This window comes from Cohnella sp. AR92 (assembly GCF_003990975.1).
Taxonomy (GTDB): Bacteria; Bacillota; Bacilli; order Paenibacillales; family Paenibacillaceae; genus Cohnella.
In genome coordinates, this window is the sequence record NZ_RZJR01000007.1 from 57,672 (window position 1) to 173,014 (window position 115,343).

A 115,343-nucleotide genomic window follows, 5' to 3' on the forward strand; every position below is an offset into this window, starting at 1 on the left:
TTGCCTTCGGCTTTGAGCGCGTTCTCGCCGTCGCCGTAATCCCAGTCTTGGTCGATCAGGCCGAGCACGCGGCCGGTCGCGATCTTCGCCTTGTATTGGTCATACTTCTGAACGAAGCTCTCCGGATCGAGCAAGCCTTCCGCGTTCATGTGGTTGAGCCACTTGAAGTAATCCTTCTCTTCCGGGCGCAGGAAGTGGTAGGTCACCGTCTTGCCGTCGTCCGTGATATGGTATTCGCCGTCGTCGGAACCGCCGGTCGCCTGGAAGGCCGGGTTCGTGACGGAGATGTACATATGCCAATCGTCCGCGTTCAGCGTCAGGCCGATGTTCTTGTTGCCGTTCTCGTCGGTCGGATGCTTCTCGAGATATGCCTTGATGGCGTTCTCGTAATCCTGCAGCGTCTTGATCTGCGGATAGCCGAGCTCCTTGACGACGCGGTGCTGCAGCTCGAAGCCGCCGCCGGCGTTGAAGTACGTCTTGCCTACGCCATCGTAGGTGGGAAGAACGTAAATCGCATGGTCGTCGTTGCTGTAGCGAAGACGCTTCAGCTGATCCCCGTACACCTTCTTGATGTTCGGGCCGTACTTGTCGATCAGGTCGGTCAGGTCGATGACCGCGCCGGCGTCGACGAACTTGCTGATGCTTGTCTTAGGGCTGATGAGGTCCGGGTACTTGCCGCTCGACGCGATTAGGGCCGACTTCTGAACGGCATCGCCGACGGCGAACTCCGCGTCTAGGGTGATGCCTGTCTTCGCCGTAATCTCCTTGCCTACGTCGTCTTGCATATTCGTCCAGTTAGGGCTTGGGTCCTCGCTATAGAAGCTAAGAGTAAGCGGTTTCAATGCTTCCGGACTGTTGCTGGCGGAACTGCTGGCGGATCCGGATGGGGAAGCGCTGCTGCCGTTGTTATCGTTTTTGTTGCCGCATCCCGCAAGCAAACCGGCGACAAGCGTCGCCGACATCAGGACGACCGGCCATTTTCTCTGTTGTGCCATTAGTTAAACCCTCCCGTGTAATAATAACAAATCATTTATGCGTATAACAGGTTCCCCCGTTGATACCGATAGGAGCCGGAGGCCGGAAAGATTATCCTTTCACGGCTCCGAGCGTCATGCCTTTGACGAAGTAGCGCTGCAGGAACGGATAAACGAGCAGGATCGGGATCGTGACGAAGATCGTAATCGCCATCTTGACCGATTCCGGGGACACCGTCGCCATGACCTGGGTCATGTTCGAGTTGCGATAATCCCCGTTGTTGCCCGACGACGTGCTCTGCAGCACTTTCATCAATTCGTATTGCAGCGTGGTCAGGTGATCGCTCGATCCGTTATATAGATACGTATCGAACCAGGTATTCCATTGGGTGACCGCAAGGAACAGCGCGATCGTCGCCAAGGCGGGCTTCGCCATCGGAAGGATGATTCGCCAGTAGATCGTGAAGTCGTTCGCCCCGTCGATCTTCGCGGACTCTTGAAGCGCATACGGGATGCCGTCCATGAAGGAACGGATGACGAACACGTTGAACGCGCTGATCATGCCGGGCAGAACGTATACCGCGAAGGTTCCCATCATGTGAAGATCTTTGATCAGGATGTAGATCGGGATCAGGCCTGCGGAGACGTACATCGTAATGGCCAGGAAGGTCGAGACGAACCTGCGTCCTTGAAAATCGGGCCTTGCCAGCGTGTAAGCGAGCATAGAGGAACTGATGAGTCCCAGAACCGTTCCGACCAGCGTGCGCAGCACCGAGATCTTGAAGCCGGTGGCAAGGCCGGAGAACGAGAAGATGACTTTGTAGTTCTCCCACGTGAATTCCCGCGGGAAGATCGAGATGCCGCCCCGCACGCTGTCCGTCGAGTCGTTGAACGAGAGAGCGAGCACGTTCAGGAACGGATACAGCGTGACGACGGTGGCGACGAGCAGAGCGACGATGATGACGAAGTCGAGGATACGGTCGGACAAAGGTGCGCCTTTACGCATACGATAGGTTGTCACTGGCTGGCACCCTCCTTAAATAACGCTTTCTTTCGTGAATCGCTTGAAGATGCCGTTCGCGGTGAACAGCAGGAGCAAGCTGACGACCGAGGTGAAAATATTGACCGCGACGCCGAACGAATAGCGGCTCATCTGCAGCCCGTATCGAAGCGAGTACAGATCGAGCACGTCGGAGTAGTCCCGGACAAGATTGTTGCCCAACAGGAATTGCTTCTCGAATCCGATGCTGACCAGATGCCCGATCTGCATGATCAGGAGAATGATAATCGTCGTTCGAATGCCCGGAATCGTAATGTGCCAGATTTGGCGAAGCCGGCTGGCGCCGTCTACTTTGGCCGCTTCGTAGAGCTCCGGTCCGATGCCGGCGATGGCCGCCAGGTAGATGATCGCGTTCCAGCCCGTCTCCTTCCAGACGTCGGACACGGTCACGATGCCCCAGAACAGGTTGCCTTTGGCCATGAACTGGATCGGTTCGTGGATGAACCCGAGGCCCATCAGAATGTCGTTCACGACTCCGTTATCGGTCGAGAGCATTCGGGTGACGATGCTAGTCACGACGGCCCAGGAGACGAAGTGCGGCAAATACGAAACCGTTTGCACGAATCGCTTGAAGAACATGCCCTTCATTTCGTTCATCATGATCGCGAACACGATCGGGACGACGAAGGTGGCGACGAGCCCCATGACGCTCATGGCCAGCGTGTTGCGCAGCACTTGGTAGAACATATCGTCTTGGAATAACGTTTTGAATTGATCGAAGCCGACCCATTTCTGTTCCCAGATGGACTTGCCCGGCTTGAAGCGTTGGAAAGCCATCAGCCATCCCCAGAGAGGATAGTAGTTGAACAGGAACACCCAGGCGACGAATGGCAGAGACATGAGATACAAGTAACGGTTGCGGAAGGCGATGCGCCAGAATCGGCTCCACTTCGAGGTGGTCCGAGGCGGGCTTCCGGGGACGCCTGTCTCTGTTATCGCTTTCATATGGTTATCCCTCCTTGCTGTATGCCTTAATGATAAGAGAATCGAATGCCGGTCGATACCTCAAAGATTCGGGGCAAAATCATATAAAAATCAGTGAAAGCGCAATCATCGTTACTATATAAAAAAGCGCATCGCTGCGGATGCGCTTGGCCGGCTCGACAATATCCAAAAAGTCGGGTAATCTCTCGGATGGTTTCCAATCTCTCTACTTCTTGCGATAGGAGGAAGGAGATGCTCCGACGTACTTGCGGAATTTGCTGTGGAAGTAATCGACGTTGGAGTACCCGACCCTCTCCGCGACCTGATATACCTTCATTCCGTCCTGCAGCAGTTCCTTCGCTTTCTCGATCCTTACCTTGTCGAGGTAGGTGTTGAACGATTCCCCCGTCGTGTTCTTGAACAGCTTGCCGAGATAAGAGCTGTTGTAATTAAACACTTCCGCGAGCGACTCGAGCTTCAGGTTCTCCTGGTAATTCCGGCGAATGACGTCGATCATCCTCTGGACCTGCTTGTCCCCGCCGTAGTCCCGGAACTCGGCCGCCGCTTCGCGGATCAAGCCGTTCAACCGTTCGAGCGCTCCGGCATAGCGGTATTCCGGATAGATCTCGAGAACTTCCGTCGCGAACGCTTGGCATCTCGCCCGCCGTTCGGGCCGGCTTGCGGCCAGCTTGTTCAGCGCGGCGGTGACGGCTTGCACGAAGCCCGCTTTGAGGGATTGCTCGGGCATGTTGGCCTCCAGCATCGCGGCTCCCATCTCCCGCAGCGCGGCACAGGCCGCTTCTTCGTTGCCGACGTCGAGCGCGAGGAATAACCGTTCCGCGTACGACTCCGCCTCCGGCAGCTCCTTGCCCGCTCCGGACGGCGCGTAGAAGGCGCCCTGCTCGTCCCAGCCATGCAGCCGGCCGCCCTCCAGAGCGAACCTTCCTCTCATCCGCTCCTGGGCGCGGCGGAACGAAAGCCGCAGCTCGCTTAGACAATCGACCCGCCCCCCGCTTACCGCGATCAGATCAAGCCCGTTCTCCCGGCAGATGGCCTCGAGACCGTCATAGACGGCGCCTCTTCCGTGCCCGTCCTTGAGGACAAGCCCTAGATAAGGTTCCATCGCGAAGAATAGCGCTTTGTCCGATGCCTCGTACGTCTCGATGAGCCGACGCTTGATAACGTCGCTTTTCTCGGAATCGATCTCGAATCTGCTCTCGAGCTTAAGCAGGATGACCTCGTAGGAGGAAGCTCTAAACGCCGGATGGGCGTTCGCCTCCGCCCCCTTCGCCCCTCGCCCGGTCAGCAGCGAGACAAGAAGCTCATCCCGGCTCCGCTCCGGGCTCTTATCCATCTGCCTGGCCGCCCTGTTCTCCGCGTCCAGACGTTGTTTAAGCTTCGCCAGATTGTCGGTCAGCTCGTCCTCATCCACCGGCTTGAGCAGGTAAGCGTCCGCTCTCATCGCGAGCGCCTGGCGAGCATAGTCGAAGTCGGCATGCCCGCTCAGGATAAGGAAGCGCGGGCACGGCTTCATTCTCTCCTGCAAGGTTCGAATGAGCGTCAAGCCGTCCATCCCCGGCATGCGGACGTCCACGATCAGAACGTCCGGCGCAAGCTGGGCCACCTTGTCCAAGGCGTCCAGCCCCTCCGCGGCGCTGCCGACGACCTCGTAGCCCAGCTCCTCCCACCCGATAATCGTCCGCAGTCCTTCGCGGATGAGCGGTTCATCGTCCACGATCAATACTTTGTACATCTATCATCCCTCCAACGGGATCCGGAAACGAATGGTCGTTCCTTCTCCCGGTTCGCTCTCGAGAAGAAGACCGGCCTCTTCCCCGTATGTCATGAGAAGCCTCTGATGAACGTTATGAAGCCCGATTCTCTCCGATTCTTGCTGCCCGAGGGCGTGTCTGAGCTGCTCCAGCTTATCCGCGCTCATGCCGATGCCGTTATCCGCCACCGCCACTTCGAGATGCTCTCCGTCGATTCGGGCGCTAATCTTCACGGTTCCGCTGTCCGTGCTTCGCTCCAAGCCGTGAACGACCGAGTTCTCCACGAGAGGCTGAACGAGCAGCGGCAGCAAGCGAATCTCCTCCGTCCCCGGCTCTAGGCGAAGCTCGTAATTCAGCCTCTCCTCATGCCTGAACTTCTGGATCTCCAAGTAAGCGCGGCTTATCTCCATCTCGTCCTTCAAGGCAATCATCTGCCCGGTGATCTCCAGGTTCTTGCGGAGCAGCTTGCCCAGCATCTTGACCGCCTGCGAGATCTCCTTCTCCCCGTTCAGGTGGGCCTTCATGCGGATGGATTCCAGGGCATTGTACAGAAAATGCGGATTGATCTGGCTGGCCAGCATCTTCAGCTTGATCTCGTTCTGCTTGCGTTCCAGCTCGCTGGCATGCTGGTGGGATTCCGTCACCTCGTCCATCAGCTCGCGAATGTTCACGACCATCTGGTTGAACTGCCTGGAGATCTGCCCGATCTCGTCCTTCCCGTCCACCGCGATCGCGGCGTTGAAGTTGCCCATCGATACCTTGCTGATCTGCCGGCTGAACTTGAGCAATCTCTTCGTGATGACCGCGAAAATAAAATAGATCATGAGGATCGACAGCACGACGAAGATCGAAATGACCTGAACGCCGAGCACGTTGATTCGGTTGGCTTCCTTGACGATGCTGTCCACCGAGTAGATCGTTATGATCGTGAGGCTGGAATAGCTCTTATCCGGCGTCAGCTTGTCGATAATGACCTTCGATTCGACTCCGTCGATCGTCATCTCGTACGATCCGGGCTCCTTATCCGACAGTTCCGCGCCTAACGACGTATCTTTGAGCAGCTTGCCGGTCATGCCCGTCCGGTTGGAGGCCACGACGAAGCCCTGTTCGTCGGTCAGCAGCGTATCGGCGTTCTCCTGCCTGAGCATCGAATTCAAATATTCCGTATTGACGTCCACCGCGAGGACGCCGAAGGATCGTTCCTCTTGAAAATAGACGCTGCGAACGAGACTGAGCAGGTTGCCGCGGGTGCGAGTCTCATTGGGGAAGTAATACCAGCCGATCAGACCGCTATGCTCCAGGGCGGAATGGTACCAGAACGTATTCTTCAGCGCCGCGTCGACGGGGAAGAACTCCCAGTTGTTCAGCAGCGTCGGATTGTCCATGAACAGCTTGATCTGCGAGATCTCCGGGTTGAAATCCAGGAACATCCGGAATGTCGTGAAGTCCCGATAGGCTTCCACGACGTCGTTGCGATTCTGATAGCGCGTCGTCGCGATCTGCTCCATGTCCGAGTCGAGACTTAACCGGCTGGACAGATTGATCGCGATGTCTAGCGTCTCGTTCGTCCGAATCTTGATCCGGTCGATGGAGCTCTCTATCTGTTCCTTTGCCTTTAACAAGGCGGAATCCCGGTATTCCCTCACCACGAAGAACCCGACGATAATGAACGGCAATATAAAAAACAGAATATAAGAGAGCACCATCTTGTTGCGCAGCTTCATATCGTTTAAAAGCAATGTCAACCGGCGCAGCACGTTCACCCTCCCCTGCCGCCATGGCGTAAGCGCATACAGCTTTTGACCCATACGTTATTTTGGGGCAAAGCGGACGATATGCGCAACCCTTTCTCCGAAATTGCACGGATTTTAGGTTGAATAATGAGGGTATTTCCTCTATGCGATAAAGAGTAAAATGGTCGTTAGCGAACTTACTTTGAATGCGCTTGCATAAATTTGGAGGAGGCATCCGTCTTGAACGAATCGAACCGTTACCCTTTTGAGAATCCCGACCTCCCGCTCGAGACCCGCGTGAACGACCTGGTATCCCGGTTTACGATAGAAGAGAAAATCAATCTGATGGGCCAATACCAGGATTCGGTGCCGCGCCTCGGCGTAAAGCCGTACAAGCACGGCACCGAAGCCGCCCACGGCATCGCCTGGCTCGGCGAGGCGACCTACTTCCCTCAGCCCGTCGGCCTGGCCTGCACGTGGGACGAAGAGATGCTTCGACAAGTCGGCGAAGCGATCGGCACCGAGGCCCGCGGGTTCTTCCGCCGCGATCCCGCCCTTAACGGCCTCACGCTGTGGGCGCCGACCGTCGATATGGAACGCGACCCCAGATGGGGACGCAACGAGGAAGCCTACGGGGAAGATCCAGTGTTGGCTGGCAAGCTGGCCGCCGCGCTGGCGCAAGGCATTCAAGGCGATCATCCCTTCTACCTTCGTGCCGTGGCCAGCTTGAAGCATTTTATCGGCAACAACAACGAGGTCGACCGCGGCGTGTGCTCGGTCAGCATCGATCCTCGCAACATGCGCGAATATTACCTGAAGGCGTTCGAGATTCCGTTCAAGGAAGGCGGAGCGCAATCGATGATGACCGCCTATAATTCGGTCAACGGCGTGCCGGCCAACCTGAACCCGCAGGTCAACGGCATCGTGAAGGGCGAATGGGGCATGAACGGCTTCGTCGTCAGCGATGCGGGCGACGTGCTCGGAACGGTCAACGAGCATGCCTACTTCGACAACTATAAGGACGCCGTGGCGGCGAATATCAAAAGCGGGATCGACAGCATTACCGACGACCATCCGATCTCCAAGCAAGCGATCAAGGATGCCCTGGCGGACGGTACGCTGACGGAGAACGATCTCGACATCGCGCTGCGCAACACGTTCCGCGTCCGCATGCGCCTCGGCGAGTTCGATCCGGAGGAGCTTGTTCCTTATTCCGGCATCGGCGAAGACGTCATCGGATCGGATAAGCATAAGGCGGTCGCGGCGGAAGCCGCCCGCAAGAACGTCGTGCTGCTCAAGAACGCCGGAGGCGCTCTTCCGCTTAACGCTGAACGCGTTTCTAAAGTCGCCGTTGTCGGCCCTCTGGCGGACATCGTTTACCGCGACTGGTACAGCGGCAACCTCCCGTACGCCGTCACGCCCCTCCAAGCCATTCGGGCCAAGCTGGAAGCGGCGGCCGGGCAGGCGGCCTTCGCCAGCGGGAACGACCGCGTCAAGCTGGCCGCGGACGGCAAGTTCGTCGCCATTCGTCCGGACGGCAAGCTGGCGGCAACGCTGGAATCCCCTGAAGGAGCCGAGACGTTCGAACTGACCGACTGGGGCTGGCGGGCGCATTCGATCGTCGCCGAGACGACGGGCAAGTACGTGACCACGCAGGATGACGTGAACGTTACCGCCGATTCGAACGAGATTTTCGGCTGGTTCACCAAGGAAGCGCTGCTGATCGACAAGCCGGAGACGGGCAAGCTGAGCCTCGCCGCTTGGAACAACGCGCGAATCGGCATCGGCGAAGAGGGCTTGCTGACCGTCGATCCCCGGCTTGCCGTCGAATTCTCTTCGCTTGGATCGCCGGAGGAACGCAAGGCTGCGGCTGAAGCGAAGGGCAAGGTGCGTGCCGTTGCCTTCGATACCGTCATCGTCAACGACGGCATTCAAGACGCCGTTGCGGCGGCAACCGGCGCGGATGCGGCCATCGTCTTCGTCGGCAACCATCCGCTCATCAACGGCAAGGAGACGATCGACCGCCCGGATATCACGCTGCCGGAAGCGCAAGAACGGCTCATCCGCGAAGTCTGCGCGGCCAACCCGAACACGATCGTCGTTATCGTCGGCAGCTACCCGTTCGCCGTCAATTGGGCCGACGAGCACGTTCCGGCGATCCTCTACACCTCGCATGCGGGCCCGGAGCTCGGCAACGCGCTCGCGGACGTCCTGTTCGGCGAATATGCGCCGGCCGGCCGCCTCAATATGACTTGGTATCGAGGCGTCGACCAGCTGCCCGACTTCATGGATTACGACATTATCAAGGGAGAACGCACGTACCGCTACTTCCGAGGCCCCGTGCTTTATCCGTTCGGTCACGGCTTGACTTACTCTCCGTTCGAGTACAGCGGCTTGCGGCTGGATCGCTCCTCCGTGTCGGAAGGCGGCGAAGTCACCGTCCGCGTGACCGTGCGCAACGCCGGCAGCCAAGCGGGCGAAGAAGTCGTGCAGCTGTACGGCTCCGCCGGCGCCTCGCGGGTCAAGCGTCCGCTGAAGCAATTGCTCGGCTTCCGCCGCATCAAGCTGGCGGCAGGCGAGAGCGCCGAGACGGCCTTCACGGTGAAGGCGTCCGAGCTGGCGTTCTGGGACGTGACCCGCGACCGCTGGTGCCTGGAGAACGGAACGTGGGAGCTTCGCGTAGGCCGGTCCTCCGAGGATATCGCGCTTGAAGCCTCGCTGGAGATTGTCGGCGAGACGGTCCCTCCGCGCGATCCGCGCCTGCCGACGGCCGCCTGCAACTATGACGACTACGAGGGCGTCGTCATCGACGAATGCAGGCAGGGCGGCAGCAGCGTCGCGGCCGTGCGCGACGGCGCTTGGGCGTATTACGGCGACGCAAGCTTCGCCGGCGCCGGCGTCGGCCGCTTCGAGGCGAAGGTCTCTTCGCCGCGCGGAGGCCGGATCGAGCTCTCGGCCGTCGGACCGAACGGCGAAGAGGCGATCGGCAGCCTCGAGATCATCGCGACCGGCGGCACGCAAGCCTGGAGAACGATCGGCGGAGAGATCGCAGCTCCAGCCGGCATCGTCGGCGTCCGGCTGAAGCTGAGCCGCGACGTTCGGGTTGCCAGCTTCCGGTTCGAATAGATTGCAATTGAGGCTTCTCCCTAACACGACAGCTAGGGGGAAGCTTATTTGTTTGCGTTGAATCCCATGTGAACAGTCTAACTACCTTCTTACGCCTGCCAGCTCAGTTTCCGCACCATGTAGGCAGTCTGACTACCTTCTTCCGCCCGCTAACTCGCTTTCCGCACCATGTGGGTAGTCTGACTACCTTCCTCCGCCAACTAACCTCATGCCTCCCCATGTAGGCAGTCTCACTATCTTCTTACGCCCGCCAGCTCAGTTTCCGCACCATGTAGGCATTCTGACTACCTTCTTCCGCCCGCTAACTCGCTTTCCGCACCATGTGGGTAGTCTGACTACCTTCCTCCGCCAACTAACCTCATGCCTCCCCATGTAGGCAGTCTCACTATCTTCTTACGCCCGCCAGCTCAGTTTCCGCACCATATAGGCATTCTAACTACCTTCTTACGCCTTCCAGCTCATTTTCCATACCATGTGGGCAGTCTGCTTCTTCTTCCCCGCCGTCCTAGGTTGGAGGGCACGTTTAAGGCGGGTCATGTGAGCACGTACGATGCCGCAAAGTGCGGCGGAGTACGGGATCGCCCCACAAAGTAAGGCAGAGTTTTTCCTTTTCGGCAGAGCACTTAACATGTTAAAAAGCGCCCCCTCTATCGAGATAGAGAGAACGCTTTGAGGAAGTGAGCCATGCTCAGTGTAACGAAATGGAGCCGCAACGTGCGTATGTTCGCCCGAGATGAGTACCCAGTACCCAATTGACGCCGCTTCGCGCAGATGTTCGGCCGAATTGGGTACCCAGTACCCAATTGGCGCCGCTTCGCGCGGATGTTCGGCCGAATTGGGTACCCAGTACCCAATTGGCGCCGCTTCGAGCAGATGTTTGGCCGAATTGAGTAACCAGTACCCAATTGGCGCCGTTTCGCGCGGATGTTCGGCCGAATTGGGTACCCAGTACCCAATTGGCGCCGCTTCGCGCGGATGTACGGCAGCTTCGATCTTGCGCGCCTTGCTTAGCCTTCCGACCCGATGAACAGGTAGCGGGCGATAACGAGGACGAACAGGATCCACATCAGCCAGTGAACGTTGTGCTTCTTCTCGCCGCGCAGGTTCGCCAGCGTAGCAAGAATAACGTAGGAGACGATACCGAACGAGATACCGTTGGCGATGTTGTAAGTGAAAGGCATCATGGCCACCGTCAGGAACGCCGGAATGCCGATCGTCAGGTCGGAGAAGTCGATCTCCTTGACGGATTGCATCATCAGGACGCCGACGATGATCAGAGCCGCGCTCGTAGCCGGAGTCGGGATGAGCAGCGCAATCGGAGCCAGGAACAGGGAGACCAGGAACAGAACGCCCGTCGTCGAGGAGGTCAGACCGGTACGGCCGCCTTCCGCGATGCCCGCGGAGCTCTCGACGAACGCGGTCATCGTGCTCGTGCCGAGCATAGCGCCGCCGCTGACGGCGAGGGAGTCGACGATCATGGCCTTACCGATGCGCTTGTTGCCTTCTTCCTTGTTTTTCAAGAAGCCAGCGCGGTTCGCCGTGCCGACCAGCGTTCCGAACGTATCGAACAATTCAACGAACGTGAATGTTGCGATAGCCGTCAGGATACCCGTGGAGAACAAATCTGCGAAGTCGAAGTCCCAGAAGTTCAGCTTGGAGAAGTCAGGAACCCAATCTTGACCCTTCAGCGTGCCGAAGTCGACAACGTCGACACCGGGAATCGCGCCGATCAGCGTCGTGATCAGGATGCCGAACAGGATAGCGCCGCGAACGCGAAGCACCATCAAGGCGCCGATAATAATTAGACCGAGAATGGTCAGCCATACGCCCGGTTCAGCCAGGTCGCCCATGTGGATAACCGTTTCGCTGCCGCCGAGGTTCGTATAGCTGCCTTGAGCGAAGTCGCGCGCGAATGCGTCAAGCGAGATCGTCATCAGGCCGCTGGTCTTCAGGCCGATAATAGCGATGAACAAGCCGACGCCGACCGTGATCGCATGCTTCAGTCCGTCCGGAACGGCAACGACGAGCATCTGGCGAACCTTCGTGACCGTCAGGATCAGGAAGATAATCCCCGACATGAAGACGGCCGCGAGCGCCATCGAAGCGCTGATCGGATGGCCGGTCGCTTGGGAAGCGACAACCGTTGTTGCAAAATATGCGTTAAGCCCCATCCCTGGAGCCAGCGCTACCGGGAAGTTGACGAACAATCCCATCGCCAGCGTGAAAATACCCGCGGCAAGCGCCGTTGCGAGGAAGATGCCGTAGGTGTCCAGTCCGGAAGGCCCGAGTACGAGCGGGTTGACTGCCAGAATGTACGCCATCGTCATGAAGGTCGTGATCCCCGCCATGATCTCCGTGCGAATGTTGGTGCCGAATTCTTTAAGCTTAAAGAATCGTTGCATGTCTCATAGAACCCCTTCTCTTTAAGATTCGAATCGAACACGGTTTGCTCCGATAAAAAAGTAAAGAACCCAGAAGATGTCTCTCCTAGGTTCCGCATATCCGCGCAAAGGTATACCGAGGGAATGTGATACGACGCTCCCCGATATCGCTCTCTGCTTTTCGTAGCCGGATCATTTGCGGTGACCTCGTAGAAACTCCCGAGCCTATTCCCGGGATTATACGAAAAACTTCGATTCCGTTCATTAACAATCATCATTTTAGGTACAAAGCACTGATTCGTCAATCGTTAAAACGAACTTTTTTATGGTTATTCGATAAAATATTCGTGATGACACCGCTTACAGTTATTTTTCATAGGTTAATGTACACATTTTATGGAAAATCCAAATAAAGACCCGAGGAATGGCTGGCTGTCGCCGGCCCTCCTCGGGTCTTCCCTATCGCGCTTATTCGGCAAGAATGCCGTCGATCAGGTCAAGCTCTTCTTTGGTGAACTCCAGGTTGCGAACTGCCCCTGCCGCATCCTCGATCTGGCTGACCTTGCTCGCGCCGATCAGCGCGGACGTCACGCGTCCGCCGCGCAGCACCCAGGCAAGCGCCATCTGCGACAGCTTCTGGCCGCGGCCCGCCGCGAGGTCGTTCAGCTTGCGAACCTTGGCGATCGTCTCTTCGCTGATTCCTTCCGCCTTCAAGAAGACGCTCGGTCCCGCTGCGCGGGAATCCGCGGCGACTCCGTTCAGGTAGCGATCCGTCAGGATGCCTTGGTTCAGCGGCGAGAAGGCGATGGAGCCGATTCCTTCTTCGTCCAGAACATCCTGCAGGCCGTTCTCGATCCAGCGGTTCATCATCGAGTAGCTCGGCTGGTGAATGAGGCAAGGCGTGCCGAGGCTCTTCAGAATCTTCGAAGCTTCCTTCGTCTGCTCCGCCGAGTAGTTCGAGAGGCCGACGTAAAGCGCCTTCCCTTGGCGAACGATCAGGTCGAGCGCCGCCATCGTCTCTTCGAGCGGCGTGTCCGGATCCGGACGGTGGTGATAGAAGATGTCCACGTAGTCGAGCCCCATCCGCTTCAGGCTTTGATCCAGGCTGGACACCAGATACTTCTTCGAGCCCCACTCTCCGTATGGCCCCGGCCACATGTAATAGCCGGCCTTCGTGGAGACGATCAGCTCGTGGCGGTATGGGGCCAGGTCGGTCTTCAGCAGCTGGCCGAACGTTTCTTCCGCCGAACCTGGAGGCGGTCCATAGTTGTTCGCCAGATCGAAGTGGGTAATGCCCAAGTCGAAGGCTCGGCGCACCATCGTCCTAGCATTCTCGTAAACGTTAATGCCGCCGAAGTTATGCCAGAGACCCAGCGAGATCGCCGGAAGCTTCAGCCCGCTCTTGCCGGAGCGGTTATATGTCATGTTGTCGTACCTGCTCTCGCTTGCTTGATAAACCATGAATGTTCCTCCTCATAGTTGGAATACATTCATCATAGTCTCCAAGTCCGAACAAGCCTATGTCAGCATGGAAGGGCTTTATGGAATAATGTCAGATAAAGTACGTCCCCCATTCCGATACTCCGTCGGCGATGCTCCCGCGAACTTCTTGAACATTTTGGAGAAAAGCAGCGCATCCTCGTACCCGACCGACCTTGCGATCTCTCCCACCGAGAAGGTGCTGCCCCGAAGAAGCTCGCAGGCTTTGCGCATCCGGTATTGCATCAAGTACTGCTGGGGAGGCAGCCCTCTGCCCTCTTTGAATATGGCGGAAAAGTATTTCCGGTCAAGCCCCAGATCGGAGGCGAGCTGCTCGACCGACAAAGATTCGGCGTAATGGGCATGGATATACTCCATCGCCCGATGCACATACACGTTTGCTTTCTTCGCCCCTCCCGCTTCCTCGGCGGGACAGGCGGGCAGCGTCTCGATCAGCGCCGTCATGAACCGGTACATGACCGCATTCAACCGAAGGTCGCGGCTGCTCTCGTGGGCAAGCGTCTCCGTCAATTGCTCGTAGAGATACGGCATCACCTGCAGGTCCATCGCGAAGACCGGCTGCTCGGGAGCGAGGCTCGTCCTAGCCATCCACCCTTCCGCCAAGTTCCCCCGGAATCCGCAATACGAGTACGTCCAAGGATCGTGCTCGTCCGCTTGATAGAAGATGACGACGTTCGGATAGATCACGAAGGCCTGTCCGGCCGAGAGCGCATAAGTCTCTCCTCCGACCTTCACGATCCCTTGCCCCTTATGGATAAAATGAAACTTGTATACGTCGCGGATGCCCGGTCCGAAGGAGTGAAGCGGCGCGCAGTCCTCCTTGCCCCAGTGGGTCACATAGAGGTCGAACGGCCCTTCGCTCTCCGGATCGGGGTTGGAATGGAAGTGTTTCTGCGTCATGAACGGCACCTCCCTGATTAACTCTCCGTTACGAAAAACCGCCAGAAACCGCTCCTTGAAGCGGTCCTGACGGTTATGCCATAATTCAGTCCTATCTTATTCCCACTCGATCGTAGCAGGCGGCTTCGACGTCACGTCGTAGACGATCCGGTTGACGTTCTTAACCTCGTTGACGATGCGGACCGAGATCTTCTCGAGCACGTCCCACGGAATGCGGGCCCAGTCGGCGGTCATGCCGTCGATGGAGGTAACGGCGCGGATGCCGACGGTGTAGTCGTACGTGCGTCCGTCGCCCATGACGCCTACGCTCTTCATGTTCGGGAGCGCGGTGAAGTACTGCCAGATCTCGCGGTCGAGACCGGCTTTCGCGATCTCGTCGCGCAGGATGGCGTCGGATTCGCGAACGATCTCCAGCTTCTCTTCCGTCACTTCGCCGAGAACGCGGATAGCCAGGCCCGGACCCGGGAACGGCTGGCGCCAGACGATCTCGTCCGGCAGGCCGCACTCGGTGCCGACCTTGCGAACCTCGTCCTTGAACAGCGCCTTCAGCGGCTCGACGAGCTCGAACTTCATGTCTTCCGGCAGGCCGCCGACGTTGTGGTGGGACTTGATCGTCTGAGCCGTCGCCGTGCCGCTCTCGACGATGTCCGTATACAGCGTCCCTTGAGCGAGGAAGGCGAAGTCGTCGAACTTGGCGGACTCTTCATCGAACACGTAGATGAACTCGTTGCCGATGATCTTGCGCTTCTGCTCCGGATCGGAAACGCCGCGCAACTTGCCCATGAAGCGCTCGCGAGCGTCGATCTTGACGACCTTCATGTCGAACTTGCCGACGAACGTCTCCATGACGCCTTCGGCTTCGCCCTTGCGAAGAAGGCCGTGGTCGATGAACATGCAGGTCAATTGATCGCCGATGGCCTTATGAAGCAGGATAGCCACGACGGAGGAATCGACGCCGCCGGACAGGGCGCACAGGACCTTCTTGTCGCCGACCTGCTTGCGGATGTCCTCGATCGTGTCTTCGATGAAGGACGTCATGCTCCAGTCGCCCTTGCAATCGCAGACCTTATAAAGGAAGTTCTTGATCATCTCGTTGCCGTAAACGGAGTGGCGCACTTCCGGGTGGAACTGAACCGCGTACAGCTTGCGGTCCGCATGGCTCATCGCCGCTACCGGCGCATGAGGCGTGCTGGCATCGACCTTGAAGCCGGCCGGAAGCTCGGTGACATGGTCCCCGTGGCTCATCCATACCGTCTGACGGTTGTCCAAACCGTGCACGAGCGCGCTGCCTTCCACGAAGTCGACGTCCGACTTGCCGTATTCGCGCTTGCTTGCCGGCTCGACCTTGCCTCCTTGCTGGTGGGTAATGAGCTGCATGCCGTAGCAGATGCCCAGAATCGGAACGCCGAGCTCATAAACGTCCGGATCGACGGAAGGGGCTCCTTCGGCGTAAACGCTGGCCGGACCGCCGGAGAAGACGATCCCCTTCGGGTTCAGAGCGCGAATCTTGTCTGCGGAAGTGTTGTACGGCAGCAGCTCGCTGTACACGCCAAGGTCGCGAATCCGACGGGCGATGAGCTGATTGTATTGACCGCCGAAGTCCAGTACGACGATCATTTCATGCGGGTTATTAGTCACTGTCCTAACCGAGCCTCCTGAGGGTAAAACGTGATCGCAGGCCTGCCGAGGCAGGCCCGCGCCGTTTCGCGGATTCATTGCAATTGAAGTAATTATATCTTTGCCCGTTCTAAAGCGTCAAGGCGAGTCCCAGTCGTTCCGCAATCGGCAGAAGCCGCTTATTGCTGGGAAGCGGAGGCCAACACGTCCGCGATATGCCCCTTCACGCGAATGCCTCTCCATTCCTTGGCCAGCTTGCCCTCTTCGTCGATCAAAAAGGTCGAGCGCACGATTCCCATGTATTTTCTCCCGTACATGCTCTTCTCTTGCCATACGCCGAACAGCTCGGCGACCTGATGCTCCGGATCGGAGAGCAGCACGAACGGCAGCTCATGCTTGCCGATGAACTTCAGGTGGGACTTCACCGGGTCCGGGCTGATGCCCAGAACGACGGCGCCCGCCTCCTCGAACCGGGGATAGGCGTCGCGGAAGTCGCATGCCTCCTGGGTGCAGCTCGTCGTCATATCCTTCGGATAGAAATAAACGATGACCTTGCGGCCGCGATAATCGCGGAGTCGAACGTCCTCTCCCGTCGACGACGGCAGGGCGAAGTCCGGAACCGCTTGTCCAAATTGAACCTGCGTCATGAATGCTTCACTTCTTTCTGTTTATCATTGCCAGAACGAATCAAGAACCGGCGCCCCGGTAACGCTTGACCCCGTGCGTCCACACGGCCAGCCCGATCGCGCCGACGATCAGTCCCGCCGCCGGGGTGAGCCATGCCATAAGCGGATCGTGGTGATCCTCCAGGAAGAAGGAAGCCGGATACACCCCGACGAACGCGAACGGCAGAAGCCAGGTGAGCAAGAACCGAATGGTTTTATTATAGATTTGGACCGGATACCGGCCATAATTCTGAATGTTGTAGATGAGCGGCGTGATGCCGGTCGGCGCGTCCGAGTAGAAGGAGAGCGCCGCGATCGCCGTGTAAATGCCCATATAAACCAGAGTCGACCCGAGAACGAGCGCGAGGAGCGCCAAAGGATCGTACCATTCGAACGTCAGCCCCATTTTCCACCAAGAGGTTGCCATGATTCCTATGCCGACGAGAGACCCGATCAGGGACGGAGGATCCACGTTCTCCAGCATGACCTGCGTCAGCGATCCGGCCGGACGGGTCAGGATACGGTCCATCTCCCCCTTGATGATGTAGCGTTCCCCGAAGTTCCATAGATTCGAGAAAGTGCTGAACAGGCCGTAGGGAATCATGAAGTAGCCGTAGACGAACACGACCTCCGCTTCGCTCCAATCCCCGAGAGACGGCGTGTGCTGGAAGACGACGAAGATAAAGATCAGGTTCATCGCGGAGAACAGCAGGTCCGACGCGACTTCCACCCAGAAGTCGGCGCGGTACGTCAGCTTCGTCTTCAGGTAATTGGCGATATACTCCCGAAAAAGCGATAACGAGAAAAGGATTTTCACCTGCGCTCACCCTCCCTGCACGAACAGCCGCTTGCGGGCCGAACGCCACATCAGCAGAATGGGAACGATCAACGCCAGGAACCAGATCATCTGAACGTACAGCGCATTCCAGACTTCCACGCCGTTCAGCCGCCCGGTAAACACCGAGCTCGGCAGGTACGTGATCGCTTGGAACGGAAGCCATTCCAGAATCGTTCGCGCCCAGCCCGGGAAGAACGTCAGAGGCAGCAGCACGCCCGACAGCAGATCGATCAGCACGCGCTTCATCCGCATCAAGCCCTCGTTATTCTCCACGAAGAACGCGAACAGGCCCGTAAGAAGGTTAAGCTGGGTATTAATCAGGAAGCTGAACCATAACATGATGAAAAAGACGAACCAGCGCATCGGATCGGTCGGTAGGGTGACGGGGAACAGCAGGGTCGCGACGATCATTCCAGGGACCATGAGCAGCAGCATGCGGAAGGCTCCTTCTCCGAACCCCTGCATCATCTTCACCAATAAGTAGGAGATCGGACGCATCATCTGCACGGCGACGCTCCCGTCCCGGATCTCGTTCGAGATCTCGCGGTCCAGGTTATTGAAGTAGAACGCCCGCGCCATCCAGGACACGGCGATATAGGTCGTCATCTGCGCGACCGTGAAGCCTCCGAGCGTCTCGGCATCGCCGTAGATCGCTCTCCACATGAAATAATAAGCGCCGATGTTGATGCAATAAATGACGATCCCGCTGTAATAGTTGATCCGATAAGCGAGCATCGTCAGGAATCGGATGCGGACGAAATCGAAATAAGCGCTAACCACGGAGGGCCTCCCCCGCATCCGAGCTTCCGGTGCGGTAAATCTCGCGAACGATCTCGTCCGTGTTCGTCTCGAGAATCTTGATATCGCTGATCTCCGCCGAGCTCACGACCCGGGCCAGCACGTCGGAGACGTTCATCTCGCGGGGAATCCACACTTTGGCGGTCCACTCGTTCTCGACTGTCCAACGGACGTCCAAGCCGTCCGTCAACGACCGGACCCGTTCCAGGGAGACGGCGTCCGTGAACTGGAACACGATCTCGCGCCCTTTGCTCCACCGGTCCTTCAGCTCATCCAGGCCTCCGTCGTAGATGATATGGCCGTCATCGAGCATAATAACCCTGGAGCAGAGCGCGTCGATGTCCTGAAGATCGTGGGTGGTCAGCAAAATGGTCGTTCCGAGCTCTCGGTTGATTTTCTGGAGGAAATCGCGGATCTGGGTTTTGACCATAATATCAAGACCGATCGTCGGCTCGTCTAGGAACAGGATGGACGGCTGGTGGAGAAGGGCGGCCACGAGCTCGCATCTCATCCGCTGCCCCAGGCTCAGCTTGCGCACCGGCCGGTTCAGCAGCTCGGAGAGATCCAGCGTCTCGACCAGTTCATCGAGTCGCCGATTGAAGTCCGACTCGCCCACCCGGTATACCTTGCGCAGCAGCCGGAAGGACTCGATAACCCCGATGTCCCACCACAGCTGGCTTCGCTGGCCGAAGACGACGCCGATCTCCTTCACGAACGCCTCCCGTTCCTTATGCGGAACGAAGCCGTTCACGCGGATATCGCCGGAGGTCGGGACGAGAATGCCCGTCAGCATCTTGATGGTGGTCGACTTGCCGGCTCCGTTCTCTCCGATGTATCCGCAGATCTCGCCTTGCGGAATCTGGAAGCTGATATCCTTCACGGCGGTCACCAAGGTATGCTCGCGCTTGAACAGATCGAGCAGGGCTCCCTTGACGCCGACGCGGTTCTTCTGTACTTTGAACTGCTTCCGCAGCTGATGGACGTCGATTGCCAACATTCGTTAAAGTTTTCTCCTTTTTGTGACAGATCTTGCTTCAATGCGCGTCATAACTTTATAATTCTACAATATGTCTTCTAATAAAGCTAAACATACTGCGATTAGGACAAGCGGAGGACTTCGGCGGGGGCCGTTCCTTATCCCGATCACCGAAAGGAACTAATTTTCAATGAAAAAAAAGAAATGGAAAAGGATTGTATATCCCCTTCTGGCCTTGATCGTCATCGTCATAGGCGCCGCGGCGTGGTGGACTTACAATGCGTTCCACCAGGCTGAGAGCTTCCATAAATCCAAGGAGGAATCCCGGTTTAATCAATTCGAAGACAAGCCGGAAGAGCTTCCGCCGGATTGGACGGGAACCGAACGGGTCAACATCCTGCTGATGGGCGGAGACGAGCGCGGGCTGCGCAAGGGCGAGGTCGCCCGCTCCGACTCGATGATGGTCGCTTCGTTCGATCCGGTCACGAAGAAAGCCCATCTGTTCTCGATCCTGCGGGACACGTACGTGGATATTCCCGGCTACAAGGACAACCGGATCAACACGGCCATCACGCTCGGCGGTCCCAACCTGGCGATGAAGACGGTCGGGAACCTGCTCGGTCTCGACATCCAATATTACGTCTACGTCGACTTCCAAGGGTTCATCAAGCTGGTCGACGCGATCGGAGGCGTGGACTTCTATGTCGAGAAGGATATGCACTACACGGACGCCGCGGACGGCCATGTGTACGACATCGACCTGAAGAAAGGCCAGCAGCATCTGGACGGCGATCACGCGCTGCAATACGTGCGCTTCCGTCATGACGCCATGTCCGACTTCACGCGTACGGAACGCCAACGCGCCTTCCTCGGCGCGGTAGCGGATAAGCTGAAGAGCGGCTGGAACCTCGTCAAGCTGCCGGACATTCTCGGCGACGTCAGCCCGTACATCGAGACCAACCTGTCTGGTACGGATATGCTGAAGCTCGCGAGTCTCGGCTACAAATCCCACCAAGCGGGCTCCGCCCAAGTTCCTCCAATGGAGCTCATCTCCGAGAAAGACGTCGGTGGAGCTTCGGTTCTGGGAGTCAAGGACGAAGACGCCCTGAAGGGATACGTTCAGGAAGTGCTGAACAAGGACCAGACGGAAGCATCCCCATCGCCTTCCGCTTCCGGTTCGGCTTCGGCTTCCGATTCTTCAACGAAATAAGCGTCATGCGCGGGGACCGTCGAAGTGCGACGGTCCTTTCTCTGTGCCGGGGAGGGCGAGGATTGGATAAATTGGAGGATTGGTGGATTGGAGGATTGGTGGATTGGATGATTCCGTCCGTCTCGGATATGGGGATACGCCGTTATGGCGGGACAAGAGCGCGCATTCCATCGAGACGGGATCGTGCTTTCAACGGAACGGAATCGTCCTATGGAGGGGACGGATACGTCCAAGCAGTACCTTCTCGCGAAAATTAGGTGTAAGATGAGGAAGGACAGATTCCGGGACGAGGGCGTTCGGGCTAGTGCCCCTTATCCTCGGGCCCAATCAACTTCTATCGTCTGCCCGATCAAGGAGGAACTATTCGATATGCAACCACGCGTAAGATCCGCTCAACTATACGAGGAAGCGAAGCAGCACATCGTCGGCGGGGTCAACAGCCCGTCCCGTTCGTTCAAAGCTGTCGGCGGAGGAGCGCCCGTCTTCATGGAACGGGCTCAAGGCGCTTACTTCTATGACGCCGACGGCAACAAGTACATCGATTATCTGGCCGCTTTCGGCCCGATCATTACCGGACATGCCCATCCGCATGTGACCGACGCCATCGTTCGCGCCGCCCAGAACGGCACGCTGTACGGCACGGCGACGGAGCTGGAAATTACCCTTGCCCGCAAGCTGAAGGAAGCCATTCCTTCGCTGGACAAGGTCCGCTTCGTCAACTCCGGCACGGAAGCGGTCATGACGACGATCCGCGTCGCCCGAGCGGCGACGAAGCGTACCAAGATCATCAAGTTCGCCGGCTGCTACCACGGCCACTCGGACCTCGTTCTCGTCGCGGCAGGCTCCGGCCCCTCGACGCTCGGCATTCCCGACAGCGCGGGCATTCCGGTCAGCATCGCCAGCGAGGTCATCACCGTCCCGTTCAACGAGACGGACGGGCTGAAGCTGGCGCTCGAGCGCTGGGGCGACGACGTCGCCGCCGTGCTCGTCGAGCCGATCGTCGGCAACTTCGGCATGGTCATGCCGAAGCCGGGCTTCTTGGAAGACGTCTGCCGCCTGGCGCGCGAAGCCGGAGCCCTCGTCATCTATGACGAGGTCATCACGGCGTTCCGCTTCCATTACGGCACGACGCAGACGTTCGCCGCCTTCCCTGACCGCGCGGCGATCGAGCCCGACCTGACCGCCCTCGGCAAGATCATCGGCGGCGGCCTGCCGATCGGCGCCTACGGCGGACGGCGCGAGGTCATGGAGCAAGTCGCGCCGCTCGGTCCCGCCTATCAGGCCGGCACGATGGCGGGCAACCCGGCTTCCGTCGCGGCGGGCATCGCCTGCCTCGACGTGCTGGCCGCCCCGGGCGTCTACGAGAAGATGGACGCCCAGGCGGCTCGCTTGACGGCGGGATTGGCCGAATCGGCCTCCCGCCATGGGGTGCCGCTGACGATCAACCGGATCGTCGGCGCGTTCTCGACCCACTTCTGCGATCACCCGGTCACGAACTACGAAGACGCGCAGAACACCGACGGCGAGCAATTCGCCCGCTTCTTCCGCGAGATGCTGGAGCGCGGCATCTACCTGGCGCCGTCCAAGTACGAAGCCTGGTTCCTGACCACCGCCCACAGCGACGCCGACATCGACGCTACCTTGGAAGCCGCCGAAGCTTCGTTTAAGGCAATGGCTCGTTAATTCGCCGCAAGCGTATCAAAAGGGTAAGAACCCGCTGTCCCATTCGCTCAGAACTGCAACCGCAATTGCCTTGTTGACGTGCGCGCGGCGCGGTTCCGCTGTCGGGGACGGCGGGTTTTTCTCTTTGTGACTCTGCTCGTCGGCTGCAGTACCGAGCCAATTGAGAGGCATCATACGGCTAGTGGCGGGCTATTTGAGTAACTATTACTCAACTGAGAGGCACCATGTGGTTAAAAGCTGGCTAGTTGAGTAACTAGTACTCATTTGACAGGTAGCATGTGGTTAGTGGCGGGCTATTTGAGTAACTATTACTCAACTGAGAGGCACCATGTGGTTAACAGCTGGTTAGTTGAGTAACTAGTACTCATTTGACAGGCAGCACTCGGCTAGTTGCGGGCTAGTTGAGTAACTAGTACTCATTTGACAGGCAGCACTCGGCTACAGGCGGGTGATCGGATGTCGTTATTGAACAAAGTTCAATAACCCGATAAACAAACCAAAGAAGCGCTATCCCATTCGCTCAGAATCGCCGATCCGCTAAGCAGCGGCCGCGAGTCCTGAGCAAGAGGGATAACGGTTCTTTTTTTGCTTCATCTATTTCCACGAAGTTTGCCGAAGGTCTCGGTATAACCCCAAGCCCGCGTCATCCGTGGAGCAGGAATACGCCTTGCGGTTGGTCAGATCGGCCAAGGTCAGGCGGCAGCCATGCTTGGCGCCCGTGTCGATGCCGAGTTTGTTCGGCCCGCGCCAGATCTCCCCGGCCGGGGCGCCGATCTTGTTCGTCGGCGTGTGGCCGAACACGACCGTGAAGGGCAAGTGGCCGTCGGCGCCCCAGAAGTCCTTGCGGATTCCGATCAAGTCGGAGGCTTCCTGCCGATCCAGCTCGACGCCGGGACGGATGCCGGCATGCACGAAGAGATAAGGCGCGCGCCGGATATAGAGCGGTGTCTTGCGCAGGAACTCCAGCTCCTCCGCCGATACCGCTCCCGCCCGCTCTTCGTCATCCGCGTCGAGCAGCCAACGCTCCATATTGCCGAGCACAGCCCGCGCCCCCTCCGCAACCAGCTGCCGTATATAAGCAAGCGCCCGCCAGGTGCGCGAATCCCAATCGATAAAGTCGCCTAGAAGATAAAGCTCATCCCGTCCGGGAACGTAGCCCGCCGCATGGAGCAGCTTGCGGGCTCCTTCCGCATGGCCGTGAATATCCGATATCGCCAAGATGCGAGACATGCGAATCTACCTTTCTTCCTTCTCCGAATAGATATAGACATGAGAGGATTCGATCTCGAGATAGCCGCGAGACCCGATCGCAAGAGCTGTTTCGTGGAAAAAGGTCAGCTTCTCCCCCGCGCGAGTCTCGCCGAGCACGCGCCAACGGCTTCCCTCGAACGAGCTATGGACGACCTCTACGAGAATATGATTAGCAACCGAATGCGTCCCTGCAGCCTGAATTCCCGAAGTACCCGAAGTACCCGAATTTCCCGAATATCCCGATGCGCCCGGAGGAGCCGCGACCTCTTCGCCCGCAGCCGTCTCTTCCGAAGTCACCGAGCAGCTTCCAAGAACCGAAACGGAATCGGCCTGCCAGCTATCCTGCCAGCTATCCTCTCTCCATAAGGCCGCCTCCGGCCGGAACAAAGCCACCGCGTCTCCGCGCTCGCTGCCGCTCCAAGCCTCGCCCGGCACGGTTCCGCGCAGCGAGCTTTCTCCCGCCCGGATCGTCGCGCCGAAGGCGGTCGCCTCGAAGCTCCCCGCCATCCGATTCGCGGCTCCCAGCAGGGAGGCTGCCGATTTCGTGGCGGGCAGCCCGTAGCAGGCCTCAGGCGTATCGATCTGATCGATCGCCCCGCCCCGCATGATGACGAGCCGATCCGCCATCGCGAACGCTTCTTCCGGATCGTGCGTCACGTGGAAAACCGTCGTCCCGAGCTTGCGGAACAAATACGCCATCTCGGTTCTCATCTCGACGCGCAGTCGCATGTCGAGGTTCGACAGCGGCTCGTCGAGCAGGAGCAAGTCCGGCTCCGTCGCCAGCGCCCGCGCGATCGCCACGCGCTGCTGCTGTCCGCCGGACAGCTGCGCCGGCAGCCGATCCTGCAGCCCTTCGAGCCGCAGCAGCGCGAGCAGCTCGCCGACCTTCTTCCGAATGTCGCCCGCGCTCGCCTTCCTCCGCTTCAGTCCGTAAGCGACATTGTCGAACAGAGACATATGCGGCCACAGCGCGTAATCCTGGAACACCATGTTGATGCCGCGCTTCTCCGGCGCAACGAGCTTCGACGCCGACGACACCACTTCGCCGCGCAGCCGAATCTCTCCCGAGTCCGGCTGCTGCAGCCCCGCGATCAGCTGCAGAAGCGTCGACTTGCCGCAGCCCGACGGTCCGAGCACGCTGATGATCTCTCCGGCGGACACGCGGAAGCTGGTTCCTTTGAGAGCCGCGTGCGAACCGAACGTTTTATGCAGTCCGTTCACTTCCAATATCGTCGTCATCGTGCGTCGCTCCTTGCCCTCTTGATTTTCTTCGGCTTAAGCAGCCATTCGAAGAGCATGATCGTCGCGATCACGACTCCCCCTCCCGTCAGCGTCGCCGCTGCCGCATAGCCGAACTTCAGATCCTCGAATGCCTTGTTGATCACGACCGGCAGCGTCATGAAGTTCGGCGGGAACAGAATCGAGGTCGTCGCCAGGTCAAACACCGCCGCTCCGAACGCCGCCAGCCCCGCTGACACCAGCGCCGAACGAAGCAGAGGAACGACGATGGTCGCCAGCCTTCTGCCGAACCCGGCGCCTTGCATCTGGGCGGCGGACAGCAGGCCCGCCGGAACCTTGGCCATCGCCCCGGTAAGCACCCGGGTGATGACCGGTATCGCTCCCGCCACGCTCGCCAAGATAAGAATGCCGGGTTTTCCGTAGAGCAGCAGTCCGATTCTCTCCAGCCAGGCCTGGTTCCAGATGAAAATATAGCCGATCCCGAGCACGACGCCCGGCACGGCAAGCGAGATCAGGGAGATCACGTCCACCGTCTGCTTAAGCGCGAATCTCGAGAAGGTCAGGACATAAGAGACGAAGAACCCGACGAGAAGGCCGACAAGAGCCGCGCCCGCCGCGATCTCCAGCGAGTGTACAAGCCCTCCCGTCAGCTGGCCTCCGTTCTCGAACAGCTTGCGATAATGATCGAGGGTAAACGAAGCGCCGGCGGATCCGTTCGACCGGGTGATCGAAGTCATCAGGTTGGAGCCAAAGGGAATGCCCGCCACCAGAAGAAGCAGAACGACGTTGCCCGCCGCCATGCCCCATTTTCCCCGCGTTGGCTGTCTCGGCTCCGACCTTGTCGCCCTCGAGTTCAAGAAGTCGAAGCGCGACTTGCGCAGCACGTAGAATTGCACGCTCATCGCGAGCGCGATCATGAGCACCAGGTAGAACGACAGCACGCCCGCCATATCGAAGCGGATCGGGGACGTGTATAACGCCGAATAGATCGAATAAGGCAGCGTCGGGAACCGGAATACCGCGGCGATCGAAGCCGGCAGGCCGAAATCCCCGACCGTATCCATGAAGACGAGCATCGCTCCCGAGCAATAAGCGGGCAGCAGCAGCGGCATCTGAATCGTGCGCCACACCGTCCACGGACGGCCTCCGTTGAGCCGGGCAGCCTCGCCCAGCCGGTCGACCTTCCATTCCAGAGCAGAATGCACCGCCAAATAAGCAAAGGGAAACTTGCTTAGCGACATGATCGCGATGAGTCCTACGGGCGTGAACACGGCGGAATGAACCCAGTCCCAGCCGAGCCATTGCTTCGCCAGGCCGCTCGACGCCGCGAACATGACCCAGCCTTGGGCCAGAATAAACGAAGGCGTAATGATCAGCAGCCAGACCGCCATGTCCAGCAGCTTAGCCCCGGGAAAAGACCATTGGGACCGCACGGTCGCCAAAGCCCCTCCGAGAATCGTTGCGAAGATCGTCGTTCCGACACCGAGCAGGACGGTGTTCTTCAAGGATTGATACCAAAGCGGCCTCTTGAATACATCCAGCAGCAGAGATAAATCCCCAAGCTCCCAATTCCCGAAGAACACTCCCGGAAGCAGGACCTGGATAATCACGGCGGCAAGCGGCAGCAAAATAAGAAGAACAAGGACGGCCAGCACCAGCCAGCCCGTCCTGTTCCCATAAGCGAAAATCCGGTTGATCATCGATTATTTCACCGAGTTGTCGGCGAACCATTGCTTGATCTCGGCTTCATGCTCGGAGGCCCAAGGAGCATCCGCCGCGACCAGCTTGGCGTGCGGATCGCGGTCCGGCTTGGCGGTCGCGCCCTTCGCGCTCGGCTCGAAGTAGCTTTCTTCGCCCTCGTCGACAAGCTTCTGCTGCGTCGCCGGGTCAAGCAGGAAGTTGATGAACGCCTTCGCCGCGTCGGCGTGCTTGGAATCCTTCTGGATCGCGGCCACGCGAACCGAGGCGGGAGCCCCTTCTTCCGGCCAGACGATGCCGATCGGCTCGCCGCCGTTCTTGAGGGAGTAGGCATTGCTCTCCTGGAGAGCGGCTGCCTTGATCTCGCCCCCGGTCAGAGCGCTGGCGACATTCGGGTTCTTCGGATAGACGTGAGCGCCGTTCTTCAGCACGCTCTCGAAGTAGGACTTGCCGCCGTCCATGCCTTGATCTTGGAAGAACCAAGCGACGAACGGATAAGCCGGCGCTGCGACCGCAGGATCTGCCATGCCGATAACTCCCTTGAACTTCGGATCCGCGAGATCCTTCCAGCTCTTCGGAGCCGATGCTTCGTCGAATTCCTTCGTGTTATAGACGATAACGGATGCCGCATGCGCGCCCGTCGGATAGTAGGCTTGGTTAGCCGGCACGAACTGCTTCGCGAAGTCCGTCAGGTTCGCCGCGTTATCCGGGGTCCATCCTTCCAGCAGCTGACCGGACTTGCCGAGTCCTTCGATCGAAGGCATGGCGTCCATCCAGACGACGTCCCAGTGCGGATTGCCCTTCTCGGCCTCGATCCGGGACATGATCTCCGCTCCGTTGCCGGTTACGAGCTCGAGCTTGTACCCGGTTGCTTCCTCGAACATAGGCTTGATGATCTCGTCGAAGTCGTTCAGGTAGACCGTCAGCGTCTCGCCGTTGCCGTTAGAGGTAGAAGAACTAGCGCTCTCCGATGGGCTTGCCGCTTCCGAAGCCGGCGCCGATGCGGATACCGTCGGTTCCGGAGAAGCTGCCGCGTTCGAGTTCGAGCTGTTGTTCGAATTGCCGCATGCCGATGCTACCGCCGTCAGTCCGAGCAGCGCCGCGGCTGCCAGAATAGTCGTGTTCCGAGTGTTCATTGTGAACCTCCCCCATGTATTTGGATGACCTACATCCAATTTACCGGGGGATTGTCATTCGATTGTAATCGGGATGATAATTGTAAATTAAATAACTTCTATGGATATTGATAATTTCATCGATAGATTCTATATTGTGAAAAGTAGGCCCCGAGATAGGCGATACGATGGAGGAGTCACGATGAACGTGCAGCAATTGAGAGTGTTCGAGAAAACAGCGGCCTGCCGGACGATTACCGAGGCCGCGGCGGAGCTCGGCCTGAAGCAGCCGACGGTCAGCTTCCATCTGAAGAAGCTGGAGGAGACGTTCGGGGTCGAGCTGTTCCGCAAGCAGGCTGGCAGGCTCACGCTCACTCTCGCGGGAGAGGGCCTGCTTCCCTACGCGCGCAAAATCTCGACGCTCGTCGAGGAAGCCGAACAGCTCATGCGCGACTATAAGGAGCAGGGGCGGGGCAAGCTGCGGATCGGGGCGAGCTACACCCCCGCCACTTATTTTCTCCCCGCGTACCTCGCGGAGTTCCAGGAGCTTTACCCGCAGACGCTGCCTCTCTTGACGGTCAAGCAAGCCGGCGAGGTGCTTGGCATGCTCGCCGGCTACGAGATCGACGTGGCGGTCGTCTCCCTTCCCGACGAGCCCGTTCCCGGGCTGAATGTCGTTCGGCTTGCGAGCGACGAGCTGAAGCTCGTGCTCTCTCCCCGCCATCCGCTTGCCACTCGCCGATCGCTTACCGTGGAGGAGCTGCGGATGGAGCCGTTCCTCGTTCACGAGCCCGGCTCCACTTCGCGCGAGCTGGCGGAACGATGGGCCCGGAATAACGGCCTGCGTTGGAACATCCGCATGGAGCTCGGCTCCATCGAGACCATCAAAGAATCGGTCAAGCATGGCATCGGAATCGGCATCCTTCCCTATCGCAGCGTGATCAAAGAATCATCCGAAGGCTTGCTCGCGGTCCGGGACCTGCCCGGATCCATCCCGGCGCGCACGATCAGCCTCGCTTATCGGGAAGAGGATTCCCTCGTTCCCCAGGCTTCCCGGTTCATCGCTTTTATGCGAGCGAAGCTGGAGGTATAATCGAACTCTAAGACCAATCCAATCAACGGGAGGTTGACCAGATGAACAAAATCGCTGTCTTCTGCGGCTCCAGCATCGGAGCGTCGCCAGTCTACAAGGAGGCCGCTCAAGCGTTGGGAAGCGAACTCGCCCGCCGCGGGCTGTCGCTCGTCTACGGGGGATCCTGCGTCGGCCTCATGGGCGCTGTCGCGGACGCCGTCCTTGAAGGAGGAGGCCAAGTCATCGGCGTTCTGCCCGGCTTCCTTCAGCAGCGCGAGATCGCGCACAAGGGCCTCACCGAGCTCATCGTCGTCGACTCCATGCACGAGAGAAAAGCCAAAATGGCCGAGCTCGCCGACGGCTTCATCTCCCTGCCGGGCGGTCCCGGCACGATGGAAGAGTTCTTCGAGATCTTCACCTGGGCCCAGCTTGGCCTTCATAAGAAGCCTTGCGGCCTGCTCAACGTGAACGGGTACTACGATTCGCTCGCCTCTCTCTTCGACACCATGCTCTCGGAACAGTTCATGCAAGAGAAACATCGTCCTATCCTTCAGATCGACACCGCCCCGGGTTCGCTTCTCGACCGGTTCGCCGCCTATCAATCCCCGTCCGTTACCGTTTATATGAAGAACGAACAGCAGACCTGATCGTTCAGCCATGCTAAAGAACCATTATCCCTTCCGCTCAGAAGACGACACGGCTTAAGCTGCCTGCCGATTCTGAAACAAGGGGATAATGGTTTTTTGACCTTCATGCGGAGAGATCGAGCGCCCGATCCATGCTAGATTCGGTTACTAGTCTGGTTCCGTTTCGTTCAGACTAGTTCGCTTCAATTAAGGAATCCTTCCAGCGCGATCGTCGGCTTCATGTCGGCTTGCCAGGCGCCGAGGTTATAGCCGCTATTGTAGCCCGGCGTCGCTTCCGGTTCCCAATAGAAGACGCCAAGCCCCTTGCCGTTCGAGATGTTGCGCACCTTCGTCTTGATATCCGAGATGAAGCTTTTGGCGGTCGAAGGCGAGTTGTACGCCATTCCGATCTCGGAGATCATGATCGGCTTGCCGTAGGCGGAGATCAGGCTGTTCGCGTTGCTGATCGTCTGAGTCACCTTCGTCGACCAGTCGGACGTGCTCGGATAGAGAGACATTCCGATGATGTCGAAGGTCGCTCCTTGCGCCATCAGCCCGCCGATGTTCCAGGTGAAGAGCGAGCTGTCGTAGCCGTTCGACAGATGCACGATCGTCTTGGTCGAGCTGCTGATCGACTTGACCGCGTTGTTGCCCGTGTTGATGAGCCAAGCGTAATTCTGCATGCTGAGGGAAGCCTTGCCGTCATCCCATAACAGCCCGTTGTTCGTCTCGTTGCCGATCTGCACCCAATCCGGCGTCACGCCGTAGGATTGCATGGTCGTCATTACGTAGCGGGTCCAGTTCCATACGGCATCCATCAGTTGGGTGAACGTGTAGTTCGCCCATGCGGCCGGCTTCGTCTGCTTCCCGGGATCCGCCCAGGAATCGCTGTAATGGAGGGTCAGCATCACGCTGAGTCCCGCATTCTTCGCCCGTTGGGCGAGCGCCGCCGCGCGGTTCGCGTCCATGTAGCCGTTCGTGTAGCTGCTCGAAGGATTTACCCACACCCGAATGCGGACGGAGTTGATCTGGTAGTCGTTCTTCAGAATGTCGATGATGTCCCTCTGCACGCCGTTCTTGTCTTTCCACTTATAGCCCTGCGCCTCCATGCCGGGAACCCAACTGATGTCCGCCCCCTTCGCGAACGTCGGCGCCGCCACAGTAACCTGCGGTTGTGCCGTTTGGGTCCAGACTAGAGCCAATGCAAGCACCATAGCCAGCAATCCCGAAACGACTTTCTTGATCATCACGAATCCTCCCTTGAATTGATTTGCGCACAACGAGAAACGCTCGATCTCCAAGCACATTGTAAGCGCATTCTAATAGAGGGAATATGGCGCGATTGTAACCATTCTAATGTTTTGGCAAGGGAGGTTGGGGAAAAGGAAGGAGTTCGTCTGTTGGTGGAGACTAAGTCGAGTGCACACGTCTACTGGGAGGCGGAATTAGTCTCGGTGGAGACTAAGTCGAGTGCACACGTCGGTTGGGAGACGGAATTAGTCTCGGCGGAGACTAATTCGAGTGCACACGTCTGCTGGGAGGCGGAGTTAGTCTCGGCGGAGACTAAATCGAGTGCACACGTCTGCTGGGAAGCGGAATTAGTCTCGGTGGAGACTAACTCGGACGTGTTCGTCGGCCGGGAGGCGGAATTAGTCTCAGTGGAGACTAAGTCGGGGGTGCTCGTCGGCTTGGTGGCGGAATTAGTCTCGGTGGAGACTAATTCGAGTGCACACGTCTGCTGGGAGGCGGAGAGTTAGTTTCGGTGGAGACTAATTCGGGGGTATTCGTCGGCCGGGAGGCGGAATTAGTCTCGGTGGAGACTAATTCGGGTGCTCATGGTCACCCCATTGGGGGGGATTATAGCTACACTACATCTCGGCGTGCTAGCACCGTCTCGACGGACGAGATAGTGTCCTACGGCAACATCTCGGCGCTACAGCACCGCCTCGACGACCAAGATAGTGTCCTACGGCAACATCTCGGCGTATCGGCACCGTTTCGGTGGCGGAGATCGTGTCGTACGGTAACATCTCGGCGTGCTGGCACCGCTTCGGTGGCCGAGTTAGTGTCCTGCGGCAATATCTCGGCGCTCTAGCACTACCTCGACGGTGGAGATAGTGTCCTGCGGCAATATCTCGGCGCTCTAGCACCGCCGTAACAAACAAAAAGCGGCGAAGGGATCTCTCCCTTCGCCGCCTTCCGTATTACTTCGCCAGCTTAAGCAGGTTGGCGAGGAGCTGAGCCGCTTCCGCGCGAGTTGCGTGCCCTTGCGGAGCGAAGCGGTTGCCGCCTACGCCTTGGAGCAGCTTCCAGGCCACGGATGCTTGCACATACTTCGCCGCCCAAGCGGATACCTGCGACTCGTCGGCGAACACAGCCGCCGCGCCTCCCGTCGCCGCAGGCTCGCCGCCGCTCAGCAGCGCCGCTGCCTTCGAGGCCATGACCGCCATCTCCTCGCGGGTAATCTCCCCGCTCGGATCGAACAGCTGCCCGCCGCGCCCGGCCACGATGCCGTGCTCGGCGGCCGCCGCCACGTCCGCCGCATACCAGGCGGACGCGGGCACATCGGCGAAGCCGGATGCCGCAGGATCTCCGGCTTCAAGGCCAAGCGCCCTCGCCAGCAACGCGGCGAACTCGGCTCGGGTGATCGTGCGGCCCGGCTCGAACCGGTCCGCCGTTACTCCCTGCACGTATTGTTTGGCCGCCAGCGAGCGAATAGCCTCATAAGCCCAGTGCTTCTCCGGAACATCGACGAACGACTTGTCGATATCCAGCAACGCATAACGGCTAAAATGGCTCAGCTTAGCCGAATAGAATCCGTTCTCCCACTTGCCGCCGACGTACTCCGGCTCGTTCCGCGAATTCAGGTAGAAGATCCCCGCCGTAGAGGACGGCCGATCGGCCGTGACCCGAAGCTCGATCGGATCGGCAAACTCGCTCAGCTCCTGCACGCTGCCGCCGTCCTTCGAAACGATCGTCAGCTTGAAGTCATAGACGGAGCTCAGCCAGTCGATGTCCGCTCGAGACCCCAGTTGCGCTTGCAGCTCCTTCAACGAATTCGTATCCAACGGCTTCATCTGTACCGTGACGACGCCGTCCCCAGCCAGCTTGCCCTCCAGTTGCTTTAGAACGGAAGCCGGAAGAACGAGAGTCGCGCCTTCAGCCGTCAGCGTGAGCGAACGCCCATTCAACAATTGCGATACATTCGCCGGAAGCTGAATGAACGTAGTCCCCTCAGCCGCTTGGAACGTAACCGTCGCACCCGACCCGCTAAACGCGGTTGCCGGAACAGTCTCGAAGCCTGCCGGGAGCTGCGGTTCCGTCGTCTCCGTCGGTCCCGTACTTGTCGTTGTCGAAGAGGCTTTCGTCTTGAGAAGCGCTTCCGGCCCCGTCGAGGTCCAAATGGCGGCGTCATAGCTTGCTTCGACCTTGAAGCGGTAGGACGTGTTCGCCGCAAGACCGGTCACCGTGTACTCCGATGCCGTCCCCGCCACGGACGCGATCCGCTGTCCATCCTTATAAATCTTATAGCCCGCGATCTGCTCCGGATGGCTCGCTCCGCTCCAGCTCAGCTTGATCGAATTCGAAGTTGCCTGCGCCGCCTTAAGCTCTTTGGAAGCGCCCCATTCCGGCAGTTCAACATCGCGATAGAGTTCGAAGTTATCCACCCATCCCCACGCGCCCGGGGTACCGACTATGCTCAATCCAACCGTGATCGAGTTGTTCGCGACTTGAATCTCCGTGATGCTGCCGTCCTGCCATGCCTTCCAGCCGGCATTCACGATAGGTTCCGAGACGTATTCGTCCTCCCCGGTCATGGCAAACAGATGGATAGCATCGCCGCCGTCGCTTCCGGACACTTTGCTCTTGAGCACATAAGTGCCGTTCGGGATGTCCGTTAACTCTTGAGACAAAGTAAGCTCGAAGCTATCAGCCGAATAATAGTTGAACGCTCCCTTTCCCTTGTACGAGTCGCCTAGTGCCTGCTTCCCGCTCGCCGTTGAAGCCGTCCCTTCAACAGTCCAGCCCGTGTTGTCGCCCGTCTCGAAGCCGGGATTCACGAGTATATTCTGGTGCGGCGAGACGGTAACCGTCACCTGCGTCGAGAAGTCGGTTCCTTCCACCGCGCCCGTCAGCGTAAAGTCGCCCACGTTGGAAAGCGTATCTTCATCCAGCGGCTGCCAATCGACTGCTTGCGCGACGACAGATCCGTCGTTATGCAGCACGTCAACGGTCGCCGGGAGCTCCTCAGCCGCTTCTTCCACCGGCTTATTTACGCCGATCGTGACTCCTTCCGGAGCGTATGCGAACAATGCTTCGTCCGCCGGCAGATTATCCCTATCAAATTGGAAGGCGTCGAGAGAAGGAAGGGCATTGCCCTGGAAGTCGAACATCGCCTGGTTGTCCCAAGCATTGCCCTCGCCTTTCTTCCAGCCAGCCTGATAACCGCCTTCGCTGTCCTTCGGAACCGGGATCCAAGCCGGCTCCCAGTAGAACACGCCGAGGCCAAGACCGTCCGGTACGTGAGCCACCGTGTTCAACACTGTCTCCACTTCCGCCTTCTGTCCATCCACGGTTGCCGGGAATCCGGCCTCTTCCGCTGCGGTCTGCGTGAAGGAGTTGGCGAAACCGTCCCCGTCCTGCAGCGTGTAGCCGTACGAGTTCTCGGCGACGACCACCTGCTTGCCGTAGCGACTCGCCAAGCTGTCGAGATTCGTCTTAAGGTCTTGCGGCGTTCCATGCCAGAAAGGATAGTAGGACGCTCCGATGACGTCGAAGTCCACTCCTCTTGAAATGATGTTGTCGAAGAAATCCTGGAACTTGCCTTTGTTGCCGCCTTCCGCCAGATGGATCATGATCTTCGTCGTTTGCCCGTCAGGCGTCGTGTCCCGGACCGCTTGGATGCCGCTCTTCAGCAGTTCGGCGAGCTGATCGTAGTTGCTCGTCGATCCGTCCGGAAGCAGCATGCCGTTGTTGATCTCGTTGCCGATCTGCACCATGTCCGGATAGGCGCCTTCCTCCGCCAGTCCGTCGAGCGTATCCGCCGTGTAGTCGTATACGGCTTGCTTCAACCCCTCGTAGTCCAAATCAGCCCAAGCCGCCGGCTTAACCTGCTTGCCCGGGTCCGCCCAGAAGTCCGAATAGTGGAAGTCGAGCAGCAGCTTCAACCCCGCTTCCTTGACCCGCTTCGCCATCTCGATCGTATGGGCTAAATCATTATAGCCTCCCTGGCCTTGTTCGTCGGAGCCTCCGGCCTCCACCGGATTATTCCAGATCCGAAGCCGAATGTAGTTCACGCCATGGTCCTTCAGAATCTCCAGCAGATCCTTCTCCTGCCCATTATCGTAGTACTTCCCGCCGGCATCCTCGATCGATTGGAGCGTCGAGATGTCCGCGCCCTTGATGAACTCGTCGGGCACGACCGGCGTCTCGGATTCGTCTGCCTTATAGAACTCCACGTCGTCGAAGAAGCCCCAGTAGCCCCCGGCGACGTCAACGGAGAACCCGATCGTCGCTTGCCCGTTCGTCACTTCGATCGAGCCCACCGTGTATGGGGCGATCGTTCCCCAATTCGCGTTAACGATATCCGTCTTCAGCCGTTCGCCGCCAAAGCCGTCCGCGAACAGCTCGATCGGCCCGTTCCCGGCATTGCCGGATGCCCAAGCCTTGAGCACGTATTCCCCGTCGTCCAGTCCCGTGATCGTCTGCGTCAGCGTAAACTCGTAATCCGAGCCGCTCCAGAAGCTTGCCGAAGCAGCGCCGGAATGAACGTTGCCATTGCCGCTTCCCAAGCTGAGCGTCCCGGTCGGGCCGTTATAGTCCCAGCCGACGGGAATGCCGTCCTCGCTCAGCCCATTCTCGAATCCCGGATTGACGACCAGATTCGTCACTCCCGCAGCGTCCGCCTCCCTCGCCCCCGTGCCTAAAGCCGCCGCAGCCCCCGTTATCAGAAGAACTGCCGCCATGACAGCGCATACCATTTTCCGCCAAACGAATGATCTCTTCACTTGATCCACCTCTGCTCATCTCCCATTGACATCATCAATTGAAACGAAGAGGAGCTTGTACCTGCGAATCTGGACAAGCTCCCCGCGAATCCGAACGTCGCGCTTACTCCTTCACCGAGCCCATAACCAAGCCCTTCACGAAAAACCTCTGCAGGAACGGATACACGATCAGCACCGGAAGCGCGCCGATAAAAATCTGGGCCGCGTTAATCGTCTTCTGCGAGAGCAGCTCGAATTCGTACTTGGAGAAGCTCATCGAGCTGAAGTCCCGAGACACGATAACCGTCTGCAGGAAGGAAGCGAGCGGGTACTCCTCCTTGGAGCTTAGGTACAGAAGGCCGTCGAACCACGAATTCCAATGCCACACCATCGCGAACAGCCCAAGGGTCGCAAGCGCGGGCAGCGAGACCGGAAGATAGATTCGCCAGAGGATGCCGAAGTGGCCGGAACCGTCGATGAGCGCCGCCTCCTCCAATTCCCGGGGAACGCCGCGGAAAAAGTTCATGAGCAGGATGATCAGCCACACGTTCACGAGTCCCGGGATGACGAGCACCCAGAACGAGTCCATCAGGCGAATGTTCTGAATGACGATGTAGAAGGGAACGAGCCCCCCTTTGAAAATCATCGTGAACACGAACACCCAGGAGTAGATCGAGCGGCCGCGGAATTGCGCATTCTCCTTCGACAGCGGATATGCCGCCAGGCAAGCGACGGCCAGAATGCCCGCGGTGCCGAGGACCGTCCGCTTGACGGACACCCACAGCGAGTGCAGGAACACGGAATTATTGATCGTTTTCTCATAGGCGATCGTGGTGAAATCCACCGGCCAGAGGCCGACCAGGTTGCCGTCCGCCGCCGACTTCGCGCTGAACGAGACCGCCAGAACGTGGATAAGCGGAATGACGCACGCAAGCGCCGCGCAGATGAGGAAGACCGTGTTGAATACGTTGAAAATGCGATAAGGTACGGTTTTGCGATACATGGCTTCCTCCTCCTTAGAACACCCGATAGTTGGCCAGCTTGTAGGCGAGGCGGTACGAGATGACGATCAGGATCATGCTGACCAGCGACTTGAGCGTATCGACCGCCGTGGCGAAGCCGAACTGCCCGTCCACGATAGCCGTCCGGTAAACGAACGTCTCGATAATGTCCCCCTTGGACATGACCATCGAGTTGTAAAGATTAAAGATTTGGTCGAAGCCCGCGTCGAGGATTTTGCCCAGCGCCAGCGTCCCAACGACGATCGCCATCGGGATCAGCGAAGGAATCGTAATGAATCTCGTTTGAGCCCAGCGGCTTGCGCCATCCACCTCTGCCGCTTCGTAGAGAGAAGGATTGATGCCCGCCAGAGCGGCCAAGAACACGATCGTGTTGTACCCGAACTCCTTCCACACGTCCGAGACGACGACGGTGAAGCGGAACCAGTTGCCGTCGCCGAGGAAGAAGATCGGCTTGATCCCGAACATCCAGTGGAGCACGCGGTTCACGAAGCCGCCGTCCGACGAGAGGAATTCCACGAGGATGCCGCCGAGGATGACCCAGGAGAGAAAGTGCGGCAGGTACACCAGCGTTTGAATGGAACGGCTCAGGTATTTCTGACGGATCTCGTTTAAGAGAATCGCGAAAGCGAACGGCGTCAACAGATTAAAGACGATCTTGAACGACGCGATGAGGAGCGTGTTCCAGATCACCTGCATGCTGTCTTCTCTCTCGAACATCAGGCGGAAGTTGTCCAGGCCGATCCACGGGGAGCCGCTGATATGCAGCCACGGCTTGTAGTCCTGGAACGCCATTACGATCCCGCCGATCGGGATGTAGTTGAAGACGATAAGCAGCGCAAGAGCCGGCAGCAGCATGAGATGGAAGGGCCAGGTTCGTCTGAGATAGCGCATCTTGCAGCCTCCTAGGATGAGATAAGAAAATTATAGCAACGGCCTCCCAGGCTCCAGTAGAACTCAAAACCAACATTGATGGCACTATTGCAACTACTTATCGAGCAAAAACAGAAAACAGAAACGCCCCAAGCTCCTTCCTTGCGGAAGGGACTCGGGGCGTTCGCTGATCGCGCCTCTTACTTCTTCGTCGTCTGGTACCACTCGTTCACTTCTTGCGTCATCTTGTCGCCGCCGGCCGCCTTCCAGTCCGCTACGAACTTGTCGAAGGCCGAGGAGTCCTTCTTGCCGTAGATGATCTGGTTGAACGTCTCCAGCTCGATCTTCTTGAGATAATCCTGCTTGGACTTCATCGTCGGAGTCGCAGGACCCGTGAACATGTCGGTGAAGGAGATATTCGGCTGAGACAGCAGCACCTTGGCCGCCGCCGGCGTCTCCGGACCGTAGTTGTTCTTGACTTCCTTCTCCAAGCGCGACGTCGCTTCCTTGCCGTCGGCCAGGTTCATCAGCGCCTTCATCTGCGCGTCCGGAATCCGGGCTCCGTCCTTCACGAGCCAGTAGCGGTTGATGTTGACGTCGCCGCCGGGGATCTGGTCGATGTAGAGCGGATTGCCGCTTGCGTCCAGATCGTAGTCGTAGCCCTTGAACACGCCGACATCCCACTGGCTTCCCGGCGCCGGATCGGCCAGGTTCTCGAACAGGTAGTTCTGGTAGGTGAACAGAGCTTCCGGATGCTTGAAGTCCTTGTTGATCAGAGTGACGCCGCTGGTGAAGTTCGTTCCGTGGCGTCCCGCCTTCCCATCCGGTCCGGTCGGAATCGCGTACGGCTTCCAGACGGCCGTCGGCACGTTCTTCGCGGTGTCCAGCAGCGGCCAGCCGCTCATCCAGTAAGGGCCGGGGATGATGCCCGCCGTGCCCGCGACCGCCGGCTCGGCCGTCTTGTTCTCGTCCCATAATGCCGCTTCGCTTGGAATGTAGCCCTTGTCACGCCATTCCTTCAGCTTCTCCAGAGCCTGCTTGGACCCCGAATTGATGGAGCCCCACTCCAGATTGCCGTCCGCTCCGACGTTCCACTGCCCCGGAATCGTGCCGTAGGCGCCGAATACCCACGACGGATCGCCCATCCACGTATTCATCGTCATCTTGAAGCCGATCGACAGCGGGGTAACTTTATCCGGCTTCAAGCCGTCCGGGTTGTTGTTCTTGAACGCATCCATGATCTTCTCCAGGTCGTCCATCGTCTTCGGCCCTTCGAGTTGGAGCTTGTCGAGCCAGTCTTGGCGAATCCATAGCAGGTAGTCATGGTTGTAGGCATAATCCAGAACCGGAATGCCGATCTTCTTGCCGTCGCGGATATACGGGTTCCATACGTTCGGATCCAGCTCCATGGCGGCCTTCCACTTGTCGCTTGCGTATTCGTCGAACAGGGAGCCGACCTCGCGGTAGGCGCCCGTGTCGATCAGGTCCTGCGCCAGCTGGTCGTAATCCCCGCCGGTCCCGATCGTCACGACGTCCGGGAGCTTCTGGTTGGATGACATCGCAAGGCGCATCTTGGTGACGAACGCGTTGTTGGAGTCCGTTACCGACCAGAGCGAGTCGATCTTGATGCCGAGCGTATCGAGAGCCCACTTGGTCGCCACGTTATTCTCGATCGTCTCTCCGTTCTTGAATTTCAGGGCGGGATCGACTCCCCATACGGTGGTTATCGTAACAGGCGGATCGTACTTTTCCTTATACGGGCTCTCCGATGCGGCCGGAGCCGGCTCCGACGCGGAGGCGGAAGGACTGTTCGAAGCGGATGAGCTCGAAGAATCCGATGGGCTCGCGTTGTCGTTGCTGCCGGAGCAAGCCGATAGCCCCGCTGCAGCCAGCAAGAGTGCCGCAGCCGAGAGCAAGCTTTTTTGCGCGGTCGCTTTCATGTTTTTCCCCCTATGGTTGGTTTGGCTTTCCTAAGGCTAATTATAGGGATAGCTCTCGGGGGAACCTATGACACGAATAGAAGATTTCTGCACCTTTGTCAACCAATGCAACCGCTTCATTGGGATCGGAACGCGTTAATCCCGGTACTCGTTCGGCGTCATTCCGTACTGCTTCTTGAACATCTTGCTGAAATATTGGGGATTCTGATAGCCCAGCTCCGTCGTAATCTCGTAGATTTTCTTGTTCGTGTGCTTGAGCAGATAGAGAGCCTTCTCCATGCGAATCCGAATGATATAATCGCCCAAGCTCTCGCCCGTCTCGTTCTTGTAGACCTTGGACAGATAGACCGGGTGCAGGTAGACCTTCTCCGCGATCGTCTTCACCGAGATGTCCATTCCGATCTCTCGAGTCACCAGCTCCTGCACCTGCTTGATCAGATGGCCGCGCGCGTATGGATCCGTATCGGACAAGCTCAGCTTCAGCTTCTCCAACAGGTCGAGCGACCAACGCCGCATGCGATCCGGAGACAGAATAAGACTCTGGTCGACCCGGGTGTCGAACCCTTCCGCATAAATCTCTTCCGCCAGCGCTCCTTGGCGATGCGCCAGATACAAGTAAGCGTTCGTCATGCTCAGGTAAACCTCGTAGAGATGCTCCCGGGTCACGGATGCCTTCTCCAGCTCCAGGAAGCCGAACACCTCGTCGATCTTCTCCCGGGCTCCGTCCCACTGCTTCGACTCCAGCAGATGGATCAAGGTAGGGGGACGATAGAGCGACTCGATCGAGCGGACCGCGGATCGTTCGGAAGGGTAGTCTTCTTGGAAAAGGACGGAGGTCTCCGGAGTCCCGCCATGCCTGAACAGCGTACCGAGCGCGTTCCGGTAGGCGTCGGCCAGCCCTTCCGGGAACAGGAACCAAGGGGACAGGACGATGGACAGGTCGCCTTTCAGGTACGTTCGAACCTGCTTGCCGACCTGCGCGGCCAGCCTCCCCATCTCTTCTCGAAGCGGGCGAACCGCTCCGCCAAGAGGACCGTCCGGGTTCACGGAGACGAGCAGCACCAGGCAATCATGCGGCGCCTTGCTGGACCAGACCCGATAGCTGTCGCCCATGACCTCCTGCGCAATATTGCCGACGGCATATTCCATCAGCGACAAAGAGTGCTTGTCATATTCATCGAAGCGGCCTCCAAGACGAACAAGCATCATCAATGCAGGGGCATCGGGAGCAAGAGGAATCTCGTATTGGCGCAGCTTGTCCGCGATCGCGAGGCGGGACATCGCCCGTCCGAGCAGCAGGTCGCTCATCAGCCGCTCCTTCAGCACTCCTTCATCCGACTTGCGGTCGTACAGCAGTTTGCGGTAGCGATCCGCCGCCTTCCACTCGTCCTGCAAGGAGTCGATCTCGGCCAGCAGGCTCTTCATGAACTCCTCGTCGTCCACCGGCTTCAGGATATAATCCGCCACCTGAAGCTGAATCGCCTTCTTCGCATAATCGAAGTCGGAATGGCCGGTCAGCAGCAGGCGGCGAACATGAGGCCATCTCTCGGCCGTCAGCTCGGCCAGCTCCAATCCGTCCATCTCCGGCATGCGGATATCCGTCACCAGAATATCCACGGCCTGCGATTCCATGATCTCGATCGCTTCCATCGCGGAAGCGGCCGTATAGACGCTCCGGACGTTCAGCGAATCCCAAGGAATCGTTTTCTTCAAACTCTCCGTCACATAGGACTCGTCATCGACAAGCAGAATCTCGATCATGCCGTTCCCTCCATTTCCTTCGTCGTCCTTCCCGGCCAGAAGAGAGTCACCTGCAAGCCTCCTTGCTCCGAGCTCTCGATCTTCATCCCGGCCTCTTCCCCATAGCGAAGCAGCAACCTCTGGTTCACGTTCCAAAGGCCGCAGCCCATGCTCTCGTCCATCGGCCGCGTCAGCTTCTCCCGAAGCGAGCGCATCGCCGCCTCGGTCATTCCCTTGCCGTTATCCTCGACCCGGATCCGCACGAACCCGTCTTCTTCGGCGACCGTCAGCCGAATCGAAGCCTCCCCCGCCTTGCCCTCGACTCCGTGCAGCACGGCGTTCTCGACAAGCGGCTGGATCAGCAGCGGCGGTATCTCGATATGCCTAAGCCAGGATGGCAGATCGACCGTAAAGCTGAGCCGGCTCATTCGCAGGTGCAGGATCTCCAAGTAGCTCGTTACGAAATCCAGTTCCTCGGACAGCTTCACGTAATCTCGTTCCTGCCTGGTCGTATAGCGGTAATAGCTTGCTAGATTCTGCGACATGGCAACGATCGCCTTGTAATTCTCCAGCTTCGCCATGCTGGATATGAAGGAGAAGCAATTATAGAAGAAGTGCGGATTGATCTGGGATTGCAGCTGCTTGAGGCGCGCCTCCCGCACATGGATTTTCTCCATGTAGACCTTGTCGAACAGCTCCTGAATCTGCGACACCATCGAATTGAAGCGCATGAACACGTAGCTGAATTCCCCGTTGCCCTTCGGCACAAGGCGGACGGAGTAGTCCTCCTGCTTCAGCCGCTGGAAGCTCTGCACGAGCTTCTTCATCGGTATCTGCACCTGGGCATAGAGCAAGTAGGCAAGAACGACGCCCATGACGAGCAGCGAAGCCACCGCGAAGTAGAAAAGCACGTTCGACTTCACGATCGGCCCTACCACGTCGGAATAAGGAATAAAGTCGATCAGGTACCAGCCGGTCGTCTCCGACCACTTCGTATTGACAAGGTACTTCACGCCTTCGAGCGAAAGCGTCTGGTTGCTGGCTTGCATCAGACTCCCGCCCTCCAGCTTCTGCACCAGCTCCTTCGCCAGCGTTCGATCGGCCGTGCTGTTGTAGATAAGGCCGACCCCTTCCTTGTAGAAGAAAGGATCGCGGCGGCTGTCGCTCTTGAAGTTGTCCAGCATGCCGACGATGTTGTTGCTGCGGAAACGAACCTCGATAATGAGATTCGCGTTATCCGGGTCCCTGAAGGCGCTGAAGGGAGAGGCGGTCAGCAATGAAAACTCATACTCGCCTTCCGTTCCTGAGCTTAGAGGCTTCACCTGCCAACCCGGCTTCATCCTCGATTTCAGTTCAGCCACGTCGTACTTGACCGCGTCCGTATCCGTGATCACCCGTTCCCAATGAGGGGAATAGATGTAGAGCGAGCTTTTCCAATTGATCGAGCTTTGTTGGGTGCTGAGCTTCTGCTGAATCCGCTTGACCAATGTTATCGCTTCCAAATCCAGATACGGACCGTCCGGGGACGGCGAGTCTCTCAGCTCGGAGATATCGGGGTCATGGATCAGCAGATTGGGCCACAACGAGATAGAATCGATGTTCGCGTTCACTTGGGATTGGAAAAAATCCAGCTGGCTCGTGTTCGACTTGTTCAGCTCGTCCCTCAGAACCTCCGTGCTCGTGCGGTTGGACATATAATAGAGGCCGGCGATCGGGATCAGCATCGCGATCAGGATGATGACGATCTTCCGGAACAGATTGATCCTAGGCATGCGAAGACCCCTCTCTATCGGCCGGCGGCCGTTGTGCCAATAGACAGCAAAGGAGTCGTCCTCTCGTAGAGAACGACTCCTTCCGTGTCGTCAACCTTCATTGTATAAAAGAATGTAGGTTTGCAACAGTGGCATTTTCGCAAGATTTATGCACTTTTGGAAAAGTCGGCGCCATCATTGGGTTGTTATCCGACCCGCTGGGCCATTGGCAGCCTACTTGCCTTCATCTCCGTACCGCCCGTCGACTTCCTTGGCCATTCGGCGGTACAGCGCGGTCTCTTCGGCGACGGGGTCTCTCTCGGTCTGAATGCGAACCTCCCAGCGCGGCGACAGCTTCGCCACCGCCTCCTCTTCCGCATTCCGATCCTCCAGCCCGCCTTCCGTCAGCAGGCTGGCCAGCTCGCGCTCCGCATCCGACGCCGCAAGCTCTTCCTTTTCCTCCGTCTCGGACTTCCGATGTCCAAGCAATGGCTCATGCTCATCCTTCTGCCTGTCCAAATTGTCCGCCTCCTTCCGGTCCTAGGATGGTCGATCTTCCCTAGGATCATGTACGGCAGCCGGAAGCGGCCGTTAGGCCTTCTCCAGCGCGGCCCTCAGTTCGTCGTGGATAAGCCCGTTGCTCGCCAGCACGTCGCGCACTCCCAGATGATAAGGCTCGCCCGACTGGTCGCTCACGACGCCGCCCGCTTCCTCGATCAGAAGCGCGCCGGCGGCCAGATCCCAGGAATTCAGCCCGATCTCCCAGAAGCCGCTAAGCCGGCCCGCCGCTACGTACGCCATATGAAGCGCGGCCGATCCGGCGACCCTCAGGTTGCGCACTTGCGGCGCAAGAGCTTGAATCTGCTTCAGATTGCGAGGCAGCGAAGCCTCATGATCCGCGGGAAGTCCCGTCGCCACCAGGCTCTGCCGCAGCGCCGGCTCCTTCGATACGCTCATGCGCTTGCCGTGAACGTACGCTCCCTTGCCTCTCTCGGCAACGAACAGCTCGTCTCTCGAAGGATCATAGACCACGCCAACGATCACCTGTCCGCGATAGGCGAGCGCGATCGATACCGAGAAGAACGGGAACCCGTGCACATAGTTGGTCGTGCCGTCGATCGGGTCGACGATCCACAGGTATTCCGCGTCGCTCATCCGCTCCAGCGCCTGGGCGGACGCTTCCGGCCCGGGCTCGACTCCCTCTTCGCCGAGGAAGGAATGGGTTGGAAAATGAGTCCCGATCAAGTTGCGGATCAGCCGTTCCGATCCCTTGTCCACTTCCGTCACGAGGTCGTGCATCGAGTATTTGAGATCCGGCTCCGCGAACCGCCCCATGCGGCTCTTGATCCATTCACCCGCCTTCGATGCGCAGTTGACCGCGACGGCGGTGAAGCTTTTGCTGCCGATTATCGTTTCCTTCTCCTCCATCATCATCCCACTTTCTTAATTTATATAGTAAATTCGTTATCGGATAAGTGCCGGATTGCGCCGTTCCTGTTATTCTACGTATTGCGCCGCTTAATGTTCCGAGAGATTCCCGGACCCTTCGTAGATCAAGTAGATTGCCGTCACCAGCAAGGTCGCCCTGAGAAGCCACATCAGCTGCTTGCCGGTCAGCCTCGAAGCGATGATCGCTCCCAGCCTTCCGCCGATCAAAGCCCCGGGAACGAGCGCGAGGAAAATCCATCCGTCCACGTTGCCGTTCCAGAGATGAACCCCGCTTCCCAGAACGGAAGAGAGCAGAATGACGAACATGGACGTCGCCGTCGCGACATGGGGAGGAAAACCAAACAGAATCACCATCAAAGGCACGAAGAGGGAGCCCCCGCCGATTCCGAACAGTCCCGATGCCAAGCCGACGCAAGCTCCGATCGTCAGCGCCAAGGCCAAGCTGTAGCCGTATTCGTATGTATGGCCCGTCCCGTCCGTGAACGTCCGGCGGATCGGCCATTGCTTCCGGATCGGCTTCATTCTCTCCCGCGCCAGCATAAGCCCGAACATCGCGAGCATGAACAGGCCGAAGGCCAGCTGGAAAGGGCCTTCCGGGATCAGGTTCGTGACCTGCGCTCCCGCCATAGATGCGATTCCGCTCGTGGCGAAGAAAAGCCAGCCCGTTCCCCAATCCACTTTCTTCTGTTTCTTGTAGGTCCAGGTCGACGTCAACGCCGTGAAGATCAGAACGGCGAGCGATGTACCGACAGCCGTCTGCGAGGAGATCTCTTCGCCGAACAAGGCAGGACCTAGGAGCAGAAGGCATGGAACGATGACGATCCCCCCGCCGAAGCCGACGATGCTTCCGAAGATCGCCGAAGCGGCTCCGATCAGCATAAGAACAAGCCAAGCCACTATCCCATCACATTCCTTTTATCATCAAGCTTCTCGGCTGCGGTTCGCTTCAATTGTAGCAGATCGGGAAGGGCGATGCGCCCCTGATCTTGTGAAAATCTTCTATTATTCGGCGTAAATCCCCTGCTCGAGGACCGGGGGCGACCGAGTTAGTCTCAGGCGAGACTAATTCCCTTAATCGCGGACTGCGCGCGACCGAGTTAGTCTCAGGCGAGACTAATTCCTCCGTTCGGAGTCTGCGTGCGACCGAATTAGTCACATTCGAGACTAATTCCCCTAATCGCGGACTGCGTGCGACCGAATTAGTCTCAGGCGAGACTAATTCTCCCACTCGGGGGCTTCGTGCAAGCGAGTTAGTCTCAGGCGAGACTAATTCCCCTAATCGCGGACTGCGCGCGACCGAGTTAGTCTCAGGCGAGACTAATTCTCCCACTCGGGGGCTTCGTGCAAGCGAGTTAGTCTCAGGCGAGACTAATTCCCCCTCTCGGGGGCTTCGTGCGACCGAATTAGTCTCATTCGAGACTAATTCCCCTAATCGCGGACTGCGTGCGACCGAATTAGTCTCATTCGAGACTAATTCCCCTAATCGCGGACTGCGCGCGACCGAGTTAGTCTCAGGCGAGACTAACTCCTCCGCTCGGAGGCTGCGTGCGACCGAATTAGTCTCAGGCGAGACTAATTCTCCCACTCGGGGGCTTCGTGCAACCGAGTTAGTCTCAGGCGAGACTAATTCCCCTAATCGCGGACTGCGCGCGACCGAATTAGTCTCAGGCGAGACTAATTCTCCTGCTCGGGGGCTTCGTGCAAGCGAGTTAGTCTCAGGCGAGACTAATTCCCCGCGCGGGGTTGTTTTCTTACCCACCTGCGATCTCGATGCTGGCGCCGTCCAACACCCGTACGGGGCCGCCTTTCCGTTCCGTCTCCCTCAGATCCTCCATGAGCTTTAGCAGCGCATCGTCTTTCTTTTTAGCCTCGATCATGACATCCAGAGCCGGCGTCTCATCCGATACGGCCAGCAGGAAGCGGAGCAGCGGCTCAAGCTCTACGTAATCGGCATGCCCTCTCGGGTCGCTAGCGCTCTTCGGGCTGGACACATGAATCTTCGGCGGAAGGCTCTTCTCACCGGCTTGCTCGGGGCTGAAACGACTCCATGTCCGGACGATTCGCGGCCATAACGACTCGGGCGATTCGCCGGCATTGTTCACCTGATGATGATGAATATCGAGTACCATCGGCGCTCCAGCCTCCTCGCTGATGGCTAGGGTCTCCGCGGCATTGAACGTCTTATCGTCGTTCTCCAGGGTGATCCGCCGACGGATCCGCTCCGGCATCGAGGCGAAGTTGGCCAGAAATCTTTTCCCCGCCGAATCTTTGTCTCCGTAGCTTCCCCCTACATGAATGTTGCACAGAGCACGTTCGTCCAGCCCCATCAGCTCCAGCATTCGCACATGGTGCTCGAGGTCGATGACCGACTTGACCAGCACCTCCTCGCGAGGCGTGCTCAGCACGGTGAAGTGATCCGGGTGGAACGAGAGCCTCATTCCGTTCTCCTTCGCGAATTCTCCCACTTCCGCGAAAGCCGGTGCGAGCGTCTCGTAAGGGGACCAATCCGCCAACGCCTCATGGGTAGCCAGCGGGATCAGCTTGGAAGTCAGGCGATACACCTTCACTCCCATGTATTTGCAATGCTTGAGCAGCCGGAGAGTGTTGCGGAGGTTCTCCTCGGAGATCCGCTCCAAACGACGAAGCCCCGCCTCGCGGTCGTCGAGTTTGGCGAAACTCGCCATCGTCATCGTCCGGGACGGGGATGCGTTCTCTAGCTGGGTTGACATGGCGACGAAGCCGAAGCGTACGATCATGAGGACCCTCCATTAGCCGAATAATGCTAACTAGAGTGTGCCCCAAAGCTCGCCGCGGCTCTCTTAGCTGCCGGAATGTTCTCCGAAGAACATCTCGTGGGCAAGCGCCGTCTGCACGCGCGCTTCTTCTTCGGTGAGGCGGCGGATCAACTCCATCTCCACCTCGGTAACCTCTTCGCCCTGGAAGTTGATCTCGGCGATCGAAGCGACGATGCGCACGATGGCGACCGCTTGGTTGTCAGGCGCGTAGGCAATCACCTTCTGCCCGGTCGGGAACACGCGGAAGCTCTTCTTGACCATTTTCCCTCGCCCGTACTCCAGAAGCTCATACAACTCCTGTTCGGACTTGAACTTGCACACCGAATTGAACTCCGTTTGGAAACCCATGGAATGCCCTCCGTTCTGATCTTTTTACAAGCTATTATAAACCGCGCGGACAAGCGATTGGAAGGGCAATGCCCATCCATTCGCTTGTCGCGCGAAGAGGAGCGGTGGCTTGAGATCGCGTCGTACGGCAACATCGGCGGCCGAAGGCACGGCTAAGCTTGAGACTAGGAATCCCAATTAAAAAGCCGTCCCTAAGTCGGCGACTTGGGGGACGGCTCCATTCTTCATTTATTGTCCGCTGCCGTAATCGATCGCCTGCTTCTCTTCGAAGCGTTCGATCGCCAGGCGGATCAGCGTATCCAGCAGTTCCGCGTAAGAGACGCCCGATTCCTTCCACATCAGCGGGTACATGCTGAACGGGGTGAAGCCCGGAAGCGTGTTGACCTCGTTGATGAACACCGCTCCGTCGCTTCTTCTGACGAAGAAGTCGGCGCGGCACAGTCCGCTTCCGTCGATCGACAGGAAGGCGCGAACGGCCATCTCGCGGATCGACTGAGCCGTCTCCGGCGGAATCTCCGCGGGAATGACCATGACCGACTTGCCGTCGATATACTTCGCCTTGTAATCGTAGAACTCGCCCGAACTGACGATCTCGCCCGGAACGGACGCCCTCGGATCGTCGTTGCCGAGTACGCTCACTTCGATCTCGCGTGCGTCGACGAATTCCTCGACGACGACCTTGCGGTCGTAACGCAGCGCTTCCTGAATGGCGGAGATCAGCTCGGAGCGGTTGCGCGCCTTGGATACGCCTACGCTGGAGCCGAGATTGGCCGGCTTGACGAAGCATGGGTAGCCGAGCGATTCCTCGATACCCGCCAGCTCGCCCTCCTGATCCCGATTCCACTGGTATCTGGTGAAGTAACGATAGCCGACCTGCGGCAAGCCCGCTTGGGCGAACATCGTCTTCATCGCGGCTTTGTCCATGCCGACGGCGGAGGCAAGCACTCCTGCTCCCACATAAGGAAGCCCCGCCATCTCGAACAAGCCTTGAATCGTTCCGTCTTCCCCGAAGGTGCCGTGCAGCAGCGGGAACATGACGTCTATTGATTTGCCGTCGGCCGCCGCTCCTTCTTCGTTTAGCGCGCGCTCCGACATGCCTTGCAGCAGCGGTGCCAGCGTACTGCCCGCCGCCGCGGCCCTGCCGCCATCGGCGCCTTCCGCTCCCGCTCCGTTAAATTGCAGCTCGGCGACCGCGGAAGGAGGAGCTTGAAGCAGAGGACCCGAGCGCCACTGCCCGGTCTTCGTAATATAGAAAGGAATAAGCTCATACTTGCTGTAATCGAACGATTTCAGAACCGCCAGCGCGGTTTGCAGCGATACCTCGTGTTCGCCGGAGCGTCCCCCGTAAACCAGCCCGACGCGTACTTTATCTCCCATGATTGTCCTCCAGCCATCTCGGCAGCTTCCTATTGTAATGCGGTACTGGGGCGGACCTTGTTCAAAACTCGTCGGCGATGTGGAAGAACTTGTAACGCGTCCTCTCCGTCCAGGCGTACGAATCCCGATAATCCCAATAGCGATGGCGGCTGCTCACCGTGTTCGCATTCACGAGCGGCATTCCGTCCGGGGTGAACGCGACGACGATCGTATTGTGCTGAAACCGTCCGTTCCCGTCCCAATCGTAGCAGATGACGTCGCCCAGCATGAGCTGCTGGGGCGAATCCACGAGTTGCGCCCGAAGTCCATAGGTTCGGGAAGGCGACAGATAGGTCTGCAGAGCGTTCGCCACAGCCCAGCTGTAGCTCCATAGCTCCTGACCGTTCGCCATGCCCTTATACCACCAGCCCGATTCTCTTCTCCCAGTATAGTTCATCGGTGCTCCCCCTGCAAAGATGCACTGGGACACGTAATTCGTGCAATTCACCTCGAACTTCTCATAGGAAGGATTGCTCTCGTCCCACCATTGTTCCGCATAGGCGACGGCATCCTCCCGGCGGTAAACGATCCCTCTCTTCGACGGGTCGAACCAGCCTTCTCCCCAGCCTCCGCGGCCGGCTCCCGTTCCGGCGAGCACTCTCGACTTGAACGAGTTCGTCGCGGTCGGGTTCAAGTACGGAACCGAGGGAATGACCGTTCGCCTGCCCCATCCGGATTCCGTATCCGCCCTCTCCTCGACGCCAGGCCATTCGGCCGCCGAGTTCTCCGTCGCAACGGGTTCGATCCGGTCGATTCGCCACCGGCTGCCGGACCGGACGAACCGGATGCGTTCCTGCTCCGCCCTCTCCTCCAGCCATGGAAGATGATCCTGCTCGTAGGAGCGAAGCAGGTGAAAGCGAACGACGCAGGTCGCCTCCGACGCTTTCTCTTCCTTGCTGATCAGGCGCGCCCTCGTCTCGCTGCGGATCGGCTTTATCCGGGAGCCGCCCTCCCGCTTGGCAATAGCCTGCGACCGCTTCAAGAGGCGCAGCCGATGCTCGGCGTCGGGTACCGCCCGGTAAGGCTCCGAATGTCCCGTCAGCCCGTCTCCGTTCAGAACGTTCACATACTCAACCAGCGCTTTTTTCCAACCGTTATCCTTGTCCCCCACCGCTCTTCCTCCCTCCGCTTAACGCAGATGGTGTCGGTTCCATCCTATGCCCTTCCGAGCGGACTCATGCCTGCCATTCGGCTTCGAACGAACCTCTTGCTGCTTAAATGGATGGAGATGCGTTCGATTGTGGAATGCTAGTTCGGATAAAGTTCGAACAGACCTATTTTTCCGCGTTTGGAGGCGATTTTCGTCTTTACGGACAACGCGCAAAACGGTATACTTATTTGTGGAGAAATGATTTTGAAATCGAGTTTCACAGAATGAAACTCAATCAGGAGGCTGATTGAATTGTCAAACCTGCCGTATCAGGTTCAGGCAACCCTGCAGGCCGCCGGCAAATCGTACCGGTACTATGACCTGCAAGGTCTGGAACAGCAAGGACTCGGTCCTGTATCCAAGCTGCCGTTCTCGATCAAAGTATTGCTCGAAGCCGCTCTTCGTCAATTCGACGGACGCGCGATCACGCTCGAGCATGTCAAGCAACTCGGTAACTGGGCGAATGGACGCGAGGATAAGGAGATCCCGTTCATTCCGGCTCGTATCGTGCTTCAAGACTTCACGGGCGTACCGGTAGTCGTCGACCTCGCGGCTATGCGCGAGACCGTAAAGCAAGCCGGCGGAGATCCGAAGCGCATCAACCCGCTCGTTCCGGTTGACCTCGTTATCGACCACTCCGTCATGGTTGACGCATTCGGCACGCCGGACGCGCTCAAATACAATATGGACATCGAGTTCGAACGCAACGAAGAGCGCTATCGCTTCCTGCGTTGGGCTCAAACCGCCTTCGACAACTTCCGCGCGGTTCCGCCGGCAACGGGTATCGTTCACCAGGTTAACCTGGAGTACCTCGCTTCCGTCGCGGCAACGAAGACGAAGAACGGCGTAACCGAAGTTTATCCGGATTCCCTCGTCGGCACGGACTCCCACACGACGATGATCAACGGCCTTGGCGTTGTCGGATGGGGCGTCGGCGGTATCGAAGCGGAAGCCGGCATGCTCGGCCAACCTCTGTACTTCGTTATGCCGGAAGTCATCGGCTTCAAGCTGACGGGCAGCCTGGCAGAAGGCGCTACGGCGACCGACCTGGCTCTGACGGTAACTCAAATCCTTCGTAAGAAGGGAGTTGTCGGCAAGTTCGTCGAGTTCTTCGGCTCCGGCCTGTCGAACATCAGCCTGGCTGACCGCGCGACGGTAGCCAACATGGCTCCGGAATACGGCGCTACGATCGGCTTCTTCCCTGTCGACTCCGAGACGCTGAACTACATGCGTCTGACCGGCCGCGAAGAGAGCCAAATCGAGCTCGTCGAATCTTACTACAAGGCTCAAGGCATGTTCCGTACGGACGACACTCCGGATCCGGTCTTCACCGACGTTCTCGAGCTCGACCTCTCGACGATCGTACCGAGCCTTGCCGGTCCTAAGCGTCCGCAAGACCGCGTCGAGCTGACTTCCATGAAGGAAGAGTTCAACAGCATCATCCGCACGCCGATCGACAAGGGCGGGTTCGGCCTGTCCGAAGAGAAGATCGCGGCTTCGGCAGACGTTAAGCACAAGAACGGCAAGCAAACCCAGCTGAAGACGGGCGCAGTCGTTATCGCGGCTATCACCAGCTGTACGAATACGTCGAACCCAAGCGTTATGCTGGGCGCCGCTCTGGTCGCGAAGAAGGCTGTCGAGAAGGGTCTCGTTAAGCCTGAATACGTGAAGAGCTCCCTGACTCCAGGCTCGCTCGTCGTTACCGAGTACCTGACCAAGTCCGGCCTGCTGCCGTACCTCGAGAAGCTTGGCTTCTACGTAGCCGGCTATGGCTGCGCGACTTGCATCGGCAACTCCGGTCCGCTTCCGGACGAAGTCAGCCAAGCGATCGCCGATAACGACCTGACCGTCGCCGCCGTCCTGTCCGGCAACCGGAACTTCGAAGGCCGCGTTCATGCTCAAGTCAAGGCGAACTACCTGGCTTCTCCTCCGCTCGTCGTCGCTTACGCTCTCGCGGGCACGGTCAACATCGACCTCGCGAACGAGCCGATCGGCACGGGCACGGACGGACAGCCTGTCTTCCTGAAGGACATCTGGCCGACGAACGCCGAGATCCAAGAAGCGGTTCGCGCTTCGCTTACGCCTGACATGTTCCGCGCCAAGTACGAGAACGTGTTCACGCAGAACGAGCAGTGGAACCAAATTCCGGTACCGAAGGGCGACCTGTACGAGTGGGACGAGAAGTCCACTTACATCGCGAACCCTCCGTTCTTCACCGGCCTCGGCGCGGAAGCCGGCGACATCGTCGACATCAAGAGCGCCAACGTTATGGCTCTGATGGGCGATTCGGTTACGACCGACCACATCTCTCCTGCCGGCAACATCAAGGCTGACAGCCCTGCGGGCAAGTACCTGATCGAGCATGGCGTCGACAAGAAGGACTTCAACTCCTACGGCTCCCGTCGCGGTCATCATGAAGTCATGATGCGCGGTACGTTCGCGAACATCCGCATCCGCAACCAAGTGGCTCCGGGAACCGAAGGCGGCGTAACGACTTACCTGCCTACGAACGAAGTCATGTCTATCTACGACGCGTCGATGAAGTACCAAGCTTCCGGCACGAACCTCGTCGTCATCGCTGGCAAGGAATACGGCACCGGCTCCTCCCGCGACTGGGCGGCCAAGGGTACGTTCCTCCTCGGCGTCAAGGCGGTTATCGCGGAGAGCTTCGAACGGATTCACCGTTCCAACCTGGTGGGCATGGGCGTTCTGCCGCTGCAATTCCAACCGGGCTCCAGCTGGAAGACGCTCGGCATTACGGGCCGCGAGAAGTTCGATATCACGGGCCTCAGCAACGATGTCGTTCCTGGCCAGACGGTTACGGTAACGGCTACTCGCGAAGACGGCTCCACCTTCGAATTCCCGGTTATCGTTCGCCTGGACTCGATGGTCGACGTCGACTACTACCGCAACAGCGGCATCCTGCAGACGGTTCTGCGCCAGATGCTGGCTGAACAATAATTCTGCCCGCTCAAGCATAAGTCTCTCCGGCATCCTTCGACGCCGGAGCAGCTTTGCGCAGGTTATGCAGAACTCGAATCAAGAAGAAATGGCGGTGCCGGGGATCTTCCCCGCGCCGCCGTTCTTTTTGCATGTTCGCCCCGGAAAATTTTGTTTGGAACTATAGAAAGCGTTATAATGGGTAACGGAGGTGAGCCCCGGATGGCTGCTTGGAAGCATTGGATAAGACGCAATTGGACAGCCATTGCCGGAGCCTTCGTCGCTGTCGTCTTCGTTGTCGCGTATTATTGGACGTGGCCCTATGTGATCTATGGCCCTGGCTCGGCGGAGCCTGTCCACCCGCGCGTACAAACGGGACATGAGCTGAATGAGAAGGGCGCGCTGCTGTTCACGACCGTATCGACTCGTTCCAAACCGAATGTTTTCGATCTTATTTATGCACGCCTTAATCCCCGCATGGATATCAAGACCCAGGAATCCGCAACGGGCGGCACGGTCAATCTGGATGCCTATCGCAACCTGCTGTACTGGATGCGGGACAATTCCGAAGCCGCCGCTCTCATGGCCGCTTATACGGCCATCTACGGGAAGGATAATCCCGTCATCAAAGTCGAAGAGCAAGGCGTCATCGTACGCGCTTTCCTCGATGACACCAAGGCGCGCGATCACGGCCTTCAAGAGGGCGACATCATCACGTCGATCGACGGACAAGACGCGAAGACCGCGGAAGCCTTCACGAAGATTCTAGCCGACAAGAAGCCCGGAGATGTCGTGAAGCTGGCCGGCACGCGGGGCGACAAGAAGTTCTCCGTTGAAGTTCCGCTGATCGAGATGGAATCGACGGGGGCGGCCGGCGTCGGCTTCTACCGCGATTCGGTCGTGAAGGTAACCGTGCCGGATCCGGTCAAGTTCGACTTCAACGACACGGGCGGTCCGTCGGCCGGGCTGATGATGACGCTGGAGATCGTGGCTCAGCTGACCGGAGAGGACCTCTCCAAGGGCTATCAGATCGCCGGTACGGGCACGATCGCGGCGGACGGCAAGGTCGGCCAGATCGGAGGCATCCAGTATAAGCTGATGGCGGCCGATCGGGAGAAGGCGGACTATTTCCTCGTCCCTTACGTCGAATCGGGCGATTACAGCAACTGGAAGGAAGCCGAAGAGACGGTCAAGAAGCTGGAGCTGAAGCCTAAGCTGGTCAAAGTATCGTCGCTGCAGGACGCCCTCGACTTCCTTCGCGGACTGGAAGCGAAGAGCTGAAGCCATATAAGACCAATAAACAACAAAACAACCTCGTTCCTTCTTTCGAAGGAGCGAGGTTGTTTTGTTGTTGACACCCGGGGATTAATCCATTAGGATTAAAATACCAACTAATTCAATAGGAATTAATGCGTACATCTTGAGGGGGCATTCTAGACATGAAGAAATGGCGTACAGGACTAAGTCTTTCGGCAATTGCCGCATTAGCGTTCACCGTTGCATGCGGCAACAACAATTCATCGAACGCCGGAGGAAGCGCAAGCTCGCCGGCATCCGGCTCTCCAGCCGCTTCGCAAGCTTCGGCGGCGAGCTACAAGGACGATCTGAAGGTCGCCGTCACGGCACAACCGCCGACTCTCGATTCCGCGACGACGGCGTCGGCTCTTGCGCTTGATATCGCCGGCAACATTTTCGAAACGTTGTTTACCTTAAACGAGAACTATGAGCCCACTCCGGTGCTGGCCGAATCGTACACGAAGAGCGATGACGGGCTTACCTATACGATCAAGCTGCGCCAAGGCGTGAAGTTCCATAATGGCAAAGAATTGACGAGCGATGACGTAGTCGCTTCGATGAACCGCTGGCTCGTGACGTCCAGCCGGGCGAAAGCCCTGCTCGAAGGAGCGAACTTCAGCGCCTTGGATGCCGGCACGGTGGAACTGAAGCTGGCGAAGCCGAATCCGGACGTGCTCGTGCTGCTGTCGGCGCAAGCGGCTTTCCCGGCGATCTTCCCGAAGGAAGTCATCGACTCCGCGCCGGCCGAAGGCATCACGGATTATATCGGTACGGGTCCTTACAAGCTGCAGGAGTGGAAGCAAGACCAATACATCCACCTTGTGCGCAACGAAGACTACGTTAGCCCCGAAGGAGAACCGAGCGGCTTCGCCGGCAAGAAGGAAGCCGCGACGCCTAACCTTTACTACTACTTCGTCCCCGACAACGCGACTCGCATCGCGGGGGTCAAGTCCGGCGAGTACGACATCGCGGACAGCATTCCGACGGAGAACTTCGAAGAATTGTCTGCGGATAGCGGCGTTAACCTGTCCTCTTATCCGGGCGGCACTCTGACCGCGTTCCTGAATTCGAGCGAAGGCGCGTTCAAGAACGAGAAGCTGCGCCAAGCGGCCGTCGCGGCATTGAACGCGGACGATATTCTGCTCGCAAGCTTCGCGAATCCCGATCTGTACAAGCTGGATCCGGGCTACATGAACCCGAGCCAGACGCAGTGGGCTTCGACCGCCGGCTCCGAGTATTACAACCAGAACGATCAGGAGAAAGCGAAGCAGCTTCTGCAAGAAGCCGGCTATAACGGCGAGAAGATCGTGTTGCTGACCACTCCGGATTACAGCGAGATGTATGCCGCGACGCTTGTTATTCAAGAAGAGTTAAAGCAAGTCGGCTTTAACGTAGACGTGCTGAGCTCGGACTTCCCGACATTCCTGAAGACGAAGGACGAGCACAGCAAGTGGAACCTGATGGTGACAAGCAACGGCTATCAATTAATCCCTCCTCAACTGCTCGCCGTCACGCAAAGCTGGGTCGGCTTGGACGACGCTCAAGTGAAGGCATCGGTCGCAACGATCAGCTCGGCGACGGATTCGGCGGCGGCGAAGGCGGAATGGGATAAACTCCAAGGCTACCTGTACGAACATGCCTACTCCGCGGTCATCGGCCATTATAACGAAGTCGTGGCGACGAGCAAGAAGGTAGAAGGCTTCAGCCAATTCGTCGGGCCTGTCGTCTGGAACGCGAAAGTCGCTAAATAATCGCATTAGAAAATAAGGCCTATCCCAGAAGAGTGTTGCAGGTTCAACCGCAACACTCCTCTCTTTTTGAAACGAGGGGTTTCCGGTGCTTGCCTACATTGTCAAACGAATCCTGTCCTTAATCCCTGTGCTTCTGGTTATCACGATCGCGACGTTCGCGCTCATCCACATCATGCCGGGCGACCCATCCGCCGCGTTCCTAGGGCTCGAAGCGACCCAAGCTGACGTTGACGCCCTAAACCAAACGATGGGCTTCGATCATCCGATCGTCGAGCAGTACGTGAATTGGGTCGGCGGCCTGTTCCGCGGCGATCTCGGCGACTCTCTGTTTCTTCACCAGCCGGTCGGACAAGCGATAGCCGAACATATGGGGCCGACGTTATCGCTGGCGATTGTCGCGCAGGCGATCGCCCTGCTCCTGGCCATTCCGCTCGGCATCATCGCCGCCTACAAGCGCGACTCGGCGCTGGACCAGCTGCTGCGCGGCTTCTCTCTCATCGGAATGGCCGTGCCCGGCTTCTTGCTTGCCTTATTTCTTATGCTGTTCGTAGGGGTAAAGCTCAAGTGGCTCCCGATTGCCGGTTATGCCCCGCTCGCGGACGGAATCTGGCAGCACTACCGGTATTTGATTCTCCCCGGCATCTCGCTCGGAACGATACAAGCCGCTCTCATCATGCGAATGACTCGCTCTTCGGTGCTCGAGGTGCTTCATTTGAACTTCATCAAGACGGTCCGTTCCAAAGGGCTTCGGGAAACGAAAGTGCTGCTCAAGCATGCGCTTCGCAACGCATTCATCCCGATCCTGACGGTCATCGGCCAAACGTTCGGAACGCTCGTGACCGGCGCGGTCATCATCGAGACGATCTTCAACATTCCCGGAATCGGGCAGCTCGTCATCAATTCGATCGAGCGCCGCGACTTCACCGTCATTCAAGGCGTCGTCCTGTTTGTCACGCTCCTCTATGTTCTCATCAATTTGATCGTCGACCTGCTTTATGGCGCGGTAGATCCGCGAGTACGGTTGGACCGCAAGTAAAAGGAGGGCTCCCGATGGAACTACCGCAAACCAAAAGCCAGTTCGTCCAACTGAGCCGCAAACTCCGCAAGGAACAGCGCCTGCTGAGTTACTTCCGCTTGCGAACGAACTACGACTTGATGATCGGAGCGATCATTCTCGGCGTTCTCATACTTGTCGCCTTTATCGGTCCGCTATTATCTCCATACGACCCGTACGCGATGAAGGTCCTCGACCGCCTGAAGCCGCCAAGCGCGGCGCATTGGCTCGGCACGGACGAGTTCGGACGCGACCTGTTGACCCGCGTCCTGTATGGAGCCCGCGTCTCGATGAGCATCGGCCTTACCGTTACGGCGCTGTCCTCCCTGCTCGGTTTGATCATTGGAGTATATGCGGCCTATTATAAGTCTCTCGATCATATTCTGATGCGAATCTGCGACGGTCTGATCGCGTTCCCCGGCATTCTGTTGGCGATCGCGTTAATGGCTACGCTCGGCGCTTCCGCGACCAACGTCATCATTGCCCTTACGATCGTATTCACGCCCAGCATCGCACGAACGATTCGTTCGGCCGCCCTTGTCGTCCGCGAGCAGGCTTATATCGAAGCGATCCGCGCGCAAGGAGCGAATAACGCCCGCATCATCTGGCTTCACATCGTTCCGAACACGCTGTCTCCCCTGCTCGTTCAAGCGGCGTTCGTGTTCGCCGAAGCGATTCTATCCGAGGCTGCTCTCAGCTTCCTAGGAGCCGGAATACCCGCCCCCTCCCCTAGCTGGGGCAATATCCTGCAGGCGAGCAAGCCGGTTATCTCCAAAGCATGGTGGATGGTTACGTTCCCCGGCATCGCGCTCATCTTGTCCGTGCTAAGCCTTAACATGCTCGGGGACGGCTTGCGCGACTTCCTTGACCCCCGCTCCAAGCGCAGAGGGAACAAGAAAGCCAGGAGGGCTGCTTCATGAGTCAGACACCGTTATTGGACGTTCGTAATCTCCGAACTCACTTCTATACCGAACGGGGCCGGGTAACCGCCGTCGACGGAGTCAGCTTCTCGATGGAGCCCGGCGAGATCGTCGGCATCGTAGGCGAGTCGGGCTGCGGCAAAAGCGTCATGTCCCAGTCGATCATCCGGCTGCTCGACTATGCCGACGACGTCTCGTACGAAGGGGAAGTTCGGTTGGGCGGCGAGAATCTGTTGCAGCTGTCCAACTCAAGAATGCGCAAGATTCGGGGCAACCTCGTCTCGATGGTGTTCCAAGACCCGCTGACTTCGCTCGATCCCGTCTATACGGTCGGCGATCAGATCGCCGAGAGCCTTCGGCAGCACCGGCGGCTCTCTCGCCGGGAAGCGCGGGAGAAGGCGCTGGAGCTGCTGAGGATGACCGGCATTCCTTCCCCGGAGCAGCGATTGGATGAATATCCGCATCAGCTATCCGGAGGAATGCAGCAGCGGGTCATGATCGCGATAGCGCTCGCCTGCGAGCCGCAGCTGCTCATCGCCGACGAGCCGACGACGGCGCTGGACGTGACGATACAAGCGCAGATTCTCGAATTGATCGTCGAGCTGAACCGCAAGCTCGGCATGGGCGTTCTGTTCATCACCCACGATCTCGGAGTTGTATCCGAGATATGCACAAGCGTCAAAGTCATGTATCTCGGCCAGATCGTCGAGGAGATGACGACGGCGCAGCTGTTCGCGAACCCTCTTCACCCTTATACCCAGGGGCTGATTCGCTCGATTCCGCGAATGGACGGCGATCGTCGGCAGAAGCTGCATATCATTGCGGGGACGGTTCCTTCTCTTAACGACAAGCCGCAAGGCTGCCGCTTCGCGACTCGTTGTCCCTATGCGGATGACAAGTGCAGGAACGAGGAACCTCCGATCGCTACGGCGGAGGAAGGACATCGTCTGAAGTGCTGGTATTATGAAGAGATCAGTAACGGATTAAGGGAGGCGGTTGGCCATGGCGATTGATCATACAGCAGAGAAACCGCTACTGGAAGTGACCTCTCTAAGCAAAAAGTTCCCGGTATACGGATCGTTCGGGCGCCTGTTCGGGGCGAAGAAATACGTACATGCCGTGAATGACGTCTCTTTGTCTCTCTACGAGGGCGAGACATACGGCCTCGTCGGCGAGTCGGGGTCGGGCAAGAGCACGACCGGACGGGCCATCCTCGGGCTGACGCCGGCAACCAGCGGAGAGATCCGTTACCGCGATCAGGACTTAGCCAAGCTAAAGCCGGAGGAATTGCGCAAGCTTCGCAGAGAGCTGCAGATCGTGTTCCAGGATCCCTACTCCTCGCTTAACCCTCGCAAGCGCGTCGGGCGCATCCTGGAAGAAGCGCTCGTCATTCATGGGATCGGCGATCGCGAGCAGAGACAGCAGGAGGTGTTCCGCATCCTGCAGGTCGTCGGCTTGCAGCCGGAGCATTACTTCCGGTATCCGCACGAATTCTCGGGCGGGCAGCGTCAGCGGCTCGGCCTCGCCCGCGCGCTCATTCTCCATCCGAGAATCGTCGTCTGCGACGAGCCCGTGTCCGCGCTCGACGTCTCGATTCAATCGCAAATCTTGAACATGCTGCGCGATCTTCAACGCGAATTGAAGCTGACGATGCTGTTCATTACCCATGACATCAGCGTCGTACGCTTCATCTCCGACCGAATCGGCATCATGTACCTGGGCCGAATCGTCGAAGAGGCGCCGACGGACGCCTTGTTCGCGAATCCGCGGCATCCCTACACGAAGGCGTTGTTCTCGGCGGTTCCGAGCCTTTCGAAGCAAGGCCTCAAAGAGCGAATCGTGCTCAAGGGGGAGATTCCTTCTCCCTTGTCTCCCCCGTCCGGCTGCGTCTTCCACACGCGCTGCCCGCTCGCCACGGAGCGCTGCCGCAGCGAGGCGCCTACGTTGAGCGAATCTCATAGCGGGCATAAAACGGCTTGTCATTATACCTAAGAGAGGATTGATTAGAATGGCGATCATTAGACACGTAAACGGCCAAGACGAGGTTCATAACGGAGCCGGCAGGCAAGTCATCGGCGCTCACGCCCCGAACGAGAACGGGCTGTCGCCCAAAGAACTGCTGGAGGCGGCTCTTGGACTCTGCATCTCGATCTCGATGCAGAAAATGCTGAACTTCGATAACGTCAAATACGACAAGGAAGCGATTCAAGTCGAGGTGACGAGCACGAAGCCGGAGAATAAGAGAGACAACCGCTTCTCCTCGTTCGAGGTGCGCGTCGCGTATCCTCCGGGGCTGGACGAGGACTACAAGGCGAAGCTGCGAGACGTAGTCGAGAGAGCGTGCACGATCAGCAACACGCTGCGCGCGGAAGCGACGGTCGAGCTGGTCGAGTTGCCGGCACAAGGGCAATAATTCCATAAACGAGAAGAGGCCATTCCTTTGCCGTTACGAACGGGTTGGGGAATGGCCTCTTCTCGTCTTGGTCTAGCTTGGTCCAGCTTAACTAGCCGAGCAATGCTCCCATTCGCTTCGCCGCCCCGATAATAGCCGGGGCGCACTCCTGCATGACGTCGGGCGTCAGGCGGTTGGACGGACCCGACACGGACAGGGCCGCGAACAGCTTGCCGCCCCGGCTGAAGATCGGAGCCGCGATGGCCGCCGCGCCGGGCTCCCGCTCCTCGAAGCTCGTCGCATAGCCCTGCTGCACGATCTCGCGAAGCTGCTCCTTGTAGGTTTCCGGCTTCAGAGAAGCCGGCCAGGAAGGGTCGGAGAGCAGTTGGTCCTGAATCTCCGGCTCCGCGAAGGCGAGCAGGATCTTGCTGGAGGCGCCGACCGACAGCGGCAGGCGGGCGCCGACCGGCGCGACCCGGCGGATCGCCTGCTGGCTCTGCACGGCCTGAATGCGCACCCGGTCCTTCTTGTCCCGGACGTAGAGGCTGATCGTCTCGCCCAACTGATCCCGCAGCCGTTCCATCTCGCCGATCAACATGACCGCGGGATCGTCCTCTTTGCGAAGGCTGGAGGACAGCTCCAGCACCCGAAGGCCCAGACGGTACTTCTCCGTCGCCTCATCCCGGATGACGAAGCCACGATGCTCCAGAGTCGCAAGCAGCCGGAACACGGTGCTCTTGTGAAGGCCTACCCGCTGAGAGATCTCCGTCAATCCCAGATCGTTCCCCGCGGTGAAGCAGAGCAGCACATCCAAGGCCCGTTCCACCGCTCTAATCGTTTGCTTCTCCTCTTCCATACTTCGCCGCCTTCCGTTTCACGCTATGAAACTTTGTTATACCTAGTATAACTCAACTGGACAAAACCGTAAACGTTCCCAGCGGCGCTTTACAGTTCGATTACAAGCCTCTAACAATACGGACGCACTCGTTGACGGTCTCCCTCGCCCCTTCTACGATGAGAGAATAAGAGCTCTCTGAAAATCTTCTAGGCTGAGCGGAGGCGAACCTCATGACAACCAGCACGATGACTTCCTCCCCTTGGGAGAACCCGCCCTTTGCGCCAAGTCCCGTTCTGCCGGAGCTCGAGAGAAAATCTCTCTCCCGGTTCCAACGCCTTCTGCTTACCGCCGCTATCCTGCTCGGGGCTATCGTTTTCCTCGTATGCGCCTTTTGCACGATTGCCGCCTGGATTTTCGCCCATCCTTCCGTCCCCGTGCTCGCTTCGAATCCGATGCAGGCCCGCGGCCTCATGTACGAGGACGTCCGTTTCGCCAGCGCCGACCACGCATCCGAGGTGCAGGGCTGGTGGATTCCCTCGTCGGGCGACCGAACGGTCGTTCTGAGCCACGGCTACGGAACGAATCGGGAGGAAGCTTGGGTTCCCATGTACGATATCGCCAATCTGCTTCACGAGCAGAATTATAACGTCTTGATGTTCGATTACGGCTTCGCCGATTCCTCGAATCGGCTGCCCGCTACCGGGGGCGTTGCCGAATCCCAGCAGCTGCTCGGGGCTCTTCAGTTCGCCCGCGACAAAGGCAGCGGCGAAGTCGTCGTGTGGGGGTTCTCGATGGGGGCGGGAACGGCGCTTCAAGCCGCGCTTCAGAGCGATCTCATCGACGGGATGATTCTCGACAGCACCTTCCTCCCGGATGCGGACACGATCTATGCCAACATCCGCAAGTACGCGAAAGTGCCCAAGTCGCTGACGATCAGCCTGCTAAGCCGGTTCTTGCCTGTCTTTACCGGAACGCAGTTGAACCAAATCCCTTCTACCGCCGCTCAAACCACGGATTATTCTTTTCCTATCCTGCTGATTTACGGAACGAACGACGACAAATCTCCGATGAGCATCTCCGAGAATATAGCCGCCTCCCAGACGAATCCGTTATCCGGGCTTTGGGTCGTCCCCGGGGCCCTGCACGAGATGATCTTCCGCATGCATCCGGAGGAATATATCGCCCGCACGACCGCTTTCCTTCAATCGATCGAACTACGGCGAGCCTGAGAACGCAGCAAAGGCCGAACCCGGGGATTCGCCCCTCGAGTTCGGCCTTCTATTCTCCTAATCTTCTTCGGACGTTGCGGCAGCCTCGTCATAAACGATCGTGCGGTTGCGCCCCTGCTTCTTCGCCCGGTACAACGCATCGTCCGCCTGCCCGAACAGGCTTTCGACCGATTGCGCCTGCAGCGGATAGCTGGAGATGCCTAGGGACAGCGTCACCGGCTTGCCTGTCGGACTGTTCTCGTTCGCCATCCGGCTCCGCAGCTTCTCCGCGATCTCGTATGCCTGGCTCTCGGAGCCGTAGGGCATCAGGAACACGAATTCTTCTCCGCCGTACCGACAGCAATAGTCGTTCTTCCCCTTCAATTGCTGCATATGAGCGGCAAGAAACCGAAGCACCTCGTCTCCCATCTGATGGCCGTACGTATCGTTAATGCTTTTGAAGCGGTCCAGATCCATCATGATGACGGCAAAAGGAACCCCTTCCCGCACCCATCTCGCGACAATCTCGTCCATCAAACGACGGTTCGTCAGCCCCGTGAGCGGATCGGTGTGCGCTTGATAGGAGAACTCCTCCGCCCGCTTATCCAGCAGCTTGAACGCTTCGCTTACCGCGCAGTAGAGCTCGTTCGTCTCATAGTTCCAATGCTTGACGTCCGGCAGCCGGACCGTCGTCGCCGCGCCCTTCGTTAAATTGGAAGCCAGGTGGGCAAGCCGATTAAGCGGGAAAGAGAGGCGATGCGAGATGAAAATGACGATCAATAGGAGGACAAGCATCAGAGGAGTGCTGATCATGGCGACCTTCACGATGACCTCTTCCACGCTATCCGAGATAACGGAGGACGGCGTCTGCGAGACGATTCCCCAGCCGACGGCCGGAATGACCGCCGCGCCGGCCAAGAAGCTCGCATTCCTCGAATTCTTGACCTTCATCTGGCCATCCTTGCCTTCGATAAGAAGCTGGACGATCGCGTTATTCGACACGTTCTCCCCGATGCGGCTCGCATCCGGGTGGTAAATCAGATTGCCTTCGGAATCGACGACGTAATAATAAGAGCCGTTCTCGTTCATCCCCTGCTGCCCCAGAATCTTCTGGAACACGTTCTTCTCTTGCAGATAGACGGAACCTCCGATGAAGCCTTTGTAGCTGCCGTCGATATTATATACAGGGTAGCTGGCCAGAATGATCAGGCGACCGGTCGAAGCCCGATAAGGCTCCGAGATCATGGGCTTCTTCTGCTGCAACGCTTCCATCGCTTGCTGCGAGCTTAGGGTCGTCCCCTTCAGCTTCAGCGCTTCCGGCGACGTCGACGTAACGAGTCCCGATTCGTTCACGATAACGACGGAATTGAAATAAGGGACCGAGTTTCGGAGAAAATCTATCTGCTGCTGAATATCTTCCTGCTTCCACTGCCCGCTCGATATGTAATCGGAAGCCGACTTCAGCGTATCCTGCATGGACTGTACGATCGTCTCGGTGGTACGGCTCAGTTCGTTCGCCGTTATCCGGTTGAGCTCGAGCGTGTTCTCGGTGAGCGACCGCTTCTGGGTATCATAGCCTATCGCCGTGCTGAGAACGAAGCTGACGATTACCGAGAAAAACACGATGGCAATGATGATCAGCGATAAACGGACTCCCGATCTGCCCTTCCGGTGAACAGACATGATCGGCCATACCCCCATTTCTCTAGGCGCAGTTCGTAAGCAAGTTTCGACAAGAAACGATGTATCGACTTCTCATTTTATCACAAGCCCTATCGATAAGTAAGTCCTGCATGTATAGGGTATTTCTTACAAACTATCGTTGACACTCCTCTCTAGGCCGTGATATATTCACCCTACTCCATTTTACCGATGAAAGAGGGATCACCGATGGCCCAGCAACAGCGCCCTTACGCATTCAATCGCATAAGCTTGTTCCCATCGGCTGACCCATTCGCGCTTTTGCACTAGCTTTATTCGTGCATGCATCGCTCCGGGCGGTTACGCCTGGAGCTTTTTTATTTGCCTCTCCATGGCTTAGCCCGTCCGAGCGACAGCGGTCTTCCGACCCATGTCTGCTATCCGAAAGGGGCTTATCTCCACATGCCGCCGCAACAAACCTTATCCATGTCCTGGCTTCTCCGTTATCTTCGTCCCGTTAAATGGCGAATGGCCCTGCTGCTCGTTCTGCTGCTGTCCGCAACCGCGCTCCAGCTCGTCAACCCGATGATCGTTCAACGATTCATCGATCAAGCAAGCGATAAAGGCGACCTGTCCGCCCTGCTGTCTCTGGCAGGTATCTATCTCGTTATCGCCGTTCTCATCCAGCTTCTGACCGTCTCTGTCGACTATCTGGGCAACGACGTCTCCTGGCGCGCGACCAATCGGATCCGTTCCAATCTGCTTAAGCATGCTCTGAAGCTCGATATGCGGTTCCACAATGAGAAAACGCCGGGCGAGATGATCGAGAGAATCGACGGCGACGTCACCCACATGTCGAATTTCTTTGCGTTATTCATCGCGAAGATCGTAGGAAGCTTCGTCCTGCTTGCCGGAATCCTCATCTATATGTTCGCTTACGATTGGCCGATCGCGGCCGTTATGACGGCTTTTACGCTGGCATCGGTCGGAGCCCTTTATGCGGTCCGCAACCTGGGCGTCGGCGCCTCCCAAGCGGAACGCCAAGCCAGCGCGGCACTCTTCGGCTTGATCGAGGAGAGAATCGCCGGGATCGAAGACGTGCAAACCAACGGAGGCGTGCCCCGGCTTGTGAATCGGTATCACCGTGCCATGAGGAGGGTGTTTCTGACCGGCCGGAAGGCATGGATGCTGCGCATCATGCCTTGGAACGTAACCATCGTCCTGTTCACGCTGGCCGTTACGGCGGTGCTCCTGCTGAGCGTGCGACAATATCTGAACGGGCAGATTACGCTCGGCACGCTGTTCCTCTTCTTCCAATACACGCAGATGCTGAGCGACCCGATCGAGCAGCTCGGCGACCAGATCCAGGAGTTCCAGAAGGCCAAGTCGGGGATGAACCGATCCTGGGAGCTGCTCTCGCTGCGAAGCGAGATCGAGGAAGGCCGGGAAGAACGGCTGCCGCCGGGCCCTCTATCCGTATCGTTCGAGAAAGTCAGCTTCGGGTACAGCGAGGAGCATCCCGTGCTGCGCGAGATCAGCTTCGAGCTGCTGCCGGGCGAGAAGCTCGGTTTGGTCGGACGGACGGGCAGCGGCAAGTCCAGCATCAGCCGGCTGCTGCTTCGGCTCTATAATATGGACAGCGGCGTCATCCGGGTCGGCGGCGTCGATATCCGCGCTTTGACCTTGCCTGCTCTGTACCGGCGGGTCGGCATGGTCACGCAGGACGTCCAGCTGTTCGACGGCACCCTCCGGGACAACCTGACCTTATTCAATCCTCATATTGCCGACGAGGAGATCTTGAATACGACCGCGCGCCTCGGACTTGGCGGTTGGATCGCGGCGATGCCGCAGGGCTTGGATTCCCGGCTCTCGACGGGCGGCTCCTCGCTCTCCGCCGGCGAGGCGCAGCTGTTCGCGCTCACCCGGGTTTTCCTGACGAAGCCAAGCTTGATCATCCTGGACGAACCCTCCTCGCGGCTTGACGCCGCGACGGAAGCCGCTCTCCAGGAAGCTGTCGATCAGCTGCTGAAGCATTGCACGGGCATCGTTATCGCCCATCGGCTGTCCACGCTGGACAGCGTCGACAAAATCATGGTTCTGCGCCAGGGACAAGTGGCGGAGTTCGGTTCCCGCGAAGCGCTGGCTCGGGATCCCCATTCCGAATACGGACAGCTGCTGCGGACGAACGGACAGGAGGAACTGGCATGACGGTTACTCGTTTTATGGGGCGCTTGTTCCGCTACACGCCCTCCTTGATGCTTATAAACGGCTTGCTCTGGGCGCTCTTCCACTCGCTGCCCGTCGGCGTCGGATTAGGGATGAAATGGTTCTTCGACCGCGCCACGGAAGGGTCGCACGACTATCTCTGGCTCGCCTTTCCTTTGATCGCGGTGGGACTTACCCGGTTCGCGCGGGTCGGCACGTTCTTCGTCGCGTTCTATCAATGGGTAAGGTATATCTACCACGTGCAAGCCTGGCTGCGGCTCAACATGCTCGCCGGAATCATGCGTTGGCCGGGACGCAACCTGCCCGCTTCTCCGGGAGAGGCGATGACCCGCTTCCGCGAAGACGTGGACGAGGTCGTCGAATACGTGGAATCTTGGGTCGACTTCTGGGGCCGCCTGATTTATGCGACGGTATGCATCGTCATCATGGCCCGGATCAGCTGGACGATCACGCTCGTCGCGATTCTTCCGCTCGTCGCCGTCTCCTTGTTCAACAACCTGTCCGGCAATCGGGCGAGAAGATATTCGAAGATGAACCGCGAGGCGACCGGCCGGATTACCGGGTTCATCGCCGAGACCATGGGCACCGTGCAGGCGATCAAGCTGGGCCGGGCGGAGGACCATGTGCTGAACCGTTTCGAGCAGCTCAACGAGAGCCGTCGCAAGGCGGCTCTCCGGGACTCCCTGTTCAAGCGATGGATGCAGTCGCTGAATCAGCACGTGCTCAGCATCTGCACCGGCGTCATCCTGCTGATGTGCGCCGCGGAGATGAAGGCCGGACGGTTCACCGTGGGCGACATCGCGCTGTTCACTTCCTATTTAAGCACCTTCTCCTTAAGCGTCTCGTTGTTCGGCTACATGGTGTTCCAGCATAAACGGCTTAAGATCGGCCTGGATCGGATGAGGGCGCTGTTCCGCCCCGAAGAGAAGGATCTTATCGCGGAGCACAGCGAGATTCATATCTACGGAGACCCTCCGGAGGCGGAGGAACCGAAGACGAATGACGATGACCGCCTGAGAAGCCTCGAGGTTCGCGGTCTGTCGTACGAGTATCCGAACTCGGAGAACGGCATCCGCGACATCGGCTTCCGGCTGGAGAGAGGCAAGTTCCTCGTCATTACCGGCCGGATCGGGTCGGGCAAGTCCACTCTCGTGCGCACCCTCCTGGGAATGCTGCCGAGAACGGCGGGGACCATCCATTGGAACGGACGGCAGATCGAGAATCCCGCCGAGTTCATGAAGCCGCCGAGATCCTCCTATACGGCCCAGGTGCCGCGGCTATTCAGCGATTCGCTGCGCGAGAACATCACGCAGGGCAGGCGCGTCTCGCAGGAGGAGCTGGACCGAGTCTTGCGGCTGGCCGTCATGGAGCAGGACATCCAAGCTCTCGAGAACGGCTTGGAGACGCCGGTCGGGCCTCGCGGCGTCATGCTCTCCGGGGGCCAGATTCAACGCGCCGCCACCGCTCGCATGCTGATGACGCAGTCCGATCTGCTCCTCTTCGACGATCTGTCGAGCGCACTCGACGTCGAGACCGAGAGGACGCTGTGGGAGCGGCTGTTCCGGGAACCGGACGTGACTTGCATCGCGGTATCGCATCGCCGGGCCGCGCTGGCGCGGGCGGATCATATCCTGGTTCTGAAGGACGGCAGGGTGGAGGCCGAGGGCACGCTCGAAGAGCTGCTGGCGACGAGCGCCGAGATGCAGCTGCTGTGGCAGGGCGAGGAAACCGCCGAGGAGAAGGAAGAGACAAGAAAGGCTGCGGAGAAGGTTCGATAACCTTCCCTGCAGCCTTATTCGTAGTAGTCATCGCTTGATCTTGATAACATTGGAGCACGTTTTCCAACGCACCTTCGCCAAATGTTCCAATCCGAATCTTACGGAAATCTGAGACCTTTACAGGCGCAGATTGGCGACTTTTTGATTTTAACGGAACTGGAAGCCCTTATTTTGACCTTAGCCACGCTCGTCGGGGCTAAAACACAATTTAAGCGTCGATTATTTCCGTAAGATTTCAAAAAAGCACTTTTTCGAGGAGATAGCGGCTGTCATTTCCGTTAGCCGTAAGCCGATCCGATTTGGTTGGGAGCTTACAGGCTCCAGTCCAGCTTCACTTCTCCGCCGGTACGGGAGGACTCGTAGATGGCGTCGATGATCAGGTTGCTGCGCAAGCCCGTCTCCGCCGAAGTCCAAGGTTCCTTGCCGTCCCGGACGCAGTCCAGGAAGTGGCGGCTCAAGCGAACCCGCGCTCCCTCGTCTTCTTCCGGAGCGGACAGCTGAACATCGATAGCCTTATCGAAGCGCTCCGTCAAGTACTTGCCTTCGTTGCCGCGGAGGAACGCGCCTCCTTCCGTTCCCATCAGGTGCAGGAACGGAGTGCTGTCCGTGTCCATGTGGACCGCCCAGCTGACTTCGAGCGTCAGCGAGGAGCCGTCTTCCATCTTGATGATCGCCGTCGCCAGGTCCTCGACATCGTAGACGCCGTTCCAATCCGGCTTGCCCCAATTGCCGATTCCCTTCTTGCGCGGACCGAATTCCGCGTAGGTCGAACCGTAGACCGAGACCGGCTTCGGCTCGCCCATCAGGTGGAAGGCAAGATCGAGCATATGAACGCCGATATCGATCAGCGGGCCGCCGCCTGATTCCTCGTAACGGGTGAACCAGGTTCCCCAGCCCGGGATGCCCTTCCGGCGGTACCAGCCGGTCTTAGCCGTGTAGATCCGTCCAAGCTCGCCCCGGTCGATCTGCGATTTCACTTGCAAAGGGAGCCAGTCCCATCTCATCTGATGGGCGACCATGAGCTGCTTGCCGGAACGCTTCTGGGCGCGGACGATCTCCTTCGCCGCTTCCGCGTTCAAGCCCATCGGCTTCTCCAGCAGCACGTGCTTGCCGCTCTCCAGTGCCAGAATAGCCAGCGGAGCATGGCTCTTGTTCGGCACGGCCACGATGACCGCGTCCAAGTCATCGCGGGCGATGAGCTCCTCGGGAGTCCGAGAGACGGCGGAGATGCCGTATTCCTCCGCCCTGCTCTGGGCGAGCGGGAGGAATGCGTCCGTAATAGCGACGATCTCGCAGTCGCCCGCCAGCTTGCCGAATTCTTGAAGATGCACATTGCCGATGTTGCCCGCGCCGATCAGGCCGATGCGGATTTTGTTCGAGCTTGCCATGATAGAATAGCCTCCGTTGCCGTTAGGATAGCGTGCCATTGCCTTATTGCGTTGATATACCGCTATCATACTGCATGGAGGGGGGCGAATCGATGTTCGATTTTGCCGTATTTATATTCCTCATGGGCATGCTTGCCGGACCGAACGTTCCGCCGCTTCCACGATGCTTCTCGCCCGGCGAACCTCTTCCTCGCCCGGAGACGGCACCCCTTCCAGCGGATATTCCTTGCCGAGCTGCGCCCACTTGTAGACTCCCATTCGATGGTAGGGCAGCAGCTCGAGCTTGGTCACGTTGCTCAGCTCGCCGATGAATCGGCCGAGCTTGGTCAAATCCTCGTAATCGTCCGTGATGCCGGGAACGAGCACCCGGCGCACCCAGACTTCCCGCTTCCGTTCGGCGAGACTTCTGGCGAATGCCAGAATCCGTTCGTTCGGCTGGCTGGTCAGAGCGATATGGCGCTCGCTGTCCATCAGCTTCAGATCGAGCAGCACCAGATCCGTCGCGTCGAGCAGGCCTTCCGCGTGCCGAGGATCGCAGAACCCGGAGGAATCCAGCGCCGTGTGAAGACCCCAGCGTCGCTTGCACGCCTCGAACAAGCGGGCGACGAACGGAGCTTGCAGCGTCGGCTCTCCTCCCGTCACGGTAATTCCCCCGCCCGACCTGACGTAGTACGGAACGTAGGGCTCGATCTCCGCGAGCACTTCTTCCACCGACAGCAAGGATCCTCCATCCGTGCTCCAAGTATCCGGATTATGGCAGTATCCGCATTGCAGGGCGCAGCCTTGCATGAACAGAACGAAGCGAATGCCGGGACCGTCAACGGTACCGAAGGTGTCTATCGAATGAATGCGTCCCTTGGAATGCATATCGGCTCCCGTCCCTTCTCTTGCCTTCTCGCTCTATCTCCCCCGCCGCTCTTCAGCGGAGAAGATTACGCTTGTGCTCCCCCGATGCTTCCATGGAACGTTCGGTTGATGACGTCAAGCTGCTGCTCTCTCGTCAGCTTGATGAAGTTGACGGCGTAACCCGAGACGCGGATCGTGAGCTGCGGGTACTTCTCCGGATGCTCCATGGCGTCGAGCAGCTGTTCCCGGTGGAACACGTTCACGTTCAGATGGTGGCCCCCGACGACCGAGTACCCGTCCAGCAGCGACACCAGGTTCTCCTGACGAGCCTCAAGCTCTTTGCCGAGCGCCTTCGGGATGATCGAGAACGTGTTCGAGATCCCGTCCCGGCAGCTCTCGTAAGGAATCTTGGCGACCGATCCGAGAGAAGCGAGCGCTCCCTTGCGGTCGCGGCCGTGCATCGGGTTCGCGCCCGGAGCGAACGGTTCTCCCGCCTGGCGGCCGTCCGGCGTGCTGCCCGTCTTCTTGCCATAGACGACGTTGGACGTAATCGTCAGCACCGACAGCGTCGGAACCGAGTCGCGATAGGTCCGATGCTTGCGCAGCTTGGCGATGAACGTCTCCGCCAGCCAGACGGCGATGCCGTCCGCCCTGTCGTCGTTGTTGCCGTACTGAGGGTAATCGCCCTCGATCTCGAAGCCCGTCGCGATCCCCTGCTCGTTGCGGACCGCCTTCACCTTCGCGTACTTGATCGCGCTCAAGCTGTCGGCGACGACGGACAGGCCCGCGATGCCCGTGGCCATCGTCCGCACGATCTCCCGGTCGTGCAGCGCCATCTCGATGCGCTCGTAGCAGTACTTGTCGTGCATGTAATGGATGACGTTAAGCGTGTTGATGTACAGCTCCGCCAACCATTCCATCACCTCGTCGTAACGGCTCATGACTTCGTCGTAGTCGAGCGCGTCCGAGGAGAGCGGCGCCGTCTTCGGCCCGACCTGGATGCCCAGCTTCTCGTCGACGCCTCCGTTGATCGCATAGAGCAGGGCCTTTGCGAGGTTGGCCCGGGCTCCGAAGAATTGCATCTGCTTGCCGATCCGCATGGCGGAGACGCAGCAGGCAATGCCGTAATCGTCGCCGAATTCGGGGCGCATGAGCTCGTCGTTCTCGTACTGGATCGAACTCGTCTCGATCGATACCTTCGCGCAGTACCGCTTGAACGCTTCCGGCAGCATCTCCGACCAGAGCACCGTCAAGTTAGGCTCCGGCGCGGGGCCGAGATTGTAGAGCGTATGAAGGAATCGGAAGGAATTGCGGGTGACGCGGGTCCGTCCGTCCAAGCCCATGCCGCCGATCGATTCCGTCACCCAGGTCGGATCGCCGCTGAACAGCTCGTTGTAGTCCGGCGTTCTCAGGAACTTCACCAACCGCAGCTTCATGACGAAGTGATCGACCAGCTCCTGCGCCTCCTGCTCCGTCAGCGTGCCTTCTTTCAGGTCCCTCTCGATATAAATGTCGAGGAAGCTGGATACCCGCCCCAGGCTCATCGCCGCCCCGTTCTGTTCCTTGATCGCCGCCAGATAAGCGAAGTACAGCCACTGGAACGCTTCTCTGGCGTTTGCGGCCGGAGCCGAGATGTCGAAGCCGTAAGAAGCCGCCATGCTCTTCAATTCCTGCAGCGCGCGGATCTGCTCGGAGAGCTCCTCTCTTAGGCGGATAACCTCTTCCACCATCGGGCCCGTTTCCGATTCGACCAAATCGCGTTTCTTCTCCTTGATCAACTTGTCGACGCCGTACAGGGCGACGCGGCGATAGTCCCCGATGATGCGCCCGCGTCCGTAGGCATCCGGCAGCCCGGTAATGATCGCCGCCTTGCGGGCATTCCTCATCTCCGCCGTATACGCGTCGAACACGCCCTGATTATGAGTCTTCCGAACCTCGGTGAACAGCCTTTCGATATCCGCCGGCAGCGTATAACCGTATGCCTGGCACGCATCGGCCACCATCCGGATGCCTCCGAACGGCTGAATCGACCGCTTCAGCGGTTCGTCGGTCTGAAGGCCGACGACCGTCTCCAGATTCCGATCGATGTAGCCCGGCTCATGAGACGTTATCGTGGATACGCGATCGACATCGACGTCCAGCACGCCGCCGTTCTCCCGCTCCCGCCGCATCAGCTCGAGCACCTGCGTCCACAGCGCTTCCGTCGCCTCCGTCGGAGGAGCGAGGAAGCCCTCGTCTCCTGCATATGGAGTGACGTTCAGCGCGATGAACCCGGCGACGTCGGTCTTCTCCGTCCACGGACCTTCGGCAAACCCCCGCCATGGATTGCCTTCCGTAAGAATTCTTCTGACTTCATCTTCTAGCTTGGACATGCGACCTTCCTCCTTCGCTCGAATCGTATGCGTTTAGCCTTGGCACTCGCTTCAGAACCTGTCTTGGAGCCTGCCTTGTGAATCGCTTTGCAACTTGCTTTAGAGCCTTCTTCGAGCCAACCTCAGAACCTGCCGTAGAACGCGTCGCGATACACTTCCGCCAACTCGGTGACAAGCGGCATCTTCGGGTTGGCCGTCGTGCATTGATCCTCGAAGGCCCGATCCGCCAGCTCATCGACCCCTGCCTCGAACTCCGCCGGATCGAACCCCAGGTCGGCGAATTTCTCGGGGATTCCGAGCGAAGCGTTCAGCTTGCGGATCGCCCCGATCAAGCTGTTCACGCCTTCCTCCGTCGTCTTCGCGGGCAGCCCCAGCATGTGGGCGATCTCCGCGTAGCGAAGGTCGGCGATGTAGCGGCCGTACTTCGGGAACGAGGCGAACTTGGTCGGTTTCTGGGCGTTATACTTGATGACGTGGGGCATCAGGATCGCGTTCGTCCGGCCGTGCGCCGTATGGTACCGTCCGCCCCACTTGTGCGCGAGCGAGTGATTGATCCCGAGAAAAGCATTCGCGAAAGCCATTCCGGCAATCGTCGAAGCGTTGTGCATTTTCTCGCGGGCAAGCTTGTCGGCGGTATGGAACGAGCTCTCCAGATTGTCGAACACGAGCCGAATCGCCTGCAGCGCCAGACCGTCCGTATAGTCGTTCGCCATGACGGACACGTAAGCCTCGATGGCGTGCGTCAGAACGTCCATCCCCGTATCCGCGACCGCCGTCTTCGGCAGCGAGTAGACGAATTCCGGATCGATAATGGCCACGTCCGGCGTCAACTCGTAGTCGGCGAGCGGGTACTTCGTATTGCCCTTGTTCTTGTCGGTGATAACCGCGAACGAGGTCACCTCCGAGCCCGTGCCCGAAGTCGTCGGAATCGCCACGAACTTCGCCTTGCGCCCGAGCCGGGGATACTTGTATACCCGCTTGCGGATATCCAGGAACTTCTGCTTCAGGTAATCGAAGCTGGTGTCCGGGTATTCGTAGAACAGCCACATCGCCTTCGCCGCGTCCATCGGCGAGCCTCCGCCCAGAGCGATGATGCAGTCCGGCTTGAAGGAAGCCATCAGGGCCGTCCCTCTCTCCACCGTATCCGTCGAAGGGTCGGGCTCGACGTCGGAGAAGATCTCCAGATAGACGGGATTCTGCCGCTTGCGGAGATAATACTCGAGCTTCTCGACATAACCGAGCTTTACCATCATCGGATCGGTGACGATCATGATCCTCGAGATGTCGGGCATTTTCTCCAAATACTGGGTCGCCCCTCTCTCGAAGTAAACCTTCGGCGGAACCTTGAACCACTGCATGTTGACGGTACGCCTTGCCACTCTTTTCACGTTGATCAGATTGACCGCAGACACGTTCGAGGTCGTGGAATTGTGCCCGTAAGAACCGCAGCCCAGCGTAAGAGAAGGCAGGTTCGTGTTATAGATGTCCCCGATCGCTCCGTGAGTGGACGGCGCGTTGACGATGACGCGGCCCGTCTGCAATCGGGCGGCGAATGCCCGAATGACCTCCTCGTTGCCGCTGTGGATGACCGAAGAGTGTCCCATGCCGCCGTAAGCGACGACTTCGGCCGCCCTTGCGATGCCTTCCTCGGAATTCTTCGCTTTATAGCAGGCAAGCACCGGGCTCAGCTTCTCCGCGGACAGCGGGTACGCTTCCCCGACCCCCTTCAGCTCGGCCACGAGGATCTTGGTTCCCGCGGGTACTTGAATGCCGGCCAGCTCGGCGATCTTGGCCGCGGACTGGCCGACGATCACGGCATTGACCGCGCATTTCTCCGGATTGATGACGAGCTTGGAGACGGCCTCGATCTCCGCGGCGTTCAGGAAGTAACAGCCGTTCTCTCTCATCAGCTCCTTGACTCTTCCATAGACGGGCTCCTCTACGATAACCGCCTGCTCGGAAGCGCAGATCATGCCGTTATCGAACGTCTTCGACAGAATCAGATCGGTCACCGCCTGCTCCAGGTCGGCAGACTTCTCGATATAGCAAGGCACGTTGCCCGGACCGACGCCAAGCGCGGGCTTGCCGGTGCTGTACGCGGCCTTGACCATTGCCGAGCCCCCGGTTGCCAGCACGAGCGCCACGCCCGGATGGTTCATCAGCAAGCCGGTCGCTTCGACGGAAGGAGTCTCGATCCACTGAATGCAATGCTCCGGAGCTCCCGCTTTGACCGCCGCGTCCCGAAGCGTGCGCGCCGCTTCCGAGCTGGAGCGCTGCGCCGACGGATGGAAAGCGAATATGATCGGGTTGCGGGTCTTCGCCGCGATCAGCGACTTGAACATCGTCGTGGAGGTCGGATTCGTCACGGGCGTCACGCCTGCGATAATGCCGACCGGTTCGGCGACCTCTTGGTAGCTCTCGTAAGGGTTATCCTCGATAATGCCGACGGTCTTGCTGTACTTAATGCTGTGGTAGATGTACTCCGTAGCGAACAGATTCTTCGTGATTTTGTCTTCGTATACGCCGCGTCCCGTCTCGAGAACCGCCATCTTCGCCAGCTCCATGTGCCTCTCCAGCCCGGCAAGCGCCATCGCTTGCACGACCGCATCGACCTTCTCCTGGTCTAGGGACAAATACGCTTCCTTCGCCAACCTCGCTCTTGCTACCAGCGCTTCGACTTCTTCGGCCGCTGTGGACTTCATGGGGGCCGCGCTCTCTTTAATAGCCATGGCTTCTCTCCTCCAGAGAAAACAGAATGACAACCTCGGAACAAGCGCGCGCTTCTGTAACGTTGGCAGATCCGGATGCCGATCGGTCGGCGCTTCTCATTCCCACCTTCAGATTAGTGGCCTCTTCCTTCTCCAACTATGACAAGGATCACATTCGCGAAACTTAAGCTCCTGCCCGCCTTCATTCCGCCTCAAGCTAGAGACTGGCCCCCCATCGCTTCTCGTCGGCGAACGGCGCAATAGGCGGAGCTTCGCCGCCGGCATGCTCCAGAAAGTCATAAGCAATCCCGTTCTGGACGAATTCGCCCTCGGCGACTTCTCCCCACTCCAGGTGGAGAGGCAAGTCGGCGATCGTTGCCGTCCCCTCTTCGACCAGCGCGGCGATTCGCGGCGCGCATTCGCAGTCGTAGACGCCATGCAGCGGATGAGGCCCATCCTTGTCGGACGGCCAGACCGCCTCCAGCCTGCCGATAAGGCGCTTCAGCATGAGTCGCGCCGAGGCTGCGGACAGATTGGGCATGTCGCAGCCGACGACCCAGGCGTAGCGCTGCCGCGAGAGCGACAGTCCGGCCGCCAAGCCGCTAAGCGGCCCCCTTCCCGGCAGATAGTCGGAAACGATGCGAATCGGAGGGGACACGAGAGGCAGGTAGGACCGGGGCGAATCCGTCGCGATGATAATCTCCTGGCACAGCTCGCTCATGATGCGGATTTGCCTCTCCAGCATCGTCTCTCCTTCGCATGGCATCAGCGCCTTGTTCCTTTGCCTCATGCTCCTGCCTTTCCCTCCGGCCAGAATGATTCCGCTCACCATGATCGACTTCGCCTCCCCATTCGCCCGAGCTTGCCTAAGACCGATCGATTCACGATAACCGCCGTCCTTTCTCCCCATTCTTTTGCTGAGCAGAATTGCGTTTGAATAGCTCTATTTAACGATGGCGTCCCCCCGCCGTCAGTGATTATTGTCATTCCTGTGTCCGCTAACGAGAAAATCAGGGAATTCCCCCGCGACATTCAGTCAATCCCCTCATAACCGTTCCGTGCCCGTTCCTATAAAATAGAATCATAAAGCCAAGGAGCGTGAATCGAATGACCGCGATCGCCCAGAACGCGACTTTCCATAACCATAAGCAAGAGACCCGCCTCCCGGTATCCAACGAAGGCTTGCGCGGAACCGCCCGCAGCTTCTCCGCCGACAGCTTCGCCAAGCTCCAGGACATCATGTACCGCAAGCCGATCAAGAAAGGCACGGTGCTCTTCTGGGAAGGGGATCCCGCCGACAAGCTGATCTTCGTGCGCAGCGGGAGAGTTCGCATCACCAAGACCTCCGATGCGGGCCGCAACATGACGTTGTATCTGCTGCAACAAGGCGACCTGTACGGACAGCCGGAACCGTTCGCGAATCCGGTGCACGCCTTCAGCGCGGAAGTGCTCGAGGATGGGGAGATCGGGCTCATGCAGATGGCCGATTTGGAAGTGCTGCTCTGGCAGCATGGGGATCTTGCGATCGAGTTCATGAAGTGGATGGGACTCATGCATCGGATGACGCAGACCAAATTCCGCGATCTGATGCTGTACGGCAAGTCCGGAGCGCTTTGCTCGCTGCTTATCCGCCTGTGCAATTCCAACGGGGTCAAGGAGAAGGAAGGAACCTATATCACGCTGAAAATCAGCCACGCGGAGATGGCCGACATGATCGGAGCGACGAGAGAGTGCGTAAACCGCATGCTGTCGGATCTGCGCAAGGAGAACGTATTGACCGTTCGCGACGGTCATATGCTCATCAAGGACATTCCGTACCTGCGCGGCGTCTGCCGCTGCGATCAATGCCCTCTGGAGATTTGCCGTCTATAGGGCGATCTGCGAAAATAGGCATAAAAAAAGCTCTCTACCTAGCCGACAGGCTACTATAGAGAGCGATTTTTATTCTTTGATGAGAGCGAGGAACTCCGAACGGAGAGCCGAGCTGTTGCGGAAGTGCCCGCGCACCGCCGAGGTGACCGTCTTGCTTCCGGGCTTCTTCACGCCTCGGGAGCACATGCAGAGATGCTCGCCTTCGACGACGACCATCACTCCGTTAGGAGACAGCACTTCCTCGAGAATATCCGCGATCTGGGAAGTGATCCGTTCCTGCACCTGAAGGCGCCTCGTAACGGCTTCGACCAGGCGAGCGAACTTGCTTAGTCCGGCGATCTTGCCGCTCGGAATATAACCGATGTGGATCTTGCCGAAGAACGGAGCCATATGATGCTCGCATTGGCTGTAATAGACGATGTCCTTCACGATAACGAGCTCTTCGTGCTTCTCGTCGAACGTGACGCCGAGCACTTCGCGAGGGTCCGCCTCGTAGCCGGCGAAGATCTCCTCGTACATTCTCGTTACGCGGGCGGGCGTCTCGAGCAAGCCTTCCCGCTCGACATCCTCGCCGATAAGCTTTAAGATCTCCCGAACGTGGTACTCAATCTTCTCCCGGTTGCGGTCAACCTTGGAATTCGAATAATCCTTCAAACCCGACAAAGGATTCCCCCCCTTAACGGCGAATGGCGCTCATGCGCGATTTACTTGCGGCGAGGCTTGTTGAAATTCTGGTTCTGCATCATCTGCTGCGCCTTGTTCAACTGCTGCTTGTTCATGTTATAACCCATTTGCTTCGCCATCTTCTGAAGCATATCAGGGTCTTTCTGCATCTTGGTCAATTGCGAACGCAGATAGAATACGCCTGCGATAAAGCCGACGATGAGGCCTACAATCAGCGTCACGATCGGAATAATAACGCTCCACATGATCCCGATTCCCTCCGTACCTTAACAATAGCTAGCCGCGCCGAACGCATCCGTTAGGCGGCTGCTTACCTATGATAGCACGGCCCCGAGGCTTGGGCAAACTAGTTCATTATGGAACGACCGCCTTTAAGCGAGAACGGAGTCAATAAATACCGTCGTCTGCTTGGCGAGATCAAATTCGGAGGCGCCGACCGCCTCGTCCCCCGACTTGTCGATGACGCGAACGACCGGGCGCCCGGGAAGTCCTCTATGCTGGCCGACGACAACCCCCGTCTGCCGGTTGGACAATCTCACGGAGATTCCGTTCGGATAAACCGAGATGATTCGCAGGAATTCGACGAGCACATCCCGGTCGAACATCGTTCCGGACATCGCGTTCAATCTCTCGATCGCTTCGTGAGGCAGAATGGGCCTTCCCTCGGACAAGCCGGACACCATATTGTCGTAGGTGTTCGCTATCGCGGTTATCTTCGCGTACAGATGGATCTCGTCTCCTTTGATCCCCCGCGGCTTGCCGCTGCCGTCCACCGCCTCGTGATGCTGGAACGCGACATGGGAGATAAGCAGGCTGTACTCCCGTTTCAGCTTCAGCATCTCGAATCCGCGCCAAGAGTGATGGCTCCTGCCTTCCTGCAGCTCGGGAGCGCCTACCTTCCCGATATCGTGCAGCAAAGCGCCGATCGCCAGCTCCTTCAACTGGATCATATTGAGTCCCATATTCACGCCGACTAGCGTGGCCATCATGCACACGTTCATCGAGTGAATGTAGGCCGCGTTATCCTCCGTGCGAATATCGGACAACTGAACGAGCACGTTCTGATTCTTCAGGACATCGTCCAGCAGCGAGTCCACCGACATGCTGATCGCTTTCGTATGGAAGCTCTTCCCCGAACGCAAGGCCTCGAACGATTCGGACATCTGCTGGATAACCGCTCTCTTCGTCGTTTCGGACAGCACTTCTTCGACCACGATGTCCTTGAACAACGGGTCCTCTATGTAAATCATCGTCACTCCGACTCTCTTGAGCGTGCTGATCATAAACACCGTCAGCTGCACTCCGGCGGACAACAGGATCGTTCCGTTCGCGGAGAAGATCGTTCTTCCCAAGATCTGTCCGGGTTCCACACTCTCAATATCGATAAGTCTCAACGATTCTCACTCCCGTCCTCATGTCGCGGCAACCTCGAATTCCTGCCTTTTCTTTATCGGCCGGCTTCGCACATCCTTCTATCTTACTATCAAGTATCGGGTATATTCGACATCTGTACAAGCGATATTGCTCGATTCTTCTCGAAATGAGACTATTTTACCTTGGATTTCCCAGGAAATAATCGAAGAGAGACCGCGTTATCCCCCTTCGTTCAACAAAAAAAGGGAGCGCTGCTCCCTTCATTAAATGAACCTCTCTATTTCGTCAGTCGGCAGACGACACAGCCTTCTTCTTCCCCGTTCTTCGGGGCGGTCCCCCGGAACGGATAACTTCCAGGGCTCGGCCAATCGCCTTCAAAGCCTGCTCGTCCTTCTCCGTTCCGGCTGCCTGCAGAAGAGCGGCTTCCGCTTCGCCTCCTCCGATACGGCCGAGCGCCCACGCGGCCGTCGCCCGCAGCTCGAAGCGCGGATCGTCCCTAAGCACCTGCGCGATATCCGGCACGGAAGCTTCGTCCTTGAAGTTCCCTAATCCGATCAGGGCGTTGCGCTGGATCGGCTTGCGTCCACGCCAAGCGGCGGCGCTGGAGCCGAACTTCATCTTGAATTCCCGATTGCCCATCGTCAAGAGCGGAACGAGCAGGGGCTTCGCGATCTCCGGATCCGGCTGAAGCTCGGGATGGCGGCCGATATCGATGCCCCGGTTGACCGGGCAAACGATCTGGCACGTATCGCAGCCGTACAGTCGGTTGCCGATCGTCTCCATGACCTCTTCCTCAAGGATGCCTTTGGTCTGAGTAAGATAGGACACGCACAGTTGGGCGTTCAACTGCCCGGGACCGACCAAAGCGCCCGTCGGGCAAGCGTCGATACAGCGGGTACAATCCCCGCAGCTATCCTCGACCGGTTGATCGGGAGGAAGCGGCAGGTTGGTGATCATCTCCCCCAGATACGTCCACGTTCCTAACTCTCTGGATAGGATAAAGCTGTTTTTGCCCGTCCAGCCGATTCCGGCCCTCTCCGCTACGGCCCGATCCGACAACGCTCCCGTATCCACCAAGGACAAGCCGCGCGCTTCGGGCACTCGGTCGGCGATCCAAGCCGCAAGCCGCTCCAGCCGATTGTTCAGCACATGGTGGTAATCCTCGCCCCAGGCGGATCGGGACAGGATTCCCCTGCGCGCTCCGGGCTCGGATACCGGCGGGTTCTTCATCTTGGACGGATAAGCCACCGCGATGGCGATAATCGATCTCGGTTCGTCGAAGAGGAGAGCCGGATCCGTCCGCAGATCCAGATCCGGCTCTTCGAAGCCCGATTCATAGCCGAGCTCCCGATGCCGGAGCAGCCGTTCCTTCAGCTCGGCGAACGGATCGGGCGAGGCGATTCCGATCTTGTCGATGCCAAGCGAAGGCGCGGCCGCGATCAGTTCTTCCTTGAGCTCCCGCCAGAAGCCGGCATCTCTTGTCAACTCGCTGCCCACCCCGTTCACCTCCTCTCGCGCGCAGGCACGAACGGGGGAACGCGGCCACGCTTTTCCGATTATTATCGTGCTTGTCTTACAGTTGCCCCCATCTCGAGATCGGCCAGATAATCAAATCCGCGCGGCCTTTAATCAGGCTCTCCGGCACTTCCCCGAAGGAGCGGCTGTCCTTGCTCGAATCCCGATGCCGGTTGTCTCCCATGACGAAGTAGTGCCCTTCGCTGACCGAGAACGGTTGGATATCGCCATCTTCGATATCGGCATCCGTATAGGCTTCCACCTGAAGCGTTCCGTTCACATAAAGCTTCTTATCGCGAACCTCGAGCCGGTCTCCCGGCAAACCGACGATGCGTTTGACCAGAAGCGTCTTATGGCCCGGTTCGTCGCTGGGATCCTTCAGGATGACGACATCTCCCCGGGACGGATTCCCGAACTTGTACGAGATTTTGTTGATGAACAGCCATTGCTTCTCGTAGAGCGTCGGCTGCATCGAGATGCTCTTGACCGTCGATAATTGGAAGACGAAAACCCTTAAGAGAACAACGATGATGAACGCTATAGCCAAGGCTCGAATCCAATCCCACAGCTCTTTGCGCCAGGCCGGTCGCTCGGGCTTAGCCGAACGGGACCTGCCGGATGGAATGGTGCCGGGAGCGTTGCTCATGCAGGCTCTCAGTCTCCTTTGCCGCTAATATAGGCCTTCCAATCGGAATAATAGCGCTGAACCTCATCGTTGTCGAAAGGCTGGGCCCTCTCCTTCATAAGGGCATGCAGCCGAACCAAGCCTTCTTCCGCTTGCTGCCTCACCATCGGGTTGTAACGATATTCTTCTTTGTGCCGCTCGTATTCATCCCTGTCGAGATCGTAGTACGTTCCGTCCGGCAGCAGCACGACATCCAGATCGTAATCGATGTACGTCAGTACGTTCGAATACCGGTAAGGAGGCGAAGCGATATTGCAGTAATATCGCGTTCCCTTCTCTTCCAGCAGGGCCACGACGTTGAACCATTCTCCCGGAATGAAGAAGGACACCGCCGGAACCCGGCTGATCCATTCCTTGCCGTCCGCTTCCCGTATAACCGTATGATCGTTGACGAATACCATCATCGATTGTTCCGCATGGGAAGGATGCAGCAGAGGTTCGGGAATCTGCCAGTTCTCCATCCACACTCGATGCAAGGAGCCATTGTTTTTGAAGCTTTTGATGACGCAGCGTTCATAAGAATCGAAGCGTCGGGAATCGCTGCTCATTGGTCACGCCCCCTGCCTGGCAGTCCTCTCTTTAAAGGTCCGATTTAATAGTCAATAATAGCAGCTGTCATTCCATTCATTATACCCTAATATCTCGAATCGCATAGGGTCATTGTGCAAGCGCGAGCTCGCGGGCCCAAAACAAGAAAAGCATATCTTATGGCCAAAAGCAGCCTGGTATCGGATGCCTTAGGGCTCGTAAGATATGCCTTCCTCATGGCGGTTTATATTCTCAAGCCAGTCCGCCGAACAATCATACGTTCTAAATAGCCATTATGGACAGGGGCTTCGCAAGCTTGGCGAAATCCAGCGGCACCTCTCCAAGCGACTCGTAGAACGGAAGCAGCAGCTCGTTGTGCTTGTCTCCTGCGATCAGAACCTTGCTGACGTTCCGTTGACGGAACCTTACCGTCATCGCCGAGACGAGCGTCTTGCCGACTCCTTGGCGGCGGTAATCCGGATGGACGGCCAAGCGATACACATACCCCTTGTTCCGGTCGATCGTTCCGATCATCAATCCGACAATGGAATCTCCGCTCTCCGCGATCAGCACCAACTCGCTGTCCCAGGACAATTGGCGAGCCAACGCTCCCATCGTCTCTTCGCAGCACTCCTCCGACAATGCGACCACCATCAGGTCTGCGACAGACCGATAGTCCGAAAGCTGGAACGCACGAATGTTCATCCTCATATCTCCCCGGCTGAGTTTATTGAATGCGAAGAAGCTAGTACTAAAGTGAAGACAAAGATAATATTACGACAACTTTTAGAAAAATTCTTCCCTTTTGTTAAGAAAACATAAAATATTTTTCGAGAAATCGTGCGAAAATCAATGAAAGCGCTTCTATTAAAGCGCTTTCTGTGGATTCACGTCAAAAAACCGCATTTTTCAGCTATATTCGCTCTTATTGGCCCATTCCATCCATGCATATATCAGGATTAGGTGGGCATTCTATCCTAGTCCGAACTTTGCCTGTATCATCGTCTTCGACTGCGCTTGCTTCTGCATTGACCCTCACGATTAAACGTGGTAATTCCGATGAGATTAGTCAGAGGAAATGGCCGACTTTTTAAACATCCACGTTGATTTACTACCGAAAATCAGGGATAATAAGAAGCGAGCTACATATCTCAATTTTTGAAGGAGGATTTCAATTATGGCACACGTATTGCCACCGCTTCCGTACTCCAACGATGCATTGGAGCCGCATATTGACGCACTTACGATGGAGATCCATCACGACCGTCACCACAACACTTATGTTACGAACCTGAACAACGCTCTTGCCAATGCTCCCGAGCTGGCCGAGAAGAGCCTGAACGACCTGATCTCCGACCTGAACGCTGTACCGGAGAGCATTCGTACGGCCGTTCGCAACAATGGCGGCGGCCATGCGAACCACTCCCTGTTCTGGGAGATCATCGGACCGAACGCCGGCGGCGCGCCGAAGGGCGCTCTTGCTGCCGCTATCGACAGCGAGCTGGGCGGCTTCGACAAGTTCAAGGAAACGTTCGCCGCTGCGGCTACGACTCGTTTCGGCTCCGGCTGGGCGTTCCTCGTTGTCGGCAAGGACGGCAAGCTTAAGGTATACAGCCTGCCTAACCAAGACAGCCCGATCATGGAAGGCGAAACGCCGATCCTCGGCCTGGACGTTTGGGAGCACGCTTACTACCTGAAGTACCAGAACAAGCGTCCTGACTACATCGGCGCTTTCTGGAACGTTGTGAACTGGGACAAGGTGGGCGCTCTGTACGACGCCGCTAAGTAATCTTTCCCGATTGCAGGAAAAGCTGCCCGAGAGGGCAGCTTTTTTTGCGTTTCATATGCGTTGAGAGTAACCTTATCGGCGAGCGCATTCTTGCGGCGGGAATTAGTCTCATGTGAGACTAATTCGGACGCGCGGCCACTCTTGCGGCGGGAATTAGTCTCATGTGAGACTAATTCAGCAGCGCGGCCACTCTTGCGGCGGGAATTAGTCTCATGTGAGACTAATTCAGCAGCGCAGCCCCTTTTGCGGCGGGAATTAGTCTCATGTGAGACTAATTCAGCAGCGCGGCCACTCTTGCGCCAAGTAAATACTACCCAACTGACCGGCCGAACAGACGCTCAGGAGTGCCATATGAGTACTGGTTACTCAAATTACCGGCCGACTGCCACACGGGAGCGCCAAATGAGTACTGGTTACTCATATTACCGGCCGACTGCCGCACGGGAGCGCCATATGAGTACTAGTTACTCAAATCACCAGCCGACTGCCGCCCGGGAGCGACAAATGAGTACTGGTTACTCAAATCATCAGCCGACTGCCGCCCGGGAGCGACAAATGAGTACTAGTTACTCAAATCACCAGCCGACTGCCGCCCGGGAGCGCCAAACGAGTACTGGTTACTCATATCACCGGCCGAACAGACGCTCAGGAGTGCCATATGAGTACTGGTTACTCAAATCATCAGCAGAAAGACACTCGGGAGCGCCATATGAGTACTGGTTACTCAAATCATCAGTAGAAAGACGCTCGGGAGCGACAAATGAGTACTGGTTACTCATATCACCGGCCGAACAGACGCACGGGGGTGCTAAATGAGTATTGGTTACTCAAATTACCGGCCGACTGCCGCCCGGGAGCGACAAATGAGTACTGGTTACTCATATCACCGGCCGAACAGACGCACGGGGGTGCTAAATGAGTACTGGTTACTCATATCACCGGCCGACTGCCGCCCGGGAGCGACAAATGAGTACTGGTTACTCAAATATGTTCGGCGACCTACAGCTGGAGCGCTCCCTTACCGCCGCCGAATCGGAACCTCCAGGGAGTACAGCTCCTCTTCGAGCGAGGCGACTTTCTGGGTAAGCACGTGCCGCGCGTCCGAGAGCGCCTGATTGTACAGATGCGGCCCAAGCTCGCGAATCATGTGGTCCAGCAGCTGCTCCGCTCCCAGATTGCCCAGCGTCTGGCCCAGTTCTTCCTCGAAATAGGCTTGTACGCCGCGAACCAGCTCTTCTCTGCGTTCCTTGGCTATTCGTACCGGTATCGTCATGCTATCGTACCCCCCAATTATTTGGAAGCGAAATGTTCGCTCAGTATGCTTCGGAACAGATTCGGCCAAGCCAGCTTCTCGAATTGCTCGAGATCGATCCAGCGATAGCCGTCTGGCAGTTCCTTCGCGCTTGTGCCTGCCTCGGCTGCTACAATCGCTTCCGCTCTTATGCCTTCCTCTGCTCCTACGCCCGCTTCCGCTCCTGCCGCCGCGCCTGCTCCCGCTTCATTAGCAGCCGCGCTCTCTTGTACGACTTGGTCCATATCGTCTCGAACCGAGCCGTCGAACGAGACCCGATCCGCTCCCCAGATTCGAACGAACCAATGCAGATGGGAGAATACATGCTCGGCCGAGCCGAGATATTCGGTCGTCCGGACATCCATTCCTTCCAGGGACAGCGTCGTCTTCAGCCATTCGGGAGCCGCGTCTTGGGACGACCACGCCTCGAAGGGGGCTTCGATGTGCGGAAGCTCCCACAGCTTGGCGAGCAGGCCTTGCTCGGGTCTCTGCCTCGCGAGCACCCGGCCCTCCGAATCCTCGATCAAGACCGCCAAGCGATGCTGAGGCTTCGGCTTCTTGGCCTTCGTCTTGATCGGCAGCTCTTCCTGCCGTCCCGCTAGCCGGGCCGCGCAGTGCTCCATGACGGGACAAGTCAGGCAGTGGGGAGAACGCGGCGTGCACACGAGCGCGCCTAGCTCCATCAATGCCTGGTTGAAGTCTCCGGCCGCCCCTTCGGGAATCAGCTCCCGGGCAAGCCCTTCGATCCCGACCCGCGTCGCAGGCTTCGCGATATCGTCCTCCAGACAGAAATAACGCGACAGCACGCGCATGACGTTGCCGTCGACGGCCGGCTCCGGAAGGTTAAACGCGATGCTTAAGATCGCTCCCGACGTATAAGGGCCGACCCCTTTGAGGCCGCTGACGACCGTTTTGTCCGCCGGAATCATGCCGCCGTAATTGTCCGCGATCTCCCTGGCGGCAGCTTGCAGGTTGCGCGCCCGGGAGTAATAGCCGAGACCTTCCCACAGCTTCAGAACGTCCTCTTCCGGCGCCTCCGCCAAATCGCGTACGGTCGGAAACCTCTCGACAAAGCGATTGAAGTAAGGGATGACCGTATCCACCCTTGTTTGCTGAAGCATAATCTCCGATATCCAGATATAATATGGATTCTTCGTTCTGCGCCAAGGCAGATCTCGATTCCCTCTTCGATACCAAGCCACCAGCTCCTCGCTGAACACCTTGGCGGCTTCCGTCTCGTACATCCGCTCCCCAACCTTCTGCAGCTTCCATCAGCCGCTGTATTCGTTTCTTCTCCTCGAATCCTCGATTCCTTTTCCCGCTTAGACCAATACCTCGCTTGAACCCGGCATTCCGGCCCCCATCTTCCGGTACTGGCTCGGCGTCATTCCCGTATGCTTCTTGAACATCCGCGAGAAGTAATAGATCTTCATCCCGATCCGGCCGGCGACATCCGATACGTTGCATTCCGGCTGAAGCAGCATGCTCCGGGCCATCTCCATCCTCCTTAGGTTGACGTACTGGATCGGCGAGCAGCCCATCATGCTCTTGAAGAATACGATGAAATAGTTCGGATGGAGGAAAATAAGCTTGGAGAGCTCGTCCACGGTTATGTTATCGGCCAAGTGCTCGTCTATGTAACGAATGACTGCGTTGATCTTCTCCATGTCCTGGGAAGGAATCCCTTCCGATATCACGGTTAGAGGCTGAATGCCGTCCAGATACAAGCTGATGAGCTCCAGAATGGCGGCTTTGCATCGCATTCTCGACGTCAGGCTGTCCTCCGCCGCTCCGCGGATGACCTTGTCCATCAAGGAAGCCGCCTCGCCCTGCATGGCTGGAATCCCGATCGGCAAGCGCAGGCTGTTGTACCACTCCCGGTCTCCGAAGCTGGTCTTGAAGTGCACCCACTTGAGCTTGAGAGAACTTCCGGGGTTCGCTTCGATAGAATGGGAGGTGCCCGTGAGAATCAGCGCCAGCATTCCCGGAACCAGCGTCTCGCTATGCTGCTCCGTCTCCAGCTTCCCGCTTCCTTCCATTACATATAGGAAGCGATTGCAATCCATCGCCTTCCACTTACCGTTCGACACCGCAGATTCTTCCACGCCGGATTCCGCCGCGGCCACCGTCTCGATCTGCATATGTTCGAGGTTGTTCATCATTATGGTAAAATAGCTAGTAGTCATGTCCGCTCCTCATGCTGCGATAAATCCCTCACGTGTGTTGAACGTGTCGTCATCTTATTATAATCGAGCGAAGGTGAAGTTGAAATGGTAAGAGTTCCATCCTCCGGAGAGCGTCAATTCCGGAAGAAAACGCTTTTCGCGGCGGCTTCTCTGGTCCTTGCCGCGTCGATTCTGTCCGCTTGCGGCGGAGGCGGAGGGGATAACCCGGCTGCTCCCCCCGCTTCGAGCAGCAAGCCGTTATCCGGACCGGAAGAGACCGTGAAGCTGTATCGCAACAACTGCATTTCTTGTCATGGCACCGAGCTTCAGGGCATGATGGGCGATAAGTCCAATCTCCAGCAAGTCGGAGCGCGCCTGACCAAGGATGAGATCAAGGCCCAGATCGAGAACGGCGGAAGCCTCATGAAGCCGTTCAAGGATAAGCTGAGCGCGGAGGAGATTGAAGCTCTGTCGTCATGGCTCGCGGAGCATAAGTAATGACGCGCATGGCAAGATACGCCGCATAGCAAGAGCCCGGAAGCCATGTGCGGCCCCGGGCTCTTGCTTGCTCCCTATTCTCGTTCGAAGACCGCCGTCGCGGCGGCCATGCTTCTCTCATGAGTGATGGCGACATGAAGGCGATGCCGCTCTTCCTTCAGCCCTAGCCGTTCCCAGGCTTCGGCGGATAATCGGCAGCAGGGCCGTCCCGAAGGATCGGGCAGCACCTCCATGTCCGCAAATCCGACGAGACGCCCGATTCCGCACCCGAGCGCCTTCACGATCGCTTCCTTCGCCGCATAGCGTCCCGCGACGAACTCCACCGCCCGGCGGCCGGACAGCTCCCGGCATCGCGAACGCTCGCTCTCCGTCAGCACCCTCTCCAAGAACCGAGAGCCCGCGGAACCGGCGAGCAGCTTGTCCAGCCGCTCCAGCTCCACCATATCGATCCCGATTCCGACGATCATCGCCGCTTAGATTCCCGGGATCGGGGAGCGCTTATGCTCCGTGCGCAGATAATGGCGTTCGAGAATCTCGCGGGCGGAAGCCTCGATCTCCTTGCCTTCCAGGTAATCGCTGTTCGCTTCATAAGAAACCCCGAGCTCGTTCTCGTCCGTCTGGCCTTCCCAGAGCCCGGCCGTCGGCGCCTTGCCGATAACTTCCTCGGGAACTCCAAGTCTCGCGGCTACGGCGCGAACCTGGCGCTTGTTCAGGGAGCTTAGCGGCGTAATGTCGACCGCTCCGTCGCCCCACTTCGTATAGAAGCCGGTGAGCGCCTCGGAAGCATGGTCCGTGCCCACGACAAGAAGGTTCATATCGAAGGCCAGCGCATATTGAATGACCATCCGGGTACGGGCTTTGACGTTGCCCTTCCCGCCGCGGCTGATATGGCGCGGCGTGCCGAGAGCCTTGAATCCGTATTCGGTCTCCAGCACGATCTCGTTGACCGCTTCCTCGATGTTCGTCTCCACCTTGTGGGTCAGGTTGAACGCTTCGGCGACCGCATAACTATGGTCGATATCCTCTTGTTCCCCGTATGGCTGGAACACCCCGAGGGTTATGTATTCTTTGCCGGTCTCTTGAGAGAGCTCGTCCGTCGCTTGCTTGCAGAGGCCGGTTGCCACCGCGCTGTCCACGCCGCCGCTGATCGCGATCAGAAGGCCCGTCGTCTTCGAGCTCTTCACGTATTCCTTCAGAAAATCGACCCGTCTTCTGATCTCTTGATCGACGTCGATCGTCGGCTTCACGCCCAGCTTCGCAATAATCTCCTGTTGAAGGCTCATCCTCGTCTCTCCAATCCGCTCTAATTCTAGTTAAGCACGCGGGGCAGAGCCCCGGTTGTTAATCTTATCCAATCCATATGGCTAAAAAAACTCCCGCAAGCTCACTTGCGAACCGGCGGGAGTTGCCTTCCGTATCGATTAACGGCAGAAGCGATCGAAGGCCGACGTCAGATCCGCCGCGATGTCTTCCGCGCTGCGGTTCTCGATCTGGTGGCGTTCGATGAAGTGAACCAGTTCTCCGTCCTTCATCAGCGCGATGGAAGGAGAAGACGGAGGGTAAGGCGCGAAATACTCGCGAGCCTTCGCCGTAGCTTCCTTGTCCTGTCCGGCGAATACCGTATACAGGTGATCCGGGAGCACGTCGTGCTGCAGCGCTTCCGCTACGCCCGGACGGGCTTGCCCGGCCGCGCAGCCGCACACGGAGTTGACGACGACGAGCGTCGTTCCCTTCGCGTTGGGAAGAGCCTCTTCCACTTCCTCCGGCGTACGGAGCTCCTTGATTCCAACCCGCGTCAGATCGTCGCGCATCGGTTGAATCATGTCGAACATGTATCTCTCAAATGACATAGACATTCTATCATCCTCGCTTCCCGCTTGCGATTTGGCGGACCAATCCGCTTACTTTTTATTATAAGCTCTGACCGGATAACCGTCAAAAAAATGAACCCTGAACGCATCAGGGTTCATCCAATACTTCGGGCACCGGGAAGTACGTCTCGTACTCCTCCTCCAGCTCCAAAGGGTTGTCCGCTATGCGGCTCAAGTCCGCCGTTTGGTGGGTCGGATGCATGAATGCACCCGGCTGCGGAGGGATGCCCTCTTCGAACAGATCGCGGTTCTCCTCCGTACGGAATCCGATATCCTTGAAGGGATGCACCCATTCGTCCCCGGCCATCACGGCGGGGTCCGTCTCCTCGCTCCATTGCTCGAGCGGAGAATTCGGCGACTCGTAATCGTGATCTCCGATCACGACTCCATGCGAATTGATAAACGGTTCCCGCGGGCCCCTATTCTCGCGGAATTCCCGTTTGAACTCGATCTCGAACGGATCGAGAGCCGGGTCGTCTCGACCGGCCGCCGAACTCGACTTGGGATCGGTCATGTCGTTCTCCCGCTCCAAGCTCAGGTCGACGGCCGGTTCGGTCCGTCCAGCTTCTTGTCGAATCCCGGGGCCTCGGGTTGCTTGTTCTTGCCGTTCGAACCTGCGCTCTTGCGTCCGAGCGGAGCCGGACCTTGTGGATTAGGCATGGGAGCATCCTCCTTGTCTGGATGATTCCCTCCTATTGTGATCCTTTGCAGCTTCGTTTATGCGCCTGCCGCCGCCATTCCCGCTTCGGTCTTGTAGAAGGAGACAATAAAGGTCGTCCCTTCGCCGATCTTCGACTCCACCTGGATCTTCCCGTGGTGGCGCTCGACGATGCTTAAGCATAAAGCGAGGCCGAGCCCGGTTCCGTTCGTCTTGGTCGTGAAGAACGGCTCGAACAGCCTCTCCAGCTTCTCCGGAGGAATGCCGACCCCGGTGTCCTGAACCCTAAGCTGAACGCAGTCGTCCAGATTCGACATCTCGATCCTCAGAACGCCTTTGTCCGACATGGCCTCCATCCCGTTGCGCGCGAGATTCAGGATCAGCTGCTTGATCTCTTTGACGTTCAGCTCCAGAGGCTCGATGTCTTCCTCGATGCTCAGCTCGACGACCAGCCCGCGCATGTTCGCGTCCGCCGAGATCAGCGGCATGAGATCCTCCAGAACCTCGTTCAGCTTTCTGGTGTTCTTCTCCACGATCCGGTTCTGCGCAAGCGACAAGAAGTCGTTGATAATGTTGTTCGCCCGGTCCAGCTCCTGCAGAATGATGTGAAAATAGGAGTGGTGCTCGTTCGGGCTGCGCTCGTTCAGCAGCTGGATGAAGCCCCGGATGACCGCCATCGGGTTGCGGATCTCGTGCGTGATGCTCGCCGCCATCTGGCCGACCAGGCTGAGTCGCTCCATTTTGTCCACTTCGTCCTTCAATTGCTGCAGTTCGGTCATGTCGTGGGCGATCAGCACGACTCCCATCGCTTGATTGAATTCGTCCCTCCAAGCGCATACCGTCGTGTAATAAAGCCGTTGGCGGAACCTTATGACCTCCGACTCCCGTTCGACACCCTTCATGACCCTGGAGATCGATTCGAACAGAGTCTCGTTGCCGAACAAATTCCGCGCCGCCCAGTATTCCTGTCCGATCAGATCGCTGCGGCTGTAAGGAGCGAGAGTCTTGAGTGCCATCTCGTTCAACTGCGTAATCCTGCCCTCATTGTCGATAAAGATCGCCACAAGGGGAGAGATATCGATGAATTCCTGAAGCCTTTTTACTTCCTGGCGATAATTAGCGCTGACCTCCTGCAATTCGACCTGAAGCTTGAGCCGATCGATGGACAATTCGACAGCCTGGATGGAATACAGCAGAATAACCCCGGTGCCGAGCCCGAAGACAATCAAGTAAACCCAGTACCAGATATCCTTCGGTTCCGAGAAGCTGCTGACCGCGTTGGCCACGAAGAAGAGGCAGCCCGCCAGAAAGCACCGAAGAACGATTCGGAGCCTGACCCGAACACCGGATGATTGGAAGCGTTGAATTCGAGAGAATAAGTAAGGAACAAACAAGAGGAAGAACGCCCCGAGAAAAATAATCGAGACGGTAGAGGAGATCTGGTTTAAGCGCGCCGCCATGTAGAGTACCGTTAATAGCGATGCACCCGGAATGCCGCCATAGAGAGAACCGATGATGTAAGGGACAAGCCGGAAGTTCAGGAAATTCTCGGGTTCGATCGGATTATGGCTCAACATTCCAAGAAGAAGGGAAATTCCGCTGGCCGTGACGATTGCTGCAGACATGTTCTTACCGCGCTCAGGCTTCGTAAGCCATAAGAGCATAGCTCCTACCGGAAGCAATGCAATAAGAGTTTGCAGCAGAATGTATTCCCACGCCAAGTAACTCAGCTCCTACGACTGCCATTATTCGACCCATATGCAATCTGATTAAAACATAAGTGAAGCAGGTTTACAATAATAACCATCGTTTGTCGAATTATCTAATGCAATCTTTAGCTTTCCGCTTCCCTTTCTTTTGGCTAAGACGCCAGCTACAATGGAAAGAGCGAACGATTCGATTAAGAAAGGGATTTGTTTATGTGGGACGTTATTGTGATTGGAGGAGGTCCGGCCGGCCTAATGGCGTCGATCGCGGCGGCAGAGGGCGGTGCCCGGACTCTTCTTCTCGATAAAGGGGACAAGTTGGGCCGCAAGCTCGGAATATCCGGCGGGGGACGCTGCAACGTCACCAACAACAAAGATACGCAGGAGCTGATCCGTTATCTCCCCGGCAACGGCCGGTTTCTTCACAGCGCCTTGTCGAAGTTCGGAAGCGGCGACATCATCTCCTTCTTCGAAGAGCTTGGCATCGCGGTGAAGGAAGAGGATCACGGACGAATGTTCCCGGTATCGGATAAGGCGAAGACGGTAGTAGATACGCTTGTGAATCGGGTCCGGGAGCTGGATGTGACGATTCGGGTTCATCAGACGGTCGAAAAGGTTCTGTACGAGGAGGGGCGGGTAACCGGCGTTCGAGTCACCTCAGGAGCGGAGCTTAAAGCCCCGTGCGTCATTCTCGCCACCGGCGGCAAGTCCGTTCCCCATACCGGTTCGACCGGGGACGGCTATGCTTGGGCGGAAGAGGCGGGACACACGATCACGGAGCTGTACCCGACCGAGGTCCCGATTACTTCGGACGAGCCTTGGATCGCGAACCGCGAGCTGCAAGGCCTCTCGCTGCGGGACAGCGTCCTGACCGTAATCGACGGCAGGGGCAAGAAGCTGGTCTCCCACGAAGGCGATATGATCTTCACCCACTTCGGGCTGTCGGGACCGGCGGCACTGCGCTGCAGCCAGTTCGTCGTTCGCGCCCTGAGGGCGGGTCAAGGACCGGTAACGGTATCGATCGATCTGCTGCCGGAGACGACGGCGGAGAGGCTCGCCGCGGAATGGGGAACGGCCTCCCGCTCGGAACCGAAGAAGGCGGCCAAGACGCTTGTCCGCCAGAAGCTGACCGAGCGGCTTGTCCCTCTCGTTCTTCGATTGGCGGAGATCGATCCGGACGAAGGCGTCGCGAACGTCTCGCGAGCAAGATGGGAGACGCTAGCCAACCTATGCAAGGGTCTTCCGGTCAACGCGTCGGGAACTCTTTCTATTGAAGAGGCCTTCATAACCGGAGGCGGAGTCAGCGTCAAGGAAGTCGATCCCCGCACGATGGAATCCAAGAAGTGCGAAGGACTGTTTTTCTGCGGCGAGATTCTGGACATCCACGGCTATACGGGCGGATACAACATCACCGCCGCGTTCTCGTCCGGTCGCGCCGCGGGAACGGCGGCTGCCGAAGCGAGCGCGGCGGCCCGAGCGACGGCCGAATAAGAGGAAAGAGGACATCGTCCCCTTGCGGGCCGATGTCCTCTTTGTTTGCGCAAGTAGTCCGCCGTCTATCTCGCCTCGAACGTATCGTACGTCTCCGAGTCGGGATGAAGCTCCCGGACCTCGGCTTCTTCCCGCTCCCATGAGGACAGCTTCCCGTTCCCCGGCGTTTCCGCTTTAGGGACAGCCGTCAACTCCTCGTCGGCAAGATCCTCATTGACGAGGTGAGCCGGAATCGGGATGCAGTCCAGCCCGTAATCGATCGAAGCCATCGTCTCGACCTCGGCCGGTGCCTGGCCCTGTTCGACCAATTCCCCGCCATGGCTCTGAACGATCTCCAGCGCCGAGGTCAGGTCCTCCCGAATGACGTGGATATGCAGCCTTCCTCCTTCGTGCAGCTGGGGATCGTAACCGAGCTCCTCCAGCGTGTCATAGGCGATTCTCGCCGCCTGCTCCTGCGGAAATTGGAACAGAATCGATGTATAGCTCATGCGCATCTCTCTCCCGTCATGCCATTTGCTGTCTATCGTTCCCAAGACGGCAGGGAGCCTATACGCCTTCCTTGAAGCGGTCCGGCGCAAAGCAAAGAGCCCCCTCCGGTTACCGGCCGGAACAACGGGGACTCTGCTTTAAAGGGAGGCAACCCCGGACATTCGAACGCGCCGAGTTACCTGCTTATATTTTATCGGATATTGTTAGTTTCGGAAAGCGGATAACGCTTCGTTCAGCTCTTTTGTCTTCCCGTAAACTTGTTGATAAATTCGGAACAGCTTCTCGTATTCCGCCGCATGCTCCGGATTCGGAAGGTAGGACTTCGAGCGCTTCACGAATACGTCCGCGCAAGCGTCCAAAGTCGGGAACCATCCGCAGCCTGCCGCCGCCAGCATGGCTGCGCCGAGTCCCGGACCTTGCTCGTTCTCGAGCGCGACGACTTCCGCTTGGAAGATATCGGCCTGCATCTGAAGCCAGACCGGATTCTTCGCTCCGCCGCCGATCGACACGATCGTATCCACCGTCTTGCCCGCTTGACGGAACAGGTCGACCGATTCGTTCAGAGAGAAGGTGATGCCCTCCATGACCGCGCGGGTGAAGTGGGCTCTCGTATGGGCTCCGTCCATGCCGATGAAGCTTCCGCGAATGACCGCGTCCGGATGAGGGGTTCTTTCCCCTACGACATAAGGGGTGAACAGCAAGCCGTTCGAGCCCGGCTTGATCTCCCCGATGCCGGAGGTCAGCGCTTCGAACGACTCTCCCTTCGCGAACGTGTTGCGGAACCAGCTCAGGCTGTACCCGGCCGCCAGGGTGACCCCCATCGCGTAGAACGAATTCTCCTTGCCGTGGTTGAAGAAGTGCACTTTGCCTTCGTAGTCGGCGGAAGCGTCGGGCTCGTACGTCAGGACGACGCCCGAAGTACCGATGCTGCACAAGGTTAAGCCCGGCTTCAGGATGCCCGAGCCGATCGCTCCGCAAGCGTTGTCAGCTCCGCCCGCGAATACCTTCGTGGAGGCGCTCAGCCCGACGGAAGCGGCGATATCGGCAAGGAGCGTTCCGGTCTGCGCGCTTGCTTCCACGAGCGGAGGGCAGAAGTCCGAAGAGAGTCCGAAGGCGGACAGCACTTCAGGGCTCCATTCCTTGCCCGCGACATCGAGAAGAAGCGTTCCGGCCGCGTCGGAGAGATCCATATGAATGGCTCCGTCCAAGCGGTAACGGACGTAATCCTTCGGCAGGACGAACTTGTCCGCTCTCGCGAAGGTTTCCGGCTCATGCTCGCGTACCCATAGAATCTTCGGAAGGGTGAACCCTTCCAGCGCGGGGTTTCGGGTTACGGAGAGCAGCTTCTCTCCGAGCGTGCTCTCGATCTGACGGCACTGCTCGGTCGTGCGCGTATCGTTCCACAGCATCGCGCGGCGAACCGGCTTGTTGTCTTGATCCAGCAGAACAAGGCCGTGCATCTGACCGGAGAAGCTAAGCCCTTCGATGTCTTGCGCGGACACGCCGGAGCTTGCCACCAGCTCCTTCAGCGCGGCCAGAGTACCGGCGACCCAGTCCTCCGGCTCTTGCTCGCTCCAACCCGAATGCTCGTGATAGAGCGGATATTCCTTGGTCGCCTCGGCCTTAACCTCGCCGGATTGAGAGACAAGCAGCGTCTTGACCGCGCTCGTTCCCAGATCGACTCCAATGACGTACTTCATTCTTCTGGCTCCTCTCTCGCGAAAGCCGCCCCTCGGACATGCCGGGGGGCGGACTTATTGGATGATGCTTCGCTTTGATGCGATTACCGGTTGTCTTAAACGCTGAAGATGACTTCGTTCAGCGCCGCGCGGATTTGCTCCAGACGGCCGGATTGGTTCTTGATCGGTTGTTGCTGCGTCAGCACGTATTGCTCAAGCGACTTCAGGCTTGCCTTGCCGGCGACGATCTCGGCGCCGATGCCTTCGCGGAAGCTGCCGTAGCGGGAGTCGATGACGTTGTCCAGAACGCGTTCTTCGATCAGCTTAGCTGCAGCCTTCAGGCCGTGAGCGTAAGCGTCGATGCCCGCGATGTGGGCGAAGAACAGATCCTCGTCCTCGAAGGAAGTACGGCGAACCTTCGCGTCGAAGTTGACGCCGCCCTTGCCGATGCCTCCTTCGTTCTTGAGGATCTCGAACATGGCGAGCGTCGTGCTGTACAGGTCGAACGGGAACTCGTCGGTATCCCAGCCGAGCAGGTAGTCGCCTTGGTTCGCGTCGATGGAACCCAGAGCGTTGTTCAGGCGGGCTACGCGGAGCTCATGCTCGAACGTGTGGCCGGCAAGCGTCGCATGGTTCGCTTCGATGTTCATCTTGAAGTAATCCTTCAGGCCGTACTTCTGCAGGAATTGCAGAGCCGTAGCCGTGTCGAAGTCGTATTGGTGCTTCGTCGGCTCTTTCGGCTTAGGCTCGATGAGGAATTGAGCGTTGAAGCCGATCTCCTTGGCATAATCGACAGCCATGTGAAGCATGCGTGCCAGGTTGTCGAGCTCGAGGCCCATGTCCGTGTTCAGCAGGCTTTCGTAGCCTTCGCGGCCGCCCCAGAAGACATAGTTCTCGGCGCCGAGTTCCTTGCCGACTTCCAGCATCTTCTTGATCGTCGCAGCGGAGTAAGCGAATACTTCCGCGTTGTTGGAAGTGCTGGCGCCGAATACGTAGCGAGGATTCGTGAACAGGTTAGCCGTGTTCCAGAGCAGCTTCTTGCCGGTCGCTTGCTGGAATTCCTTCAGCTTCGCGACGATGACGTCGATGTTCTTGTTCGTCTCCGCCAGGGTTGCGCCTTCCGGAGCGATGTCGGCGTCATGGAACGCATAGTAAGGAACGTTCAACTTCGTGAGAAGCTCGAAGTTCGCTTCTACGCGAGCCTTGGAACGGTCAAGCGGGGACAGGGAGTCCCAGCTGCGAACGGCGGTGCCGGCGCCGAACGGGTCGGTGCCGTTCGCATTGAATGTATGCCAATACGCTACAGAGATTCGAAGATGCTCTTCCATCGTTTTGCCGAGGATGACTTCCTTCGGGTTGTAGTGCTTGTAAGCGAACGGATTCTTGGAGCTGCGGCCTTCATACTTGATTTCAGGGACATTCGGGAAAAAGCTCATGAATGGATGGCCTCCTAAAAGGGATTGTTGAATGTTGATCAAACTGTAAGCGCGTGCACACTCCGACGAAACATAGTTCTTATCATTTCACCCGAGTGCCACTTGCCATGCATTAAGAATAACACTCAAAAGTTTGTTTGTCTATCCAATAAACAAAGTTGTCAACAAAATTTATTGTGGTATGATGGGAGGAAGATTATCCTTAATAGGATCGGACGGCAATCTGTCCCCATTCTGCTACGACAAGGAGCCATGCCAGGCATGACGAGAACAACGACGGGAGATCAGGCCCTGATCAAACGCATCAATACAGCCATCGTTCTGGAGGCTATTCTCCATGGGGAGCCCCTGTCCAGAGCCAAGATCTCGGAGCTTACCGGCTTGAATAAGGCCACCGTCTCTTCCCTTGTACAGGACCTGATCGATAACCGGTTGGTACGGGAGATAGGAACGGGCGTCTCCAGCGGGGGACGCAAGCCCGTGCTTCTGGAGTTCATCGCCACGGCCGGCTACGCGGTCGGCATCGATCTTGGCGTCAACTACTTGCACGGGGTTCTCACGGATCTGCGCGGAGCGATTATCGCCGAACGGACGGCTCCGCTTGTCGACTCTGATCCGGATGACGTATTCAACGTACTGCGCCCTTTCATTCAGAACTTGATATCGGAAGCGCCCTCCAGCCCCTTCGGAGTCGTCGGCATCGGCGTCGGCGTCCCGGGACTGGTCGACTCCTCCGGATCGGTGCTGTACGCTCCGAACATGAACTGGAGAGAGGTTCCGCTCAAAGATGCGCTCAGCCGGGCATTCGGCATTCCCGTGCTAATCGATAATGAAGCCAATGTAGGCGCGCTCGGGGAGATGATGCACGGCAGCGGACGCGGCATCTCCAATATGGTTTACGTCAGCGTCGGGATCGGCATCGGCACCGGCCTCATTCTTCAGCGAACGCTGTACAAGGGAGCTTCCGGGTTCTCGGGAGAGCTCGGCCATCTCTCGGTGGAAGCCCACGGCAAGCCCTGCCGCTGCGGCAATCGCGGCTGCTGGGAGCTGTACGCGTCCGAGCAGGCGCTGCTGGAGCAAGCAAGCGCGCTCGGTCGCGACGCGAACCTGGACGCTCTGCTCGCCGCGGCCGAGAGCGGGGACGAGACCGTTCGCCAGCTGCTCGCCGGCATCGGCGATTATCTGGGCGTAGGCATCGCCAATATCGTCAACATTTTCAATCCGGATGCCGTCATTATCGGCAATCGGATGAGCCGAGCGCAGCCTTGGATCGAGGAGACGGTCAGGCGAACGCTGGAGGAACGGGCGCTAGGCTTCCACCTTCGCGGGGTCCAGCTGCTCTTCGCCGAGCTTGGCGGCCGTTCCGCCGTCATGGGAGCCGCCGAGCTGGCCATCGCCGCTTTCTTCGATCGGCTGAAAGCGGGATGAATAGGCTTATGGGAACAGTCGCCTTTATCGGGCGGCTGTTTTTTCTATGTCTCCGCTGCAATGGCAAGCCAATATGCCAGACAGGGCATCCAGTCCGTAAAAAAGCTGCCCCGGAGGTCGCGAAGACCTTGCCCGAGGCAGCTTTCCATTTTGCTGTATTCGATTAGAAGCCGGCTGCAACCTTAGCTGCTTGAGCGACTCCGTCCGCGATGATCTGTTGCGCGCGGTCCGGGAATTGGTTGTGGCCTTCGACGATAACCGTCTCGATGTCCTTGATGCCCCAGAAGCCGAGCGTGTTCTTCACGTAGTTAACCGACATCTCGAGGCCGGCCATCGGTCCTTCGGAGTAAACGCCGCCGCGCGCGTTCAGGATGACGACCTTCTTGTCGCCGGCCAGGCCGACTGGGCCCTCTGCCGTGTACTTGAAAGTCTTGCCCGCTTGGTTCAGGTAGAACAGGTAAGTCAGGAGCTGAGCCGGAATCGTGAAGTTCCAGAGCGGGAAGGCGAAGACAACCTTGTCCGCTGCCAGGAATTGTTCCAGGTATCCGTTAGCGATGTCGGCAACCTTCTTCTCTTCGGCCGTAGGCTCGATTCCCTTGGACAGCTTGAAGAGGCCGGTCATCATATCGTTATCGTAGTAAGGAAGCTCCTTCTCGAACAGATCCAGTTCCGTGATCGTGTCGTTCGGGTTCTTCTCCTTGTAAGTGTTGACGAAAGATTCGTACAGCTTCACGCTGACCGCTTGGTCGGAAGGGCGGTTGTTTGCCTTGACGAACAATACATTAGCCATTATGCAATTCCTCCTAGGATGTAAAAAGTGTAAAAAATTTGCACAGTTAAATCGATACGGAAAAGCTCATTGAAACCAATACGATTTCCCACGAACTGTGTAACGACTGTACACAGTATAAAATAGACTTAGAAACTTTGTCAATAACAGTTACTTACTTTTCGCCGCTTGTACACTTTTCCGGCAACCCAGCACAAAGCCGATTAAAAAGAAGGGAGTCCCTCAGGACTCGGCGACAATAGCCTTCCCGCAGTCGGCATACACCTTCTGCACCAGATCGGCGATCGTCTTCTTCTCCAGGAACTCCATCAGCAATTCTTCGGTATCCCTCATGATTCCGCTAAAGGCATCTTTGATATCCGTACCGATGATGCCGTTTCCACTTGCTGTTTCCATTAGGCCCGTGCAGAGAGGTTCCGACATCTCCAACGCCCGGTAAACCTCGGCAAGCGTGATCGAATCCGGCGATTTGCGCAAGTAATAGCCGCCGTCACGGCCTTCCCTTGCTTCCACGATGTTCGCTTTAGCCAGTCTGGCCAGAATTCGACGCATAAGCGTCGCTTCCGTGCTTACCTTCAGAGCGATCTCGCCGCTCGGACAACGAACGTCGTTCTCGACGTGATGAGCCAGATAGACAAGCGACTGCAAAGCATATCCGAACCATCGAGGCGTCGCGATCGTCGCCGCCGCGCATTTATCATTCCTCATCGAAGCGTCCTCCATTCCAGGATGTTTACGTTCGCAGCACTGCGTTATTCTCATCATTATAGCTCATTGCGACGGAATATCCTATTCCAAAATCTATGGAAAAGAGCCCGAACAACTCCCCAAATAGCACGCAAGACTCTATAGCTGATTCCGATTGATTTGTACATAATTTCCAAAAAAGATAGCCTGCGGGGGCTATCTTAGGGCCGATCTAGGCATTCAAATCCGTTAAGCCGTCTTTTTCCTGTCCGAAGGAAGCAGCAGCGCCAGAAGGCCGATGAAGGGGAGAAAAGCGATGTTCTGCATCACGTTCGTCATCCCGAAGATATCCGCGGCTTTGCCCAGAACGACGGCGCCGATCGCCCCCATCCCGAACGCCAGCCCGGTCGTCAGGCCGGAGGCCAGCCCTACCTTGCTCGGCATCAGATGCTGGGCGTAGACGACCGCGACGGAGAAACCCGACAGAAGAATAAAGCCGAGCACCGCAATATCCAGATAAGACCAAGCAAGCGGCAGATACGGAAGCGAGAGGGAGAACGGGATGGCTCCGGCGATGGAGAGCACGATCATTTTCTTCAGGCCGATCTTATCCGCGAACACTCCTCCGAAGTAGGTTCCGAGCACCCCGGTGATCAGGAAGATGAATACAGGCACCTGCGCCTCGCTCTTCGACAGCCCGTAATGGTCGATCATAAAGAACTGGTAGTAGTTGCTGATGCCCGTGTGATACCAAGAGCGTCCGAAGACGATAAAGACGAGCAGCCCCATCGCCCATGCGACTTGCTTGCCGCTCAGGCTCATCGAAGAGACGACGGCCTTCTTCGCCGCCTTGGACTTGCCCTTCTCCCCAAGCTGCCTGCGATACCACGGCAAGATAAAATATAGCATGGCCGCGATGGCCGCCGCAGCGAACAAGCATCCCCACAGGGCTCCGATCTGGCCTAGGGGAACGAAGATGGCGAGCGCCATCAGAGGGGCCAGGGAGCTTCCCGCATTGCCTCCCACCTGGTAAACCGATTGGGCGAAGCCTCGGCGATTGCCCGCTGCCAGATAGACCACCCTCGAACCCTCCGGATGGAAAATCGCCGAGCCGAAGCCGATGAACATCGCCGCGACGAGCACGAACCAGAAGGACGGAGCGAACGCGATTCCGACCATGCCGAGGAAACTCAAGGTCATGCCGACGGTCATCAGGTAAGGCTTGGAGCTGCGGTCCGTGAAGGAGCCGACGACCGGCTGCAGCACCGAGGACGTCATGTTCAAGACGAACGTAATCCAGCCGACCTGCACGTAGCTGAGATGGAGGGATTCCTCCAGCACGGTGTACAGGGCGGGTACGACCGCTTGCATGGAGTCGTTCATCATATGGGAGAAGCTGATGGCGAGAAGAACGGGCATCACGGTAAGAGTGGCTGCCGTGGCCGCGTTTCTGCCTTCGGTGGTCGTTGACATCGTGGGTTAGCCTCCGATTGCACAGGCGCGCGAAGCGTCGTTTGTCAGTATCGCTAAGTTTAGAAGCGGTCTTCTTATTCGTCAACAGTCATTTTGTAAAATAGTTCGGATCGGCCAACCTTGGAAAAACGAGCATACGAGAGTATGATGAGGTGGACAAAGTTCAGGCAAAGGAGGGATCGACTATGCGCAGCTACCGAGCATTGACCGTCGATTGGAGAGGGGATTCGCTGGAGGCGGAGGTCCGCGAATACCGAAGCGAACAGCTTCCCGAAGGGGAGGTCACCATCCGGGTCGCTTATTCCGGAGTGAATTACAAGGACGGACTCGCCAGCATTCCGGAAGGTAAGATCGTCCGCAGTTATCCTCATATACCCGGCATTGACCTGGCGGGGACTGTGGCGGCTTCGGCGGATGCGAGATTTAAGGAAGGCGACGAGGTCCTGGTGACGGGATACGGGCTCGGAGTGTCCCATCCCGGCGGCTTCAGCGAGCTTGCCCGCGTGCCGGCGGCATGGGTCGTGCCTCTGCCGAAGGGGCTGACGGCCTTCGAGGCGATGGCGCTCGGCACCGCGGGCTTCACGGCGGCGCTCTCCATTCTGCGCCTGGAGGAGAACGGCCTGAAGCCGGGCCAAGGTCCGGTGCTCGTCGGCGGAGCTACCGGCGGCGTCGGAAGCTGGGCGGTCGCGCTGCTGTCGCGTTCCGGCTACGAGGTGACCGCCAGCACGCGCAAAAGCGCGGAAGCCGGCTTCCTGAAGGAGCTGGGCGCTTCCGAAACGATCTCCCCCGAACAGCTCTTGCTTCCATCGGGACGGCCGCTGGGCTCCGAGAAGTGGGCCGCGGCCGTCGATCCGGTCGGAGGGGGCTACCTGCCCTCCCTGCTCGGAACCGTTCGTTACGGCGGCTCGGTCGCGCTCAGCGGGCTGACGGGCGGAACCTCCTTCGAGGGAAGCGTCCTGCCGTTCATCCTTCGCGGCGTTAATCTCTTAGGCATCGACTCCGTGCAATGCCCGATGAACACGCGCCTCGAGGTATGGGAACGTCTCGGCGGCGAGTGGAAACCGGGGGGCGTCGCCGAAACGATCGCCCGCCGCATCACGCTGGCCGAATTGCCGGAAGAGCTTCGCCGCATCCTTCAAGGGCAAGCGAAGGGGCGAGCCGTCGTATCCCTTGAATAGAAGAAGAACGCGGAATGCCCCGCTCCCGAACGCGCCATGCGGGCGTCTCGGGAGCGGGGCATTTTTTCTCCAAGCCGAAATTACGATTCTTCCTTGAACTTGAAGCTTCTTGCGATATAGATGATAGGCGTGGAAGCGACCGAGATCACGAACTTGAGCACGTAAGTCGTCAGCGCGATCTCCCACCAGACTTCCCACGAATATTCGCCGATGAAGGCGATCGAGGTGAAGACCAGCGTATCGACCATCTGGCTGAGAATCGTGCTTCCGTTGTTGCGAATCCACAGCTGTCCGCGTCCGGGATAAGCTTTCTTCAGCCGGCTGAAGATCTTCACGTCGAGGAACTGGCTGATGAAGTACGCGGCTACGCTTCCCAATGCGATTCTCGGCATGAGCCCGAAGATCGTCTCCAGCGATTCCTGGGCGAAATCCTCCGTGCCAGGCTTGAAGACCAGCACCATCTGCATCATGATGAGCGACATCAGCATCGTGAAGAAGCCGAACCAGACCGCCTTCCTCGCTTCCTTCTCGCCGTACTTCTCGTTGAGCAAGTCCGTCGTCAGGTAGATCGTCGTGTAGATCGTGTTGCCGAGCGTCATCGCGATGCCGAACATCTCGATGTTCTTGACCACCTGAATGTTGGCCAGAACCGTCGCGGCTCCGATCCAGGCGTACAAACCGTTTTTCCCCAGCAAGCGGTAGCAGGCCAGGAACAGGGCGAAGTTGACGAGAACGAAAAAGACGCCCCAGAAGAAATTAAACATGACAAATAACCCTCCTAGTTTTGATAACGCGGGATGTTTACGAACCGCGGTCCTTGGTTGCGGACAATGGATAGAATTATATCATAGATTGCCGACAGGTCTAGCGAGAAGTTATGCCATTGGTTCGATTCACAACAATCCGGATCGCGATTGGCCGCGGCGTCTAATGATAGGGCAATGATATCGGCTAATTCTTGCCAAGAGGAACGACGGCTCCGAAAAATTCGATCGACTCGATCCGATCCGGCTGCAGAATCGGAAGAAACGGCTTCACGACCATCATGTCGCCAAGCGAGGGATGCGCTTGCGCCATGCCCGAGAAGACGGAGGTCGTCTCCGAGGTTCCGTCCTTGTAATGGATCGTAACCGGGTAATCGTCCGAAGATCGGCCATCCGGGCCTATCTCCGTTCCGGATCGTCTAGCCTCCTCCCAGATCTCCTCGAGAGAATCGCTGCGGAGGAACAAGGTGACGGAGATCGGCGAGACCGACAGGGCCTCCAGCGTCGCCTTATGGCCGTACAGCTGGACAGTCCGGTTCGCCTCGTACCTCTTCGAACCGTTCTTGAAGTCCAGCTTTATCGTAGTTTTCCATTCTCCCGGTTGAATCACCTCGTATTCGTCCGGGTAAGGCTCGGCCGCTTGCAGGTCCGTTACGGCTAATTCAGCCTCTTGCCCGGCCTCGGTGTTGTTGGCCTGGATGCTCATCACCAGGCAGATGCGGTTATCTCCCGGATTATCGTCCTCCAGCGAGTCGAAGCCGATTCCCGAAGAATCCACGCCTTGCATTCGCAAGGAACCATGGAATCGATATCGGGCCGCGTCCAGAACCGTCCCTTCAGGAGCGGTAAAATCCATCAGGATGTAAAGAAGGTTGCTGTCTCCCATGATCTGCTTCACGTGCAGCGTTCCGTCTTGGTTGGCGACCGTTTTATCGACGACATAGGCGCCGTTGGCCAAATACCGTTCTTGCTCTCCGTCGGATATGCCCAGATACTTCAGCCATTTGACATCCAACCCGAGCTGCGCTGCGGAATAAGCGGAAGTGACGAATAAGCACAGGACCGCCGCAATTGTTAGAATAATCGGCTTTGGGGATACTCGCGCGCGCTTCGGCTTGCCTCCCCCGCGATAAGCTTCCGCTATGTCGGAGAACAGTTTCTCCTTCCGGGCTTCCGTCGGCGTCAACTTCTCAAACAGTCCCTTCAGATCGCGCTCTTCCAATCCATCCCCCTCCGATCTCTTTGCGAAGCCGCTCTCGCCCTTTGGCCAATTGCGTCTGAATCGTGCTTTCCTTGCGCTGCAGCAGCCTGGAAATCTCTCTTACGGAATACTCCTCGTAATAGTACAGATACAGCACTTCCTTGTACTTGGCGGGAAGTCCGAGGAGCTTGGACAACAGCTCTCCTTCTCGGCCGCGAATCTCGCTATCGGCTGCCTCGGGAAGCTTCTCCAAATCCACCCGGCGCGATCTCCACCAGCTCTTGAGCATATCCTTGCAATGATTCTTGGCGACAACGATTAGCCAGGCCTTCTCGTGCTCCCGGTCTCTGAACTCGCGCTTGTCCCGAAGCGCCTTCATGAAGACGGACTGCACGGCATCGTCCGTATCGGCTCTATTCTTCAATAGAACGTAGCAGAGCCTGTACACCGTATCGACGTTGCGGCGATACAGCTCCTCGAATCCTTCCATCTCATCACCGCCTGCTAGTAACACGATCCAACTTTTAGAAATATCTTATCGCGCCTAGCTTTTTTTGCGCAAAAAAAAGAATCCGGCGAGATCGCTCGCACGGATTCCCTTCAGTAGCTGTGCCTAGGCGCGACATCCCCGCTCGTAAACCTAAAGCTTGAAGAACGCAGGAACGCGCGATCGCAAGAACTTAAGGACGCAGCATCAGAGCGGCGCCGACCGCCCCCGCCTGCGCGCCCAGCTTCGGCGCCGCGAACTTTACCCCGCGCCTCATCGGCTCGATCGCATGGGCTTCCAGGTACTCCCGCATCGGCTCGAGCAGAGGCTCGCCGATATGGGAGGCGCCGCCGCCCAGAATGATCACCTCGGGATTCGCGATGTGGATCGCGCTGACCATGCCCGCGCCGAGGGCGCGTCCGGCGCGGCGGAGCACCTCCAGCGCCAATCCGTCGCCTTGCTTCGCCGCCTCGCTGACGTGCCGCGAGTTGATCTTCTCCGCGTCTCCTCCGGCGAGCTCGATCAGCTTGCCGCCCCGTGCCGGATCCGCCGCTGCCGCCTCGCGGGCCGACCGTCCGATCGCCGTGCCGGAAGCGTACAGCTCCAGGCAACCGACGTTGCCGCACAGGCACTTCGCCCCCTGCCAGTCGATCGTGATGTGTCCGAGCTCCGCCGCGCTCGCATTGCGTCCGCGCATGAGCTTGCCGTCGCAGATAACGCCGCTGCCGATTCCCGTCGACACGGTGATGAACACGCAGTTGCGCGAGCCGATCCCCGCTCCCGCCTTCCATTCGCCGACGGCCGCCGCGTTCGCGTCGTTGTCGACGGTCACCTTGACGCCGAGCAGGCGTTCCAGCTCGCTTCCCAGCGGCACGTTCGTCCAGCCGAGATTCGAGGCGAACTCCACCGTTCCGGTATCCGGATCCAGCGTGCCCGCCGTCGCTACTCCGGCTCCCGCCAGCGAATAGTTGCCGCCCACCAGAACGTTCACCATATCGGCCATGGTCGCGATGATCGCTTCATGTCCTCTCGACGCTTCGGTCGGCCGCTCCTCGGATGCCAGCACCCGTCCCTCTTCGTCTACGATAACCGTCAATATTTTTGTCCCGCCGAGATCGATCCCCGCGTACACCTGCTTCAGCATGCCTTATCTTCCCCCTCCAATAATGGCTGTCTCAACCTAGGCTCGGCGCCTTGAACAGCTGCTTCAGAATGAAGGTAGCCGCCCCGTATAACGGGCCGCTATCCCCGTATTTCGATACGAGCAGACGCTCCGTCGAGACCGGAACCGCGAACGGAATGCGCTCCAGCTCCTCCGAAACCCGGCGCAGGATCAACTGCGAGCTCCTCATCCAGCCGTCTAACACGACAACCTCCGGGCTGACGAAGTTGACGGCCGTAGCGATCAATTGAGCGATCAGAGCGGCGCTTCGTTCGAAGAGCTCCCGGAATTCTCCGCTGCCCTCGCCAGCTTCGTATCTCGCGACGGCTTCCTCCGCCGAATTCGGGATCGGCCTGCCCAGCTTCCTTGCTTCCTGCCTGCTGCTCTCGAGAATGGCCGAAGAGGAAAGCTCCGTCTCCAAGCATCCTCTCTGCCCGCAGGAGCAGAGCTTGCCGTTGCGGAGAACGGGAATATGCCCGATCTCTCCTGCTCCTCCCTTGAAGCCTGCGAAAATCCGTCCATGCAGGATCAGCCCCGACCCGACGCCGCCGCCGATAAGGAGGTATAGCAAGTGATTTCTCCCCCTGCCGACGCCGGCGTAATGCTCCGCGAAAGCGGCGGCGTTGGAGTCGTTCAGAATCCGAACCGGAATCCCCGGATAACGTTGTTCCAGCAGCGACTTGAGCCGAAGCTCCTTGAGGTTCAGATGAACCGAATAAACCAGCGTCTCATCCGCCTCGTCGATGATTCCCGGCACCGAGACGCCGATCCCTTTGAGCTCCCCCGCCTTAAGTTCGGCAGCCTTCTCCGAGCAGTCGAGCATGGCCTCGCATATCCTGGCGGCTATCTCCTCGTTCCCGCTTCCTAGATTCGTTGTCTCATAGGACGCGATCAGCTTCCCGTGCATGTCCATGATGGCATAGCGAAGTCCTTCGCCGCTTAGAGACAATCCGGCCACATAACCTCCGGCGCCGTTGATTCGGAGCGCGATTCCTCTTCGGCCCGCACCGGCCGATGGCCTCTCTCCGACCTCGACCACCATTCGGGCGGCGATTAGCTCCTCCACCAGCGAGGAGACCGTCGTCGCGCTGAGCCGGGTGATCGTCTTCAGCTCGGCGCGCGACAGCGTTCCCCGGCGATGAAGCTCGTTCAGGATGACGGCGCTGTTGATCTCCTTCATCAACTGGAGATTCCCTTTGATCTCCGACACCTGCCGATCCCCCCATTCCTTCTTTGTCCTCATCCTATCATAAAAAATAAGTCCAGTGAACAAATTAATTACCAGTTGGCAGCCGACAGCGAGCAAACCGGCGCAGGTTCGGGCATGCTCCCTCATGCCTTCTGACTTGAGGATTCACTGCCCTTCCCTGCGCCGCCTCGAATAATCGTTCATCGGGCCGTCTACCACGCCAAAACGGGTTCGACGCCTTCTAAAAACCAGCCAAAAACAGCCTTACAACAAATACACCAGAGCCTCGTACGGCTTCAGCCGAATGCCGGAGCTCAGCTTCGACCTCGTTCCCGGCTCGCGATAGTTGCCGATCAGCAGCTCGGCCTCCGAACCGACCGCATCCGCGGGAGGATTCCATTCCGGCTCCCCTCCGTAGAAGTTCAGCGCGATGAGCAGCTTGCGTCCGTCAAGCGAGCGGGTATAGGCCAGCACTTCGGGGTGATCCCAATCCAGCATGTCGAAATCGCCGTAGACGATAATGTCGTGCTTCTTGCGAAGCTCGATCAGCTTGCGGTAATAGTGGAAAATCGAGTCCGGGTCCGCTACGGCTTCGGCCGCGTTCACCGTTCCGTAGTTGGGATTGATCGCAAGCCAAGGAGCGCCGGTCGTGAAGCCGCCGTTAGGGGAGTCGTCCCACTGGAACGGCGTCCGCGCGTTGTCGCGCCCTTTGGCATGGATGGATCGCAAGACCGCCGCCTCGTCGGCGCCGCCCTCCATCGCTTCCCGGTAATAATTCAGCGTCTCGATATCCCGATAGTCCGCGATCGAAGGGAAGCGCACGTTCGTCATCCCGATCTCTTCGCCCTGATAGATATATGGCGTGCCTTGCTGCATATGAAGGAAGGTCGCCAGCATTTTGGCAGACAAGACGCGGTACTCGCCGTCATCTCCGAACCTTGAGACCATGCGCGGCTGGTCATGATTGTTCATATACAGGCTGTTCCATCCTCTTCCGTTCAAGGAATGCTGCCACTTGTAGGTGACCTCCTTGAGCGCCTTCAGATGCCAAGGACGGACATCCCACTTGCCGTTCCCCGAATCCAGATCCATGTGCTCGAACTGGAACACCATGTTCACTTCCCCGCGCTCCGGCGCCGTATAGAGAGCCGCCTCCTCGGGCTGGACCCCCGGCATCTCTCCGACCGTCATGCAGTCGTACTTGGAGAGCACTTCCCGGTTCATCTCCTGCAGGAATTCGTGAATGCGCGGCCCGTCGGCGAAGTACTGCCCTCCCCATTGGAATCGGGATTCCGAATGGGAAGGGGCGTCCGGGTAAGCCTCGTCCTTCGAGATGTAGTTGATAACGTCCATGCGGAAGCCGTCGATCCCCTTGTCCAGCCACCACGTCATCATGTCGTACACTTCCTTGCGAAGCACGGGGTTATTCCAGTTCAGGTCCGGCTGCTTCCGGGAGAAAAGATGGAGGAAGTATTCGTCCGTCCGTTCGTCGTGCTTCCACGCCGAACCGCCGAACACCGATACCCAGTTGTTGGGCTCCGCTCCGTCCTTGCCCGGCTTCCAGATGTAATAGTCCCTCTTAGCGCTGATCTTGGACGCGCTCGATTCGACGAACCAAGCATGCTCGTCCGAGCTGTGGTTGACGACAAGGTCCATGATGAGCTTGATGCCGCGGGCATGCGCTTCCCTTAGGAACGTCTCCCAATCGGCCATCGTCCCGAACTCGGGAAGAATCGCCCGGTAATCGCGAATATCGTATCCATTGTCGTCATTGGGAGAATCATACACGGGACTGAGCCAGATGACGTCGACTCCGAGCGTCTTCAAGTAATCCAGCTTGCTCGTCATGCCCGGCAGATCGCCGATCCCGTCCCCGTCGCTGTCCATGAAGCTTCTAGGGTAAATCTGATAAACGACGCTTTCCTTCCACCATTGCCGATCCATCGCAATCGCCTCCACTAAGAGGATAAGCGATGGATCGGGCGTCCGCAATGACAGATCCGCTCGGCTTTTCCGCTATTGTGTCATGGGCGAAAGCCCTGCAACCGATTGGTTCGGAGAATCGTCTAATGGAGTACATAGCTAGAATCCTACAACTAGAAGAAGGAGGTGGTTGCCTTGTCCCGAATGAGATTGCCGAAGACAGGGCTTCTGCTTGCGCTTGCGGGGATGCTGATCGCATCCGGCTGTTCGAATTCATCCGGCAATTCCGCCGAGACCTCCTTGCCCCCTGCCAAGACTCCATCCGTTTCGTCCCCTTCGGCCGAGCCGACCGGGCAGGCTGCGTCCCCTTCCGGGCCTGCGGAGACCGGAGGGGGAGGAGCCGCTTCGAGCGAGCCTCCCGCCTCTCAAGTTCCTGCCACGGGGAAGATGGGGGAAGTAACGGCGCTAAGGCTGGCGGACGACCGGACCGGATGGGCGGGCGGCGAGGGATGGATCGCTCGGACGGATGACGGGGGTGCGACCTGGAACCAGCAATACTCCGAGCCTTATCAAGTGGTGCAGATCTTCGCCCTCAATGACAGCAAGGTGTGGGCAACGCTGGACATCGGAAGCTCCAAGGGCCTGCGGCTCATTCATTCCTCGAACGGAGGAAAGTCGTGGAGCGAGGTCGGCGTCGTGCCGAATCGAGGCTTCCTTCACTTCCTGAACGACAACGACGGCTTCGTCGGCAACGCCCGGACGAAGGATGGGGGAGCGACCTGGATCCAGTTGAAGACGCCGGAGAATACCGTAGGGGATGTTTACTTCCATGACTTGAACAACGGCTGGGCTGTTCAGAAGGGTAAAGGGAAGTTCACTTTCCTCCACAGCGCGGACGGCGGCAAGAGCTGGACGAAGATTCTATCTCGAGAGACGGACGTCGATCCGACGGGAGTCGCGATCCGCTCGACGGGCAAGGACGACGCCTGGATCGAAGTGGTCGGCGATACGGGCATGAATCAAACCTCCTACAGCCTGTTCCATACGAAGGACGGCGGCATGACCTGGACTCCCGCCATCGCCAAGGATACGGCCGGCGGGGGCCCGGCGCCCGGATTCACAGGCGACGCAAAGGGCAATTCCACGGGAACGGGCTCGAAGCCCGGGCAGCTGTACGCCGTCAATCCGTCCATCGCCTTCATGGGCGGCGACTGCCCGGCCTGCGACAACGGAACGTCGATCATGGCCACGGCCGACGGAGGCAACAGCTGGACCGCGAGCAAGCAAGAGTTCTCCGGTTACGGAGAAGGGCAAATCGCCGCCGTCGATGCCAAGCATGTCTGGCTGATCGCGACGGACTATACGGAACCGTCCGTCCTGTACACCTCGGACGATGGGGGAGTCTCCTGGAAGAAGATTCACGAGTTCGACAAACCCGATCATAAGTAGAAGAAAGCCGTACCTGGCCCAGGATGCCAGGTACGGCTTTTGCCTTTATGCTTGGGGATCCGGAATCTCCGGGGCCGATTCCACGTGAATGATGTTGGACTGTCCGTCGTATTTTCCCCCATAGACAGTCATCTGTAGGTAATAGGGATCGCTCGTCGCGAAGGAAAGCCATAGCTCGAGCGTTACTTTGCCCGTCACGCTGTCCGTCACGGCGTCTTCCAGATAGGCATCCTTGTAATGGTCCCAGAAGGAATCCTCGCCCGGAATGCTCGCGCCATAGCCGATGTAGATCTCCCTCGCATCCGTCGGATAGGTGAAACGCACCTGCGCATAGCCTTCCGCCACGCTGATCACTTCCAGATCATCGATCGGGCCGACGTAGTTGGCTTCGAGCGGAATGCGGAGTTCTCTCATGCGGTACAAGGCATGCGATTCCTCCGGCTGGTCGGCATCCGCGATCCAAACATGCACTTTGACCGTCTGCGCTTCCGTGAAATGCCCCAGGTCGAGGCCGTAGCCAACGGACGTATCCCAGCCGCCGATCAAAGGATACGGATCGTTAACCATACCGGTGCCATAAACGTAATGCTCCGGGAAATATCCGATGAAGTCATCGCTTGAGCCTGCCCGCTCCAAGTAGAAGCTGTCATATCCATCATTGTAGCTGCCGTAGATCTCGTCTCCGTCATAGTTCGGAACGGTTACTCTCACGCCGTTGATAACGTTGTCGATCGTTTCCCCCGTATTCGTGACATGAACGTTCAGGTTCAGCATCGTATCGTCCATCCCGATGGAATCGAGCTCCGGAATGAGCTGCACGGGAAGTTCGAGAGTGAAGCTTACCGTTGCGACATGGCCGCCTTTATCCGTCACCGTCAGCACATAGCTGCCGTTCTCGACGATCTCGTCGCCGAGCTCGTAGCCGTCTACGACCGCTTCGTCCTTCCGCAGCTCGACGCTCGCGATATCCTTGTCCGAGCTTCTCGGCGTTACGGCAACGGCATAATGGGCTCCATTCGCCACTCCCGTGACGACAGGCGCCGGATCCGGCTTGGGACCGCCGCCGCTGCCGCTCCCTCCGGAGCTGACTACCCCGGAGAAGTATTCGATGCCTTCGGCGGCTTCGATATTCTGCGGCCTGAGCTCCAGGGTCGAGCCCGATACATAGAGGCGGGCGGTAACGATGATACCTTGTCCGGTTACCTTGACGATGGCGTGAACGGTCAGCGTCTCCACCTTCGCCCCGGATTCCACGACGAACACCGCGACGCTTCGGAACTCCGCCTGCGAGATCTGGGTCGTGCCTTGGGCGACGATCCGAACTTCTCCGCCTTCCTTGCTTACGATCAAGGAAGCGATGACGGAGTCGATCAGATGAACGCTGTTCGCTCCTCCCCCGTTGACGAGCGTGTCGCCCTCTACCTTGACGTTCTCGAGGGTGACATCCCCTTCGCCGACTTCCTTCGTCAAGGTCAGGTCTCCTTTAATCGTGACATTCCGCAGGGTCACTCCGCCCGTCTGGATCATCGCGTCTCCGGAGATGACCTCCGATCCGCTATCCGGTCCGTAGGTTCCCGCTTGGCCATAGACGGTCGGCTTGTCAGGCTCGGATTCGGGCTTCGCCGCCAGAGCCTTCAGCCGCGCCAGTGCAACAACCGCCTCCGCGCGGGTAATCGGGCTGTTCGGCCGGAAGGTTCCGTCCGGGAAGCCCTTCAGGATCGCAAGCCCGGCCAGCGTCTTCACCGCCTCCGCGCTCCAGTTCCCGATGTCCGCTCCATCGGTGAAGCTGACGCCTTCTCCCTTGGCCGCTTCAGCGCCAAGGAGCTTCTGCGTCAGGCCGGCCAGCATCGCGGCCGTCTCCTGCCTCGTTACCTGCTCGTTCGGCCTCGCTGTTCCGTCCGGATAACCGGATACGTAACCGGCCTTCACGGCTATCGCGACCTCGGGCGCATACCATGCCGCCTGCGGGACATCCGAGAACGAGACCTCGGCCGTGTCCTTGAGGCCGAACGCGCGGTTCGCCAGCGCCATCAGCTCGGCGCGGGTGATGCGGCGATCCGGCGCCACCTTGCCGTTCTCGTCTCCGGTCAGCCATCCATCCTCGACCGCCTGCCGAAGAGACGCTTCCGCCCAATGCCCATCGATATCCTGGCCGATGGCGCTGCCGGAAGCAGCCGCGGAGGCAACGGAAGCTCCATCGAACGGCCCGCCGAACCACCCGGATACCGCCAGCAGGAACGCCAGCGCACATAAGCCTATTTTCCAACCCGATCTGTTCATCTCTATCATCCCTCTGATTTAATATCTCGAACTTCGATAGGATAATAGCTCAAAGTAGCACGGGAAACGATTCACTTTGGTTAACAAAAAGAAATCTTTTTCGACGGGGGCCGGCAAATTGCGATATATTGAAATTAACCGGTATACGATTTGAAAGCGGCAAGGAGAGAGGCTTACGTGCACACCCCCATTCTGCTCCAGACCAAAATCAAGATTCCCGTTCCGCGCAGCGGGGGCGTTCGCCGGCAGAGGCTGCTCGATCGCCTGAACCGGACAACGGATGGGCGGCTTGCGCTCGTCTGCGCTCCGGCCGGCTTCGGGAAGACGACCCTGATCGGCCAATGGGCCGAACAGTCCTCCTCCAAGATCGCGTGGTATTCGCTCGACGAGACGGATAACGACCTTATGAAATTCTGGAGATATGCGATTCACGCGCTTCAAGCTCATCTGCCACCCGGATTCGGGGAGAGAATGGAGCCGCTGCTCCAGGCCTATCCGAATGTGGCGATGCCTACCATTCTGGATGCCCTCCTTCAGGAATTGGAGGAACGCGAGGAAGGCGGGCTTCTCACGCTCGTTCTCGACGATTACCATACCATCTCGGCGGCCTTCATTCACGACAGCGTCGGTTACCTCATCGATCACCTGCCGGAAGGAGTCCGGCTCGTCATCGCCAGCCGCTCCGAGCTTCCTCTGTCGACGACGTCCAAATGGCGCGTTCGAGGAAAGCTGATCGACATCGGGTCCCGGCAGCTCGAGTTCACGGAAGAAGAGACCCGCCGGTTCTGTCAGGATACGAGCGGCCTCCGGCTCTCCGACGAGAGAATCCAATTGCTGCAGAAATGGACGGAAGGATGGGCGGCAAGCCTTCAATTGCTCGTCTTGACTCTTAAGGAGCACGAAGATCCGGACCGATTCTTCCTCCAATATTCCGGCTCCGATCGCGGCCTGATCCAGTACCTTCTAGAAGAGGTTCTCGGTCAGTTGCCCGCGGATATCCGCCGCTTCCTGCTCCGGACTTCGATCCTCTCGCGCTTCGACGCCGAATGCTGCGAGGCGGTTACGCTAGGCAACGACAGCCGGGCGATGCTCGACCGGCTGCAGAGACTGAACCTGTTCCTGGTACCGCTGGACGACACGCAGGGCTGGTATCGGTACCACCATCTGTTCTCGATGTTCTTGAAGACGCAGCTCTTGAAGGAAGATCCCGAGCTCGCCGTCGCGCTTCACCGGCTGGCGGCCGATCATCTCGCGGGGCGTTCGCTGCTTGAAGAGGCGCTGGAGCATTCGCTCGAAGCAGGGGATATCGGCACGGCCATCGGGTTGCTGGGAGCTCAAATCTCCTCCGTTATCGAGAGAGGGGAATGGAGCACGCTGCTGCGTTGGATGAACCGCCTTCCCACGGAAGCCCTTCCGTTCCAGATAAGGCTCCTCTACGCATTCACGCTGATCGTAACCGGTCAGTTCGAGTCGGCTGCGGAAGAGCTGCGGAGGCTGGAGCGGTTCGCGGCGGATGCGGAGCCCGGAGAAGAGCGGCAGGAGATGCGGAGCAGCCTGTTCTTCGCGAAGATCAACCTGGCCTTCTCCTCCGGAGACTACGAACAATGGTATTCCTACGCCGACCGGATTCCCGACATGCTGCCGGAAAGTCCTCTGCTTTACCGTTTCAACTACAATACGAACGAGCCGTTCGTCCGAAGAACGGCTTTCGGCTTGCGCGGCATGCAGACCCCCGAGACGGAGGCGATCGCGGGCAGGATCATCGGCATTCTGGACTCGCACGGCTGGGGGCAGTCGCTGTTCACCCAATACATCGTCCAGTCGCTGGCCGAAGGATACTACGAATGGGATCGGCTGGGAGACAGCCGCCGCCTGTTGCGTCGAATCGAACCGATCGCGCGCAAGCATCGGATCGCGGGCCTGCTGGTGCCGAACCTCGTTGCCGCCGCGCGGCTTCAATGGGCGGAAGGCAGCGAGAAGGAGGCGCACCGAACGATCGAGGACACGATCGAGCTCGTTCGGGACGAGCTTCGGGAGCCTCGGTGGCTCGCCCCGCTTCACGCATTCCAGGCTGGCCTGCATCTGCGGGCGGGGAATACGGCTCTGGCGGAGACGCTGCTCTCCTCGCTGAAGCTGGCCGCCCCGAACAAGCCCTCCCTCATGAAGAACCTGGAGTATCTGACCTACGCCAGGCTGCTCGGCGCGAAGCGCAAGGAGAAGGACGCGCTCGGTCTGCTCGAGACGCTGAACCGGCTGAATCGCCGGGAAGGCTGTATCGTCGGCATCGTGGACGCGGAAGCGTTGCAGGCTTTGCTTAATGCGCAGAGAGGCTACCGAAGCGAAGCCTTCGCCCATCTGGGAGAAGCGCTCGCCCTCGGCGAGGCGAACGGCTATATACGCGCTTTCGTCGATGAAGGCGAGCCGATGCGTTCCTTGCTGATGCAATTCAAGGAGCAGCGGAATCGGGAAGAGCATCGCGGCATCTCGGAGGAATATCTGGAACGGCTGATCGGCCGGTTCCCGCTTAAAGAAGCTCCTATGCCTTCGGAGCGCCTCATCGAGCCGCTCTCCCCGAAAGAGAGCGCCGTGCTGCTCGAAGCGGTTCGCGGAGCGGCGA

At 58.3% G+C, this 115,343-nt stretch carries 93 protein-coding genes and 1 riboswitch (2 of these 94 cut by a window edge); of the genes, 26 read left to right on the forward strand and 67 right to left on the reverse strand.

Translation table 11 applies throughout. The annotated features are described in order from the left end of the window. The 5 genes from ELR57_RS12665 to ELR57_RS12685 form a co-directional block, all read right to left on the reverse strand. Window positions 1-995, reverse strand: partial view of an ABC transporter substrate-binding protein gene (locus tag ELR57_RS12665; protein ID WP_126959450.1) — the 5' portion only. It extends 736 nt beyond the left edge of the window; only the first 995 of its 1,731 coding nucleotides appear in the window; it begins with the start codon at window positions 993-995; its stop codon lies off the left edge, out of view. A gap of 91 nt (window positions 996-1,086) precedes the next feature. Further along, window positions 1,087-1,980: a carbohydrate ABC transporter permease gene (locus tag ELR57_RS12670; protein WP_126959692.1), complete on the reverse strand. Its 894-nt coding sequence runs from the start codon at window positions 1,978-1,980 to the stop codon at window positions 1,087-1,089. A 30-nt stretch (window positions 1,981-2,010) separates the two neighbouring features. Beyond that, window positions 2,011-2,979: an ABC transporter permease gene (locus tag ELR57_RS12675; RefSeq protein ID WP_126959451.1), complete on the reverse strand. Its 969-nt coding sequence runs from the start codon at window positions 2,977-2,979 to the stop codon at window positions 2,011-2,013. 205 nt (window positions 2,980-3,184) lie between these two features. After that, window positions 3,185-4,711 carry a response regulator transcription factor gene (locus ELR57_RS12680; RefSeq protein ID WP_126959452.1) on the reverse strand — a complete coding sequence of 509 codons (1,527 nt, stop codon included), beginning with the start codon at window positions 4,709-4,711 and terminating at the stop codon, window positions 3,185-3,187. Window positions 4,712-4,714: 3 nt separating this feature from the next. Continuing rightward, window positions 4,715-6,487: a cache domain-containing sensor histidine kinase gene (locus ELR57_RS12685; protein WP_158630017.1), complete on the reverse strand. Its 1,773-nt coding sequence runs from the start codon at window positions 6,485-6,487 to the stop codon at window positions 4,715-4,717. A 216-nt stretch (window positions 6,488-6,703) separates the two neighbouring features. On the opposite strand from ELR57_RS12685, the gene ELR57_RS12690 reads away from it, so the two are divergent. Continuing rightward, the gene (locus ELR57_RS12690) at window positions 6,704-9,589 is read left to right on the forward strand and encodes a glycoside hydrolase family 3 protein (RefSeq protein WP_238162512.1); all 2,886 of its coding nucleotides are present in this window, start codon (window positions 6,704-6,706) and stop codon (window positions 9,587-9,589) included. A 1,007-nt stretch (window positions 9,590-10,596) separates the two neighbouring features. On the opposite strand, the gene ELR57_RS12695 is transcribed toward ELR57_RS12690, so the two are convergent. The 8 genes from ELR57_RS12695 to ELR57_RS12730 form a co-directional block, all read right to left on the reverse strand. Then, a complete protein-coding gene (locus ELR57_RS12695; RefSeq protein WP_126959454.1) occupies window positions 10,597-11,991 on the reverse strand; it encodes an NCS2 family permease in 1,395 nt (464 codons plus the stop codon). A gap of 143 nt (window positions 11,992-12,134) precedes the next feature. Continuing rightward, window positions 12,135-12,235: riboswitch (purine riboswitch) on the reverse strand. 203 nt (window positions 12,236-12,438) lie between these two features. Next, window positions 12,439-13,431, reverse strand: a complete 993-nt coding sequence (gene mgrA / locus ELR57_RS12700) for an L-glyceraldehyde 3-phosphate reductase (RefSeq protein WP_126959455.1) — start codon at window positions 13,429-13,431, stop codon at window positions 12,439-12,441. A gap of 78 nt (window positions 13,432-13,509) precedes the next feature. Beyond that, window positions 13,510-14,370: an AraC family transcriptional regulator gene (locus tag ELR57_RS12705; protein WP_126959456.1), complete on the reverse strand. Its 861-nt coding sequence runs from the start codon at window positions 14,368-14,370 to the stop codon at window positions 13,510-13,512. 96 nt (window positions 14,371-14,466) lie between these two features. Further along, window positions 14,467-15,987, reverse strand: a complete 1,521-nt coding sequence (gene guaA, locus ELR57_RS12710; protein ID WP_126959694.1) for a glutamine-hydrolyzing GMP synthase — start codon at window positions 15,985-15,987, stop codon at window positions 14,467-14,469. A 179-nt stretch (window positions 15,988-16,166) separates the two neighbouring features. Beyond that, complete coding sequence (gene bcp, locus ELR57_RS12715) at window positions 16,167-16,634, reverse strand: thioredoxin-dependent thiol peroxidase (protein WP_126959457.1); 468 nt, start codon at window positions 16,632-16,634, stop codon at window positions 16,167-16,169. Window positions 16,635-16,674: 40 nt separating this feature from the next. Then, entirely contained in the window at window positions 16,675-17,469 is a 795-nt protein-coding gene (locus ELR57_RS12720; RefSeq protein ID WP_126959458.1) for an ABC transporter permease, read from the reverse strand. A 6-nt stretch (window positions 17,470-17,475) separates the two neighbouring features. Then, entirely contained in the window at window positions 17,476-18,270 is a 795-nt protein-coding gene (locus ELR57_RS12725; RefSeq protein ID WP_126959459.1) for an ABC transporter permease, read from the reverse strand. Next, a complete protein-coding gene (locus tag ELR57_RS12730) occupies window positions 18,263-19,285 on the reverse strand; it encodes an ABC transporter ATP-binding protein (RefSeq protein WP_126959460.1) in 1,023 nt (340 codons plus the stop codon). The genes ELR57_RS12725 and ELR57_RS12730 overlap by 8 nt, the downstream gene beginning before the upstream one ends. 169 nt (window positions 19,286-19,454) lie before the next feature. Here ELR57_RS12730 and ELR57_RS12735 point away from each other — a divergent pair, with 169 nt between their 5' ends. Together ELR57_RS12735 and ELR57_RS12740 are read left to right on the forward strand one after the other, a co-directional pair. Continuing rightward, the gene (locus ELR57_RS12735) at window positions 19,455-20,474 is read left to right on the forward strand and encodes an LCP family protein (RefSeq protein WP_126959461.1); all 1,020 of its coding nucleotides are present in this window, start codon (window positions 19,455-19,457) and stop codon (window positions 20,472-20,474) included. Between the two features lie 369 nt (window positions 20,475-20,843). Continuing rightward, entirely contained in the window at window positions 20,844-22,157 is a 1,314-nt protein-coding gene (locus ELR57_RS12740; protein ID WP_126959462.1) for a glutamate-1-semialdehyde 2,1-aminomutase, read from the forward strand. A gap of 594 nt (window positions 22,158-22,751) precedes the next feature. On the opposite strand, the gene ELR57_RS12745 is transcribed toward ELR57_RS12740, so the two are convergent. The 4 genes from ELR57_RS12745 to ELR57_RS12760 are packed head-to-tail and all read right to left on the reverse strand — an operon-like array spanning window position 22,752 to window position 27,481. Continuing rightward, window positions 22,752-23,387, reverse strand: a complete 636-nt coding sequence (locus ELR57_RS12745) for a metallophosphoesterase (protein WP_126959463.1) — start codon at window positions 23,385-23,387, stop codon at window positions 22,752-22,754. Window positions 23,388-23,393: 6 nt separating this feature from the next. Further along, window positions 23,394-24,647 (reverse strand): ABC transporter ATP-binding protein, encoded by a 1,254-nt coding sequence (locus ELR57_RS12750; RefSeq protein ID WP_126959464.1) that lies wholly within the window; start codon window positions 24,645-24,647, stop codon window positions 23,394-23,396. Then, the gene (locus ELR57_RS12755; protein WP_192896569.1) at window positions 24,644-26,347 is read right to left on the reverse strand and encodes an ABC transporter permease; all 1,704 of its coding nucleotides are present in this window, start codon (window positions 26,345-26,347) and stop codon (window positions 24,644-24,646) included. Before ELR57_RS12755 ends, ELR57_RS12750 begins: the two co-directional genes overlap by 4 nt. Window positions 26,348-26,350: 3 nt before the next feature. Beyond that, the gene (locus ELR57_RS12760; RefSeq protein WP_126959465.1) at window positions 26,351-27,481 is read right to left on the reverse strand and encodes an ABC transporter substrate-binding protein; all 1,131 of its coding nucleotides are present in this window, start codon (window positions 27,479-27,481) and stop codon (window positions 26,351-26,353) included. Window positions 27,482-27,662: 181 nt separating this feature from the next. Here ELR57_RS12760 and ELR57_RS12765 point away from each other — a divergent pair, with 181 nt between their 5' ends. Next, on the forward strand, window positions 27,663-28,553 hold the full coding sequence (locus ELR57_RS12765; RefSeq protein WP_126959466.1) for a LysR family transcriptional regulator: 891 nt from the start codon (window positions 27,663-27,665) through the stop codon (window positions 28,551-28,553). Between the two features lie 41 nt (window positions 28,554-28,594). Then, entirely contained in the window at window positions 28,595-29,179 is a 585-nt protein-coding gene (locus ELR57_RS12770) for an LOG family protein (RefSeq protein ID WP_126959467.1), read from the forward strand. A 182-nt stretch (window positions 29,180-29,361) separates the two neighbouring features. On the opposite strand, the gene ELR57_RS12775 is transcribed toward ELR57_RS12770, so the two are convergent. After that, entirely contained in the window at window positions 29,362-30,372 is a 1,011-nt protein-coding gene (locus ELR57_RS12775) for a glycoside hydrolase family 53 protein (protein WP_238162525.1), read from the reverse strand. 186 nt (window positions 30,373-30,558) lie between these two features. Between ELR57_RS12775 and ELR57_RS12780 the strand changes: the two genes are divergently transcribed. Next, entirely contained in the window at window positions 30,559-30,915 is a 357-nt protein-coding gene (locus ELR57_RS12780; protein ID WP_126959469.1) for a hypothetical protein, read from the forward strand. A gap of 447 nt (window positions 30,916-31,362) precedes the next feature. Here ELR57_RS12780 and ELR57_RS12785 read toward each other — a convergent pair whose 3' ends face one another. From ELR57_RS12785 to ELR57_RS12835, 11 genes are all read right to left on the reverse strand, one after another. Then, window positions 31,363-35,175 (reverse strand): glycosyl hydrolase 53 family protein, encoded by a 3,813-nt coding sequence (locus ELR57_RS12785; RefSeq protein ID WP_126959470.1) that lies wholly within the window; start codon window positions 35,173-35,175, stop codon window positions 31,363-31,365. Between the two features lie 94 nt (window positions 35,176-35,269). Beyond that, a complete protein-coding gene (locus tag ELR57_RS12790; RefSeq protein WP_126959471.1) occupies window positions 35,270-36,148 on the reverse strand; it encodes a carbohydrate ABC transporter permease in 879 nt (292 codons plus the stop codon). A gap of 13 nt (window positions 36,149-36,161) precedes the next feature. Next, complete coding sequence (locus ELR57_RS12795; protein ID WP_126959472.1) at window positions 36,162-37,058, reverse strand: ABC transporter permease; 897 nt, start codon at window positions 37,056-37,058, stop codon at window positions 36,162-36,164. Window positions 37,059-37,237: 179 nt separating this feature from the next. Beyond that, a complete protein-coding gene (locus ELR57_RS12800) occupies window positions 37,238-38,977 on the reverse strand; it encodes a type 2 periplasmic-binding domain-containing protein (RefSeq protein ID WP_126959473.1) in 1,740 nt (579 codons plus the stop codon). A 135-nt stretch (window positions 38,978-39,112) separates the two neighbouring features. Then, window positions 39,113-40,738 carry a response regulator gene (locus ELR57_RS12805; protein ID WP_126959474.1) on the reverse strand — a complete coding sequence of 542 codons (1,626 nt, stop codon included), beginning with the start codon at window positions 40,736-40,738 and terminating at the stop codon, window positions 39,113-39,115. After that, a complete protein-coding gene (locus tag ELR57_RS12810) occupies window positions 40,735-42,489 on the reverse strand; it encodes a sensor histidine kinase (protein WP_126959475.1) in 1,755 nt (584 codons plus the stop codon). Before ELR57_RS12810 ends, ELR57_RS12805 begins: the two co-directional genes overlap by 4 nt. 213 nt (window positions 42,490-42,702) lie before the next feature. Beyond that, on the reverse strand, window positions 42,703-42,987 hold the full coding sequence (locus ELR57_RS12815) for a hypothetical protein (RefSeq protein ID WP_238162513.1): 285 nt from the start codon (window positions 42,985-42,987) through the stop codon (window positions 42,703-42,705). Window positions 42,988-43,059: 72 nt separating this feature from the next. Beyond that, entirely contained in the window at window positions 43,060-43,899 is an 840-nt protein-coding gene (locus tag ELR57_RS12820; protein ID WP_370452261.1) for an inositol monophosphatase family protein, read from the reverse strand. An 87-nt stretch (window positions 43,900-43,986) separates the two neighbouring features. Beyond that, the gene (locus ELR57_RS12825; RefSeq protein WP_370452262.1) at window positions 43,987-44,814 is read right to left on the reverse strand and encodes a sulfite exporter TauE/SafE family protein; all 828 of its coding nucleotides are present in this window, start codon (window positions 44,812-44,814) and stop codon (window positions 43,987-43,989) included. A gap of 854 nt (window positions 44,815-45,668) precedes the next feature. Then, window positions 45,669-46,673 carry a UV DNA damage repair endonuclease UvsE gene (gene uvsE, locus ELR57_RS12830; protein ID WP_126959477.1) on the reverse strand — a complete coding sequence of 335 codons (1,005 nt, stop codon included), beginning with the start codon at window positions 46,671-46,673 and terminating at the stop codon, window positions 45,669-45,671. A 63-nt stretch (window positions 46,674-46,736) separates the two neighbouring features. Beyond that, the gene (locus ELR57_RS12835) at window positions 46,737-47,060 is read right to left on the reverse strand and encodes a hypothetical protein (protein ID WP_126959478.1); all 324 of its coding nucleotides are present in this window, start codon (window positions 47,058-47,060) and stop codon (window positions 46,737-46,739) included. A 3-nt stretch (window positions 47,061-47,063) separates the two neighbouring features. On the opposite strand from ELR57_RS12835, the gene ELR57_RS27860 reads away from it, so the two are divergent. Further along, window positions 47,064-47,216, forward strand: coding sequence for a hypothetical protein (locus ELR57_RS27860; protein WP_158630018.1), 153 nt, complete (start codon window positions 47,064-47,066; stop codon window positions 47,214-47,216). A gap of 72 nt (window positions 47,217-47,288) precedes the next feature. Here ELR57_RS27860 and ELR57_RS12840 read toward each other — a convergent pair whose 3' ends face one another. Next, window positions 47,289-48,437: a D-alanine--D-alanine ligase gene (locus tag ELR57_RS12840; protein WP_126959479.1), complete on the reverse strand. Its 1,149-nt coding sequence runs from the start codon at window positions 48,435-48,437 to the stop codon at window positions 47,289-47,291. A 61-nt stretch (window positions 48,438-48,498) separates the two neighbouring features. After that, window positions 48,499-49,587 carry an amidase domain-containing protein gene (locus ELR57_RS12845; RefSeq protein WP_126959480.1) on the reverse strand — a complete coding sequence of 363 codons (1,089 nt, stop codon included), beginning with the start codon at window positions 49,585-49,587 and terminating at the stop codon, window positions 48,499-48,501. A gap of 285 nt (window positions 49,588-49,872) precedes the next feature. Between ELR57_RS12845 and acnA the strand changes: the two genes are divergently transcribed. The 8 genes from acnA to ELR57_RS12885 all read left to right on the forward strand — a co-directional run bounded on the left by acnA (window position 49,873) and on the right by ELR57_RS12885 (window position 60,000). Next, window positions 49,873-52,587: an aconitate hydratase AcnA gene (acnA, locus tag ELR57_RS12850; RefSeq protein ID WP_126959481.1), complete on the forward strand. Its 2,715-nt coding sequence runs from the start codon at window positions 49,873-49,875 to the stop codon at window positions 52,585-52,587. A 201-nt stretch (window positions 52,588-52,788) separates the two neighbouring features. Then, entirely contained in the window at window positions 52,789-53,847 is a 1,059-nt protein-coding gene (locus ELR57_RS12855) for a YlbL family protein (RefSeq protein ID WP_158630019.1), read from the forward strand. A 158-nt stretch (window positions 53,848-54,005) separates the two neighbouring features. Further along, window positions 54,006-55,613, forward strand: a complete 1,608-nt coding sequence (locus tag ELR57_RS12860) for an ABC transporter substrate-binding protein (RefSeq protein ID WP_126959483.1) — start codon at window positions 54,006-54,008, stop codon at window positions 55,611-55,613. An 85-nt stretch (window positions 55,614-55,698) separates the two neighbouring features. Beyond that, complete coding sequence (locus tag ELR57_RS12865; RefSeq protein WP_126959484.1) at window positions 55,699-56,649, forward strand: ABC transporter permease; 951 nt, start codon at window positions 55,699-55,701, stop codon at window positions 56,647-56,649. A 14-nt stretch (window positions 56,650-56,663) separates the two neighbouring features. Beyond that, a complete protein-coding gene (locus tag ELR57_RS12870) occupies window positions 56,664-57,587 on the forward strand; it encodes an ABC transporter permease (RefSeq protein WP_126959485.1) in 924 nt (307 codons plus the stop codon). After that, on the forward strand, window positions 57,584-58,600 hold the full coding sequence (locus ELR57_RS12875; RefSeq protein WP_126959486.1) for an ABC transporter ATP-binding protein: 1,017 nt from the start codon (window positions 57,584-57,586) through the stop codon (window positions 58,598-58,600). The genes ELR57_RS12870 and ELR57_RS12875 overlap by 4 nt, the downstream gene beginning before the upstream one ends. After that, the gene (locus tag ELR57_RS12880; RefSeq protein ID WP_192896570.1) at window positions 58,590-59,579 is read left to right on the forward strand and encodes an ABC transporter ATP-binding protein; all 990 of its coding nucleotides are present in this window, start codon (window positions 58,590-58,592) and stop codon (window positions 59,577-59,579) included. Before ELR57_RS12875 ends, ELR57_RS12880 begins: the two co-directional genes overlap by 11 nt. 16 nt (window positions 59,580-59,595) lie before the next feature. Further along, window positions 59,596-60,000, forward strand: a complete 405-nt coding sequence (locus ELR57_RS12885; RefSeq protein WP_126959487.1) for an OsmC family protein — start codon at window positions 59,596-59,598, stop codon at window positions 59,998-60,000. 91 nt (window positions 60,001-60,091) lie between these two features. Here the strand turns inward: ELR57_RS12885 and ELR57_RS12890 are convergent, their stop codons facing one another. Then, window positions 60,092-60,835 carry an IclR family transcriptional regulator gene (locus ELR57_RS12890; RefSeq protein WP_126959488.1) on the reverse strand — a complete coding sequence of 248 codons (744 nt, stop codon included), beginning with the start codon at window positions 60,833-60,835 and terminating at the stop codon, window positions 60,092-60,094. A 212-nt stretch (window positions 60,836-61,047) separates the two neighbouring features. On the opposite strand from ELR57_RS12890, the gene ELR57_RS12895 reads away from it, so the two are divergent. Continuing rightward, the gene (locus tag ELR57_RS12895) at window positions 61,048-62,046 is read left to right on the forward strand and encodes an alpha/beta hydrolase (protein WP_126959489.1); all 999 of its coding nucleotides are present in this window, start codon (window positions 61,048-61,050) and stop codon (window positions 62,044-62,046) included. Window positions 62,047-62,103: 57 nt separating this feature from the next. Here the strand turns inward: ELR57_RS12895 and ELR57_RS12900 are convergent, their stop codons facing one another. Further along, window positions 62,104-63,708: a sensor domain-containing diguanylate cyclase gene (locus tag ELR57_RS12900; RefSeq protein ID WP_158630020.1), complete on the reverse strand. Its 1,605-nt coding sequence runs from the start codon at window positions 63,706-63,708 to the stop codon at window positions 62,104-62,106. 420 nt (window positions 63,709-64,128) lie between these two features. Here ELR57_RS12900 and ELR57_RS12905 point away from each other — a divergent pair, with 420 nt between their 5' ends. Both ELR57_RS12905 and ELR57_RS12910 read left to right on the forward strand, forming a co-directional pair. After that, window positions 64,129-65,874 carry an ABC transporter ATP-binding protein gene (locus ELR57_RS12905; protein ID WP_126959491.1) on the forward strand — a complete coding sequence of 582 codons (1,746 nt, stop codon included), beginning with the start codon at window positions 64,129-64,131 and terminating at the stop codon, window positions 65,872-65,874. Continuing rightward, complete coding sequence (locus ELR57_RS12910) at window positions 65,871-67,670, forward strand: ABC transporter ATP-binding protein (RefSeq protein ID WP_126959492.1); 1,800 nt, start codon at window positions 65,871-65,873, stop codon at window positions 67,668-67,670. The genes ELR57_RS12905 and ELR57_RS12910 overlap by 4 nt, the downstream gene beginning before the upstream one ends. Window positions 67,671-67,981: 311 nt before the next feature. Here ELR57_RS12910 and ELR57_RS12915 read toward each other — a convergent pair whose 3' ends face one another. From ELR57_RS12915 to mobA, 5 genes are all read right to left on the reverse strand, one after another. Next, window positions 67,982-69,058 (reverse strand): Gfo/Idh/MocA family protein, encoded by a 1,077-nt coding sequence (locus ELR57_RS12915; RefSeq protein WP_126959493.1) that lies wholly within the window; start codon window positions 69,056-69,058, stop codon window positions 67,982-67,984. A 120-nt stretch (window positions 69,059-69,178) separates the two neighbouring features. Then, window positions 69,179-69,925: a pyruvate formate-lyase-activating protein gene (gene pflA, locus ELR57_RS12920; protein ID WP_126959494.1), complete on the reverse strand. Its 747-nt coding sequence runs from the start codon at window positions 69,923-69,925 to the stop codon at window positions 69,179-69,181. Between the two features lie 65 nt (window positions 69,926-69,990). Then, the gene (gene pflB / locus ELR57_RS12925; protein ID WP_126959495.1) at window positions 69,991-72,276 is read right to left on the reverse strand and encodes a formate C-acetyltransferase; all 2,286 of its coding nucleotides are present in this window, start codon (window positions 72,274-72,276) and stop codon (window positions 69,991-69,993) included. 122 nt (window positions 72,277-72,398) lie between these two features. Next, a complete protein-coding gene (gene adhE / locus ELR57_RS12930) occupies window positions 72,399-75,005 on the reverse strand; it encodes a bifunctional acetaldehyde-CoA/alcohol dehydrogenase (RefSeq protein WP_126959496.1) in 2,607 nt (868 codons plus the stop codon). A gap of 196 nt (window positions 75,006-75,201) precedes the next feature. Then, complete coding sequence (mobA, locus tag ELR57_RS12935) at window positions 75,202-75,816, reverse strand: molybdenum cofactor guanylyltransferase (protein WP_158630021.1); 615 nt, start codon at window positions 75,814-75,816, stop codon at window positions 75,202-75,204. Window positions 75,817-76,091: 275 nt separating this feature from the next. Here mobA and ELR57_RS12940 point away from each other — a divergent pair, with 275 nt between their 5' ends. Beyond that, window positions 76,092-76,856, forward strand: a complete 765-nt coding sequence (locus tag ELR57_RS12940; protein ID WP_126959498.1) for a Crp/Fnr family transcriptional regulator — start codon at window positions 76,092-76,094, stop codon at window positions 76,854-76,856. Window positions 76,857-76,925: 69 nt separating this feature from the next. On the opposite strand, the gene folE is transcribed toward ELR57_RS12940, so the two are convergent. From folE to ELR57_RS12975, 7 genes are all read right to left on the reverse strand, one after another. Then, window positions 76,926-77,519 (reverse strand): GTP cyclohydrolase I FolE, encoded by a 594-nt coding sequence (gene folE / locus ELR57_RS12945; protein ID WP_126959499.1) that lies wholly within the window; start codon window positions 77,517-77,519, stop codon window positions 76,926-76,928. 41 nt (window positions 77,520-77,560) lie between these two features. Beyond that, entirely contained in the window at window positions 77,561-77,785 is a 225-nt protein-coding gene (locus tag ELR57_RS12950; RefSeq protein WP_126959500.1) for a YneF family protein, read from the reverse strand. Window positions 77,786-77,911: 126 nt separating this feature from the next. Then, entirely contained in the window at window positions 77,912-78,934 is a 1,023-nt protein-coding gene (locus ELR57_RS12955) for an HD-GYP domain-containing protein (RefSeq protein ID WP_126959501.1), read from the reverse strand. 265 nt (window positions 78,935-79,199) lie between these two features. Next, a complete protein-coding gene (queG, locus tag ELR57_RS12960; RefSeq protein WP_370452264.1) occupies window positions 79,200-80,411 on the reverse strand; it encodes a tRNA epoxyqueuosine(34) reductase QueG in 1,212 nt (403 codons plus the stop codon). Window positions 80,412-80,487: 76 nt separating this feature from the next. Then, entirely contained in the window at window positions 80,488-81,075 is a 588-nt protein-coding gene (gene lepB, locus ELR57_RS12965) for a signal peptidase I (RefSeq protein WP_126959503.1), read from the reverse strand. Between the two features lie 8 nt (window positions 81,076-81,083). Further along, window positions 81,084-81,662: a DUF402 domain-containing protein gene (locus tag ELR57_RS12970; RefSeq protein ID WP_126959504.1), complete on the reverse strand. Its 579-nt coding sequence runs from the start codon at window positions 81,660-81,662 to the stop codon at window positions 81,084-81,086. A 262-nt stretch (window positions 81,663-81,924) separates the two neighbouring features. After that, on the reverse strand, window positions 81,925-82,347 hold the full coding sequence (locus tag ELR57_RS12975; protein WP_126959505.1) for a GNAT family N-acetyltransferase: 423 nt from the start codon (window positions 82,345-82,347) through the stop codon (window positions 81,925-81,927). A 472-nt stretch (window positions 82,348-82,819) separates the two neighbouring features. Here ELR57_RS12975 and ELR57_RS12980 point away from each other — a divergent pair, with 472 nt between their 5' ends. Further along, on the forward strand, window positions 82,820-83,431 hold the full coding sequence (locus ELR57_RS12980; protein ID WP_126959506.1) for a superoxide dismutase: 612 nt from the start codon (window positions 82,820-82,822) through the stop codon (window positions 83,429-83,431). A gap of 1,018 nt (window positions 83,432-84,449) precedes the next feature. Here ELR57_RS12980 and ELR57_RS12985 read toward each other — a convergent pair. The 3 genes from ELR57_RS12985 to ELR57_RS12995 all read right to left on the reverse strand — a co-directional run bounded on the left by ELR57_RS12985 (window position 84,450) and on the right by ELR57_RS12995 (window position 86,908). Further along, window positions 84,450-84,704, reverse strand: coding sequence for a DUF2164 domain-containing protein (locus ELR57_RS12985; RefSeq protein ID WP_126959507.1), 255 nt, complete (start codon window positions 84,702-84,704; stop codon window positions 84,450-84,452). A 17-nt stretch (window positions 84,705-84,721) separates the two neighbouring features. After that, the gene (mutY, locus tag ELR57_RS12990; protein ID WP_126959508.1) at window positions 84,722-85,966 is read right to left on the reverse strand and encodes an A/G-specific adenine glycosylase; all 1,245 of its coding nucleotides are present in this window, start codon (window positions 85,964-85,966) and stop codon (window positions 84,722-84,724) included. A gap of 78 nt (window positions 85,967-86,044) precedes the next feature. Next, window positions 86,045-86,908: an AraC family transcriptional regulator gene (locus ELR57_RS12995; RefSeq protein WP_126959509.1), complete on the reverse strand. Its 864-nt coding sequence runs from the start codon at window positions 86,906-86,908 to the stop codon at window positions 86,045-86,047. A gap of 84 nt (window positions 86,909-86,992) precedes the next feature. Here ELR57_RS12995 and ELR57_RS13000 point away from each other — a divergent pair, with 84 nt between their 5' ends. Next, complete coding sequence (locus tag ELR57_RS13000) at window positions 86,993-87,385, forward strand: c-type cytochrome (RefSeq protein ID WP_126959510.1); 393 nt, start codon at window positions 86,993-86,995, stop codon at window positions 87,383-87,385. A 74-nt stretch (window positions 87,386-87,459) separates the two neighbouring features. Here the strand turns inward: ELR57_RS13000 and acpS are convergent, their stop codons facing one another. The 6 genes from acpS to ELR57_RS13030 all read right to left on the reverse strand — a co-directional run bounded on the left by acpS (window position 87,460) and on the right by ELR57_RS13030 (window position 91,635). Beyond that, window positions 87,460-87,852 carry a holo-ACP synthase gene (gene acpS / locus ELR57_RS13005; RefSeq protein WP_126959511.1) on the reverse strand — a complete coding sequence of 131 codons (393 nt, stop codon included), beginning with the start codon at window positions 87,850-87,852 and terminating at the stop codon, window positions 87,460-87,462. Between the two features lie 6 nt (window positions 87,853-87,858). Further along, entirely contained in the window at window positions 87,859-88,668 is an 810-nt protein-coding gene (nadE, locus tag ELR57_RS13010) for an ammonia-dependent NAD(+) synthetase (RefSeq protein WP_126959512.1), read from the reverse strand. Between the two features lie 138 nt (window positions 88,669-88,806). Continuing rightward, window positions 88,807-89,241: a BrxA/BrxB family bacilliredoxin gene (locus ELR57_RS13015; protein WP_126959513.1), complete on the reverse strand. Its 435-nt coding sequence runs from the start codon at window positions 89,239-89,241 to the stop codon at window positions 88,807-88,809. Between the two features lie 103 nt (window positions 89,242-89,344). Further along, window positions 89,345-89,770, reverse strand: a complete 426-nt coding sequence (locus ELR57_RS13020; protein ID WP_126959514.1) for a DUF3905 domain-containing protein — start codon at window positions 89,768-89,770, stop codon at window positions 89,345-89,347. Between the two features lie 20 nt (window positions 89,771-89,790). Next, window positions 89,791-89,916 carry a spore protein gene (locus ELR57_RS13025; protein ID WP_126959515.1) on the reverse strand — a complete coding sequence of 42 codons (126 nt, stop codon included), beginning with the start codon at window positions 89,914-89,916 and terminating at the stop codon, window positions 89,791-89,793. A 57-nt stretch (window positions 89,917-89,973) separates the two neighbouring features. Beyond that, a complete protein-coding gene (locus ELR57_RS13030; RefSeq protein WP_126959516.1) occupies window positions 89,974-91,635 on the reverse strand; it encodes an ATP-binding protein in 1,662 nt (553 codons plus the stop codon). Window positions 91,636-91,833: 198 nt separating this feature from the next. Here ELR57_RS13030 and ELR57_RS13035 point away from each other — a divergent pair, with 198 nt between their 5' ends. After that, entirely contained in the window at window positions 91,834-93,111 is a 1,278-nt protein-coding gene (locus ELR57_RS13035; protein WP_126959517.1) for a BaiN/RdsA family NAD(P)/FAD-dependent oxidoreductase, read from the forward strand. A 65-nt stretch (window positions 93,112-93,176) separates the two neighbouring features. On the opposite strand, the gene ELR57_RS13040 is transcribed toward ELR57_RS13035, so the two are convergent. The 3 genes from ELR57_RS13040 to xylA all read right to left on the reverse strand — a co-directional run bounded on the left by ELR57_RS13040 (window position 93,177) and on the right by xylA (window position 96,715). Beyond that, window positions 93,177-93,599, reverse strand: coding sequence for a hypothetical protein (locus ELR57_RS13040; protein WP_126959518.1), 423 nt, complete (start codon window positions 93,597-93,599; stop codon window positions 93,177-93,179). 204 nt (window positions 93,600-93,803) lie between these two features. Continuing rightward, the gene (gene xylB, locus ELR57_RS13045) at window positions 93,804-95,300 is read right to left on the reverse strand and encodes a xylulokinase (protein WP_126959519.1); all 1,497 of its coding nucleotides are present in this window, start codon (window positions 95,298-95,300) and stop codon (window positions 93,804-93,806) included. A gap of 95 nt (window positions 95,301-95,395) precedes the next feature. Beyond that, a complete protein-coding gene (gene xylA / locus ELR57_RS13050; protein WP_126959520.1) occupies window positions 95,396-96,715 on the reverse strand; it encodes a xylose isomerase in 1,320 nt (439 codons plus the stop codon). 261 nt (window positions 96,716-96,976) lie between these two features. Here xylA and ELR57_RS13055 point away from each other — a divergent pair, with 261 nt between their 5' ends. Next, window positions 96,977-98,143 carry an ROK family transcriptional regulator gene (locus ELR57_RS13055; protein ID WP_126959521.1) on the forward strand — a complete coding sequence of 389 codons (1,167 nt, stop codon included), beginning with the start codon at window positions 96,977-96,979 and terminating at the stop codon, window positions 98,141-98,143. A 163-nt stretch (window positions 98,144-98,306) separates the two neighbouring features. Here ELR57_RS13055 and ELR57_RS13060 read toward each other — a convergent pair whose 3' ends face one another. The 3 genes from ELR57_RS13060 to ELR57_RS13070 form a co-directional block, all read right to left on the reverse strand. Beyond that, complete coding sequence (locus ELR57_RS13060; RefSeq protein ID WP_126959522.1) at window positions 98,307-98,933, reverse strand: FMN-dependent NADH-azoreductase; 627 nt, start codon at window positions 98,931-98,933, stop codon at window positions 98,307-98,309. Between the two features lie 222 nt (window positions 98,934-99,155). Continuing rightward, a complete protein-coding gene (locus ELR57_RS13065) occupies window positions 99,156-99,641 on the reverse strand; it encodes an RrF2 family transcriptional regulator (RefSeq protein ID WP_126959523.1) in 486 nt (161 codons plus the stop codon). A gap of 228 nt (window positions 99,642-99,869) precedes the next feature. Beyond that, on the reverse strand, window positions 99,870-101,093 hold the full coding sequence (locus ELR57_RS13070; protein WP_126959524.1) for an MFS transporter: 1,224 nt from the start codon (window positions 101,091-101,093) through the stop codon (window positions 99,870-99,872). Window positions 101,094-101,278: 185 nt separating this feature from the next. Here ELR57_RS13070 and ELR57_RS13075 point away from each other — a divergent pair, with 185 nt between their 5' ends. After that, window positions 101,279-102,271, forward strand: coding sequence for an acrylyl-CoA reductase family protein (locus ELR57_RS13075; protein WP_126959525.1), 993 nt, complete (start codon window positions 101,279-101,281; stop codon window positions 102,269-102,271). A gap of 80 nt (window positions 102,272-102,351) precedes the next feature. Here ELR57_RS13075 and ELR57_RS13080 read toward each other — a convergent pair whose 3' ends face one another. From ELR57_RS13080 to ELR57_RS13105, 6 genes are all read right to left on the reverse strand, one after another. Beyond that, window positions 102,352-103,035 carry a queuosine precursor transporter gene (locus ELR57_RS13080; protein ID WP_126959526.1) on the reverse strand — a complete coding sequence of 228 codons (684 nt, stop codon included), beginning with the start codon at window positions 103,033-103,035 and terminating at the stop codon, window positions 102,352-102,354. Window positions 103,036-103,222: 187 nt separating this feature from the next. Next, window positions 103,223-104,257, reverse strand: a complete 1,035-nt coding sequence (locus ELR57_RS13085; protein ID WP_126959527.1) for a DUF4179 domain-containing protein — start codon at window positions 104,255-104,257, stop codon at window positions 103,223-103,225. Next, window positions 104,226-104,726 carry an RNA polymerase sigma factor gene (locus tag ELR57_RS13090; RefSeq protein WP_126959528.1) on the reverse strand — a complete coding sequence of 167 codons (501 nt, stop codon included), beginning with the start codon at window positions 104,724-104,726 and terminating at the stop codon, window positions 104,226-104,228. Before ELR57_RS13090 ends, ELR57_RS13085 begins: the two co-directional genes overlap by 32 nt. A 190-nt stretch (window positions 104,727-104,916) precedes the next feature. Then, window positions 104,917-105,867, reverse strand: coding sequence for an ROK family protein (locus tag ELR57_RS13095; RefSeq protein ID WP_126959529.1), 951 nt, complete (start codon window positions 105,865-105,867; stop codon window positions 104,917-104,919). Window positions 105,868-105,898: 31 nt separating this feature from the next. Continuing rightward, a complete protein-coding gene (locus ELR57_RS13100) occupies window positions 105,899-107,095 on the reverse strand; it encodes an ROK family transcriptional regulator (protein ID WP_158630022.1) in 1,197 nt (398 codons plus the stop codon). 243 nt (window positions 107,096-107,338) lie between these two features. Further along, entirely contained in the window at window positions 107,339-109,018 is a 1,680-nt protein-coding gene (locus tag ELR57_RS13105) for a glycoside hydrolase family 13 protein (RefSeq protein WP_126959531.1), read from the reverse strand. A 183-nt stretch (window positions 109,019-109,201) separates the two neighbouring features. Here ELR57_RS13105 and ELR57_RS13110 point away from each other — a divergent pair, with 183 nt between their 5' ends. Next, window positions 109,202-110,446, forward strand: coding sequence for a YCF48-related protein (locus tag ELR57_RS13110; RefSeq protein ID WP_238162526.1), 1,245 nt, complete (start codon window positions 109,202-109,204; stop codon window positions 110,444-110,446). Window positions 110,447-110,491: 45 nt separating this feature from the next. On the opposite strand, the gene ELR57_RS13115 is transcribed toward ELR57_RS13110, so the two are convergent. After that, window positions 110,492-112,726 carry an S-layer homology domain-containing protein gene (locus ELR57_RS13115; RefSeq protein WP_158630023.1) on the reverse strand — a complete coding sequence of 745 codons (2,235 nt, stop codon included), beginning with the start codon at window positions 112,724-112,726 and terminating at the stop codon, window positions 110,492-110,494. Window positions 112,727-112,903: 177 nt separating this feature from the next. On the opposite strand from ELR57_RS13115, the gene ELR57_RS13120 reads away from it, so the two are divergent. After that, a protein-coding gene (locus ELR57_RS13120) for a winged helix-turn-helix domain-containing protein (RefSeq protein WP_126959534.1) crosses the window boundary here: on the forward strand, window positions 112,904-115,343 show its 5' portion. It continues 137 nt past the right edge of the window; 2,440 of the gene's 2,577 nt are visible here — the first part of the coding sequence; it begins with the start codon at window positions 112,904-112,906; its stop codon lies off the right edge, out of view.

Bases quoted from the DNA above. Each gene is read 5' to 3' on its own strand.
- ELR57_RS12670 (WP_126959692.1), bottom strand. From the start codon at position 1,980: ATGCGTAAAGGCGCACCTTTGTCCGACCGTATCCTCGACTTCGTCATC.
- ELR57_RS12675 (WP_126959451.1), bottom strand. From the start codon at position 2,979: ATGAAAGCGATAACAGAGACAGGCGTCCCCGGAAGCCCGCCTCGGACC.
- ELR57_RS12680 (WP_126959452.1), bottom strand. From the start codon at position 4,711: ATGTACAAAGTATTGATCGTGGACGATGAACCGCTCATCCGCGAAGGA.
- ELR57_RS12695 (WP_126959454.1), bottom strand. From the start codon at position 11,991: ATGCAACGATTCTTTAAGCTTAAAGAATTCGGCACCAACATTCGCACG.
- mgrA (WP_126959455.1), bottom strand. From the start codon at position 13,431: ATGGTTTATCAAGCAAGCGAGAGCAGGTACGACAACATGACATATAAC.
- ELR57_RS12705 (WP_126959456.1), bottom strand. From the start codon at position 14,370: ATGACGCAGAAACACTTCCATTCCAACCCCGATCCGGAGAGCGAAGGG.
- guaA (WP_126959694.1), bottom strand. From the start codon at position 15,987: ATGATCGTCGTACTGGACTTCGGCGGTCAATACAATCAGCTCATCGCC.
- bcp (WP_126959457.1), bottom strand. From the start codon at position 16,634: ATGACGCAGGTTCAATTTGGACAAGCGGTTCCGGACTTCGCCCTGCCG.
- ELR57_RS12730 (WP_126959460.1), bottom strand. From the start codon at position 19,285: ATGTTGGCAATCGACGTCCATCAGCTGCGGAAGCAGTTCAAAGTACAG.
- ELR57_RS12735 (WP_126959461.1), top strand. From the start codon at position 19,455: ATGAAAAAAAAGAAATGGAAAAGGATTGTATATCCCCTTCTGGCCTTG.
- ELR57_RS12740 (WP_126959462.1), top strand. From the start codon at position 20,844: ATGCAACCACGCGTAAGATCCGCTCAACTATACGAGGAAGCGAAGCAG.
- ELR57_RS12745 (WP_126959463.1), bottom strand. From the start codon at position 23,387: ATGTCTCGCATCTTGGCGATATCGGATATTCACGGCCATGCGGAAGGA.
- ELR57_RS12750 (WP_126959464.1), bottom strand. From the start codon at position 24,647: ATGACGACGATATTGGAAGTGAACGGACTGCATAAAACGTTCGGTTCG.
- ELR57_RS12755 (WP_192896569.1), bottom strand. From the start codon at position 26,347: ATGATCAACCGGATTTTCGCTTATGGGAACAGGACGGGCTGGCTGGTG.
- ELR57_RS12760 (WP_126959465.1), bottom strand. From the start codon at position 27,481: ATGAACACTCGGAACACGACTATTCTGGCAGCCGCGGCGCTGCTCGGA.
- ELR57_RS12765 (WP_126959466.1), top strand. From the start codon at position 27,663: ATGAACGTGCAGCAATTGAGAGTGTTCGAGAAAACAGCGGCCTGCCGG.
- ELR57_RS12770 (WP_126959467.1), top strand. From the start codon at position 28,595: ATGAACAAAATCGCTGTCTTCTGCGGCTCCAGCATCGGAGCGTCGCCA.
- ELR57_RS12775 (WP_238162525.1), bottom strand. From the start codon at position 30,372: ATGGTGCTTGCATTGGCTCTAGTCTGGACCCAAACGGCACAACCGCAG.
- ELR57_RS12790 (WP_126959471.1), bottom strand. From the start codon at position 36,148: ATGTATCGCAAAACCGTACCTTATCGCATTTTCAACGTATTCAACACG.
- ELR57_RS12795 (WP_126959472.1), bottom strand. From the start codon at position 37,058: ATGCGCTATCTCAGACGAACCTGGCCCTTCCATCTCATGCTGCTGCCG.
- ELR57_RS12800 (WP_126959473.1), bottom strand. From the start codon at position 38,977: ATGAAAGCGACCGCGCAAAAAAGCTTGCTCTCGGCTGCGGCACTCTTG.
- ELR57_RS12805 (WP_126959474.1), bottom strand. From the start codon at position 40,738: ATGATCGAGATTCTGCTTGTCGATGACGAGTCCTATGTGACGGAGAGT.
- ELR57_RS12810 (WP_126959475.1), bottom strand. From the start codon at position 42,489: ATGCCTAGGATCAATCTGTTCCGGAAGATCGTCATCATCCTGATCGCG.
- ELR57_RS12820 (WP_370452261.1), bottom strand. From the start codon at position 43,899: ATGATGGAGGAGAAGGAAACGATAATCGGCAGCAAAAGCTTCACCGCC.
- uvsE (WP_126959477.1), bottom strand. From the start codon at position 46,673: ATGATCGTACGCTTCGGCTTCGTCGCCATGTCAACCCAGCTAGAGAAC.
- ELR57_RS12835 (WP_126959478.1), bottom strand. From the start codon at position 47,060: ATGGGTTTCCAAACGGAGTTCAATTCGGTGTGCAAGTTCAAGTCCGAA.
- ELR57_RS27860 (WP_158630018.1), top strand. From the start codon at position 47,064: ATGCCCTCCGTTCTGATCTTTTTACAAGCTATTATAAACCGCGCGGAC.
- ELR57_RS12840 (WP_126959479.1), bottom strand. From the start codon at position 48,437: ATGGGAGATAAAGTACGCGTCGGGCTGGTTTACGGGGGACGCTCCGGC.
- ELR57_RS12855 (WP_158630019.1), top strand. From the start codon at position 52,789: ATGGCTGCTTGGAAGCATTGGATAAGACGCAATTGGACAGCCATTGCC.
- ELR57_RS12860 (WP_126959483.1), top strand. From the start codon at position 54,006: ATGAAGAAATGGCGTACAGGACTAAGTCTTTCGGCAATTGCCGCATTA.
- ELR57_RS12870 (WP_126959485.1), top strand. From the start codon at position 56,664: ATGGAACTACCGCAAACCAAAAGCCAGTTCGTCCAACTGAGCCGCAAA.
- ELR57_RS12875 (WP_126959486.1), top strand. From the start codon at position 57,584: ATGAGTCAGACACCGTTATTGGACGTTCGTAATCTCCGAACTCACTTC.
- ELR57_RS12880 (WP_192896570.1), top strand. From the start codon at position 58,590: ATGGCGATTGATCATACAGCAGAGAAACCGCTACTGGAAGTGACCTCT.
- ELR57_RS12885 (WP_126959487.1), top strand. From the start codon at position 59,596: ATGGCGATCATTAGACACGTAAACGGCCAAGACGAGGTTCATAACGGA.
- ELR57_RS12890 (WP_126959488.1), bottom strand. From the start codon at position 60,835: ATGGAAGAGGAGAAGCAAACGATTAGAGCGGTGGAACGGGCCTTGGAT.
- ELR57_RS12895 (WP_126959489.1), top strand. From the start codon at position 61,048: ATGACAACCAGCACGATGACTTCCTCCCCTTGGGAGAACCCGCCCTTT.
- ELR57_RS12900 (WP_158630020.1), bottom strand. From the start codon at position 63,708: ATGTCTGTTCACCGGAAGGGCAGATCGGGAGTCCGTTTATCGCTGATC.
- ELR57_RS12905 (WP_126959491.1), top strand. From the start codon at position 64,129: ATGCCGCCGCAACAAACCTTATCCATGTCCTGGCTTCTCCGTTATCTT.
- ELR57_RS12910 (WP_126959492.1), top strand. From the start codon at position 65,871: ATGACGGTTACTCGTTTTATGGGGCGCTTGTTCCGCTACACGCCCTCC.
- ELR57_RS12915 (WP_126959493.1), bottom strand. From the start codon at position 69,058: ATGGCAAGCTCGAACAAAATCCGCATCGGCCTGATCGGCGCGGGCAAC.
- pflA (WP_126959494.1), bottom strand. From the start codon at position 69,925: ATGCATTCCAAGGGACGCATTCATTCGATAGACACCTTCGGTACCGTT.
- pflB (WP_126959495.1), bottom strand. From the start codon at position 72,276: ATGTCCAAGCTAGAAGATGAAGTCAGAAGAATTCTTACGGAAGGCAAT.
- adhE (WP_126959496.1), bottom strand. From the start codon at position 75,005: ATGGCTATTAAAGAGAGCGCGGCCCCCATGAAGTCCACAGCGGCCGAA.
- mobA (WP_158630021.1), bottom strand. From the start codon at position 75,816: ATGGTGAGCGGAATCATTCTGGCCGGAGGGAAAGGCAGGAGCATGAGG.
- ELR57_RS12940 (WP_126959498.1), top strand. From the start codon at position 76,092: ATGACCGCGATCGCCCAGAACGCGACTTTCCATAACCATAAGCAAGAG.
- ELR57_RS12950 (WP_126959500.1), bottom strand. From the start codon at position 77,785: ATGTGGAGCGTTATTATTCCGATCGTGACGCTGATTGTAGGCCTCATC.
- lepB (WP_126959503.1), bottom strand. From the start codon at position 81,075: ATGAGCAACGCTCCCGGCACCATTCCATCCGGCAGGTCCCGTTCGGCT.
- ELR57_RS12970 (WP_126959504.1), bottom strand. From the start codon at position 81,662: ATGAGCAGCGATTCCCGACGCTTCGATTCTTATGAACGCTGCGTCATC.
- ELR57_RS12975 (WP_126959505.1), bottom strand. From the start codon at position 82,347: ATGAACATTCGTGCGTTCCAGCTTTCGGACTATCGGTCTGTCGCAGAC.
- ELR57_RS12980 (WP_126959506.1), top strand. From the start codon at position 82,820: ATGGCACACGTATTGCCACCGCTTCCGTACTCCAACGATGCATTGGAG.
- ELR57_RS12985 (WP_126959507.1), bottom strand. From the start codon at position 84,704: ATGACGATACCGGTACGAATAGCCAAGGAACGCAGAGAAGAGCTGGTT.
- mutY (WP_126959508.1), bottom strand. From the start codon at position 85,966: ATGTACGAGACGGAAGCCGCCAAGGTGTTCAGCGAGGAGCTGGTGGCT.
- ELR57_RS12995 (WP_126959509.1), bottom strand. From the start codon at position 86,908: ATGACTACTAGCTATTTTACCATAATGATGAACAACCTCGAACATATG.
- ELR57_RS13000 (WP_126959510.1), top strand. From the start codon at position 86,993: ATGGTAAGAGTTCCATCCTCCGGAGAGCGTCAATTCCGGAAGAAAACG.
- acpS (WP_126959511.1), bottom strand. From the start codon at position 87,852: ATGATCGTCGGAATCGGGATCGATATGGTGGAGCTGGAGCGGCTGGAC.
- nadE (WP_126959512.1), bottom strand. From the start codon at position 88,668: ATGAGCCTTCAACAGGAGATTATTGCGAAGCTGGGCGTGAAGCCGACG.
- ELR57_RS13015 (WP_126959513.1), bottom strand. From the start codon at position 89,241: ATGTCTATGTCATTTGAGAGATACATGTTCGACATGATTCAACCGATG.
- ELR57_RS13020 (WP_126959514.1), bottom strand. From the start codon at position 89,770: ATGACCGATCCCAAGTCGAGTTCGGCGGCCGGTCGAGACGACCCGGCT.
- ELR57_RS13025 (WP_126959515.1), bottom strand. From the start codon at position 89,916: ATGCCTAATCCACAAGGTCCGGCTCCGCTCGGACGCAAGAGCGCAGGT.
- ELR57_RS13035 (WP_126959517.1), top strand. From the start codon at position 91,834: ATGTGGGACGTTATTGTGATTGGAGGAGGTCCGGCCGGCCTAATGGCG.
- ELR57_RS13040 (WP_126959518.1), bottom strand. From the start codon at position 93,599: ATGAGCTATACATCGATTCTGTTCCAATTTCCGCAGGAGCAGGCGGCG.
- xylB (WP_126959519.1), bottom strand. From the start codon at position 95,300: ATGAAGTACGTCATTGGAGTCGATCTGGGAACGAGCGCGGTCAAGACG.
- xylA (WP_126959520.1), bottom strand. From the start codon at position 96,715: ATGAGCTTTTTCCCGAATGTCCCTGAAATCAAGTATGAAGGCCGCAGC.
- ELR57_RS13055 (WP_126959521.1), top strand. From the start codon at position 96,977: ATGACGAGAACAACGACGGGAGATCAGGCCCTGATCAAACGCATCAAT.
- ELR57_RS13060 (WP_126959522.1), bottom strand. From the start codon at position 98,933: ATGGCTAATGTATTGTTCGTCAAGGCAAACAACCGCCCTTCCGACCAA.
- ELR57_RS13065 (WP_126959523.1), bottom strand. From the start codon at position 99,641: ATGAGGAATGATAAATGCGCGGCGGCGACGATCGCGACGCCTCGATGG.
- ELR57_RS13070 (WP_126959524.1), bottom strand. From the start codon at position 101,093: ATGTCAACGACCACCGAAGGCAGAAACGCGGCCACGGCAGCCACTCTT.
- ELR57_RS13075 (WP_126959525.1), top strand. From the start codon at position 101,279: ATGCGCAGCTACCGAGCATTGACCGTCGATTGGAGAGGGGATTCGCTG.
- ELR57_RS13080 (WP_126959526.1), bottom strand. From the start codon at position 103,035: ATGTTTAATTTCTTCTGGGGCGTCTTTTTCGTTCTCGTCAACTTCGCC.
- ELR57_RS13090 (WP_126959528.1), bottom strand. From the start codon at position 104,726: ATGGAAGGATTCGAGGAGCTGTATCGCCGCAACGTCGATACGGTGTAC.
- ELR57_RS13095 (WP_126959529.1), bottom strand. From the start codon at position 105,867: ATGCTGAAGCAGGTGTACGCGGGGATCGATCTCGGCGGGACAAAAATA.
- ELR57_RS13105 (WP_126959531.1), bottom strand. From the start codon at position 109,018: ATGGATCGGCAATGGTGGAAGGAAAGCGTCGTTTATCAGATTTACCCT.
- ELR57_RS13110 (WP_238162526.1), top strand. From the start codon at position 109,202: ATGAGATTGCCGAAGACAGGGCTTCTGCTTGCGCTTGCGGGGATGCTG.
- ELR57_RS13115 (WP_158630023.1), bottom strand. From the start codon at position 112,726: ATGAACAGATCGGGTTGGAAAATAGGCTTATGTGCGCTGGCGTTCCTG.